This window comes from Hymenobacter sp. YC55 (genome assembly GCF_029433095.1).
GTDB lineage: Bacteria > Bacteroidota > Bacteroidia > Cytophagales > Hymenobacteraceae > Hymenobacter.
Genome location: NZ_JARNTX010000007.1, coordinates 114,843 through 199,829 on the forward strand (window position 1 = coordinate 114,843; position 84,987 = coordinate 199,829).

An 84,987-nucleotide genomic window follows, 5' to 3' on the forward strand; every position below is an offset into this window, starting at 1 on the left:
GAAACACGGCGGCAAAGCCAATGTGCTTCACATCCTGCTGGAACTGTGTAAATCAGTTGTAGCAGGGGCTGCTAGAGCCGTGGTTGCCCACTGGCTCGATCAGCCGTAGAAGTGGCGGGCATCACTCCTTGGGGGTGGTGCCCGTTTTCACTGTTGCTAGGCTAGCGACAGCACAAATATATACTTCCTTAACGCAATGGCTACAAAGGCTGTTGCAAAACCAGTTGAAGTTGCGGCCGGGTTGCTGAATGGTGCCAACAATAATCACCTGCGTGAAGCGTCGTTAGGCAATGTTCGGGCAGGCAACGAGAAGAATAAGACTTACTAAGAAAACAAGCTGCATTCGTGATGGACTCAGGCCTAACTTGTTAAACAAGATAAATTATTTCTACACCAGTTGACAGGTATTCCGGCCTGATTGGGTTTCCGACTAAGTCAACGACAAGGCAGATAGTGCGACATTGATTTAGTAGACGGCCAAATCAGACAGGTGAACCCTTGCTAACGCGTTATTAACAGGGTACTGATAGACGATACATTCATCTATGAAAACGCTTGATTTAAGAACCACGTAGTCCAGGCCTTTCGGCAGGTCCGCCGACCACGATGGACAAGCCGAGGGCGAAGCGTAACTATACTTGGGGATCCTATCAGGTACTCAGCAGCGATTTACCGAAGGACTGCATTATGCTCAACAGGCCGCTTGTCTGTCACTTTAGGCTTTATCACTGTCCCTCCCACCTCACCAGGGTTGCTCCTGGTCTTAACCAGAGCCGGGCTACCCAAATAAGTACACGCATCTGTTTATTTTTCTGCGTTACTTAGTTGTCTGATCCTTGTAGAGTACGATATCACCTATTGCTCTTGCTTTATTGGCCCCCTTTCCGCCCGTTATGTACCGTGGTGAAAGAAGCACCCACTGCCTATCTGCTATGCTGCTCTCCCGCTACGCCGGTACCGTACCCGGGCAGGTTCGCAGGCGCTGGTGCCTGCGCGGGGACATCCCTGGCCAACGTAGACCCTATCTCCTCTCCCCCCTGGCCTTATGACCATCGTTGCCCACATGTCCCAGTTGCTCGACATCTTGGACCGGCTCCAGCAGTTGCCCAGCGAGCGGTATTCACCCCTCGATAAGCAATTGTTGCGCGAGCTACTCTCCGCCACCCTCCACAACTTGCACGAGCTGTATCCGGATCACCTTTCCCACTACCAGCGGTACCGGCTGATCTCGAATCTGCACTCGCTGGAGTTACAGTTCCTGGCTATCACCCCCGGCAATGAGGTACCGGAGCACGTATGGCCCACTGTGCAGGAAGCGCTCCAATTAACTATCAACGCCACCTTAGCCAACATCAGCGACGCGCACGGCAAGTCCTAAGCCCTTTTCCTACTCGGTCCCGCTCCGTCGTATTACCCCAGGCCTCGGCCCTGTTCTTTATTTGCTACCTCTACCTTTCTCGGGTAGCTTACCCCTGTCTTCTATGCATGCCACTCTACTCTTCCAGCTTCGGCAAAATCTAGAGCGCCTGTACGCGCAGCCTATTCCCATCGACAAAGCCGCCGACCAGCTCGCCCTGCGGATGCTGCTGGCCTCAACCATTCGGCATTTACGCGCCCTGCCCGCCTATACACCCGCTTCCTCGCAAGATACCCTGCGGCTGCGCCGCGTCACCTTGCTCGAACAGGAAGCGCAGGCCCTGGCTCCTCCCGGCAAAGTAGCCCTGGGCACGTGGAATTTGCTGCACACCTACCTCAAGGAGACGATTGAAGCCGTCTTAAGCGATGCCGCTGAAAGCTACTCCCGCGCCGAGAGCAGCGCGTTGCTGCTAACTGAACAGCAACCGCTGCGCTGAGCACCCGATGCCCTCATTATCTCTCCTGATGACTCCGGTTATGGCGCAGCTCCAGCAAACCCAGCAGCGGCTGCTGAGTTTGCGCAATACCACCTATGCCGTCGAGGATCAGCACGCGCTGCGGGAAATGGTGGTCACCACCATTCTGGAGCTGCAAGCCCTCTACTTCGATACCCTCCCCTCGGCCCACCGCATCCGTGTGCTGCATTAGCTGAGCGTGCTCGAGGACGAACTTCCCGTGTCTGCTTCTGCGCCGGACGCTTCGCCTCTGGCATGGCAGCACCTGCACGAGTCGCTGCTGGCTTCCATCGAGTCGACGCTGACCTTGGAAACTAAGGGGCCCCTTGAAAATACCGTGTTTCCTATTATCGTATAACTCACTTCCTTATTCTTTTCTCCGTGCCGATCTCGTACTGCACCTTTCAGAATCTACCTTTCGAGCAGCAACTGCCGCTGGTCTGGGCCGAGGGCACGCTCCTGGCCAAGCGCTGGCAAGCCGGCCTGTTAGTAGCCCTCTATCTGATGGACGAAAGCTTTTGCTGCGAAGTATACCAGGAGCAAAACTACTATACCGGGCTGCGCCTATTGCCCTTCGCTACCCCGGACGACGGGTGGTGGGACGGGGAGTAGCCGGTTGGGGTCTTGTCAAGGGGCGGCCCCAGAACCTGGACGTTGCCCTTCGCCTTCGCTCTGTTTCCCTGCTCAGGCCGTAGACGAGTACGCGGATTTTATCAACCTAAACGACCTACCCGTTGTGAAAGCGGGAATGGCCCGGCCAGTAGGGATTAAACACGTGCGTCGCGTTAAAATCCGCCCCGAACGGGCTCCCGGCCGTAAAGGCTGCTAAGAGCGAAACCAGCAGCCGGCTGCCAGTCAGCTTGCGGCTAGCACCGGAAAAGAAGTTGCCATTGATTTCATTGGTACAGCCCGGAAAAATCGCTAGCGGCGCATCCGCAGCACCTGCTGGAGGCTAGTCCAAGGCACATCGGGGTACCGAGCGTTGTCGAGTGGGTTGTTCTGCACGCTGAACATACTCAGCATATACTGCTGCCAGTTGGCGTAGAGTTGCTGCTCGCCGGCCGGGTTGGCAGCGCGAGTTTGCGCGATACGAGCCGCTAAGTCTGCGCGGCTGCCCAGGCGGACCAGGGTAAACGGCCCGGTGCCGGCTACCTCGGCCGCGGCGGCCAACTCGCGCGGGCTGATTTGAAAGCTGGCAATGTGCAGCCACCGGGGCGTGGTCTCGTCCAGGGCTGCGGCGGCCGTAAAAGCGGCCGTGTCGTCCATGGTGGTAAAATCAATTTTCCAGTCCGCATCTTCCCAATAGCCAACCTGGTGCTGCTTGAAATCGAGCAGCGGCATGCCGTAAGTCAGCAGCTCGCCAAAGCCCCCGTTTAGAATCGACGTCGCGGCCAGCGGTGCCTGCTCTATCCGCACCTGGAATTCCTTGCGCAAATCGAAATTGCGGTTCTCGCCGGTCGGCTGTTGGGTGTAGTCACTCGAGAAATCGGACGCAATAAAGCGCGGCACGCCGGCCGCCACGGCCGCTTCAAGCAGTACAGGCTGCCCCTCTACAATCACGTCGCGTAGGCCGGCTACGGACGATACCACGCAGTCCACCTCGGCACAGGCTTCCGTTAAGGCGGCTACGTCGGCCATATTCACTGGCACGGCTTCCACGCCCTGCTTCCCTAGCTTTTCTACCGTGGCAGGCAGGATCTGATTCAGCGCGCACAAGGACTTGCACGTTGGCCCCGCGGTTGAGCAAGGATTTGGTGATGCGGCCGCCTAGATTACCAGTGGCGCCGGCCACTAAAATGGTTTGGTTCACCTACGCGGCGAAAGCAATTACTTTCTCAGCCGCCAGGGGGTAGCACCATAAAGAAGCCCGACTACTAGCCGGGCTTTAGTATAGTGGTCAACGGCTACTCAGCGGGTATAGGTTGCGTCGTTGTCACTATAGCCTGTACTGAACCCGGGATTGATGTAGGCTTTGCCAGGGTGGTGCAGCACCAGCCGATGGGCCGAGATTTCTTGGATGACTTCCGGCCGGCCGAAATTCTCGTAGCGAATGGTATCGCCCTGCAATGAGTAGCGCCGCACCACCCACCGCCCCGGCGTAGGCCCCGGACCGGGACCAATGCTCATAGTGGTGTAGTAGGCAATGGTACTATCCGTTACGATGAGTTTGTTGTCTGGTCCGGCCGGACTTGTTTGTTGGCTTTGCAGTGTGCCATCGAGCGCGTAGTGGTAGAACGTGACCTGTTGCTGGTACCAATCCCCGGGCAACAACGCCGGAGTGGAGGGGGGCGTATTGCCTTTCTGGCAACCTATTATCAGGCCGGCCAGCACCAAGAGCAGAGATAGAGATAGTTTGTGCATACCTGTAAGTAGAAAGTACCTGCTACCAAGAGTCTTTCACTTCCTAGATAGTTGCATTAGATGCCCTTATCCTCTTGATGCTCCTTGCCGACCTCTATACCCGACTCATCGTCGAGTGTGCCCTGAGAGCTAGGGTAGCTGGCATTTCCTCGGCATTGGTGCTGCCATCAGGAGCTTTGCTGTTTAGTTGCATGCTCGGGCGCCGGCGCTCTGACGCACCCTTCCAGCATGCTCTTACTAGAGGCAGATGTGCATCCTTGTCGTTTAGCCGGCGCGTATACAATCCTGTGGAAACTCAACTGACCTCTTTGCAGCGCCATGAAGCGAAGCGCTGCTTCGTTTGGCCGCTTGTACGGCTCATCTGCCGCTTCCAATCTTGGCCCAACGCCTACGCAGTATAGGCGCAACCGAAGCAGTTACCCGCACCAGTTGCGGCCCGGCAGGGGGGCCCTTGCAGCAACTCGTCTACCACAGCTATGCGCGTGCTCCGTTCACCGAAGAACAACTCGTGACCTTGCTCGAGCAGGCACGGCATCACAACGAGCCGCGCGACCTGACGGGACTTCTCTTTTACTATGAAGGGCAGTTCGTGCAGCTGCTGGAAGGATGCGCGACGGAAGTAGAGCCGCTCTACGCCCAGATTCAGCAGGACGAGCGCCACCAGCAGGTAACGACCTGGTACGATGGCACGAGTACGGAGCGGGTATGCGCCGGCTGGAGCATGGGCTTTGCTGAGCCGGGTGCGGAAGAGTTCTACTGGCTACTGGATTATCTGGAAACCCAGCAACATCGCTTATTACTGCCCAAAATCCCTATTCCGGAACCGCACTTGCGCGCGTTACTCGGGGCGTGCATAGAGGCCTAAGCGCAGACCGGATGCACGCCACTAGCTAATCTGACAACCAGCTAGCTGATCAGTGCAAGTCAGAAGATTCAGAGAAGAAGGTAGTGAGCAGTTCGTGGATTAATGGATCCTGACTGCGCTGCAACGCCTGCTGAAAGGCGGCACTGTGCGGGTCAATATAACCGGCCAGTTGCCGAAAGGAGGCGACACGCGCTACGCTGAAGCCCATCAGCCACGAGGTGAAGGCCCGTGCGGGGATTAGGCCGTCGGCGAGTTTGAGCAGATCACGGTGCCGATGGTCCTGCTCAATCATGGCAAATAAGGGCACTAGCTCGGCGGGATCGCCTTCGATAAGTTGCATAAAACGCTGCTCGTGCTCGCTGTAGAGCAAGATGCCGGTGACGTTGGCCCGTTCGTTGTTGGCCCGCCAACGGGTCAGCATCTGGCCTAAGGCGGTTTCGCTGACGGGTAGGGTGGCTTTACTGATATACACAATGTGATACATAGACCAGGATAAGCTAGCCGGAGTAAGGTAGCGCTTCCCCACAACATCGACAAACGCAGCCATCGCCGGGCTCTCTACGGAAGCCGTAGGCCGCGTTACTTCCCCCGGTATCGGCTGTGGTGTCATTGACACTTGAACCCTAAGCGGCGACTATGTCACAATCGGCGCGTTATGCGTCGGTCTCTACACAAGACACACACGCTAGAGCTTACGCTAGAAAAGAGTGTCTTGCTATTTTAATTATACGCCCTTTCTATAATACCAGTCGCAACGTGCAAAAGAATGTCCTTTCTCTTGGTGCCGGTACCCGCGACCTTTGATGGCATCAATGCCATCCTGCTTCGCTTTTACCCCACTTATCGCTACCATGGAACTCAACGCGCTCTCCTTATTTTTAACGAGTACCCCACAAGCCTTGTCCCTGCTGCCTGGTTTTATCAGCTTGGACGGAAGCCTGATCTCTCACTCTGATGGCACGGCCGCGTTGCGTCAGGGCCAGGCTGTACTCGTCGGTGACTTACTGACGCGCGCGCTCGGCGCCCAACCTCAACCACTACCCATTGCCGCTTAAACGGATGGCACGAGCCAATAGGCCGCGGCATCGTCTTTCTGCTCTGCCTCGAAGGAACGATAGTGCGCGCCGAACTCGGGGCGTACTTGCTGCCTAAAGGCCAAGACGTCCAGTTGCCGAAGACAAGCATAGGAAGTAGATATAACTCCCTACCCCTACTAAGTTTAGCGCATGTACCGGGCAAACAAGGCAGCCTCTACCCCTGGGCCGCCTTCCGGGTTGTTGGAAGCCGTACGGCGCTGGTTAATGAGCATGTGGCCGCAGTTAGATTCTATCAGCAGGTGCATAGCCAGCAGCTTTTTTAAACGCAAGGCGCACGGGGAAAACTGAACGCTCGCCGCAGGGGCGAAGTGCTACGGCAGATACATGGGCGCATCGCGCAGCCGGCAGACCTCGCGCCAACTCATCTCCCCGGCTAAATAGTGCGCGTACAGCCGGTGGACATACGCCGTGTTTTTGGTATACGGTTCGGCGTGTGCAGCCTGCAGTTGCTGCAGCACGTAGGCCCGTGGGGTTAGCGCGCGTGGGGCATCATTGAACTCGGAGACCATAGCCGGATACGGTTGCGGGAGAAGAGCACTAAGGGCGGGAACTAGCCCTGGTAACCCTTCCGCATCCCTGCGGAACCCAATACCAGAACAGGGCCGGTTTCTTTCTCCATCACATGGTATACGAGGGGAAGAAGCGAAATGGATAAAGCAAGCACTTTACTCTTTACAACGATAACCCACCGGAGCGCTCGTACCCCCTCCCGTTGCCGTTCCAGACCCGCCATCGCATTCGTGCGTAACTGGTCCTGATCCCGGTCTTCTTCTAAGGTAACGCCCAGGGAGCGCTCAGATTTGTTGAGCGCGCGACTGATGCCCGCAATCGTGTTCCAGTCGAAGTGGTAACGCACCTGAATGCCGACCCGCTCGCCTTCTACCGCTTGTACTCGCCAGACGTTGGCGCCGGCCTGCTCCAGGACTACTTGGATACGACCCGCTTGCTCAGTTGTACTCGCCGTGACGTAGGCATCACCTGCAAGGGCATAGCCGAGTTCTGCGCAGTAGTAAAGGCAGCGGATGACGTTGCCCCGCTCGCACTCGTGCCCTTGATGACAAGATCCGCCAGCATTTAGTAGCCTTGTGGCAAACCCGTGGAGGGTAATTGCTCCACTTCGATGGGGATGGCAACTTTCGGTTTAATCCTGCCTTCCTAGCCGGTTCACTCTGCGCTTTGGCTGGTGGGTTTACGGCCGGGCGACCCGGTAAATCACCCCGTTGGTGTCATCGGACACGAGCAGGGCCCCGTCCCGATTCACGGCCAGGCCTACCAAGCGGCCGAAATGCGCGCGGTTGCTGTTGATCAAGAAGCCCGACAAGAAGTCGTCGACGCGCGTAGGCTGTCCGTTCTCGAAGTGCACCCGCACTACCTTGTAGCCCACTGGGGAACGCCGGTTCCAGGAGCCGCGCATCGCCACGAAGGCATCGTTCTGGTACTCGGGCGGGAACTGCGTGCCGGTGTAAAAGACCATGGCCATCGGCGCCGAGTGGGCCTGGTAGGTCAGGGTCGGATTGGTCGTACGTTGCGCGTACTCCGCGTACGTCAGGTTCTGCGGCCGGTCAGAGGGGTTGTACTTGCCCTCGCCGTAGATGTAGGGCCAGCCATAGTCGGCGCCCGGCTTGATCTGGTTGAGCTCTTCTTTCTGCTCGTCGTCGCCGAGCCAGTCGATGCCGTGGTCCATGCCCCACAACTGGCCGGTCTGCGGGTGCCAGCCGAAGCCGATGGTGTTGCGCAGGCCTTTGGCAAACACGCGCCGATTCGAGCCATCCGCGTTGGCTACCAACATCGTGGCATTTTCGGGGTTGGGCTCCGGACACGAGTTGCAGGTGCTGCCCACCGACAGGTAGAGCTGGCCGTCGGGGCCAAAAGCGAGGGTGCGATTGGGGTGCTGGCCCCCGTCGGGCAAGTCACGTAGCAGCACCTGGGGCATACTGAGCGTGCCGTCCATATTGATGTCGGCAACGTAGAGCTCCTTGACGGCCACGATGTAGAGTTTGCCGTGTTGCAGGGCTAGCCCGTGGGCTTGGCGCAATTTGGCCACGACCTGCTGGCGGTCCGTCGTGCCGTCGTTGTTGGTATCCTGCAGCAGCGTCACCGTGCCCGCGTCCCGGTCGGACACGTACACGTGCCCGGCGCTGGTGACGGCCAGCATGCGCGGCTTGCCCAGGTTCTCGGCAAACTTGTTGACGACAAAGCCGGCGGGCACTTTCAACTGCTGCACGTTCACGGCCGTGGGCTGGGCCAGGGCCGGGTAGAAGACGTAGCCCTGAATCTGGGTGGTGGTGGGCTGGTCTTCGTTTTCGGGAATAACGGTAGCCAGCTCGTCCTGGTCATCGCTGCAACTCGTCACCAGCAGCAAGGATAAGGCGAAGGAATATGGTAGCCAATGGTTCATAGCGGGAGAGAAGAAGGACCAGAGATTGCCGGACCCCACGCGGTGCGCAACGCACCGAAAAGGGCCACGGTCTAATTAGTCAGAACGAGAGCTCGGCGTTTAGGTTAAGGACGAGCTAGCCAACTAAAACCGCAGAGAACCCTACGTTGTACGCCACGCTTGACCATAAAGACCCCGTTCAACCTTCCTCGCATGAGCCATCTTCTTCTGCTCGCCGTAACTAAAGCATTGGCTCAGCTTGTACAGGTAAGATAAGCCAGGTTAAGTGTGTTTTTTTCCGAAAAGCCTGGACCAGTGGTCCAGGCTTTTATCGGTGATTCGCTCCCAGAGCCAAGAGCAGTAATGGTTGCAAAAACTCGAGCCTTTTTTGGACGATACAATTAAGCTGTAGCGTCCAAAAAAAGGCTCCAATAACCGGACGGACAAGGTAATGACCCGTCCTGAAATAAGTTGACCGTTTTATTATTAATCCTCTTCCTGTTGACTAGTCTAGGTTAAGCCGGTTTTTCATTGACCATCAGGCTTTCCAAAACTCTCTTGGTATAGTAATTTTTCCACCGTCGCTTCATCTTTCCCTCTTGCTGGTGGGCTTGTTCGGGAACCAACAGATCACAACTTAAGTGAGGCCGTTTGTAGTTATACAAAAAGACCGCTTGCGCAAGCACCACGCGCGCTTGGGCGAAGGAGTACACCGAGTGATGGGCTAAATACTCATTCTTGATGATTCCATTGACCCGCTCCGCAATCGCGTTCGCCAGTGGATCACCCGTTTCGGTCATGCTGATCTGGACAGCAAACGAGTTTAACAAGCCAATGTAGTCGGCACAGCAATAGTGAAGCCCTCGGTCAGAATGATGAAGCAACGACTTGCCAATCTGCGGGTTGATACGCTCTAGCGCCATTTGTAGAGCGGCTTTTGAATGGACGGCCTGTAAACTTTCGGCTACCTCATAGCCCATAATCCGTTTGGAATAAGCGTCGGTCAGCAAGGAAATATACAGGCACCCGTAGTGGGTGAACCAATACGTTATATCCGCCACCCACAATTGGTTAGGTCTGTTGACCACCAATTCCTTCGTTAAGTTGGGATACTTCCTGAACCAGTGGTTAGAGAAAGTGGTAGTCACCCGCCGTCGTCTCCTTCTAATTAACAGACCCTTCGCGGCCAATAACTCAAACAGGGCATCCCGTCCCATCTTGATGTCTTTCCGAGCCATCTCCTCTTTGAGCAACTCGTGCAACTTCCGCCCGCCCATTTTAGGATGATCCTGGCGCAGTTTTTTGACCCACTCCATCACCTCGGATTCGCTATCGATTTGGCCGGCTTGCCGCTGCCAATACTGGTAATAAGCCTGTCGAGAAAAACCAAGCCATCCTTCCAACTGCCGCATAGGCAGCTTCGGATAATTCAGGAGCATGAATTGAATGGCTTGGTAGCGGACTTTTTTTCAATGGCAACGCCTAGCTCCTGTTCGGCTACTTTAACGACGGTTTCATAATACAGAGCTCGGACTTGCGCCACTTGCAGTTCTTGTTCAAGCGCCTGCACCCGGGCCTGTAGTTCACGGGCTTGCGCATTCTCCTGCGAGTAGAAATCAGGGGTTGCAGTTTGCTTTCGGATGGGCAGCAGTTGGGGTTGTTCAGCTACCGTTTGTCGGCTTCGTTCCGCTTCTTGTTCTACTTTATTCACCCAATTCCGTACCGTCTTGCGCGTGACATTGAACTGAACAGCGGCTTGATCCAGGTTGAGCTTGCCCAGGTGAATTTGTTGCACCATTTGGCACATGGTGAGTTCATGCTGTTGCATGGGGGATTGACTGAGTTGATCCATAAGTTAACCAGTTTGTGGTCAACTTTTTCCAGGACAAGTCATAACCTTGCGAAAACCGCCTCCGGTTAATCCTTATCGGACTATTTGCCACGTGGTGCAGCGAGGGCACATGCGCTCGGGGCTGCTTGCCAGCACCCGCTTGGGGGTACGCATGCTGCTATCCTTGCAGGGCACCCTGGACCAGGACAGTCGCTGCGCGGGCCGACTATTGATGGGTAATGCCGCCGCTGGGCGTAGCGCTCTTACTGGCGGAATGGAATAAAGCGTGTTAGGGAGGAGTTAGGCACTTTTTCTATCTTGGGCCCTCGCCCTGGTCGGAAACGAACGGGTTCTTCCTCGCTTCTTGCGGCTCTTGCCTGTTCATGAACTTGTTTACCTTACCGGATGCCGACGGGAGTTGGTGCACCCTCTTCTACGATGAAACCGAGCGCTGGCTGCGCGCCCGTTGGGGCGGCTACGTGGACCCGCTCGAAGCCATGCGCGGGGCCCAGGCGTACCTGGCCACGGCTGGCCCGCTGCACTGCCCCTACCTGCTCAACGACAACGTGGCCTTACGCGGCCCCTGGTTTGATTCCGTCGACTGGTTACAGCAGGCCTGGCTGCCCCACGCGCTACGCCTGGGCTTGCGCTACATTGCCCACGTCGTGCAGGCCGACACGCGGGTGGATGTATTGACCCTGACCTTTCCCGAGCCTGTGGTGGGGCAGCTCGAACTGCAATTGTTTCACACGGTGGCCGAAGCCGAGGACTGGCTGCGCACCTGCCAGCAACGCACGTAGTCTCACCACGGGCAGGTGCGCAGCGGGCTTGACAAGGTAGTCAGCTAGTGGACTAGGAGCATGTGTTACTAGGACGGTGAATTAATTGATGCGCGCTTCAGGGCTGAGCCACAAGCCAAGCGGCGGCTTCGGCTTCGTTCTCGAAGAGACGATAGCGCAAGGCCCCATGGGCTTCGTCCCACACGCGGACAAAGGAGCGATGCGCAGCCGTATCGAGGGCCGCTAATACGGCGCCAACCGTGGGACCCAGCGTGAAGTGCCGGGCCTGCCAGTAGTCGAGAATCAGGGCCCGCTCGGCTTCCGTGAACGGCGTGAGCTGGCGCTGGTCGCTCAGGAACTTGAGCCAGCGACGGTGCTGCAGCAGCCGCCCCGTGTGCACTAGAAAATCGTGCACGTCCGCTAGTGTCCGGTGACCGGCTTGGTAGCGCAGCAGCGCGTACCCATCGGGGTGGGCAAAGATACGCCCCATCGGATTGTCGAAATAGAGAACCGGTAAAGGCACGGACATAGGATCCCAAAAGTAGACAGCCTGGACGGAAGCGCGTGAAAACGAAAATATATTTTCCTAAAATTGCATTTTTATTTTTTAAGTACAATATTAGCGGTATAGTTAAATTATACCCAACGTATTGCTTGTTAGCTCCTTCTTTCTCGTCTCCTTCAGCACCTGTTAGTCTTGATACGCCAGCGGTTGCCGCCGAAGCGGCGGCCAACCAGACGCTGCTGCGTCGCCACCACGTGCGCGTGCTGGGAGAAGGTAAGCCCGCCATGGTGCTCTGCAACGGGTTTGGCTGCAGCCAGCAAATCTGGCGCCATATGATTCCCACCCTAGCGGCACGCTATCAACTCATTCTCTTCGATTACGTGGGGAGTGGGGAGTCTGACTTGAGTGCCTACGATGAGCGCAAGTACGCCACGCTGGCAGGTTATGCCCAAGACGTCGTCGACATCTGTCAGGCTCTGCAGCTACATGACGCCGTCATAGTCGGCCACTCAGTGGGAGCCATGATTGGATTGTTGGCTGCCACCCAGGCTCCCCGTTACTTCACTAAACTCGTCTTGATCGCGCCCTCTCCCTACTACTTGAATGAGCCCGACTACTATGGGGGCTTCGAGGTGGACGATGTGCACCAGTTGCTGGCCCTGATGGACGAAGACTACCACAGCTGGACCAACCTGTTTGCCAGTCTGCTGATGGGGCCGGCCAACCCAGCCTCCCTGGGGGAGGAACTAGCCACCTATTTTTGCCAAACCGATTCGGCTATTGCCCAGCAGTTTGCCCGGGTGGTGTTTCTCTCCGACAATCGGCCCGATCTGGCGCGGCTACGCCAGCCCGCGCTGGTGCTGCAGTGTCAACAGGACGTAGCCGCCCCGGCCGAAGTGGGCGCTTATCTAGCCCGGCATCTACCCGTGGCCACGCTGGTCACCCTGAACGCCACAGGCCACTGCCCCCACCTGAGCGCGCCGCTGGAAACCTTGCGCGCGATGGAAGCCTTTCTGGCGTAAGGCCGTAGTAGAACGGCGTCAGCTACCCTGTAGCGGCGTGGAGGTTGCTTGCACTGCGCAGTGCCCGGCTTACGAGTAGCTAAAGGCTTGCAGCAGGGGCAGCAGGTACAAATCGGTAAGGGGAGGTGAAGCTGCCCGGGCAGATGCTGGTGGCCTGTTACGGGCGAGAGCTGCCAGGTGAAGGCGGTCAGGAGCGAGCTCGTACGGGCCATGCGCCAGTTGCCTTACTGCAGAGAGGAGGAAGCCAAGACGGCTCGCCCTCATTTGTCACCGTGGAAGAAGACGTAGTGCGTCGCGAAAGCAGACCCTGTCTGTCGTGAAGCGCACGTAATGCTTGTCTAGCTAACCGACTTGAGTGGGAGCGTGAAGTGTGTTGCTTGTTAGTAGAAAAGCCTGACTGAAGCAGTCAGGCCTTAAAGCAGATTTTGCACTTTAATTAATGGCTAAGCCATTGTATTCTTTCAAAACAGTTTCTGTAATTGAGAGAATGCACGAATTTAAGTAGCTTGGCTGACAGTACAATACGCTATTTCAAAGAAAAGGACTAGCTTTCCTCTGCTGTCGCCTCCTTGTTGGCGCAAGAAAGTGGTACCGGAATCCTCACGTTCGCCAGGCTGAAACGGATGGTGCGGCTGGTAGAGAAACGTAGTACCTAACTAGTCGCCCCACTTTTCTTTCGGCGGGGCGACTAGTTCGCTCTTGTTAGGCGTTGTTGCGGTTTCGGCGCTGCGCCGCGTCGTCTACTAAGGCGGCTTCGATGGTCGCCCTAAGAGAAGTGTGCAAGAACTGCCAGGTGCGGAGCGCGACCTCGCCGGGGGCCGCTAAGGCCAGGGCCTGTTGTTCGAGCAAGTTCAGGTTTTGCAGCAGGGCGTAGCGCTGCGCGGGTGAGACACTAACCGGATACAGCTGGTGCAAGACCGTAATGGTAGAAGCGAGCAGTTGCCGCAGCTCTTGTCGATCGAGAGCGGAATAGACCGTGGTGCGTTGCGTGAGCAGGCGCGCAAGCGTGTGGCGTAAGTGAGCAAGCAGGATAGAAGGCAAAGCGGGCGGTAGAGTAAGGGGAAAAAGCGCAAAACACGCACAGTAGGAAAGGACGCAACCCAACTTAAATATCTGAATAAAAATAATACAAGTAGATATAAACTCAAGCCTGCTACTAAAAGCAATTAAGTTACTTTCCCACACTGGGACATTTTTGTGTTATATTCTAAATATGGTCCAGTTTATTTGCATAATATAAAGAATGTTTCGTCGTGATGTTATAACTATTTTGTTGTCCTATGCTTTATTTTGACAAGTAATTCTCGTTGTTAGACGGGTTTTAGACCACGTTCAGCGATCGGAAAGATACACTGCAGAATTATAATTAAAGTTATAATATATAAATTAAGTACAATTATTTAAGAGTGATTTCTTTATCTTTACTCTTGTTCTCCAGTACCTACCACACCACTTGCTCTCTTTATTTTTATGAAACTCAGTGCTCATCCCTTTCATCCCGTTACCGGCGACCTGCTCCCCTCCTACCGCGACGCGTACCTGCGCGGCGACCTGACCAGCCAGAACACCGCTGCGGTCGACGCCTACCTCAAAGCCAACAGCCAGCACGGCGACGCCACGCTCCGGCGCTACTACGAACTCAACCAGGCCGGCCACCAGGTGCAGGCCCTCGGCTGGGTGGCTCGCCAGTTCGAGCTCATCCGCACCGAGCCTCAGCGCTTCCGCCGCCGCGCCACCTCCCTGGTCGCTGGCAGTGCTCTGCTCGGCGGCGCCGTGTTCGCCGGCACCTCCCTGCCCACCAACGAGCAAGCCACCTCCACCGTGACCGTGACCGAGCTGCCCGCCGAGCTGCTGGCCTCTACTGAGAGCAGCGCCAGCACCAGTGCCGCCTCGACCCTGCGCCTGAGCAGCGTGCGCGGCCGCATCCTCGACGAGAACGGGAAGCCCCTGGTCGGGGCCACCGTCATCGACAAAGTCAGTGGCCGGGGCGTGAGCACCGATGCGGCCGGCAACTACGTGTTGCTCGTGCCCGCCGCCCAGACGCCGGTGTTGCAGTACGGCTATGCTGGCTACAGCGAAGAGGAGGTGCAGCTCACCAGCCGCGGCACCCACAACGTGACGCTGCTGCCCCGCGAAACCAAAACCAAAAAGCACCATTGGTGGCAGTTCTAGCCGCGGCCAGTTGGCCATTCAGGACATTCTGCTCGCCTTGCCCAAGCAGTTGCACGTGCTCAAGCTCTCATTGAAAGGCGAAACGTTTATTTATCTAGCGGTTCATTCGTAATCCCAACGTGGCGATGGCGCGTCGGCTCTTAAAGGCGCCTACGGCGGAGCTGATCTAGAGTGGCCAGTTGTACGCAAAGCCCGCTGGCCATACCAGCGGGCTTACTTTATGCAGAAAGGCCCGGGTAGGACCCGGCCAGCAGCCAAACGGCCTCCCTTCCAGGTCCAAGGTCTGCCCACCCGCTCTTTTATGCCCCCTCTATGCGTTTGCCTCTCTTAGGTCGAACCCCTTGCCTTTCAATCTACTACGATGCCCAAAACGAGTGGCTGTTTCTGGATTGGGAAGGCGATCTGACGTTGTCGGACGTCCAACACGCGTGCCTGGCCCTCGCCGACTGCTTCCTGCCCCGCCCCTACGCCCGGGTGCTCAACAGTAATGCGCAGGTAACGGGCATGAGCTGGAGCGTGGCAGCCTGGCTGGCCGGGAAGTTTTTGCCCCACTTGCCTTTGGCCGGAGTCGAACAGCTGGCATGGGTGTGCTCGCCCACCATGCGCGGGCGCAACGTGGTGCACACGCTCATCAACTGGTTGCCGGGGTCCATCCTCTATAGCTTCGACGACTTGGAAGATGCTGTTACGTGGCTCCAGCACCTGCGACCGAACCGCCCCCCGAAAACCACGCCGGCCCGGTCGGCGGCCACTCAGGCTCAGCTCGAGCAGGAACTGCACCGTTTACGCGAGAAAACAGCTTGCTCCCGGCGAGAACCTGCTTGCCGCAGGCGGCACGAGCAAGTGACGGGCTAGGACCAGAAGGCGAAGCACTGGTTCGCTTTCCCGCAATTCCTGCTCGTAGGCGCCAGGAGCGGCGCGTTGCCGCGCGGGCAGGGTCACTTTTTCCGCTCTTTTCGTTCGCTGCTCTGCCGGCCAAGTTCAGCGGGCGGGTGGGGTACGCCCTCGGCCGGCAAGGGGAAGGGGACCGCGCCTGCCCAACCAGAACGAAGTTAGATGTGCCGGTCTGCGCCGTGCTCCGAGAGCAGAGGCCCGCAAGTACTGCCCTTAACGGGCCTTGGTTCTGTGCACTTTTCATTCGGTTTGCCGTAAAGCTATATAAGGCCTTCCTTGTAAGGCAGGCCCCGGCTGGAGAAAGCCTGCCTTTTTGGGTGACCCGCGGCGAGTGGCTTGCCTGCGCGGGGGGGTACGCGCATCTTGACTACCGCCGCGCCGACCCGAACGCCCTGGGCTGCGCGGTCTAGCTACCTTACGTGCCGGGGTAGATGACCGGGACCTGGCGGAACCGGCTGGGTCGCACCGGCGCCCACCGCAGGCCGACACCGGCCACCGGTATATACTGGCCTTACCAATCGGCTTGCCGCATATAATCGGGCTGCAACAAGCGGATACCTTGCGGGAGAACTTCTAGTAGACCATCTCGCCGAAACTCACTCAAGGTGCGACTCAACGATTCTGGGGCGATGCCGACCAAGGCGGCTAAATCTTCGCGCGACACGCGAATTACAGAAGCCGCCGCCTCCCCTCCCCCTTGGTGGTGCAGCACTAACAGGGCATTCGCGACGCGGCGCCGCAGGGACTGGTAGGCCATATCCAGCAACTGCTGCTCGCGGGCGCTTTTACGACCGGCGAGCAAGCGAACGAATTGCTGGCTTACCTCGGGCAAGCGCGCCAGGTGGAGAAAGTCCGCCGCCGGGACGTAGAACAGCACACAGTCCTCCACGGCGACGGCTGATTCCTGGTAGCACGCCTGTTCCAGTAAGGCCTTGTAGCCGAAGAATTCCCCGGGCTGGTAGAAGCTGGTAATTAGCTCTTTGCCAAAGGAAGTGGTCTTCGTCGCTTTAATCCGGCCCGATTCGATAAAATACAACCGTTTCGGAATTTCTCCCTCCCGGTACACACTGTGCCGACGAGCCACGAGGTGCGGCGTCTGATCCGTGACCAGCGAAGATAAGGATTCCGCTACCGACGTTCCCTCGGGTCCGGGGGCTGTCTGCTCGGCCGGCAGCAGGGAAAAGCGGGTGAGACGCCCCGCGATGGCCCGCAGGAGTTCGCCCGCGACGAAGGGCAGGGAAAGATAATCATCTGCGCCGGCTTCCATGGCCCGACGCATGTCGGTCCAAGTCGCCGTAGGACCCAGGACAATAAAAGGAATAGCGGCCAGCGAAGCCGTGCACCGAAACAACTGCAAGACGCCATAGCCATCGACGTCGGCCAATTCCACCGCGCATACCACCAAATCCGGTGGGCGGTGCTTGGCCGATTCCACGCCCTGATATCCCGCCCTGAATGAGACCACCTCGTACCCCGCTAAGCCCAATAAGGAAGCGATAGCGCGGCGCGGCTCCTCTTGGGAGTGCAGTAAGAGAAGTTGTTTCACCTTAAACGAAGAGAGGAGGTATGTGCCACAGCAGACAATTTTTAGTCGTCCCTGCAAACGAAGATAAGGCAAGATGATTTCAATCATCTCGCGCTTGATTGAAATCAAGCCCCGCAGTGACGCCAATCATAGGAAGGGGAAATTATATCCCGGAAGTTTGCCCCGCGTTCCCCACTCGACTTGAGGGGAAGCACTCCGTACTTCTTGGCCGGTAGCCTCCTACTGGCTCCAAAAAGGCGGCTGGGCGTTACGTGCTGGACTAGTAAAAAATTTTTCCCTACCTATTGAGCCTACGAGCTCAGTTGCTACACAACAGCAATCAGATCATATGAAGCACACGCTACTTATTTTTGACACCGACGCCATGCAAGGCAAAGTCCGTCACACCTTAATGGGTCCCGACTACGGCTACACCCACATTCTAGGAACGACGGAGCAAGCTACCAGCCTGCCTTTGCCAGTTAATGCGGTAGCGCATCGCGCTAAAAGTCCGGAACAAGCGCTGGACGATACCAAGGCGATCTGCCAACTACTAGGCACTACGTTGAAAATGTGCACCGTCTTGGAGGTTACGGAGTCCCTTGCCTTACCCGCTGTTAGCTAATCGTAACCAAAACCCTTCTCCACGGCTGGCCCTTCCTTAAAGTGTAGCTCCCGAGCAGGTGAGCGGCACGGCAGACGCCTTCCCCGAGCCCTCGATGCGGGGTAAGCTCGCGCCAGAGGGATTGCCAGTCGGGCAGGCCATCGACCGTGCGGCCTAGCTTACCACCGAACGCGCCCGGTGCATCGAACACGGCGGGCCCCCGTGCTACGGGCCGTTGGCTTCGGCCAACGAGCCCCCCACCACTACGTCACCGCTAACCGCGTCGGCAAGTCGGGTTGGCGGTGACGTAGTTCGGTAAGGAGGGGTTCGGCTTAGCTGAGAAAGAATGGGCTTTCGTTAAAAGAGGTTGTTGCTCACCGGGGAATGGGCGCATTCGTAGGCAAACGCCGAGTGCCGTCGCTCGTGGTGGTCGTAGTTGAAAGAGGGAGCGAACGCCGCCCGGGTTTCCTCGAGGGCAGCGAAAGCTGCTCGGGCCAGCAGGACCTCGGGTTTTACCCGAGACTAAAGGCACCCAACACCTGTATCCGGTTTTCAGCTTGAGCATTGACCTAACACTCCCCTGTTGAGCAGAGCCCTGTACCAACTTAGTTCGTTCGCAAGGGCCCCTTTTAAAGCATCGTGCTCGGGAGAGAGCGGCTCTGGAACCCGGCTAAAAAGGCCTAACCAGGGCCAGACTTTTTCGTTGCCTGCGCTATGCCCTTGCCTTCCTTCGCGGCCTTCAACCACCTCAACCCGCGCGCCCAGCTGACCCTGGTGCTGATGGAGGGGACGTACCTGACCAAACGCTTCGACGAAACCGGCGCCCGCTTTAGCCTCTACTACCTGGCTAGCTTCTTCGTGGAGGTCTACTATGAAGAAGAATTCTACCACGAACATCGCTGTCGCTCCTTCGTCAATCCAGCTCCCCTGGAAGCGTACGTAAGCGCGATCCAACTACCCAACCTGTAAGGGGTGAACTAGTGGTTGGACTGGCCCCCACGGCCCCGCCAGCAGCGCACCGAGTAGGCAAAATCACTGGGGACCGAGGCGTTGGGCGAGTAAAGCACCTTAGTAACCACGTAACGTTGCCCTTAGTGGCGGAGCGTACCAAGATCATCCTGCCCCCAGTCAAGTCCTTCGTCGTCAGGGCGAGCGCTTACCTGCTCGATAAAGTAGTCCGCGTGGTTACCCGCCCTGGCTACCTGCGATTGTCTCTTTCCTGTTCTTGGTTTATGTACGCCACCCTCCTCTTCGAACTGCGGCAGACGCTCGCGCGCCTGCACGCGCAACCGGTTCCGCTCGCCGAACCTGAATACCTGACGCTGCGCGAGCTGCTGGTGGCCACGATTCGCAATCTACGCGCCCTGCAGGCCTATACCGAGGCTCCCTTGCCCGGCCAATTCCTGCGCCAGCGCATCCACCTGCTCGAACAACAGGCGCAAGCCTTAGCCCGACCGGGTAAGGTCGCCCCGGGCTCGTGGAACCTGCTGCACACCTACCTGACGGCGACGCTCGAAGCCACCTTACAGGCGAGTCCATCCCCTAACCCTCAGACCGGGAACAGCTGAGGGTCGGACTTTTACCGCCTTAACGAAGTTTGCGCCCTTCCGCGAGAGATAGTTTTTGCCAGGCGGCCCGCTTGATCTACGTAAAACAGTTACGCAGGGCTTCGCGTGGGACCGACAGGTTATTTCGGTGGCTTCTGCTTTTAGGCGCTATGCGGCCTGGGTAACGGACGGACGACTGCGGTTGGGTACTAGGTGAGCAGGCGCAGCGCACGGCGCAGCAAATAAGCGGCCTGCTGCCAGCTTTCCAGTGTCTGTTCGCACAAGCTTGCCGGCAAGGCCGCCAGTAAGTGCGTGGCTTGCTGCACCCAGCGGTGAACCTGCGAGTACGGGGGAACGAGCTCGCCTTGGCGCGAGTACTGGGGCCACGCCGGCCGCGGCCACTGCGTCAAGCAGTACTCGGTTTGGTCGGCCAGCCGAGCTAAACGGGCCGTGCTGTAGGGAGTGAGCGGTTGGAGCAGCAGTAGGTGCTGATAAATAGTGCGTAAAGCGTGGATCAGATCAGTAGGCGAGGAAAACAGCGACATAAAGGAGAAGCGGAATAAGGTACCCCCACCCGTTCTCTTGGCATGGAGCAAGCCCTATACGGGACCCGTCAGCACAGGATGCCCCGAGTAGACGCCCGGGGTGCTCGCCGCCGACGCGGAGTAGTTCGTTGAAAGTCTAGTTGCCAGCTGGCATGACCGAACCAGCTGCTAGCTTACGACGGGTCTTTTGCAAACCCACCCCGGGGCTCCCTGCGCAAAACAGCATCTTTTTTTGTCTTTAGCGGGGGGTTACCTTCTCGCTATCCGGCGCTCACGGATATTCCGGGCGTCCCTGCCACCAGCTTGGCGGGCGGCCAAGTGCTAGCCTCTCTCTCGCTTTTTTATGCCGCTTACGACGCATACCGTGTATTTCGAAAATCCCGTCGGCCGCCTCAGCGAACATGCCCATGGGTATGCCATCGTGCACTACAAACCCGGTAAACGGGTGTTTCGTGAGTTTGAGGCCCTGCTTACCCACCTCACGCACTTGCTCCTGCGGCGGGGTTGGCACAAGGTGTTCTCTGATCAACGAGCCCTGGCCCCCTTTACCGAGCAAGAACTGGCCTACATCCGGGAGCGGTGGCAGGAAGCGTCTCCAAGTAGACACCGGGAGCGGCTCGTGGCTGTGCTCCTGCCGCAGGACGTCTACGCGCGGCTCTCGGCCCATCGCGTGATCAACGACGCCCATGAAGGCGACGTCACCTACCACATATTTGACGACGAGGTCGCTGCCGGGGCGTGGCTGCGCCAAGCGTTGTAACCCTTCGCGTGATTCTCTCTGCTCGCGTCTATCCGTCCGTAGGCGCGCAAAAGTCATGGCGATAACTACTTCGGGAGCGCATCGCGGCCAACGGGGAGCCGTATACCCTCCTTCTATGGAGGAGCCAGTCGAAGAAACCCGCCGCCAGCGCGCGCTGACCTGGACGTTGGCCCTGAGCGAGCGCACGCCGCCCGCCGAGCTGCTCTTGCTCGAGCACTACGTTCAAGGCGACCTGAGCCTGGACGAGCGGCTGACGCACCTCGGCGAGCCGGTACACCAAGTGCTGTATCGCAGCCAAGCCACTACGGCCTTCGGCGAGGAGCAGCTTACGGATTTTTGCTGCAGGAAGCGCAGCTTTATAACGAACAGCACCCCATTACGGGCTTGCTCTGCTACGGGGACGGCTGCTTCATTCAACTGCTCGAAGGCGCGGTGTACCCTGTCGAGGCCCTCTATGCCAAGATCCAAGCCGATCCGCGCCACTACCACGTCACCACGCTGCGCCATGCCCCAAGTCCGCTGCGCTTTTTCGCCGACTGGCGCATGGCGCTCGTCTCCGCCGAGCCGCAAGAGATGTACTGGCTCCTCACCCACTTGGAAGCGCGCCACCAGCACTTAGTTATGCCCCAGGTGCCCATCACCCATCCGCACCTGCTGACCCTGCTCACCGCTTTCTCTGCGCAAGCGCAATCCAGTATCCGGTAAGTGTCTCGTCCAGAAAAAAGTTGACCGTTGTCCGATCCTGAAATTTTGTTGACAGTTTTGACGGTAAGATATTAACGAAATTAGCTCGATTTAAGGGGTACTTTTTGGCTGTTATAGCGCTTGGGTTTCCAATGCTTTTTCAGCGGTTGATTATTAGCGTGCGCAGCTGCGGGCGTTAAGTAGTCACAGCTCATATGGGGACGCAGATGGTTATAGTTCTGAATGCTTCTTTCCACTACCCGAGCGGCCTCTTCAAAGCTGGCAAAGACCTGATTCAGTCGAAAGTCCGTCTTCAGAATGCCGTTTACCCGCTCGGCAATCGCATTTTCGTAGGGGTCTCCGTATCGGCTTATGCTGATCGCGATGCCAGCTTCCCGAAGCGTACGGATGTACTGAAAGCTACAGTATTGACTCCCCCGATCCGAATGATGAATCAGGGTTGTTGCCTTTGGCCGTTCCTGGTGCAGCGCCATCTCCAGCGCCCGCAAGCATCCTTCACTGGTCAGCATTGGGTGCAGACAGTAGCCCACAATCAGCTTGGAATAGGCATCGGTGATCAAGGATAAATAGCCGAAGCCCAACCCGATACACAGATAGGTAATGTCGCAGACCCACACTTGTTGTGGTGCCGTGATGAGCTGATCGGACAGCAGGTTAGGATACTTCTGCAAGCCATGCGCGGAGTTCGTGGTTTTGGGTGCCGACCGCTTGTGCCGGAGCGTAAGGCCATGGGCTTGCAGCAAATTGTGCAGTTTATCGCGTCCCATTCGAATCCCGCTTTGCGCAAAAGGCTCCTGTAGTAACAGATAGAGTTTGCGCGTTCCTAACCCGGGAATTTGCTTGCGCAGCGCCACCACCAAGTCCAAGACGAGCATGGAATGGCTGTGGGCGTGCTGCGTGTAGTGTTCACGTTGGTGAAAGGCTTGTCGGCTGACACCAAACAGCTGGCAAAGGCGGGCGACGCTCACCTTGGCAATCTCGTTGTAGCGGAGCTTCTGTACTGTTTGGTACCAGACTTTTTTCGGATCGGGATCTTGAGTTCTTTCTCTGCCACCTCGATCATGGTATTCAGCGCCAGAATCAAGAGATTAGCCTGCTGCAAAGCCTGGTCGAGTTCGGCATTGCGCTGCTTTAGGGCCTGCATATCCTGCTTTTGTGAGTGCGTCATGGCAGGTAAGGTAAGCAGGCCCGTTTGGGGCTTGCGTTGGTACAAGCTCACCCAGTTTCGCAGCGTATAGCTGTTATGAATATCTAAGTCGGCCATGACTTGACTGGGATCTTCGCCGCCGAAGAGGATCCGGAACACGGCCGTTTCTCGGAGTTGCTCGCTGTATTGAAAGCGTTGCAGCAGATCTTGGAGGTGGTCTTGCATAAGAACAGTTTTAAGAGTGAAGAACTGTCAACTTATTTCCGGACAAGACACACCGTTGCCATGCTTTTGCTCGGGAGGCGTCATCATGAAGCGGCCCCCGTCATACCCTAGGTAGGGTCGTGACGGGGGCCGCTGTGTTAAAGCCGATTACAACCCATTACGGCTGAATGACTACTTTCTGGCTGCGCAAGGCAGTTCCGGGAGCAGAAAGCGTGAGGTGATAAATCCCGGCGGGCAATCCTGCTGCTGGTACGACTAGCTGGTTCAGGCCCGCGCGCAGCGCCGCTACCTGCTGCCTGACTTGGCGCCCAAGCGCGTCGGTTAGGGTCAGCGTGGCTTGCTGGGCCTCCGCGGCCTGACAGCTCACAGTGAAAGCGCCCGCCGTCGGGTTGGGGTACACGTCCCACCCAGCCGTACTGGGTTGAACACCCGCGGCGCTCAGCGGCCGCGCTACGCCACCGCTCACCACTTCAATAGCCGATACTTTGGCTTGGTCGACGCTGGCTGCGAACGTCAAGTCCAGCGCGCCGTCGCTTACGGTCACCGGCAACGTTTCGGTCGTGGCCGTGCGCGGTCCGACCTTGGCCACAATGTCGTAGTTGGCAAGGCGGGTAGTGCCCTCCACGCCGACATTGAACACCCGCTGCCCGGGCTGGGTCCAGTAGATTTCGGCAAAATGCAGCACCAGCGAGTAGGACCCGTTCGGCACCGGGAACGAGTAGCCGAACGTGCCGTTGCGCTCACTCTGGTACAAGGCCGGATCGGGCGTGTTGGCGATGGCCACGTTCTGCGCGTACCCGCTTCCGGCAATGGCGTACTGGTCGGCGGCAAATGCACCCCGGCTAGTCGTAATCGCGCTACCGCCCGCGTTAATGCGGTACACGACGGTGGCCGGACCCACCCGGCGCAGCGCCTGGGTGGGAATCAACTGCCGGCTTTGGCCGGGCACCTGGTAACTCACCAGCAGGTGCTGATCTCCCCCGTTCTGCAAAAAGTCCACGGTAAAGGCATGCGTACCGGCCCGCAGCCCAATCGTGCCCGACCGTTCCTGGTCGCCGTGCAGCCCGTCGTTGTCGACAACTAATTGCGAGCCGATATAAAGTCGCGAGCCGTCGTCGGAGAGCGTGGTGAAGGTGTACTGCCCGTCGGCGGGCACCGTCACATAGCCCGTATAGTGGACGGCGTAGCCGTAGTTGCGCTGCACGACGGCGTTCAGATCGAAGCTGGTTACAGTGCCGGTGGTCGTAGGCGTTAGACTACTAAAATTGGGCAGCGCGTCCCAAAACCCTTCGTAGTACTGGTAGTCGAGGCCGGCCACGGCATTAGCTGGATTCTCCGGGGTGCGCAGCGTGGTCGGGCTAGTGGGCGCATTCTCGCAGCTGGTGCTGGTGCCCACGGAGGCATGGGTGACGTTGTCTAGCGCCCGGTCGTCGAGCAGGGTGCTAGTGCCCGTCAGGCGCGTGTTGCACACCAGCGTGTTGTACGAGCCGGAGTTAAGATAAACGGCCTTTTCGCAGTTGACGGCCTCGTTGTTTTGCAGAATACTGCCCAGCAGCACGGGAATGCCTTCGTCGATGTAGGTGCCGTTGGGATGATATTCCAAGTAGTTCAAATACCCGTTGGGAAACACGGCGTCTACTTGGGCGGGTACGTTAGGCAGGCGAGCCGTGAGCTTGTTGTCGCGCACTTCCAAGCCGATAACCGAGGTGCCGAACGTGTTCCGATACGCGTGCTGCACGGTGTGCGCCCCAATAAAGGCGCCGGAATACGTGTCCCCGCTGCAATCCACTCGGTTACCCACAATCTGCGTGTTAAAGATAGGATTAAACCCGATCGTGACGTCTCCATCCCTTAACTGACGCTGCAAGGGCGTCAAGTCAATTGAGCCGTTGTTAGTGAGCGTATTGTCGACGATCGCCACGTCCGTCGTCGCGTTGTGGTAGAGAGTGATGCCGCGCCGGTTGTTGCTCATCGTGTTGCGCTGCACGAGCCAATTGCGGGCGCCCCACACAAAGGTGGCGTAGCGGCTGCTGGTATCGGGCACAACAGTCCAGTTCTGGTTCAGCGTCAGCGTGTTACCCACTCGACTCGCCACGCGTCGCCATTGGCCCACCCCCTTGCCCTTGACAATGGCGACAATGGCCCGGCTAAGATCATTGTTGTCCGGGTTGAGCCAGTCCTGTTCCACGACGACGGTGTTAGTTGAAGCCGAGACCACGGTCCCCACGCTTTCGAAGGTCTTGGCATTGGGTCCCCCCTCGGCAATGATGGTCTCGCCATCGTTGATTTCGCGGTCGGCCATCGCCGCTTTATTGATCACCTGGAACTGGTTGTTGAGGCAGGCGAAGTTCTCGGCGTAGTTGACTATGAGCACGTGGTTGACCTTGCCCTTCGGATAGACGGCGCTGCCGTCGCGGATGATGGTGTTGTCTTCCCACACGCCGGCGTTGGTACGGTTGAGGTTGAAGCCATCTACGCCGTAGGTAATGGTGTTGCGGGCCACGTAGTAATTGCGGCACCCATCCATCCGCACGGGCCCGTGCCCACCTTCTAGTTTCAGGTTGGCACCCTGCGTAACAATGTTGTCGGTGAAAGCAATCTTGTTGGAGCCATTGAGTTCGAGCCAAGTGCTCTCGTTGAGGGTGAAGCGGCAGTTCTTGATAAACGTCTCGGTGGCACTGCCGAGCATGTTGCGCTTGGGGTGCTCGAAGCTCAGGTCGGCCTCGTTGACGTACGTCAGGTTGAGCAGGCCCGTCAGGGTCGGGTTGTTTTCGTACAGAAAAGCCCAGGCTTGCCCGTTAACCTCTTGGCCGACGAGCTTGATCGTAGTTAGGTCGCGGCCTGCCCCGCGCAGAATAACCCGGCTCTTCAGCCGCAAAATATAGCCCATGCCGTCCAGGCGGTAGGTGCCGGCGGGCAGATCGACAATGCCGCCCCCGGCGGCCGCAGCCACATCAATGGCATTCTGAATAGCGGGGGCATCGTTGTCGATATCATTGCCCTTCGCAAAGCGGCCCCCGAGCCGGGCATCAGTTTTCACGTTGTAGACGTTGCTGGTAATCGCGGCAGTGAATTTGGCGGCCCAAGGCAGGCCGATAGCGAAAAAGTCCGGGCCGGCGGCAATGGCGGTTAACTGCTGCTCCACCTTGGTTTCGCCGCTGCCGTTGGTGACAAACACGTCGTACGTACCAGCCGGTAGGGTGCTAGGGGCCGTAACCGATAGGGTATAAGCGTCGCTGAGGCTGGCGTTGACGGTGGCTGCGTAAGGGCCAATGCGCACTTGCGTCGTGCTGCCGGGTAGCTGTAAATTGCGCCCGAAGAGCCGGAAGCGGCTGCTAGGTGCTACTTCCGGCGTATCAAAGTGTTGGCCGTACGCTTGGTTCACGGCGACGGCGGCGCTGCGGGCGCTGCCTTCCTCCACCCAAAGCTGATAACGGCCCAGCGGTGCGCTCCCGGGTACTTGCACCGTAGCCTGGCCCACGCGCTGCGTCAGCGGAATAAGCTGCTGGGTGCCCGCCGCACTTTGGAAGTAGATTTTGGCCGTCGCGCTAAAACTACCTTGCAGGCTTATGGCTTCGCCAGGCTTGGCGGAGGGGCTGCTGTTGATAATAGCGAGCTGGGCCCACGCCACCAGTGGGCAACTGTAGCTGCCAAGCAGCACCAGTAGGGCGAGCGCGACCCGACGACCCGCAGAAAAGAGATAAGCTTGTTTCATAGGAATAGTAGTAAGGGTGAATGAACATGTGTGCAAAAGCAGTAATCAACTCAAAACAACGAGTGCCATGAATACGGAAGCAGCATGCGGCTTTACTGGTCGGAATACCAAGCAGCAGGTAGTAGTCGAGTCATAAAAGCGGGGGGGCAGTTAATGGCTACCCTGCCCGGAGCCGGTTTGCGCCGTGGGGCGACCAGCCCGCTAGCCATTAACGGCGTAGTGCGCACTGGCTTTAGTGCTGAATCAGCACTTTTTGGTGCTGAGCAGGCCGTCCAGGTTCCACTAGGGTTAGGAGGTAGAGCCCCGACGCTATCCCCTCCACGGGTAGCGTGAGCTGGTTGGCACCCGCCTGCAGAACTAGAGTTTGACGTCGTACTATGCGGCCTTGAGTAGTGGCTAAGGTCAGCGTGGCGCTGCCACTACCAACGGCCGAGCAAGTCAGCAACAGGGTGGTGTGGGCCGGATTAGGATAGGTCTGCAGGACTTGAGCCCGGTTGCTGGTAGCTTGCGCAAGCGGCTGGCCTAGAGCGCGGTTACTACCGGCAGTGCTCAAAACTTCAATAGCCGATACCTTGGCCAGATCCACGCGGGCTTGAAAATCGATATCCAGCCAGCCATCCGTGACCGTAACCGGCAGCGTTTCGGTGGTGGCCGTCAAGGGTCCGACCCGGGCGACGATATCGTAGTCATCGAGGCGGGTAACGCCTTCCAGGGCCACGTCAAAGACGCGCTGGCCGGGCTGGGACCAGTAAATTTCCGCGAAATGCAGCACGACCGTGTAGGAACCGTTGGCGACGGGGAACGAGTAACGGAAATTGCCGTTGTGCTCGCTTTGGTAGAGAGCGTCGTCGGAAGTCCCGGCAATGGGCTGGGAGGTAACATAGGAGCTCCCGACATTGGCGTACTGGTCGGCCGCAAACGGGCCCCAGCTCGTGGTTAGGTCTCCCCCCCCGGCATTGATGCGGTGCAGCACGGTCGAAGTTGTCGCCGCCGGGCGCCGGAAGGCACTGGCGGGCACTACCTGCAGGGTTTGACCGGGAACTTGGTACCTGACCTCTAGTTGCTGCCCTCCCCCGTTTTGGAAAAAAGCCACGGTCAAGGCGTGGGTGCCAGCCCGCAGCCCGATCGTGCCCGACCGCTGCTGGCTGGCGTGCAGCCCGTCGTTGTCCACGACCAGCTGCGAGCCGATATAGAGCCGCGAGCCGTCGTCGGAGGTCGTGGCAAACGTGTACTGTCCGTCCGTCGGCACGGTCAGGTAGCCGGTGTACTGCACGGCGTAGCCATAGTCGCGCCGGGCCACCGTGCTCAGGTTCAGATCGGGGGTAATCCCGCTCTGCGTGGCGGACAAGCCACCGAAAGACGGCAACGTGTCCCAGAAGCCCTCATAGTACTGGTAAGCGAGGCCCGCCGTGGTGGCCGGCGGATTCTCCGGCACGCGCAACCCCGCCGGCCCGAGCGTAACGCCGCTGCGCTCTACCCGCCTTAGCCACTGCTGGTAGGCCTCCTCCTCCGTGGCGCGGGTGATCGGGTCGGGCAGGGCGGTTTGCAGAGCCGGATTGGCCTGATAGGGGCTCGGATCGCTGATATCCTTGCGTTGGCGCGAGCTGCCATTGAGGTAGCCGATCGTGTTGCCCTCCACCGTGTGGTTGCCAAAGAACGGCTGCTGGTAGTAGGAAAACACCGACATGCCGGCGAACGCGGCTTTCACCGGCACGGGCTGCCCGTTAACCACGGCCTGCGCGGCACTCACGATGAGATTATTGCGGTAGGTGAGGTGGTGCCCGCTGGCAATGTTCATGCCCGCATTCGTAGTAGCCACGATCACATTATCGTTGGCCTCGATGTACTGGGTGGCGTCGGCCGGGGTGGTCGCGTCCCCGTCGCAGTTGATGCCGGTGCCCGTGTGGTCAACCTGGCTCAGGTCGCCCACCCCAAAAGAGCCGTAGATATAATTATCGTGCACCCGGACCGGGCTTTGGGCCGTGCCGCCCGAATTGAAGAAGTTGAGGTTGTCTTCCACCAAGCTCTCGGTGGGCAGGTTCACCACGCGGTTCCAGGCGATGTCGGCACCGGCCAGCGCGTGTACCTGGTTGAGCTGCAGGAAGCTGACAAAGTCGTACTGGGACCGGAAGCGACCGTCCAGGTTCCGGGCGTCGTTGGCTACGACGGTGAGCGTGTTAGCGGCCGAACCGTCCCCACTCCACTGGTAGAGGTAGATGCCGGCCGTATTCTCCATATAATTGTGTTCCACTCGGATTGAGCGGGCCTGTACCACGTCCAAAAACCGGCCCCGGGGTTGGGTCTCATTCCCCGTGACCAAGCCGTACCCCCGACAGTGGCGCACCGTGATGTCATGCCGGGTGCTGTCGGCCAGGATCAGGGCGCCGGCGCCGGCCAGGATGCAATTTTCCAGGATCACGGGTTCGTGGGTGCGGATCTTGATGCAGGGCACCCGCGCGTCAAGACTGCGGAAGTTGCCGGAATAAGTGCCACCCCGCTTGATTTCCAGGGGCGCGCGATAGGCAACCTGGGGGGCCTGGGCCCAGGCCGGGGTGAGCTGGCAACTGGCGAGCAACGCCCCGAGCAGCCAAGGCCAGGCCCGCAGGACCGTGGCCGGGATCACTGGGCTAGCCAACTGGCGGGCAGCTAACGCTTTAACTCGTCGAAAGAAAAACCAAACTGTGGTGGAGGTGCCGTGCGGGGGTACGAGTGCAAGCATAGCGTAACGTATAAATTAGGAAAAGAGAAACAGCACACAACAAGGCCTACTCACGTGCGATAGAGCCGCACGACCTGTGGGGAGCGAGTAGAGAGCAGGCGGGGAGTAGGTAAGTAAATCGGTAACCAGGGAACGCACAGGGTGTCGGCCTGGATGGTGAATAAGGCAATCAGCGGCGCCCTGGGGCCCCGCAGCAGATACGTATAGCAGTCAATTCAATAGGGTAACGCGTCTTCTACGGGCCGCGGCGCGCCGCAGTTGTTAAAACAGAGGGGATGCACATAATCTTAATATTGGCGCCAACCTTTTCTCTGTTGGCATGCGTCTGTTGTTTTTGCTATAGAATATGTGGCTTGTCGATCACCCCCGATAAGGGGCCCTTATCACAGCTATACAGCGATGCGTTGGGCACCTGGCAATGGCCGTGGAGGGAAAGAGACGCGCTCTTCTACGACTCGTCTTTCAGACGGTGTCATTAGATGCCCCCAAGCCTATCTTTAGGGCCATGAAACACTTTTTCACCGGGTTGCTCCTAACTCTTTTACTAGGGCTGGCCGCTCGTAAGGCCCACGCCCAAACCAAGCTCGTGCTGCCGCAGGTGAGCCCCGCGGTCACGATTCGCCAGGCGTTTTCTACCTCCTTTGTCGAGTTGCGCTACTGCCGCCCTTCGCTGAAGGGACGCCAGGCCTTTAGCGGGCTGGTACCCTATGGCCAGGTCTGGCGTACGGGGGCCAACACGGCCACCACAATCCACCTGGGCGAAGCGATGCAAGTGGGTGGCCAGGCTGTGCCCGCCGGCACGTATTCGCTGTTCACCATCCCGGGTAAATCCGACTGGACGATTATTCTCAACCGCGACACGGCCCAGTGGGGGGCATATGAATACAACCAAGCGCTCGATGTGGTGCGCATTACCGCCCACGTGACCCCGCTGGCCGTGCCGCACGAAACCCTGACGCTCACCCTGGAAAACGTGCGCCCGACGGCGGCCGACCTCACCCTGATCTGGGAGAACACCCAAGTCAGCGTTCCGTTGCTGGCCACTCCGAACCACCTGATTCTGAAGCAGATTCAGCAAGCGATGCAGGGCGAGAAGAAGCCCTACTTCACGGCGGCGCTCTACTACTACCACTCCAACCAACCCAACCTCACGCCTGCCGTCGGCTGGCTCGATGAATTTCTCAAAGCGCACTTGGCCAGTGCCAGTGACCAATATGAAGGCTATTACTGGAAAGCTAAACTGCTCCAGAAGCAAGGCAAAAAGCAAGAAGCGGTGGCGGCGGTCCGGCAGTCGCTACAGTGGATCAAAGCCGATAAAAACGAAGTAGCCAAAGCCGAGTACACGCTGCTCAATCAACAACTGCTGCGCGAAGTCGGTGCCAAACCATGAGGCTGCTTGACGAGCAGATAGCGCTCTTGTCACGAAACAGAGACGATAAGGAAGGAGGTCTTATATAGCGAAGGTTTGATAGCTACTTGACATAATTCGACTTCTCGGACAGATATAAAATCAGCTCACCTTCGCGAATAAGAGTTGGATTAACTGTACCGATTTATAACCGCATAAAACTGAATGCTGCTTGAATGGCATCAATTAGCTTTAGTCGTTCCCAAATCTCTACTGGCCCGGTGACGACTAAGTGTACCATCTCTGGATCATCCTCGTCTAAAGCAAGTTGGAGTTGCAAGCGGCTAGTTGAGTCGAAGATATATTCTGCCCATTCCGGGCGGCCTTCATTCGTGCCAAGTAAGCTGTAGTTAATCGCCTCTATCTCCTCCTCTCCTAGGGAAGTGTCAACAGCGAGGGCCAGCATGGTGAGCACGGCCGTTAATTTCTGCTTCCAGATCCAAAATCCATAGTTCATAGGCATGGCCCGTTTGAGGGCATTCGCTGGTACTAGCACTTGGTGCGACTGGGTGCTAGTACCAGCGAATGCCACTGTTGGCGAGCGGATCCGGTTTGATTCCATCGGGCTTAGCGAAATCTGCTGGCTTGAGCCGCTTAAACCACGCCCGGTAGGCTTGGTAGGCACGGTGCACGACGGACCCGTCTATACTCTGCACCTGCCCCGTCTGATCGCTCAAGGCCGGATAGCAGGCAAAGCGAAAGGGAGCCCGATAGTAGAGTTGATTGATGAGAAACAGGGCTTCGACCTGAATCGAGTATTCTCGTTCCGCTTCCTCATAGATCTTTGAGGACTCGAGATTCTCCCAGCACATGATGGGCAGCCCACAGCGCCGGGTGTCGTGTTCGAAGGCCAGCAAGTGCGCAATGGCCTGCAGCGTATCGGCAACCGTGCGCAGGGGTAGTCGAGGAGGATAATCCGGCGGCTGAGCAGAACGGTCCGCCTGGCTGGCAATGCGGTAGTAGTGGGCGGTCGGGGAGGGGATGGAATCGGTTAGCACGCGAAAGAGCTTGGGATCCACTTCGACTACGTGTAGCCCCGTCGTGGTCAGGGACCGCGCGGGGTGGTCAGGCTCGGCAGAACACGCGCCTAACCAGAGGCTCATCACCAAGATAGAATGAGGACGCATGAGGCAAGGAGGAATAACCGGGGAGGATAATGTTAACAGTCCGAGTTAAGCAGGGCCTGAATATAATTTTAAAGATACAGGATAGCGCTGGGCAGAGTATTCGTATTCTTGTAATAGTTGATTGACATAATATAAATTATAAGCGAAGGCTCGGAATAAGGATAATTCTTGCTTGATTCACCCTTATAGCCGATATAGCATTTTGCTGTTGTAAGCTTTCATTCTATTCCCTTTCATGCGTTCCACTTCCGCTATCCTGCACGATATTGAGACCTTCCAGCCGCTAGAGGATGATTGGCTCGCTTTAGAGAACTTACTGCAAGAGTTGTGGCAAGAAGAACACCCTGCTGAGGCCTTGGTGCCGCTTTTTCACTTACTCGAACGTTTCCCAGAAGACGAGAGCGCCGGTGTATTATGGGGCGTACTCCATGCATTGGAAGCCTATCCCGATTACGAAGCCGAGTTGGTTGATTCCTTGCGCCGCCAGCCGACCGAACTCACGCTTACCATGCTGCGAAGAATAGCAAATGCTGGACAGGCTCTAGTGGCAGGGCATCCCATCAATAGCTTATACGAGGTGGTACTCGCTCATCCAATGGCTTCGGAAGAGGTAAAGGAGACCGCTCAAGATTATCTACAGTAGTAGAGCAAACCCCGCGTAACGTTTAAAGAACGGTGAATTACAATACGTAAAAGGCTTTGCACCTCATCTAAACCACCATTTGGCTGCATTACCTGCTAGGCTTTTCGGGTTGTTCGTTCAAGAGCGAATCAACTGTATCCGGGGTAGATAAGTCCCAGTACCACCACTTGGTTGGGTCGTTCTTTTCGGCCGCAAACCGACGCTGGTACGCCTGCTTGAACAGGTAGAGCAGGTGGTAGGCACGCTCGCGCTCGGTAAGAGGTAGAGCCAGCAGCCGAGCTACTCCCGGCACCAAGCCGTGTGTGCGCAAAACCACGCACGGGGTATACGTGGGCCGCGGGCCGCTCTCCGCAATGGCGGGCTCGATGTCCGCGGGGCAAACCTTGGATTGCTGAATCAGGTCAATTAATCCCTGCAAGTGATGCCGCTGTGCATCCGCCGGCAGCGAATGAAAATGCCCCAGCAATTCGGCGTGTGGGCGCAGACCCTGGCCAAATTGATTGAGCGCAACTTCTTCGGGTAGATTCATGCCTGCAATTACAACATTGCCCTCATTTTGGTGAACAACATCAGTCAGTTCTCCCCTAGAGGCCAGTTTATGATTGCTCGTGCACGAAAGGGCCCACCGGGATGCGTTTCATCGGGGCGTAGTCCGAGAACCACGATTATGTTGAATAGGAGGGCAAGTCGTGCTAACGTATAAGTAGCGTATTCAGCCGTGATGTAAGCCCTAGCGCTGTCCTGTTAAACCAGACCACTTCACCCGCACTGTGCCTACTCTAGCCCGCACGCCGGCCCCTGGTAGTGACCCAAGTGCAGCGAAACGGTCGTGCCTGGAACGGGCCTCGTTCAGCGGAAGAAAGGCCACGTGCAATAGAGCACCGCCCCTTGCAGCAGCGTTAGGGCTAGGGTAACCCCCCAAAAAGCGGCTTTGCGGTTTTTATGGGGGAGCAGCCACATCGCGGCCCACGCGCCGGGCGCCGCGCCCGGCAGCGTCGCTAAGTGCAGCGTTTTCTCGGCAATGCGTCGTTGACCCCGTTGGGCTTTGCGTTTATCCAGGGCGAAGAGCCCGAAACACAACAGATTGACCAACAACAGGCAGCTCAACAGGATGGTCATGGGTCGAACGACGGGATACCAGTGGAGCCGCAAGTTATGGCGTTGCAGTCAAGTTAAGAGTGCTCTAAACAGCTACGGTCTTTCGGATCGGGTTTGATAAAGGCCCGTTATCGCGCCGTAAAACAGGCACCGAGCTGGAGCTCATACGGTAGAAGTAGCAGGCTTATCGCTGGCCGAGAAGTAAAGCTTATGTTCAATAAGACGTTAAGCTGTACTTCTTCAACTACACTCTAGATCCTTCTTCTGTCCGATTAAACTAGACCACCTCAAAGTATTTGTGCCCACCCAAGTGCTTAAGAATAGCCCCCGGCCACGACACTTGAGCAGAGCGCTAAGGAAGGGCTGGCATATTGGCTTGGAGTCCTTGGAAAGAGCCTCCTTAACTAGCCGTCCGCTAGGGCACAGAGCACGAGTGTTGCTTGGCTTATAATGAAGCCAGGAGGGGTTTCATCAGGAAGCGAAATGCTGAGCTAGTACTTGCTCGACCTGCTGCTGGGTGAGCGGCTTGGTCAAGTAAGCCGCGACGGGGAGCTGGTCGGCACGCTGTTGATCGCGTGGGTCGACGGAGGTGGTGAGCATGACGACTACCACAGCCGACTGCTGCGTGAGCGGCAGTTGCTGATAGGCCTCCAAAAATTCAAGGCCACCCATCACGGGCATGTTCACATCGAGGAAAAGGAGGACGGGGCAGTGGGTGGGCTGCTGCTGACAAGCATGCAGCTCGGCTAGCGCTTCTCGCCCATTGAGAGCCACCCGGACCTGGTCGGTGACGCCCATGCGCAGCAGCAGCTTGCGGTTGAGAAAGTTGGTGGTCGGGTCGTCATCAACGAGCAGCACGCAGGAAAGCTTGGCCATAGGCAGATAATACGGACCCATGCGCTTCGATGCCGGCTTTACCGGCGGAAATATACGCGGAAAGTGGACCCTTGGCCGAGCGTACTCTCTACCTCAATGCGCCCACCGGCGTTTTCCACCATTTTCTTGACCATATATAAGCCAATACCGGTGCCTTCGACGTGGGTGTGCAGGCGCTGAAACATGGCAAAGAGTTTATCTCGCCCCTGCGACAGGTCTAGGCCCAGGCCATTATCCTGCACTTCGAGCACTTGGTAGTCGCGTTGCGGCTGATAGCGCAGGTGTACCTCGGGCACGCGCTCGGGGTGACGGTACTTGAGGGCGTTGCTGAGCAGGTTGTAGACCACCGAGCGTAAGTTCTTTTCCGAGAACGTCAGCACCAAGCTAGGGGATACCTGCACGTCGAGCTGAGCCTGAGTTTGCTCGATAAGTAGCCGCAGATCCAGGCGCACCGCCTCAATAACAACGGCCAGAGATACCGTTTCACTGGCCTGGTCGTGCTCTTTTTGCAGGCGCGAGACATCCGTCAGGTGCAAGATGGTGCGCTGAAAGCGTTTGGTCGCGTCCTGCATCAGCGTCAACATGTGAGGCACGTCGCCAACGCGGCCGGCCGCGGGCAGTTCGTGCTCGAGGGCCAAGAGCAAGCCCTCGATGTTACTGATGGGCGCTTTCAGATCGTGGGAGGCGGTGTAGATAAAGTTGTCCAAGTCCACGTTGGTGCGCGTGAGTTGGGTGTTGCTCTCGTTTAGTTCCTCGTTGCTGGCTTGCAGCTCCTCGTTGAGGGTCGCTAGCTCCTGGTTGGTGTAGGCTAGCTCTTCGTTTAGTTCCTGTACCCGGTGGCGGGTGCGCACTTGCTCCGTGACGTCGTGGGCGAAAACGTGCACACCATCGATAATGCCATGAGTTGCGCGGCGGGCCTGGTAGGTGAAGGTCCAATAAATTTCTTCGGGGGCGTGCCCCTCATGGCGGGACATCCACAAGGGTAACTCCTGCACCGTTATTGGCTCGCCCGTCTGGTACACCCGCTGAAATAACTCCGGGATGGGCGTACCCACCAGCTCGGGCAGCGCTTGCAGCAACGGTTTACCCGCCAGTTCGCGGCCGGGAAAGATTTGCTGGTAGGCTGGGTTTACCACTTGGAACACCAAGTCGGGGCCGTCGAGAATGACGAGGGGCGCAGGCGCTTGCATAAACAGCTGTACCAGTTCCTGCCGCTGCATTTCGCGCTCCTGGCGGGCCAGCACCTGCTCGGTCACGTTGAAGGCGAAAATAGAAACCCCCGCCACTTCCCCATTTTCGCGGTAGGCTTGGTAGGTGAAGTTGAAATAGTCGGTGCGGGGCGGCTGCCCAGGGGTAAGTTCCCGCACAAACGGCACCTCTTGGCCAAAGTGCGTCTCGCCAGTTTGGTATACTCGGTCCAGCAAGAGAACAAACCCCTGGTCTTGCAGCTCGGGTACGGCCTCCACCACGTTCAAGCCTACCAGCTGGCGCTCAGGAAATAAAGCCTGGTAGGGCGGGTTGACGTACTCGTAGCGGTGGGCAGGTGCGCGCAGCAGCGCCACCAGCGCCGGGGTTTGCTCGAATATCTGGTGGAAGGTTAGCCGCTCAGTGGCTTGCTGCTGGGCGGCAACCAGCAGTTCGGCTTGCAGGATCTCCGTTTGCTGCCGAGCCCGCACTTTATCGGTCACGTCCACGATGAAAGCCAACACCCCTTGCGTCTGGTCTTGTCCATCCAGCAGGGGTTGGTAGATAAAGTCTTGGTAGAGCAATTCCAGCTGGCCAGTGGCTGCATCGAGGAGGTGAATAGGCGTTTCCGTGCCAATAAAGGGCTGGCCGGTGGCGTACACTTGGTCGAGCAAGTCGATAAAACCCTGTGCCACTACCTCAGGGAATACTTCGGCTACACTGAGCCCCTGGCGGACGCGCCCGGCGGACAGTGCCTGACAGGCTTCGTTGAAAAACGAGTACTGGTGCGTCGGGCCGCTGAGGGTGGCAATAGCGGCCGGCACCTGCCGCATAATCTGGGTCAGTGAGCTTTGCTGGTGGCGCAGCTGCTGCGTGCGCTCCTGCACGCGCGTTTCCAGTTCTTGGTTGAGTTGCTGCACTTGCCGGCGAGCCTGCACCTGAGCCGTGACGTCATAGGAGAAGTCGAGCACGCCGTCGACCTCGCCCTGCGCGTTGCGCAACGGGTGCAGGTAGAGATTGAAAAACACCTGCTCGGGCTCGCCAGTACCCTGGAAGTCAAACCTGCCTTCCATTTCAGACAAGTAGACCGGCTCACCTGTTTGATACACCCGGTCGAACAAGGCGACGGCGCCTAGCCCTTCCGACTCGGGCATGGCTTCGCGAAACGGCCGGCCGATGAAAGAACGGTGCGGAAAGGTGCGCTGATAGGGCGGGTTGACAAACTGATACACGTGGTCGGGGCCGTGGTAGGTGGCCACGAAGGCCGGTAGCTGCATCACTACCTCGTGGAAGCGCAGGCGCTGCGCTTCGGCGTCGGCCTGGGCCGCGTGCTCGGCGGCTTGGCTTTCCCGCAGATGCGCCTGAGCCTGCACTTGGGTTGTAACATCTTGCGCAGAATGGATGATATTGATTACCCGGCCCTGCGGATCCAGCAGGGGGGTGTTGAGCGGTTGCCAATGGCGCTCGACGAATTGGCCGGGGTGTTCAGGGTCCGGCACATCATAGTGCTGCTGTGCCATCTCGTGTGGCTGCCCAGTAGCAAGTACTTGCTCCAACGAGGCCCGCAGGTTGTGCACACTTTGCGCCTCCGGTGTTTGGGGGTTGTCGGGAAAGACATCAAACACGTTCTGCCCCACTAAGTGTGCACGCTGCGTCAGCGTAGCAGCCAGGTACGCGTCGCTCACGGCTTCAATGACCAGCTCACGTGAGAGCAGCAGATAAGGCCGGGGCAGGGCATTGAAGAGAAGCCCTAGTTCTGGCGTAACTGGCATGGTCAGAAGTCAAGTAAGCGCGGGGTGAGTGTGAAGGTACAGTACCCTAGCAAGAAAGTACAGATTAAACCTGCTACTCCCCTGCCGAAGCAACATCTGACTCGGTTTCTGTACTTCTCAGTTCGGTGCATCCGGGGCCAGTAGCCGTCAGGTTAGCAGGTATAGCCCTCCTGAACACACTGGCCAGAAACTGTCGGTTACGTTACGTCTTTCCGTCTTAAACGGCTACTTAAGTAAGGATAGAAAAGACGCATAAGGCGCATTAAAACGTGGCTACTGAGCTGCTATTTACCCGCTAGCAGCTTTTCTTTTACTTTTAACCCAGTTTGCGCCGGCTCTTCTGTGCCAAGCGCGGCTGGTTTCCATCAAAGGGCCAGGTCTTTTATTCGCCGCTTTCACTCATGCTCTCGCCTGCCGCTGCTGCCATTGCCCCCGCCGACGTTATCCTGCAAGATTTGCTCGCCGTCTCGCTGACCGGCATTATCTTCTATACGCCCCTCTATGACCCGGCCGGCTCCGGTGACATCGTCGATTTCACCTTCGAGTACCTTAACCCGGTGGCGCAGCGCATGATGGCCATGCCGGAAATACCCTCCGTGACGCATAACCAGCAGTGGCCCCACAGCATCGCCCACGGTACATTTCAATTTCACGTCGATGCCTTCGTTTCGGGAGAGCCTCGCCAGTACAACATCAACTATCAAGCCGACGGCTACGATAACTATTATCGCCTTGCAGCCCGCCGGTCGGGAGACGGTTTGCTGGTCAGCTTTACCGATACGGCCGACCAGCCCCGCTCGCCGGTAGAAATTGCCCTGCGCGAAAGTCAGACCGCCGAGAAAACTGCCCGCGCCGACGCCGAAGCACAACGCCAGCACTTGCACGAGGTGCTGCGGCACTTGCCAGCCCATGTTGCTGTGCACGAAGGCCCAAACATGCTTTTTACGCTGGTCAACCCAGCATACCAAGCCCAGGCTCCTGGCCGCGCCTTGCTGGGCCAGCCGATCCGCGCGGTGTGGCCCGAACTGGATCAGCAAAATATCCTCGATGAGCTGGATCGGGTGTACCAAACCGGCACTCCTTATCTCGGAACCGAAGTGCCCATTCAAGTGGACTTCACACGCACCGGCCACTTGGAGCAAGTGTACTACAACTTCGTTTTTTTAGCGTTACACGACGCGGCCGGACAGATTTATGGCGTGCTGAATTTCTCCTACGACGTGAGTGAGCAAGTGCTGGCCCGCCGACAGGTGGAACAGCTCAATCAGGAACTGGAAGCGCGCGTACAAGAGCGCACCGAGCAGTTGCAGGCTATCAACCAAGAACTAAATGCCAGTAATACCCAGCTCACGCGCACCAACGTGGACCTGGATAACTTCATCTACACGGCCTCGCACGATCTGAAAGCCCCCATCAGCAACTTGGAAGGATTGCTTCAACTGTTGCAAGACGAGTTGCCGGCGGCCGTGTTGCAAGGCGAATACATTGGGCCCACACTTACGCGTATGGTCGAGGCAGTAGCGCGCTTTCAGCGTACCATCGAGCACCTGACGGAAGTCTCCAAGCTCCAGAAAGAGCATACTCCAACCGCAGCGGCCGTAGACCTGGCCGCCGTTGTGGAAGGCGTGTGCCTAGACTTGGCGCCGCTGATTGATGAGACCCACGCGGCCGTGGTAGTCCAGGTTGCCGACTTCCCACCCGTGTTGTTTGCCGAAAAAAACCTGCGCTCGGTGGTCTACAACTTGCTCAGTAACGCCCTCAAGTACCGTCACCCCGACCGGCGGCCCCACATAGACGTGCGGGCCCACGTGCGCGTCGGACAGACCGTGCTGGAAGTACACGACAACGGACTGGGCGTGGAAATCGCCCACCTCCCCAAGCTCTTTGGTATGTTTCAGCGCTTTCATGACCATGTCGAGGGTACCGGTATTGGCTTGTACATGGTCAAGAAAATCGTGGAAAACGCTGGAGGCCGCATTGAGGTGCACAGTCAAGTCGGCGCCGGCACCACCTTTTTTGTTTACTTGCCCCAACCGGCCGATAAATCGTCCCTAGTGGAGCTCTCTTAGTGCTTGTTGTATGTCCCCGCTTTCCTGTACGCTACTCGTTGATGACGACGAGACGACCAATTACCTGAACCAGGCGCTGCTGCGCCGTCTAGCTATTACCGATACCATTCTGGTGGCTACCAACGGCCAGCAAGCACTCGACTTGCTGCACATCCATTGTGAGCAACTGGCTTCGCCAACTTGCCCAGCCCTGATTCTACTCGACATGAAGATGCCCGTGATGAATGGCTTACAGTTCCTGGAAGCTTACCAGCAGCGAGCTTCGGGAAGGCCTGCTGTGGTCATCATGCTCACCACTTCCCTTAACCCAAGTGACGTAACCCAGATGGAACGTCTACCTATTGCGGGCTACCTCACCAAGCCACTCACCAAAGAGAAATTGCAGCAGGTCTTGCAGGCGCATTTTTAGAAGCCCAACGGCCTGTATCTGGTTGGCGTACAACACACGCTACGGCTCCAATCCAGCCAGCAGTAAGCTGGCAGCTACTAGGTACAGTTCAGCCTTGTCTTTGCAGACAACAGCGAGGTAGTCCAAACCCGTGTTAGAAGGCGTGAACGTACCACTTATAGAATGGATGCGCTCTGCCTGCTTGAGGCCACCGAGCGTTGACTCGGCAAGAAAACCTAGTATCAAAGGCTGTCGACATAGCTCAACATCTCATCGGTTTCAGGCCCTCTCCCCTCTGCTATCTATTCTGCGATAAAAGCGCTAGAAACCAGGGCTAAGAAGTAGGTTCAGAAAGAAAACAGAGACTGTCTTTGTGACCCCAACTTTCTAAGCCACGACAAGGAGGCGTATATAGTGCGCATTTTCGTGTCGCAGAAAGCCTTTAGCTTTTGCTAATACCTTAGTAAACCACCGTTTTCCTGAACGGAAGTAGGGCCGGGAAAGTCCTAGTTCAAATGGCATAGGGACGTTTAGCGGTAGTTATCCAGATTCACGGGTTCCGTAAACTTGAAAATGAGCCCGTGGCCGTGACTGTCGCGGGGGCTACCGAAGGCCTCCCGGTGCTTGCTAACCAATTCCCAGGGCACTTCCACATGCTCGCCGTGGGTCCGGCCAGCGATGGAATAGGCGTGCCCCCGCAGCACGAGCGTAAACCCAATGGCACCCATTTTTAAGCGGGCATCTGGGCAGAACTGCATCCGGCTCAGTGTCTGCTTGAATCGGCGTAGCTCGGCCGCATTCAGGCGATACGTGCCCGCATTATTGCGCATAGTGACCGACTCAATCGCCTCCACGGCGACGAAGTCCTTGAATCGGTAGTCGGCTCGTGCGCTGCAACCGGAGAGCCCCAGCAGGCATAGCCAGCAAACAGCGCGGATAAGAACCATCGGGCACGTGCTGATGTGGTGCTGCGCAAGGTACTCAACAGAACGCTTGTGTGACTGTACCAGTCAGTTGGATCGAGGAAGGAGTTGCGGTAAGCGTTCAACCCACTTCGCAATCGAATTGGCAGTTTACAAAAGCTCGATCAAGTAAGGCGACAGCGCACCCCTTCCTGCTGGTTGGCTTCTGAGCAGGCTAAATTGTCGCCGGACACTTCTCCGCCAGGCGCCCCCAAACAAAACTGCCAGCAGACAGGCTGACCGAGTAGCACATCGCATCGTTCGTTTTGGCTGGCGCACGAAAGGGGTGATCTTTGGCGTATGCCTCGCAAAGAAGAACTGCCCCAGATCAACCTCAAGTTGCCGGTGCCCGACTACACCCTGCTCCAGGCCGAAGCCGCCCGCGCCGGTGTCGCCGTCAACACCTATGCTCGCCAGCTGGTCCTCACCCGGGGCCGCCAACCCCTGGCGGCCGAAGCCGCGGCCGTTCAGGCGCACTATCAGCCCCGGGAAGCGGCCCACAAGGAGTTGCTAAGCGAGTATGCCCATGCCGCGGCGCAGGCCAAACGGCTCGCCCAGCAACAGACCTACTTTCGCGAGCAGTTTCGCTTGCTTCAGTACTACCTCGCCAAAGGCGAGCTGGCCCAAGCCGAACAAGCCGTCAGCGACGCCCTGGCCACGCCGCTGATCCACGTCGTGTTACCCGGCGAAGCGGCCCCATCCCTGCCGCCCGATCCATTAGCCGACGCACCGCGGGTGTGATTGCAGGGTCTATACACTCGGCTAAATTTAGTTAAACGCTTTACTTTCAATATATTGCATACTATAGCAAGAAGAAAAAAGGCGATTTTAGGCCGAAAAGCCCCGGGGATACCCCCTTTTTTCTCCGGAGCGAAACAGGGGATACCCCCTTTTTGCTCCGGTTGGCGGAGGGGATACTCCTTTTTTGCTCCGGTTAGCGCGCCCAAAAGCTCCGGAGCCACAAGAGGTCGAGCAAAAACGCGGTTTGCAGCGAATTGACCGGATAACGACCGGAGCCAACAGCGCGCCTCCGCCCAGACGGAGCAGTAGGTGTAGCGGGCGATGGTGGGCGGATAATCAGGACGGGTTGACGCGCCCGTAGTTCGAGCCCCGCCTCCTGTAAGAGGGTAAAAGGCCACGCTGTTTCCGCACCGCTTTAGTGGTCGACATTCTTCTACGCCTGATAAGGGTCCCTTATCACAGCTATACAGCGATGCTTTGGACGCTACTAACGCCCTTGAGTGCAGCTGCCAAAGCAAAGTTTAGTATAAAAATTATATTTTGTTCTGTGCGAGGTGTCATCCAGATAGAATCCGGTCAAATGGGTGGAATTCGCCTTTTTGAGTTGCCATATTAGCTCCGCTGTAAGCTGTTTTACTAGGAATAATATAATAAAGTCTCTGCTTAATGTATAAGTACCACGTATTCTGTATCCTGTCCTACTAAGTAAAGAGCAGAATAGCCCTCCAAGGCCTAGTTTTTCGCTGCGTACCACAACCCGCTTTTCCTCGGGACGCATCCGGATAAAATCAAAGGGGCATCCGGATGAAAAGGCGGAGCCATCCGGATAGATAGGCGGCCTCCATCGGTTTCAAACGCCAAAATGGCCGTGCGAATCGGAGTTTCTACCAACTGCGCCCCGTTTTCAACGAATGCTCAAGGGTGGCTGAACGGGAAAGGGTCTGAAATGCGACCGTTTTCTGGCTGGCACTTTGCTTCCTTATTGCTTTTGCTGGACCCTACTGCTACCTTATGGTTTAACGAACCGCATGACTCGCTCTTCTGATGCAGTTCTCTTCTTTAGTCAGTCCCTACCAAGAAGCGTTGCACTTTAATGGCATCATGCTCGTGCTCGTGGGCGCGTTGTACAGTAGCGGCTTGCTATTAGGTAGCTTCAGCCTGCTCCTAGTATTCCTTTTCGTAGCCCTGCTTTGGGGCGTAGCGCAACTCCTGCTCGGGGTTCACGCGCTCGTAACGGGTCAGGTACGGTTGGCTTTACTGTACGGAGCCTTAACCTTGGCCATTGCCAGGCTGGATTGGTGGCTTCTAGAGGAGTTCCAATACTACTAAGTTTGCCGTTCCAGTTAGCTCCCTATTTCGAACACTTTTGGTACCCCCGCTAACGCCCCCGAAAACGCGGATTTTCGGGGGCGTTTTTGGATAAGTAATCCGAACACCTACTTTACTCAAGCTGGGCGGTACTGCTAGATAGTCCTCCGGTGGGAGTAGATCTTTGTACTATTATAAATATCTTGCACTTTATCTATTTTGCATTCCTCTCCTTTTATGCATCTACTCTTATCTACCCTTTTCCTAACTGTTGCTTGCCTGCTCAGCACCTCACCCCAGGCTATCGCCCAAGCCCCTGCCCCTACCACGCAGTGGGACAAGACCTTTGGCGGCAGTGACCTTGACGGCCTCGAGGCGTTGCAGCAAACCAGTGACGGGGGCTACATTCTGGGAGGGGGGACAAATTCCGGCATCAGCGGCGATAAAACCCAAGGCAATCAAGGAAGTGGTGATTACTGGATCGTTAAGCTTGACGCTAACGGCATCAAGCAATGGGACAAGACTTTCGGTGGTAGTGATCAAGAATACTTCACCGCGCTGCAGCAAACCACTGATGGGGGGTATATCCTAGGGGGCAGATCTAGTTCCAGCATCGGCGGCGACAAAACGCAACCTAGTCAAGGAGAGGTCGATTACTGGGTGGTCAAGCTTGACGCTAATGGCGCTAAACAGTGGGATAAGACGTTTGGCGGCAATAACCTCGATAACCTCCTCGCGCTACAACAAACCAGTGACGGCGGCTACATGCTCGGGGGGCAATCAAATTCCGGCATCAGCGGTGATAAAACCCAAGGCAATCAAGGAGAGTTTGACTACTGGGTAGTCAAGCTTGATGCTAGTGGCACCAAACAGTGGGATAAAACCTTTGGTGGCCGTAACATGGACGGCCTCGAGGCGTTGCAACAAACCAGTGACGGGGGCTATATTCTGGGAGGCTTTTCTAACTCTGACATCAGCGGCGACAAAACGCAAGGCAATCAAGGGAGTCAAGGAGGCTACGACTACTGGGTAATCAAGCTTGACGCCAACGGCACCACGCAGTGGGATAAGACGTTTGGCGGCAATAAGCTTGACGGCCTCAATGCCTTGCAGCAAACCAGTGATGGGGGCTATATCCTCGGAGGGTGGTCAGATTCTGACAGTAGTGGTGATAAGACCCAAGCTAGTCAAGGCTATGGTGATTACTGGGTAGTCAAGCTTGACGCCAACGGCATTAAACAGTGGGACAAGACTTTCGGTGGCAGTGACCTTGATAATCTCACCGGGCTACAGCAAACCCGTGACGGCGGCTATATACTCGGGGGCGAATCATATTCTGACAACAGCGGTGATAAAACCCAAGGCAATCAAGGAAGATCCGACTACTGGGTGGTCAAGCTTGGAGCTCTGCCGCTCGCTACCACGTCAGCTACTCCCCGCCCTACTCTCTGCGCTTACCCCAATCCCACGCGCACCCAGTTTACCCTGCGCGGCCCGCTGGGTACGCCCTACCAGTTGCTCGACCAGTTCGGCCACATCGTACGCTTGGGCCAGGTATCCGCCCAGCCGTTGGACGTGCAGACCCTGCCCGCTGGTCTCTACCTGCTGCGCGATACCAGTAGTGGCCGTACCAGTAAACTCATGAAAGAGTAGTTTCGCTGCCTGTTGAGCGGGCTTGCCGGAACCCCGCTCATGCAGTGAAAACAGGCCGATTGTCCGTCACAGTTTTAGCCCAACTGCCCCGAAAAACTGCGTCGCTCCAGCAGCACCATCTGCCTAGGCGACTTGCAAATAGCCTTGCCACTTTATAGCAACTAATGTAATACCGAGCTACAAGCTGCTCGCTCTCTGCCTTAGCAAAGCAGATAGGTTAACATAAAAAAGACTTCTCGGACAACATTTACGACCTTGGGCTACTTAGTGCTCCTTTAGGAAAGAGCTATTGCTATGAAAACCTATTTCCGATTACCCGTCCTTTTACTAGGAATAGTGTTCGCACAATGTACGGGCACTGCAGAGGTGGTGCCAGCAGTGGATTACGATCAAGTCAGCCAAGAGCTCATGCAAGCGCTTGCGCCACAGCTCGTCGGTACTTGGACCCTACGGCAAGTACACGTTTCCTTTCAACGAGGTGCTTATTATCAAGCACAGATTCCCATCATCCGCGATACACTCTTTCAAGACTTGGCGACCCTGACGATTCGCCCTGCGCAGACGCTCCGCAAATCTTCTCCAGACAAGCGCTATCCCGAATTTGAAGGCACCCTCCTGTTCCGCAGTAAATCCTATCCCGTTTACTTCGAGTTGCGGGCACATCCGGACCGCGTGGTGCAACAGCAAGGTCCGCAGGCTTTGTTCATGCTGGAAACCAACTTCCCAGTAGGCTCGCGCATTATGGAACCCGAAGAGCAATTTCTAAGGAATCTCGGGCTGCTGGGCGACAACTATTCCTTGGATCTAATAGACGGGCAGCCCACCATGATTTGGCGCGGTTTGAGTCGAGGAGTTAATCGAGTAGAGCTTCGAAAATAATGGTATTATGAAAGTATAAGTAGTTACTTCTTGCTGCATCCTACCTCTTGCTTTTATCTCTTAACGTAATAGTTATTCTCGGACTGCCCTCGGGATAGTGGTAGTTTTACTTACTGCGCCAGTTTCCTAAAATTTTGTATTTATCAAACATGCCGAAGCCGTATAAGCTACTTATTTGCCGACGGTCAACAGGTCAGGTTCTGAACATTGATACGAAGACGCTATTTTCTGGAAGTGAAGAGCAGTTGCCGTTTCTCTATTTCAATTCTTTCAAGGAGGCCGAAGCATTTGCTCAGGAAGTGACAGCCCGCATTAGCAACCTCGAGGTTGCTATCTACGAGGGCGCTATTTTCCTAAATAATGTTTGCAACCAGCAGTAGCCGTCTTTCTATTCCGTAGATATGTTAGGGTATACTATCCAACCTCCACTCTTATCGTTACCCCTCACTCATCAAGTAGCATTTGCCGCGTTGACGTGTGAGCGAATGCTGGCCGCAATCAGCTGGTTTGATAGATTCGAAATGCTGCCAGGAACGCCGCTTTTCCGCACGGCCATTGCTGCCCTTTGCGCCTTCGGGTTAAACGAGCCGATTGAGGTGGATGAATTCGCCCGTTTGCAGCAGCAACTTGAGGCGTTCTGGCCGGATTTGGACGAGAGCACCAATCCGGCTGCTTCGTATGCGTTCGACGCGTGCGTGGCCTTAAGCGAAGCGTTAGCCCTGGTACAAGACCAGGAGCTGGAACACCTGGTACAATGCGCAACAGCGGCCACAGACACAGTGGATATGTACGTGCAAGAGGTAACAGGTGTGGACCTACCCCCAGATGAACTGAATACCTTCCTCGAGGCCTCCCCCCTTATGCAACGGGAACTCGCGCGGCAGGATGCCTTAGTTCAGGCTCTCACCACAGAGCCTGAGTTAACAGCAGCAATGCTAGACCAACTGCGCTTTCTCAATGGACAGGAGCAGTTGGTAGACTTTTCCGTGTTCTAGACCAGTCGTTCAGGTGAATGGTCAAGCGAGCGAAACTGGCCCTTCGATGAACCTTAGGCTGTTGTTAGTTCGCCGCCTTCCTGAACGGTAATGCCTTCTACTTGCCGAAAGGTCCCGTTGAATAAAGGCAGATCAGCAATCTAGAGAACGTCTTGTCGCAAGGCAGCTGGCATGTCGCCTTCTGGCTGTTTCAACTTTCGATAAGGTCCCTGGTGGGGTTGCCAATCAAAAACATACAGTCCTTGCCGAGCAAAGTCCTCCCACACGGCAAGGGAGCCTGTAGGAGGCAAATCGATGCTGAGCGCGGCGCGGTCATGGTCTTGAAAATGCGGCGGCACGTTGCGGGGCACGGGCCCCAGGCCAGCGGTCGAAAACAACCCTATGTTGCCTTCGGCATCCTGGGCAAACCAATCAAATTCAAGACCACAGAATCGCTCGCTGAAGGTAAGATGGGGCACAGGCCTAGTCATTTTTACTTGCTAAGAACTACTCTTCACAACACCTAAACTAGCTTCGTGCCGAGCACTTCGTGTGAAGCCACTAGGTGTCAGACCTATTTTACGGAGCGACTAAGAACGCTTTTTACTTGCCTACTCGTTTTCGACCTACTCGTACATCATGGGACTAAGCAGAGCAACAACTATATGCTTGCCGGGTAATCCGCCGGAGACAATAGCGAATTTTCTGCGCGAAAAGCTCATGGGAGTTCCAGCCGTTGCGGAAGACATCTCTTTCGCTGGTATCACCGTGGGCGTTTTCGACATAACACAGGAACTACACTACACCCACGCGTTCCTGGCCGAACGAAAGATGCTGGAGGTAGGGAAATATGATGCCTATGTCAACGTGTTCGACCTAACTACTATGGTGAGTATGGATTGTAATTTTTACTCGCTTTTCTACCCCCACTTCTTATTACTCGTCGAAATAGTCGCACAGGAGCTTAGTAAGCATTTTGGCGTGTACGCGTTGGTGTCGATTGATACGGTCAATGAGCCGTATTGCTTATTTGATAAAGGTGTACGTGTAATAATACCTCCTGCCAATCCGGACAGTTGTTAAACGACCGTTTTCTAAGCGTTACGGACCAGTTTACGTGCTGTGAAGGGCGTTTATAGCACGTAAAGAAGAGGTATCGTGGTAGAAAAACTACCGAACGCACCTTATTCAATCTACATAGAGGGACTGAAGCATGGTTTGGCCAACCGCTTTCAAGGTTTTGCGGTCGATAAGGCTCATATTATCTGCTGTAGTGTGGTGATAGGGTGGAAAAATACTACCGGGAAGGTAGTAATGGTAGATGTCAACTGTCGGAATACCCGCTTTATTAGTGTACACATGGTCATCAATGATAGCCGTGGTGGTATCGTAGCGGAAGAAATCCGAATACCCGAGCCGGTTGGCCGTATTCCAAAGTTTATCGACCGTGCCCTTGGCGTAGGTGCGGGAGATACCCTCGCGCGTGAACCGGGCCCCTTTCGCCCCGACCATATCAAGCAAGACGCCATAGTCGGGTTTGTAGTTGGCAGGCAGTAGGTGCGTCGCCCAGTACTGCGACCCCAGGCACCAGGAGTTGGTGTTGCTGCCGGTGAGGTGATTCCGCAGGTGCGCTTGTGTGGTTTCGTCGTAGCCCCAGTCCTCCGCATCGAAGAAAATGAAATCAACGCCGACGTTGGGCGCTAAGGAATCGGGTTGCTCACTAAGTACCCGGGCCATCTCCAGCGCCACCGCGACCGCACTAGCCCCATCGGCAGCCCCGTCCAGGGGGGCATTTTGGTGTTCTTGGTCTTTGTCGGCAAAAGGCCGCGTATCCCAGTGGGCAAATACGGCGACGCGACGTACTGCCTGCGGCTGATATTGGGCAATGAGGTTGCGGGCGCGGATGCTAGCTCCAGTGAAGGTCATCGCCTCAAAAGGCTGCTCTGTAACCTTCAACCCATAAGCTTTGAGTTGATCTAATAACTAATTCCCGCACGCCACGTGCGCTTTCGAATTGGGGACGCGCGGTCCAAACGCTACTTGTTTGGCCGTAAAGGCATAAGCAGAGTCGGCGTTGAAAACAGGCGCTCGGGGGAGTGCCGTTTCCCTCACGTCACCGCCCTCGGTTTCTGCGGCTTTATCTCGACAGGCACTCAGTGAAAAGAGTAGAACGAATCCCGCCAGGGAGAGGTAGGCTTTCATCTAGTACGGGTTAAAAAACGGACTGCAGGCAGTCCCAGCGCACGTACGCTGTTAAAGCCCCTACTACTTACAACGTACCCCATCGGCCATGGAGACGAGGCACGTTAAAAACTGCCATTTTTACCGAGCTCAGAGTACGAGCTAACGGCTGTTAACAGATAAAAAACCAGATAAACGAAGGGCGTTCTGGAAGCGATCGGCAGGCAAAAGTCTTTTGTAAGCGCTGGTTTATAGTTGGGGAGTAAGCGCTTATTTCCCGAGCTTTTCCGCTAAGAACTTCTCCAATTCTTCCGGCGTGATATTTCTTTGTACCACCTTTCCCGTCTGGTCGAGTAAGAAGGTGGTGGGAAAGGAATACACCGCTAATTGAGTAGCTGCCACGGCATTCTCGTCTAAATACTGCACCCACGGCAGTTCATATTCCTTGATCCGCTTCTGCCAGAGCGGGACCTCAGCGGTTTTGTCGGTTGAGATGCTGACGACCTCAAAGCCTTGGGGCTGATAGGTGGCGTAGAGCTTCTTTAGGGCCGGAAAGGACTCGATGCACGGGCGGCAGCGGCAGAACCAGAAATCAACCAGCGTGTACTTCGCTTTCGGTAGCTGCAACTGCTGCGCGGGTTGACTGACGCCCGCCACGCGAAAAGACGGGAAAACGGCCCCCTGTTTGATCAGCGCCTGGCGCATATCCTGCTGCGCAAGTTGCCACGGACGCGACGCTTGGACGCTCGCTGAAAAGAGGGCTAACGTACTTTCGCGCAACTCGGAATGCCCAAACGCACTGAAGCGCTCTATCAGGCTCCAGAGCGCCACGTAAGAAGCGGGATGAGTTTGCACGTACGCCTGCAAGGTACTATCATACCGGCTGGCTTCATCCCACGCTAGCTCATCGAAACTACGCTGGTGACAATCAGCGTCCGCGCGGGCTTTGGTGAAGAACGGGATAAACGAGTTTCGATATTCGGCAGCGGTCGTCCCCTCCACCTGCTGGCACTCTTCGGCCTGATAATCGAGGCGCATCGTGCGGGTGGAGGCATCGAGGAAGTAGGCTCCCTTGCGGTAAATGCGCCGGCCCTTATCGCTTTGCAACAGGATGCGCCGCAGTTGCGGGTAGGGGACCGTTGTGGCCAGCAAGAAGGTATTGTTTTGAATCTTAGCCGCAGGCCGGGGGCCTTCAAAATATTTAGGATCAATCCGGCCGGCGACAAAAAAAATGGAGTCCTCGATTACTGTCTTGCCTACTATTTCCCCTCTAATCGTACGGGAGGCTGCCGGTTTCCCGGACCTAGCGTCTCCTTTTTTCGAAGCACGTACCTGGTTCGCCGGTGGCACTTGGGCAAACGAGGCGAAAGTGACGAGGCAGCAAAGGCTCAGCAACAAGATATTTTTCATGGTACAGCTATTTACTATAGGGGTTGTCGCGTACTTGGCCTTATAAGAAGCTATAATATAGCAAGTTGAATTTTGTAGACTAAACCCTGGGCTTTGTGTCATACTTCGTGTAGGCCTGCTGCATCCAGCTTTTAGCTACTGTAGCTGCGATTCGAAACCGCAACGCATGGCGGCCCTGCGCTTAACCCGCTACTGGATCGAGATTATCTATCCTACTTCTGCGTCGGCTGTTCGTCAACACTTCGGGGTGAGCGCGTACTTCTGGGACGATGCGCTTGTCCTTGTCTCCACCTGTAGGGCTTATCACGCGGCACAAGGGCCACAGCTGGGAACTAATGTGATCGACGTCGATGTGCGTACTGTGGATCAAGCCTATATCCTACCCAATAGGCTCCCGCCAACTCTTCGCGGCGTGTGGTTTCCGATGGGCTAGTGAACATAAAAACAACTTATAAGCAGGATCGCGGAGTAGTGGTGGTTTTCGGATAGCTCAAAAGCCAGACTAGTATCGACTTTCTCAGACCAATTGCTTGTTTCGCTAAAGGAACGGCGACTCGTAGTCACGCGAGTTCGTTTACTTAGGGGGATGGGCGGCTCGGTAGGACTGCGAGGCCGACGTATGGCGCACATACAACAGCGCATCGAAGGCCTCTGGTAAGGGTGGGTACCAGCTAAACTGGCCTTGGGCTTGCGCCGCGCCGCCAAGCTGCCGAAACAAGTGCTTCTGCTGCAGCCACTGCGCCGCGGGTCCTGCGTCGCGGCTAGGGCGCAGCGATAACCAGTAGGTCGACGCGGTGGCCTGGTCAAGCCAGGCCTCACAGGAATTGGCTACGGGCACCTGCAAAGGGATGGGCAGGAAGCGCCCGTCCGCCGCGAAGATGTTGGCCGTACCTCTTCCTGTGCTCAAGGCCGCGGCCACGTACGCCGGCCCCAGTTGCTGGGCTAGATAGGAGCCCATCCGCTTACTGCGCGCATCCCGTCGGAGATGGGCATTATGAGCCCATATTACTATTTTGGCGGTGGGTTCCTGCGCGAGCAGCCACCCGACATTGCGGGCCATGGCCTGGTCTCGGACCGAGCTGCGCAGGCCTTGTTGCAATAGCTGCGCCCGCTGCCGTAACACCTGCCCGTGCTGCTGCAGGGTGGCCGGAACCGCGCCCGTGCGCAGGTGCTCGACGAGTTGATCGGACAAGCGGACGATGCGCCGAGTGGTGGCGGCCGCTGCCTGGTAGGGGTTTTTAGGCAGTGCGAAGTAGCACGTTTGCAACTCGCGCACCTGCCGCCGCAGTACGGTGTCGGCACGTTGCAAAGCGAATTGTTCTAACCGAAACAGATTCGGGTAGGGGTCCTGCATATCGATGCCGACGTAGCGCAGTTTGCGGGTATGGGCTTGGTTATAGCGCCGCATCCATTCCACCAGCTCCCAGAACTCGGTGGTATTCCAGACTTCAAAGCCCGTAGCCGAGTGCACGGTGAGCGAATCGCCCTGGCCGGTCTGGATATAGTCGTTGAGGATTTCGGCCCACCCATAGTCGGCCTCGATGGCAAAGGTGGTAAAGCCTTGCTGGGTGACCAGGTAGTCGACGAGTCGATGCTTGAGCTGGAAAAACTCGCGGCTGCCGTGGGTGGCCTCGCCCAAACCCACGACCCGGGCTTGCGATACGAGCGGGGCCAGGGGCAGTAGGTCGGCAACGTCCGGGCCGGGTTCCAGGTGCGCAATGGCAGAGAGATGCTGATTGAGCCACGCTATCTCACTCGGACTTTGCGCCTGTCCGCGAGCGGCTAGGAGCAGGAATAGCAGCCATAGCACAGGAGGGAAGGCAAGGGAAGCAAGACGCATAACACGGAAGGTAAATCAGGTGTATAAACAGCTCACTAGGAAGAGTCGCTCGAGCCGTTACGCGTTGCAAAGACGACTAGTTAGACCCTATCACCTGCCGCAAACAATCCTCTCTAGCCTATAAATTGGCAAGTAACGTTTCTGAAGCAATGGATAAGAAGGTTTTCTCAGGCAGCTGGTAGTTTACAAAGGGTGCTCGGCAAGTATCCTAGAGCCCGTTTGGACACTTGGTTAAGGGGATCGTTTAACAACTGTCCGTTTGGATCATAATGGCTGATCGAGTACTATCTAACAACAGTTACAGGCCCTAAGTATCCTTCCCATTGGCCTTACTTGGATTCCGGACTTGGTTGCCCAGACGCAATGGAGGGGAAAATAAACTGAGTGAATTCTTCTTCCATCGCCCGGCGGCGCGTGGACAGGGCAGGATCGAGCTGATCCTCCTGTACTTGGCGCGGCGTTGGCGCGGGCGCCGAGGCCAGTAAATACAACCAGCCTGGCTGTTGACTCATGGCCACCGCATATTCGAGTCGCAGTTCGGTGCCTACGGTTGATGCGCGGACAAACCCGCCCTTCTCTGTTTTCTGAAACCCTTTGGCTTGCCAATCTGGATGGCCAATGACGTGTAGGGTTCGCAACCAGTAGGTTGGAGCCGCATAGGTGTGGCTCGTAAACAAGAGGGCGGTCTGCTTTCGCCGTAGTCCCAAGGACCTTAGTTATTTTTTGGTCACCCGATCTGCCTGATTGCGGGGGTGCAGTTCCACGTCATAGTCGCCGTAAAGTTGCAAGCGCGTATTGAGCTGGCGATTGTAGTACGTCATGGTCGTGCCATCTTGCCGCTCATTACTGTGCGTGAGGGGGTGGGGAGTAACCGCACAGGATCCGAGCCCGAGGCTTAAGGCCGTTAACACGCAAGCAGCAGAAGCGAGAGACGAATTGATTGGAATCATAGAAAGGCAGCTAGCTGCACAAGAATTGGAGAACGAGTGGATGCCATGTGGTCAAGTGCCCGGCGTATAGGCCCTGACCAGTGGTCAAGATCCTAAAACTATTCCACCGAGTCCAAGAACTCTTAATATTCCATGTTTCCTTAGAGATGCCGTAACGTTACGTGGAACACCGTTCAATTAATGATACGAAGTCGCTGTCCTTGTGGCAATCGGAGCCGTAGCAAACGAAGCACGGTTGAATCGCCACTTAAGCGAACGACTTCACGACTAAAATACGTCCGCGGATTCGCTTGTAAATCCGGCAAGTCACTCACCTGCCACGAGGCATCAAGACGCTGGTGGCGCGTTAAGCGTGTGGCCCATTGCAAGCCGGGAAGTACAGGCGTCAGCTGGGCTGTACGAGCGGCATACGGATGAAAGTCCTGGGGATCGTGTCGTTGTAAGGCAACCACTTGCCAACCGCGGCGAAAGAGCACGCGTTTCGTCTGCCATCGCTGTGGGCGCGCAAACACGCCCCTCGTGGGGTCGAGCAGGCGCGACCAGTCTTGGGAAGAAGCCAGCAGTAGCGACAGGGACCAGCCGATCTGCACCAGCAACAACGGGGCCCACAGCAGCCACGGCACCGTGCGCCAGAGCCGCCGTCGCCAACCGGGCCGCACCCCGAGCAGCCGGCATGCCGGAAAAGCGAGCCCCCAAACGCCCCACCGCGGTAGGTTATCGAAGGGCAGGGGGGTAAATTCTAAGGGCGTGGTTAGCGTCAGCACCATAAGGCCCAGACTCAGCAGCCAGGTACCGATTACGATGCTTGCCAGGGGTGACTTACCGGCCATCACACGCTAGTTAAACAGTAGAGGTGGGATGGCCAAACGTATGCGCGAAGAAGAGAGACACTGTTGCAGAAACGTGGAAACAACATCATAAAATTGGCACTCTACTCTTGCCGGCTAATCCTAGTTGAGCGAGGATATTCAGCGGTGGGCAACGTGATAAAATAGCTGGGGGTGAGCAGGAAGTGGGTAGGCATGCCAACAAGCCCACCCTGCTGATAGGTAATTCGAATGGTATCTCCTCGTAACGTGTAGCGGCCCGCATGGTAGCCCAGACCCATTTCCACTTCACATTCTCTATTCGTATACAATTTCACTGTATACGAGCCGACCAGCAAGTCCTCGAAGGCAGCGTGCTGTAGGGTTCTGGTTTCACAGGCACTCCCAAGCAGAGAAAGAAAGAGGATGCCGAACCAGATCAATTTGCGTGGTGAGGTACTGCTGTTCACTGGTGCACAACTGGCGATAGGCGTAATAGTGCCAAAAGTAATGGACCAAGGCCAGGATATTGAAATTTATATTATCCCGATATAACGTATATAACAACTGTGGCTGTTGCAAAAGTCTAGCAGTAGGCTGAAAACAGGTTGTTCGTGCCTCCACCCGCGACCAGCTAGAGACGCTACCCAAGCCTTTTTGCCTCTTACCAGTACGTGAGGCAACCCAGTAGATTCGCTGGAGGGCGTTTTGCAACAGCCACACAGGTTCTCGGACACCTTTCGGAAAAGTGACGCCTCCCGAGCCACCCATCTGCTGTGCTTAGCATTATACTTTATATACTTTAACAGGTTAGCCTGCTTCTTTTAACGCTGTAATTCACTCCGCAACCAGGTTTGGATTTCCGGACCTGCTACCTGCTCCACCGTCGCTAGGAAACCGAGCGTGGTGCTGGTTTTTTGCGCCGCCGTATGGGCCAATATCGTCAGGAATAACTCGGTTCCTACCCGGCCGTGCAAAGCGGCTAGGATGCCAGTGCCTTTGTTATAGATGACGCGCCGGTACATGGGAAAGGGGTAGGCATAGCGGTTGAAGCCCCAGATGGGCGGCGCCCCGGCCGCCGTTTCCGCTAAGCGGGCCAACTCCGCTTTATATCCGGCTTCGTCGCCCCGGGACTGGATATATAAGAGGCTCGAATACGTGGCGAAAGCTTCGCTGAGCCAGCCGTTCTCGTCGTGGAACGAGCCGTAGGCCCACCATTTATGGCTGATTTCGTGCGCTAAAATCAACAAATCAGCCGGCTGGGTAACATTAAAGTCGGTGTAGGTAATCACCGCCGCATTAGCCCGCAGCCCATACCCTTCGTAATTTGTACCCGGCAGGAAGATAGTGAATTGCGTAAGCGGGTCCTCTCGCCCAATCGTTCGGTTGTAAAACGCCACGATGGCATCGGCTTGGTGCAGCATCGCCGTGTCCGGCTGGGCAAGGGCTACCCCCGTTTTTATGACGCTAACCGGGGCCGCCGGGGACGACATCATTTGATAAAACTGCTGGGCAATCAGGGCTGTGGGTTCAATGGCCGGGGTCGTGCCGTGAAACACCCAGTGCCCAGATCGCGGCCGCTCGGCTGGCACGGTGCTGCGCACTTGATACGCGGCCGGCACTAGTACATCCAATTCGTACATGACCGGCTCGTATTCCTGATAGGGGCGGAACGGGAGCCAGTTGCTATGGCCGCTGAAGATGGCCACTTGGTCATTAAACTGGCCCTTGCCCATTGTACCGGAATAGGTAAGCTCCAACTCCCGCGGCCGCTGCGGGTGGGACGCATAGCGCACCTGCACGTGGTGCACGGTATCGCTCAGGTAGCGCGCGGTTGTGACGTGCCCTTGCACGGCCCGCGGCGTGCGCACGCGGTGCAGGGTGAAGGCCCGATTCAGGTGCAGGTTCACGACCGAAGTGGTGTCGGAAACCGGTAAGGTGAATCGGTAGCGACAAGTGAACGAGTGTGTGACGGGGTCGACCTGCAAGCGAATGTGCACAAGGGGAAAGGCCCCGCTTGGCAGCGAGCTACAACAGGCGATCAGCAGCAACAAGAGATATTTCATGGCAAAGGCGTAGGCCTCTTCTCGGGGCAAACGCTGTTTTCAGCAAAGTGGAAGAAGAGAGATGGTCGCAATTTATCAGCGACCATCATACAGAAACTGGCTCGCAACGTGGATTGAACGTCCTACACTTAACGATACCCGAGCTATTAGGAAATATAGGATGAGGTTTCTTCTCGGATATAGTTCGGTTTTTACGTTTCTGAGCCTGCGAGACCTTGATGCTTGACCTAGTATTTTGACAAGATTGCCAAGGCCGCTCGCCCTGCTTTACAACGAGTTTCCTAAATTGGCCACAACGCCTGCTTTCCCTAGGAACGGCCATCCTCTTTCGTCTCAACCTACTTGGAATGAACGTATTGCTCGGCACCCTGCTCTCTCTTAGTAGTTTACTACCGATTACTACCCTGGCACAGCAACGGGTTTTCACCGACGATATCGACCACTTTTGGACGGCCTATGATAGCGTGAAAACCACCGCCAATCACGCCCAGCAAGTCGCGTTCATGACCTCGCTTTATGTGGAGCGGCAAAGTCCTGGGCTGGCCGCGTTCATGAAAGCCCGCGACTACTCGGCGGCGCATTGGGTGGAACTCATCCATCGCTACCCCAAGTTCTGGACTTCAATCCGGCCCAACACGCTGACGGTGAAACAGCAGGCGCCAGCCATTGAGAGCAGTATTCGCGCCTTTCGGAAACTCTACCCCGAGCTTCGGGAGGCCCGCCTTTATTTTACCATTGGAGGACTCCGCTCCGGGGGAACAGTTGAAGACCAGATGGTGCTCATCGGGACCGAAATAGCGACGGCGAATGCGCAGACCGATGTCTCCGAATTTACGGATCCGTGGCTGGCCACCGTCTTTCAGCAGCAGTCGCTCGATAATGTAGTGGCGTTAAACCTTCATGAATATGTGCATACCCAGCAACGCAGCGGCAATGAGCGAGGCAACGTGCTCACGCAGGCCCTGAAGGAAGGCTCGTGCGATTTTATCACGGAGCTCGTAACGGGTCGCCCGTTACGCGCCAGCTATGCGGTGTACGGGGCCGCGCATGAGCCTGAATTGCGCACCTTATTTGAACAGGACATGTTTTCGCAGGCTTACGGCGCCTGGCTCTACAATGGCACTTCATCCCCCACTACCGCCGATTTAGGCTACTATATGGGCTATGTTATTTGCAAAGCCTACTATAACAAGATCCCGCAGAAGAAGCAGGCGATCAAAGACATCATTGAGTTGAACTATGCGGATAGTACCGCCGTGGAGCGATTTGTGCAACGGTCCGGCTACTACGCGCAGCCCTGGAACAAAGCGGCCTTAGCAGCCGCGTTTGCCGCCAAACAGCCGGTCCTGGTCACGACGCACCCCGTGGTCGTTGGCAACTCGGCCGTGGATGCCTCGCTCAAAGAGTTGGTCATCCACTTCGATCGGGAAATGAATAGGGCGGGGGTGTCCTTCGCCCCCGGCCCACGGGGCAAAAACTATTTTCCTCTCCAGCAACCCGTTGGCTTTTCAGCGGATGGCCGTTCCTACACCGTCCAGGTTGCGCTAGAGCCCCACCACGAATACGAGTTTATCGTGACCAAGCGGGGCTTCAAATCGAAACAGGGCTATGCCTTGCGGCAGGACTATCCGATCCACTTCAGAACGAGGTAGAAACTCGCTTTTTCTCGAGCGGTAACGGTCCTAGTTAATCCGCCAATAGTGAGCAAAGGCCTGCTTGCTTCTTCTAACCAATCAAGCTAGCACCGTGACAAGCCTCCCCTTCGGACTGACAAAGAGCATGTAAGAGGAGTCTCCCATAATTTGTCATTTTACATCCAACCGTTTAACACCTGTCCAGGCCGTCCTTGCACCCTGGTGGTAAAGCTGATTCAAGAGCGGTGATTAGAAACTCAACTTAGGCAATACGGAACTGTGAAGGGAGCGGGGCAAGCAAGCGTTGAGAAGGGCTTTCTCATTGGGTCAGCACTTGCGCAGTGAAATCACTGGCCTCGGTGTTGATGGGAATGCCTGAGTTGTAGAGAATGTCGATCACCTTCTGATCAATGGGTAGAAACTCGGTGGCAAACTGGTCATAGGTATGGTCCGGATCCTGAATGATAATCTGCCGGTTGGAAGAGAAGACGCTTTTGGCATAACGCTTCGTATCCTTGGGCAGTCCGATACTTTGAGCCAGCTCCTCTCGGATGATGGCCTCTTTGTGGCCGGCCAGGTCCAGATTGTTGGCCACGGCCACCGTGGCGCTCACAATCTCGCCACAGGCGCTGGTCTCAAAGCCAAACAGCCCATTGGCATCCAGCGTGTGCGGATTGGCCGAGTGCTTAGCAAACAAGCGGCTGATCTCTCGCTTCGGAACGAGGTAGATCTTCAAATCCGGCGCGGCATACGTGCCCAGTACAAATTGGGTGGAGCGACTGATGTGATTAAGGTCTTGTAGCACGCGCACCACTTCCCGGCGTTCGGCGCTCTCACAGGCGCTCATAATCCGCACGGTCACCCGGGGGCGATTCCAGCGGTGAATCGTGGGGCTAAGCGTGCCCAGATCATTGCCAAACGCCACTTGCTGGAAGTAGGTCAATTCTTCTTGGGTGTAATGGGTGCGTAGGTGCGCGACTTGTTGCTTCGTTAAGGTGGTGGCACACCGGGCGCGCGCACGCCAGTATGAGCTGAGTCCGACCACCAGGAATACAACGACGGCGACGAGCAGAATCTTTTTCATCCAGAACGGGCCCCAAGCGAAGAAGAAGCCGAATGGGAAGCACGGCAATAAAAAGCGACTGCGCAACAAAATCGCTACGCTTCTATGGAAAGTGCTAGGGATAAGGGCAAGAAAACAGGAGATAAATTATTACAATTCCAAGCCCCCGCTTATAACAATTATTATGTTTAGAAATTATTCCTAGACAAGGAGCGACTTTATAAAAGCGCCTACTCGGGAGAAAGTCATGTTTGCTTAGACTTATGAAAGCGCTTGGCTTAGGGTTTGCGAAACGCATCTCTTTGCGCCATTTCGTAAACTAGGAATCGTAGACGGGTTTCTTACACTCGCCCGGCCCTACAGTGGCCTGCTGGCACCTAACGCTGGCCTGCTGCTAAGCGTTCGCGGAAAGCAGGTTTATGACAAGCCATGAACCCCTCCTATTCAATTAAGTGACTACATTCATGTTTTCACTAACCCTTACCCGCATTGCCATGGTGCCCCCTCAAAACCCCCTGCGCCGGTGGAAGCAGCGGCCCGTGTTGCCCGTTCTTATAGCGCTGGTCTTGGCTGGCGGGACTGCCAAAGCACAGTCTCCCCCTGCGGGCGTTCAACTTTCTTTTCCAAGCAATGCCGATAAGCAAACTTTCAAAAGCAAGCTAGAAGAGGCCATGCGACAGGACTCGTTGCGCACGGGAGGCAAATTTGAGCCGGGTACCACGCAGCAGGTTTCCGTATTCAGTCGCATAGGCGAGCCCCATCAGACGGTTACCGTTACCCGAGTGCCCAAAACACTGCCCGGAATGCAGCCCGTTACGCGCAGCGGCCACAAGATATATGCCTACGTGGAGCAAATGCCGCAGCTCGGCAATGGCGGGGGCATGCCGGAACTGGTGCAGGCCGTACAACGCAACATTAGCTATCCGAAAGTCCTATCCGGGGAGGCTGTGCCCACCGGTCGTGCCTTCGTCACCTTCGTGGTCGATACGGACGGCACGGTGCAGGACGCCAAAATCGTGAAAGGCCTGAGTCCGGCCTTCGACGCGGCGGTGGTGGCCGCCGTGCAGCAGTTGCCCCGTTTCGAGCCCGGCCAGCAGGCGGGACAACCGGTCGCAGTGGCCTATACTATACCAGTTGAATTTAAGGCCAAACCCTAAGGAGCATCTACCCAAACGGGGGTGGCGGTTGCAGAACCCAGTAACTAGCGCGAAATGGGCCCGTGTCACGGGCTGTTACCCGACAAAAGGCTTTTTCAAGCATTGTTCGAACCTATTATGATGCATGAAGCGCCTAGTTGCAGGGCAACCCGGGTTCTGCAACAGCCACTCGAAGTATGTTCAATAGAAAAAAGTAAAAGTAGGTGTTCGGATTACCTATTGAAAAACACCTCCTAAAAACCGCGTTTTCGGGGGCATAGATGAGGTACCAATGGCGTTCGAAATAGCGATCTAAGTGGACTGGTTACATTTCCTTACTTAGAGCCTCTTCGCAAGAAGGCGGTCCTGTCCAGCCGTGCGAGCAGCCGTTGCAGCTAGTCGGCTTCGCGCGGAGCAAACAAATAGCCCAGCTGCAGCTGGTAGAGGGTGTGGCGTGGCCCCTGGCGAGCGAGACGGGTCAGGTCGTTGGCGTACCGCAGTGTCAAACTCAGGCCCATCGGGACTTGATAGCCAACCCCGGCCACCGCGCCCACGAGGAGTTGGCGGTAGCCTGACCGGCCGGTCTCGGTACCCACCGCGGTTTCAAAGCGCGTGCCCAACAGGTAGCTCAACTGGGGTCCGGCTTCGACAAAGAGGCCCTTCGCTTGTAGGTGTACCAGGACGGGCAGCTCCAGATAGTGAAACCGACTGCGGTTGGTTTGGCCTTGGTAGGTGGTTTGCGCGCCTTTGGCCGAATACGCAAGTTCAGGTTGCACCGAGAACAAGCTGTTAGCGGCGAAGGGCAAACGAGCAAAGCCTGCTGCCCAGAAGCCAAGTCGACGGTCCGGCCGCGTTACGTCTTTAAAGTAGAGCGTACTATAGTTACCACCGGCTTTGAGGCCAAAGCGCACCCCTTGGGCGGGCGCCAGGCCGGGCCAGCAGCCGAACACGACCACTGCCCACACGATCCATCGCTTGTTCATGGTCTCAAGATAAACACACTCTTCGATGAGGAAAGGCGTGACAGCTGTCTGACAAACGCTCGTGGCTGTTGCAAAACTCCCCGCAGGGAATGTACGGGGTCGCATCAGCGCCTAGGCCGTTCTAAATAAGCTGACCGAGCGCCCCTGGTGGGCAGAGGGTGGGGCGTCAAGTACCTGTTGTTCGCCTACGGTCAACCTTTTGCAACAGCCACTAAATGTTATGTTCAATAGAGTAGCTCTTCCCCGTCGCTATGCCTCTTGCCAACGGACCCACCGCAGGTGTCGCTATGCCTCGCTTGGCGGCCACCAGCAGCGGGGCCCCAAAAAAACGCCGGCAGAACTCGTCTACAGGCGTTTTCCTGGCAGTAAAGCGACAACTTACGGTTCAATAACTAGACGCACCGTTTCGCGTTGACCATCTACCAGCAACAAGCAGGTATACAAACCCGGGGCTAGTTGCTGGCCATCCAGGGTCAGGGTGTAGCGCTGCCCTTTACGCACGGCTCCGCTGTAGAGCGAAGCCACTTGCCAGCCCAGCTGGTTATAGACCAACACCTGCGCCGCCCCGTCCGATACCGGCCGGAAGCTCACCGACGCCTGACCTACGGCTGGGTTCGGGTACACCGACAGGTCCTGCACGCTGCCTGCTGTTGCTGCCCGTGCTAAAGCGGCCTGATGAGCAGCCATAACCGGTACGGAGGACGTGGTGTTGATCTGGGAATACTTGATGGTGGCGTAGTCCGAGCCACTGTTGTCATTACTAAAGAAGGCGCTGCTTCCCGTCACGTACACATTACCTGCTGCGTCGAGGGCTAAGGCCACTGCCTGGTCGTTTCCATTGCCCGGCCCATTGTAGCGGACCTCCCACAGCTGCCGGCCAGTGGCGGCGGCATACTTGAGCGTGGCAAAATCGTAGGCCGTGGCCCCGGTTATGTATACATCACCGGCCGCATCCAAAGCTAAATCGACAGGATACGTGAAGCCAGCTACACCGCCGTAACGAGTTTCCCAGAGTTGCCGGCCATCAGTCCTGGCGTACTTGACAACGAAACCTTGGGTGCCCGTGTTGTTGCTGATCGTGCGCCCCATTACGTACACATCGCCTGCCGCATCTACGGCAACCGCAGCACCCTCACCATAACCGTTGTCCGGCCCCTTGTAGCGCGCGACCCATAGCTGCTGACCGTTGGCGGCGTACTTAATAGTAAGACACTCTGAACTAAAGGCTATATAATCGCTCTTTCCGGTTATGTACACGTTGCCTGCGGCGTCTACGGTTAAGCCATCCACCGTCGCACCTGTGCCAGTACCAAAAGTGGGGAAACGGGCATCCCAGACTTGCTGGCCGGTTGTTCCATTGTACTTGATCGTCGCGAATACAATCCGGCTGTTGCTGTTGAAGATACCCGACACGTACACATTGCCCGCCGCGTCTAGGACCAAGCGACTAGCCCCGTTATAGAAGCTACCTAACGCATTGTAACGAGCTTCCCACAGTTGCTGGCCAGTTGCCCCGTCATATTTAACAGTAGCATATTCGGCGGAGCTGACGCCAAAAGCCCCCCCCGTTACATACACGTTACCCGCGTTGTCTAGGGCCATATCAGCAGCGCTGGCACTTCCCCTATCAGTTCCTCCATAACGGGCCTCCCACAGTTGCTGGCCGGTGGCCCCATCATATTTTAGCGTGAGGTAGTCGGTACCAAAGCCAACCTCCATGGCATTACTGCCTGTCACGTATACATTACCGGCGGCGTCTACGACTAGCTTGACCGGCCGGCCATAACTGTTAAGAGGGTTGTGGTAACGAGTTTTCCATAGCTCTTGGCCATTGGCGGCGTACTTGATAGTAACGTAGTCTACGTTGCTGCTGCCGCTGCTTTGGGAGCTACCAACAACGTACACGTTACCAGCGGCATCCACGGCTACGTCTACCGCCACGTCATCACTGTTGTCGGCCCAGTTATACGCGGCTTGCCACGACTGCTGGCCGCTGGCCCCAGCGTATTTGACGGTAGCATAGTCCCAGTTATTGTTACTGCCAGCAACGGAGCTTCCCGTGGTGTACACGTTACCGGCCGGGTCAACCGCTACGCCGCCTGGCACGTCGTTGTTATCGGCCGGCCCGTTGTAGCGAATGGCCCACAGCTGCTGCCCGCTGCCTCCGGCATATTTAACTGTTGCCTGGTCGCTCAGGCCATCATTGTTATAGGAAAGGCCCGTTACCAGCACATTATTGGTGGCGTCTACCACCAGCTCTGTTGCCTCATCATATCCCTCGTCGGGCCCGTTGTAGCGGGCTTCCCACAACTGCTGCCCACTGCTTGCGGCGTACTTGATAGTGGCGTAGTCCCAGTTGCTGTTACCCTTATTGGAGTAGCCTGTCACCAGCACATTGCCGGTTGCATCCATGGCTAAGCTAGTGGCCTCGTCGTAGCCGTTGCCGGCCCCGTTGTAGCGGGTTTCCCAAAGTGGCTGCCCAGTGGCTGAATACTTGACCGTGGCGTAGTCGTAGCTGCTGCCGTTGTCGGAAGTGCCGGTTACGGCCACGTTGCCGGCCGCATCCACAGCTACGTCCGATACCAGGTCGTAGCCGTTGCCTGGTGCATTATAGGTAGCGGCCCACGTCTGCTGGCCGCCAGCAGTGTACTTGACGGTTACGTAGTCGCTCTGATTGCCCGCGTAGGAGGTGCCCGTCACGTACACGTTGCTGGCCGCATCTACCGCTAGGTTGGTGGTCAGGTTATCACTGTTACTAGCCCCGGTGTAGCGAGCAGCCCACAGCTGTTGGCCACCTGCCCCGGCGTACTTAACGGTGGCATAACTATACTTGCCGGCATTGTTAGTGGAATACCCGGTCACGTACACATTGCTTGCGGCATCCACTACTATGTCCGTCGCAACATTGTATCTGGAAGTAAGGAGGCCTAATCCTCTATAAGTAGCTTGCCAGAGTTGCTGGCCATCAGCCGAGTACTTGAGGGTGACATAGCTGTAGCTACTAGCAGGACCAGACGATGTCCCGGTCACGTACACATTGCCCGCCGCATCTAGGGTTATAGCTGTTGCCAAATCTAAACTATTGTTTGGTCCGCTGTAGCGGGCTTGCCAGAGTTGCTGCCCACTAGCTCCATCGTATTTGACGATAGCATAATCGTAGCTTCGAACACTAAGTGAATACCCCGCCACATAGGTGTTGCCAGCGGCGTCAACTACTACATCCGTTGCCACTTCATAACTGTCGCCAAAGCCATTGTAGCGGGCCGCCCATACTTCGCTTATTGGTCCGGCAAGGGGAGCAGAGCTAGTTGCTGCTTTGGGCATCGGGGCTAGCTTGCTGCTTGCGTGTTGCAGCGGACGCGGCCGGGCTGGCTTGAGAGGCCCTTTCGATCTGGCAGCGGCTCCGGTAGGTGCTTGGGCATAGTGCAGAGCCGTTACAGTGGGGGGCAGCGGTATGCGCTGGGGCAAAACGAGGTGCGGGGCCTGACTTTGGGTGGAAGGCTTGGCGGCGCCGGACTGCGCGTAGGCAACCACTACCGGCATCAATAAGCCTATTGCTAGCAGCAAACGAATAAGGAAAGGGTTCATAGCAACGAACATTAAGGGTGGAGGTGCAACTTCCATTTCAACTACCAGCCACAGCCAACGAGCGCAATCAAACGCAACAACGCCACTAGCCCTCTACTTACCCCGCAAAATCGACGCCTCGCCCTGTATAGTAGTAGGTACTAATTAAGTTGAATTAAGCGAACAACGGCAGCTTCTAAGGCTAAATATTCTTCGCTAAACACCAGAATTTCAACTTGCTAATGTAGGCTCCATGCAGCCTAAGCTAAGCCGGAAGTACCGGTGTTAGGAGCGCGTCCCTCTTTTCTCATTCCCACCGATAAGGGGCCCATATCGTACCTAAACTATCACAATCGCCCGTGGCCCATCCGGGTTATTCAACTTCGGGACCTGTTCTAGAATACCCATGTCAAAAGGGATGTGCCATTTTACATCCGAGGTAGGCACGATTAGTAATTTGCGGCTGCCAAATCACCATTTGAATGAACGCCTTTCAGGGGTACAGTAGGGTGAATTTGCTCCCCGGACGGGCAGCAACGACTAGACTTACGAAAGCGCGGCCAGCCAGCGCTGCACTAAGGCCGCATCTTCGGGCCATGTGGACTGGCCAAGCATGGCGTGGCTGCGGCCGGGCAGTTCGTGGTAGTCGGTGACAGAGCCGGCGTGGCGGTAGTGCCGGTAATTGGCGCGGTTGAGGGCCGCGGGCATGATGCGGTCGGCCCCGCCGGCTAAGAACAGCAGCGGCGCGTGCGGCCGGTGGAAGTTGACGCGGGCGTCCCAACCGAAGGCGCCGCGCATGGTCTTTTTCGATTCGGGCGCGGCCAACTGGTGTTAGTATTTCCGCTGGTCGGCTAGGGGGAGGCTATTGGCAATGGCGTCCTGCCACTGCGCGAAGGTGGGCAGAAACGTCGTGTTCAGGGAAGAAAAGAGGCCCAGCATCGGCAGGACGGACCGGACTAGGGACCAGTTGGCCACCACGACGCCCAGGGGCGGCGCCGACTCGATGGCCACGCCGGCGGCCACGGCGTCCTGCTGGAGGAGCAGTTGCACGAGGAGCCCGCCGAAGGAGTGCCCGATCACAATGGGCTTGGTGGGCAGTTGCGCGATGAAGTCGCTGTATACCCGCAGCACATCGGCCAAGCGATTGTGGGCGATGGGCGAGTGCGGGTGTTGGCTACGCAGTTCGGCGGCCGGGGCCTCTTGCGGGGCCAGTCGGGGGCGTAGCAGGTGTAGCCGTGGTCTTCAAAGTATGCCTTCCAGTTATCCCAACTCGCGGATGTGACGACCGCACCTGTGATGAAAACAATGGTGGAACTACTAGAGGCTGCACTCATAGAACAAACATAACTCTCCTTTGAATGCCTGGCAACGGGTCGGCATTAGATGCCAACGGGCCGCTGCCGGGTCCGGGAGTTTAAGAAACTTGTTGACGATTCCTTGTTCACGAAATGCCCGAATGGGTGAGTTTCGTGAACTCCCATTTCGTTATGCTAAGTGGTTCTGCATGCAATACTCCCAGTCAGGCGGCAAAGCAGAAGTGAGGACAGCGTGAAAGAGCAACTGAACGAACTGCGTATGGTGATTTAAGCAGGCAGTGCGGCTGCCCGGTTAACTTTTGTGCCAAACTTTTAACCAAGGCCACTGCTGCCAGGCGCTGCGCGACGGCCGGGTTTGTTTAAGCCCTTTTTCGTTTCTGACTTACGGGCACTCGTCGGCCAGTCCGGGGTGATCCCCTGGCCGGGGGCCGAGCGGCCAGCGAAACTTGCGCTCGGCTTCGCTAATGGGCACGTCGTTGATGCTGGCTTCCCGCCGGTGCATGAGTCCCTGCGCGTCGAACGCCCACTGCTCGTTGCCGTACGCGCGGAACCAGTTGCCCTCGTCCGTGTGGTATTCATACTGGAAACGGACCGCGATGTGGTTCTCGTGGAAAGCCCATACTTCCTTTACGAGCCGGTACTCCCATTCCCGCTGCCACTTGTGGGTCAGAAAAGTGACGATGGCTTCCCGGCCCTTAATAAAGAGGCTGCGATTGCGCCATTGGCTCGTAGGCGTGTAGGCGAGGGACACTCGCTCGGGGTCCCGGGAGTTCCACGCGTCTTCCGCCAAGCGTGCTTTTTGGCGCGCGGTTTCCAGCGTAAAGGGAGGTAGCGGGGGGCGTAGTTCAGACATGATTGGAAAAGTAAGGGGAGCTTAAGGTCAGGCAGGGGTCGATAGTGCCTGGCGATTTAAAAGTAGATAGAACGGTCAGTATACTCCAAGTCTAGTTACCTTGGGGCTTCGCTGAGTTCGAAAAGACCTGTCCGCTCATGAGTGCCCTTCCTTCTCGTACTCCCCCTAGTAAGTCGGTGGCCCGCCAGCGCATTCTCACCGCTGCGCACCGCTTATTCTACACCCAAGGCATCCGGGCCACCGGCGTCGAGGAATTAGTGACAACTGCCGGGGTCGCTCGCATGTCGTTCTACAAGCATTTCCCCTCCAAGCAAGCACTGGTCGTCGCGTTTCTGCAGGAGCGCCACCACAGCTGGCAGCAGCAGTTGGAGCAGCAAGCCAAGGCCCGCTCCGCCACGCCTGCCGAGGAAATACGCGCCATCTTCCACGTGCTGAAGGAGTGGTTTAGCGAAGCTAACTTTCGCGGTTGCGCCTTTATCAACACAGTGCTCGAAACGGCGGACCCCCATACGCAGGAGCATCTGCTGGCTCGTCAGCACAAGGCCGTACTACGCACCTATCTGGAAGGGCTCCTGCGAGCGGGTCAGTTTCGCGACCCCGTGCAGGGGGCGGCCCAGTTGCTGCTGCTCATCGATGGGGCCATCGTCCGGGCGCAGCTTGGCGACGGCCCCACGGCGGCCACTAGCGCGCTGGCCTTGGCCGAACTGCTATTGGGTGGGCGGCAGCGTTCTGCGGCAATCTGAGTCCTTCTTCTGTCCTGCTAATTTAAGCCAACTCAGCTTACCGGGGGCCTAGTACGATGTCCCGTTGCATCGCCTATCTGCCGTGCGTTACTCGACCACTTCAGTCCGCACCTATCCCGCTCCCTTCGGGGCCGCCACCCCGGGGGCCAAGCAGCAGGAGGTTACACAGCTTGGAAGGACGCTAGGATTGCCGGGTCATCGGACCGCCGAGTACCCACTACCGCCTCGTGATGCAGGTAGCCCCAGTCGCACATGGCTTGCACCACGGACAGCAGCGTGCGACTGTGGGCGGTGCACTCGTACTCAACTGTAATGGGCCGGGTGTCGCACACGGTGCGTTTCACCAGCTGGTTCAGCTCCATCTCCTGTAGCTCCCGGGAAAGAATGCGGGGCGTAATGTTGATTTCGCGGCTCAGTTCCTTGAAGCGGTATTTACGCTGCAGCAGGACCGCCAAGATGACAAGCTTCCACTTGCCGCTGATCACGTCCAGCGTGTCGCGCACGGCCTGGTGCTGGCTTTTGGAATGAGAACCGGGGCAGATGGGCATGGTGGTATCCTTTTGGTTATCGGTATCCTTTTTGTAATTGATAACAAAGCTACCTATCCGGGCCCATAGTTTTGTTTCCGCCAGCGAAAATGACGGGCTAGACCGTCGTCTGCCCCGCTGAGCGAAAACCAATCCTGATGGAGCTTGGAATAGATAGTTTTTTAGCGGCGCTTTTCGAAACCGGCCCTGGGAGCGCTTCCGGGGCGTCGGCGTTGGGTGCACTGCTTGACCGCGTCGCGTGGGCCGACCAGGTGGGCCTGGACGTGTTCGGCATCGGCGAGCACCACCGTCCTGAATTCCTCGACTCGGCCCCAGCCGTTATCCTGGCGGCCGCCGCGGCCCGCACCACCCGCATCCGCCTGACCAGCGCCGTGACAGTCCTTTCAGCGGCCGACCCCGTGCGCGTGTTTCAGGAATTTGCCACCCTGGACCTGCTTTCGCAAGGCCGGGCCGAAATCGTGGCCGGGCGCGGCTCGTCCACCGATGCCTTCCCGCTCTTTGGCTTCGACCTACACCACTATGACGCCCTGTTTGCTGAAAAGCTCGACCTACTGCTGCAGCTACGGACTGAAGCACACCCGCACTGGTCGGGCCGGTTTCGGCCGGCGCTCACAGGCCAGGGCGTGTACCCCCGGCCGGTACAAGCGCAACTGCCCGTCTGGCTGGGATTAGGCGGCACGCCGGCCTCGTTCGTGCGGGCCGGTGAGTTGGGCCTGCCGCTCATGGTGGCCGTCATTGGGGGCGAAACGCACCGCTTTCGGCCTTTGGTGGACCTCTACCGCGAAGCCGGACGCCAGGCGGGCTTTGCGCCGGAGCAACTGCGCGTGGGTTTGCATGCCCCCGGGTATGTGGCCGCGACGACAACGCAAGCCGCCGAGGAGTACTACCCGGGCTACGCGAAGCTTATGACCCGGCTGGGGAAAGAGCGCGGCTGGCCGCCCGTGACGCGGGTTGGCTTCGACGCGCAACGAGGGCCCCTGGGGGCTTACCTCATCGGCAGCCCCGCCGAGGTGGCCGCCAAGATTCACCGCCATAGCCTGGCCCTAGGCGGGCTGGACCGCGTCACGATTCAGATGGATAACCCGTGGCTGCCGCAGGTTCAGCTACTGCACGCCATTGAGCTGCTAGGCACGCAAGTAGCCCCGCTGCTGCGCGGATAACGGCCCCGCTAAGCGCCGGTACAGGCCATAAAATTCCGCTGACTCCTTCCAGAAAGCATTTTGTCTGGTCCCACCTGGTGGGTGCCCGGATTTTCATTTTCCAAAAAGTTAAACCCTATGAAGCTATTTCTCACCGGCGCCACCGGCTATATCGGTAGTGTAGTGGCCGAAAAGCTCCAGCAAGCCGGCCACCAGGTAGCCGGGCTGGCGCGCTCCACGGCCTCAGCCGAAATCCTGACAGCCCGGGGCATCGAAGTCATTCTCGGCGATTTAAATGATGCGCCCGTGCTGGCCGCCGCGGCCCGTGCCGCGGATGGCGTCATTCACGCCGCTTTTAAGCACGAGGGCACGGACTTCGGGCAAGCAGTCGAGGTCGAGCAACGGGCCGTGTGGGCGCTGCTCAGCGGCCTGGCTGGCAGCGGCAAGCCGTTCCTGCTCACCAGCGGCACTGCCGTGCTGGGCGATACCGGCACCCATGTATTCGACGAGCAGACGCCCCTTGCTGCCCGCACGGTCACCTCCGCCGACTCAGCCGATGCAGGCCTGAAGGCGCTGCTCGGCCGGCTAGCCGTGGAGGATATGGTGCTGCAAGCGGCCGGCGTGCGCGGCATCGTCCTGCGCCCTCCCAACGTGTACGGCCGCTCCGATGGCCACGCCGTGCTTGCACTGCTGCGCGGCGCTGCCCAGGCCCTGGGGGCCGTGCCCTATGCCACCGGCACCGCCGACCACCAGTGGTCGTTCGTGCACGTCGACGATCTGGCCGACCTCTACCTACTGGCCCTCGACAACAGCCCGGCCAGCGAGCTCTACCACGCCGGGGCCGAACCGGGCCTGCGCACGAAAGGCATCGCCGAAGCCGTCAGCTTCGGGTTGGGGTTGGCAGGCCGGACGGTCGAGTTGGACCTGCCCGCCTTGGGCGAGGCCCTACGCATGCCCCCGCTGGCCGCTTACTGGGCTTCCAACAGCCAGTCGTCGAGTGAAAAAGCGCGGCGGGTACTCGGCTGGCAGCCCCGCCACACTCAGATGCTGGCTGACGTGGCCCAGCCTGCCTCTTAACTCCATCACTCTCCTGATTTTCCTCATTTTAACCACATAGTCATGACCACCGACGTTGCTTCTAAATCACTCCTCGAACTGATTTCCCTGACGGGCCGCACGGCTGTCGTCACCGGCGGCACCTCCGGTATTGGACTGGCCACCGCCCACCGCTTCGCCGAAGCCGGGGCCACCGTAGTGCTGGCGGGTCGTAACGAGCAGAGGGGCCAGAAAGCGCTGGCTGAACTGCCCAGCGAGGCGGGCCAGACGCATAGCTTTATGCCGTTTGATATCGCCGACCCGGCCGCCATTGCAGCGACGGTGGCGGCCATCGTAGCGCGCCACGGGGCCATCCACATCTGGGCCAATATCGCGGGCATCTACCCCTTGCAGGACACGCTCAGCGTAGCGCCCGAGCAGTGGCACCAGGTGATAGCCACTAACTTGAGTGGCACCTTCTTCGCCGCCCGCGAAGCCGCCCGCCAGATGAAGGCCCAGGGCACGGGCGGCGTGATTATCAACACCCATTCCACGGGCGCGCACAACACCCCGCCCGGCGGCATGGCGGCCTACGTAGCCTCGAAAGGCGGCGTGAAAGCCCTTACGAAAACCCTGGCTCACGAGTTCGGGCCAGCCGGCATCCGAGTGCTGGCCGTTTCGCCCACCATGACGGCTACCGAGGGCATTGAGCGCCAGGCGGTGGATTTGAAGCAGTTGACGGGCCTAGACGATGCGCCGGCCATGTTTGCGTCCCGGCTGCCGCTGCGGCGCGTGGCCACACCGGACGACGTGGCCCGCGTCTTTTTCTTCGCGGCCTCGGACCTCTCGCTCATTATGACGGGCAGCGAGCTAGCCGCCGACGCCGGCGAGTTGGTCATGTAAGCCGCTACCGCCAACCGCAGTCAAGGCGTGAAGGATGACGGGGCCAGCGGTTACGTTACGCTTCCGAGGCTTCGGCCCGTTCGGCCACCCGGGGCCGCTCCCGGCCGATGACGGTGGCGTGGTGCAGATGCCCCCACTGGTACAGCGCGTGAATGACGTCGCCCAGCGTCTGCGCGTGGTCCGTGGCGGCGTACTCCACCGTTACCGGTCGGGTATCGCAGACGGTGCGCGTCACGAGTTTATGGAGTTCGAGTTCCTGTAATTCCTTGGACAGGATGCGCGGCGAGATGCCGATTTTACGGCTCAACTCTTTAAACCGCTGCTTTTCCTCCAGCAGCACGGCCAGGATGACCAGCTTCCATTTGCCGCTGACCACATCCAGCGTATCGCGCACGGCGCGGTGGGAGTCCCGGCACTGGCGGGAAGCATAAGGCTGAGGTTCCATGAGTAGTACTTTTTAGATCCTAGTATCTGTCAGGTAGCAGGTAACAAAGATACAAGAGTAAACAGCTATCCTTCCCGGTGGGGCTTCGCCCACCCTTTCATACTTCGATTTAACCCACCACCTCCTCCTCATCAGGACTAAAACACCAACACGATGACGTCCAAATCACGTAATATCTTAGGCTATATTTTCTCCGGCCTGCTTGGCTTGCTGCTGCTGGCCTCGGCCGCCGATAAAATTAGCGGTAGCGCGCATTCCCTGCAGATGGGCAGTTCTTTCGGGCTATCGCCCGAAACCTATCGCCTCCTGGGCCTCCTCGAGGCAGCCTCCGTGCTGTTATTTCTATGGCCCCGAACCGGCGTTTTGGGTACGTTGCTGCTCTCGTCCTACCTGGGCGGGGCCATCGCCACCCATTTGCAGCACCAGCAAGGCATTCTCTTTCCCGCGGGCCTTGAAGCCTTCGTCTGGATGACGGCCATCATCCGTTTCCCAGAACTGAGGCAGCGGTTACTGAACCAGCGTCTGGTAGCCAGTAGCCCCGACTGAGCCTTCCTTTAAAAGGCTTCCCTGACCGCTTAGCCGCAGGTAGCTAACCACCCATTTCCTTCATGAAACGAATCCTGCTCTACGGGGCCACGGGCCGAACCGGAAGCCTTATCGTACACTACGCCTTGCAACAAGGCTACGCCGTGACCGCCCTGGTGCGCAATCCGAGCAAGCTGGCGGTCCACTCTGAGAACTTGACGGTTATCCGGGGCACGCCCACCAACGCGGCAGATGTCCGCCAAGCCCTGCGGGGCTGCGATGTGGTCATCAGCGCGCTGAGCGCGTTGCCCGAGTCCCAAATCCTGTCGTTCCGGAAAATAGTTGCACCCCACACGCTCGAGACGGCCATGCGCCACACCATCACCTGCATGAACGAAACAGGAATCCGACGCATCGTGACGCTGTCCTCTATCGGGGCGAGCGAGTCGCGGCCCTACGCGCCGTGGTACATGCGCCTGATGATCCGGCTCACCAACTTCCGCCTCGTGTTTGCCGACCATGCCGCCCAGGAAGCGTTGCTGCGGAGTTCCCGCCTGGACTGGACCATCGCTCGGCCCGTGGCCCTGAACAACCACGAGCACCTGGGGAAGCTGGTCGTAAGCTATAACACTACCCCTTCTCCCTTCAAAATGAGTCGCCGGCAGCTGGCCCAATTCCTGGTAGACTGTGTAGAGCGCCCCGACTTGGTGCATCAGGCGCCCCTTTTATCTGAAGTATAATCTGCTCCCGAAGCCCGGGCAAAGGCGGCGCTTGGGTGCTACCCGCCCGTATTCTTAACCAAACCCCATGTCAGAAAATCCTCTTCTCCCCCTCCCGTTGGCTCCCTCGGCAGGTGCAGTGGTCGATGTGCCCGGCTTTCAACACGGCTATGCTGAGGTGAACGGCACCCGCTTGCACTACGTCAGCGGCGGTAGTGGCCCGGTCGTAGTGCTGTTACACGGCTGGCCCTACACGTGGGCGATATGGCGCAAGCTCTTGCCGCAGCTAGCCAGCGCCGGCTATACCGTTATTGCCCCCGACCTGCGCGGGCTCGGCAGTTCAGTAAAAGCCCCGGATGGCTACGCCAAGACCAACGTGGCCCGCGACGTGCACGAGCTGGTGCAGCAGTTGGGGCATGTCAAAATTCACCTGCTGGGTATGGACCTCGGCGCGATGGTAGCCTACGCCTACGCCGCGTCCTACCCGGCCGAGGTGCGCCGCCTGGTGCTGGCCGAATCGGTACTACCCGGCTTCGGCCTGGAAGAGCTGATGAATCCGGCCACCGGTGGGTACTGGCATTTTGGCTTTCACATGCAGGTAGAAGTGGCCACGATGCTCACTGCTGGCAAGGAGGTCGCCTATCTGCTGCCGACCATGCGCATGATGTCCACGACCCGCGATGCGGAGGCCGTGGCCCGGGAGCATTTTTTGCCCTACTACGCGGCTCCGGGCGGGATGCGCGCCGGCTTCCAGCACTACGCCACGCTGCTGGCCGATGGTCAGGAAAACCGCGCGCGCTTTCACGACCGGCTGTCTATGCCCGTGCTCGTGCTCAACGGCGACCGGGGCTTGCCCCAGGCGCACCTCCTGGTGGGGGTCGAGCAGGTCGCAACCGACATCGCGACGGATATTATTCCGGATTGCGGCCATACCATCGCCGAAGACCAACCGCAGTGGGTGGCTGACCGGCTCGGCCGCTTCTTCGCCTAAGATTTCTTTGGTTGGGACAACGGTAACCGGCTTACTTGATTGGTGGTGGGTTCTTTTAGAGGCCCACCGGCTATACGCCCCTTATCTTCCCAGTAGGTATTACTTTCATAGCTTTTGGCTTGATTGACCTAATTCTGCCGCATAAGCTGCTTTGGATCTCTGCGTTGTTATTTCTCCCTTACCACAACGCACAACATGAATAACAATATCAAGGGCAAGGTCATTTTTATTACTGGGGCCAGTAGCGGCATCGGCGAAGCCACTGCCCTGCTGCAGGCCGAGCGCGGCTAGAGACTCTGCGCCTGCCGGCCTGAGCCCCTAGCCGCGCTGGCCACCCGGATTGCGGCCACCGGAGGCGAGGCCGCCTCCGGTGACTACCGATATAGCCCGGCGCCTGAACGTAACGGCCCTCGTGCAACTGGCGCTGGAACGCTTCGGCCGGCTCGATGGCAATTTTCCCGACGACCATTGCTTGGGCATTGCCTTCGCTATCGAGCTGGCCGAAGTCGACATCAACGACATCGTGGTGCGTCGCACCGCGCAAGGCTAGGCTTAGCCTTAAAAAACAAGCAGCGTGCGTGGCCGGTAAGCGTGGCCGCGCCTACCTCACCGCCAGACACGGGCGGAAGCGCGCCTTGCGTTAGGGAAGCAGCACGAAATCGAACTGTGGGAGACTGCAAAGGGTATGAGCTAAGCCACTGCCGCGATGTATAGAGCCGCGTCTGAACTGTCGCGTCGAGGCTGAGCTGCAAGCGACAGCGTCTGCACATCAGGGTCATCCTCTTTTCGTTCCAGCGCTCTGATCAGGCTGGTGTTGAAGCGAGAAAACCCTTTTAGGTTTAAGTTGTGGGACTTACCAGAGAGACTATTCCCGCGGTCAGAACCATATGCAACCATCACCTGCGGGGAAAGACCCAAGGGGATGTGGACCTCACCTACCTCTGGGCTGGCTTACGGGGCGGTGAGCTACTGCCCCGTTTTGCCGTGCCACTCACGCCGCCCGAGGCAGGGCTTGGTCGGTTCTTTCACCTAGCGAGTGAAACAAGTACTGTAGTTTCAATTGATGCAAGCAATGGCGCAGGACGGGGTGCACGTTGCACAAGTAGACGCAAACTCCCTTTTGCCGCAAGAGCACCAGTTGGGTGGCAAAATGACACACCCCCAGGGGGTGCGGAGCGACCAGCCCGCCACAGTCGACGAGTAGCTGCGGGGAGGGCTCTAGTAGCAGCTGCGCTAGTTGCTGTGCCGTTAGCTTACCAAGCGATACGGGAAGTAAGGCCGCAACAGCGGTAGCATCGGCTGGCGAAGCAGGAAAGTAGTTTAACATAGAAGTAGCAGGCAGGTGGCTCCCCAAAGTGAGCTTGAAAAAGAAGCTGCGGCGCTGGGGCTACTCCAAGGCAGACCCCTGCGGCGGGCAGTTACGCAAAGGAACGGGTTGCGAACCGCTCTTAGCCCCGCAGATTTACGGGTTTTACAGGGGTGGATACCCGATTATACGCTCGTATTACTACGGGAACCCGACTACTAGTTTAGCGGCCACAAGGGCTTGCGGGACGTAGTTGCCGGTTCCAATTCGGGGAGCGGAGGACAGCCGGGAGCAGGCTGGCTACTCGGAGAGCAAGCCTTGCTCCATCGCGTACTTAACCAAGGCCGGCGTGTTGCTGGCGCCGGTTTTTTCCAGCAGGTTCTGGCGGTGCGACTCAACCGTGCGCCGGCTGGTAAAGAGCTTGTCGGCAATTTGCTGGTTGGTGAGCCCATCGGTCACCAACTGCAGGATTTCCCGCTCCCGATGCGTCAAGGCTACCCCGTCACCCGGAGGCGTACTCGGGTGGCTGGGCTCGAGAAGGATTTTATCTAATATACTTAATCCAATTTCCGAACATAAAAAGCGCTTGCCGGCCGCTACGCTCTGCAAAGCGGCGATAATTTCGTGCTTGTCGGCATTTTTAAGTATGTAGCCGTGGGCCCCCGCGGCCAACACTTCCCCAATGGTGCGCTCGTGCACCATCATCGAGAGCATTAAGATGCGCAAGTGGGGATACTCTGCCCGCAGGCAGTGCGTGGTGGCCAGTCCGTCGAGCACGGGCATGGTCAAGTCCAGCAGCACCACGTCGGTGGCCACGGTCGGCAACTGGTCGAGTAAGGCTTGGCCATCGGCGGCTTCGCCCACCACTTCAAACAGGGGATGGTCCGCAAGCAGGGTCCGCAGGCCGTCGCGAATCAGGACGTGGTCGTCAACGATAAAAACACGAATCATAGCTACGAAAATAAGGGTAGGGGTATGCGCAGGAGGTTGGGAGCCACGAGTTCGGACGTAAAATCAGTACCACCCCGCCCCATGGTGAATGCCAGCTCAACGAGTCCCTGTCTGCTCCGGCCCCCGGCCACAGTGCGGACGGGGGATCCAGTAGCGGGCCAACCCACTGGCGTAACGGTACGAGAAGTGGTGTTGCGCATGCGTGAGAGGGGAATGACAGGCTCAAGCTTGGGGCTCTAACGTACTGAGTACGCAAGCGTAAGCCTTTTAGGTAGGGAAAGCCAGTACATTTAAGATTAACGCGTTGCAACTAAAACAACTGACCAGGGGCGCTACTACGTCAACCACCCGCGCTGCCGTGTTTACGGGGTTTTACGGCCGGTAAATGCCTGGTTTCCTCCGGTCTTTACGCATATTTATCTGCAAAGCCCCTATTCTCAACCCTGTTTATCAGCGTTTCACTCCTGTAGGATTCTACGCCCTAACCTCTCGCAGTGGTGGCGCCACCACTCATGGTTGCAGCCAGCCCTGTTCCATGGCGTGCTTAATCAAAGCAGGCGTATTTTTGATGCCGGTTTTTTCCAGTAAGTTTTGCCGGTGACTTTCCACGGTTCGCTTACTGGTGAAAAGCTTATCCGCAATTTGCTGGTTGGTGAGCCCGTTGGCCACTAATTGCACGATCTCTCGCTCGCGGGCAGTTAAATAGAAGGCGGCCTTGGAAGAAGTTGCGGAGCCTTCGGCCTCGTAAGCCAACAATTTTTCGAGCGTGCCCAAGCCAATTTCCGAGCACAGAAAACGCTTGCCGGCGGCTACTGCTTGGATCGCCGCGACTATTTCGCTCTTATCCGCGTTTTTAAGCACGTAGCCGTGGGCCCCCGCGGCTAACAATTCCCCGACGGTGCGCTCGTGCGTACTCATCGACAAAATCAGGATGCGCAGCAGCGGGTAGTGCTCTCGCAACTTATGGGTGGTCGCCAGCCCATCCAGCACGGGCATATTTAAGTCCATCAGCACCACGTCGGTGAGCACGGTGGGTAGTTGGTCTAGTAGCTCCTGCCCGTTGGCCGCTTCGCCCACCACTTCTAGCAGGGGCACCGCGGCTAACACCGATTGCAGGCCGTCTCGCACAATCGCATGGTCGTCAACGATAAAAACGCGAATCATAGGGGGAAGATAGGGAAAAGAGATATCCGCAGGTTTCTACGAGGGTCCTGTTCAAAAGAGAAATTGCGCGTAACGAGGCCCGTTAGCTGGTCGGCAGCAGCACACCGCATACGCAAGCTCAGCCCTTTGGGATAACGACGGGGTCGAAGCAGAAGCCGTTCGGTTTAGTTTAATTCGCAGCCCTATCCAGCCGGGTAGAGAAACCTCTTGGCAGAACAGTTGGGGTTGGCGACTCTTGCCGTAGAAAGCCGGCAGGATGGTTGGCAGACGGCAAAGGGGAGGTAGCGGGCCGGGTGGCTTGCGTAAAAACCGCAGCGATATTTGAAGAGAATACGGAGACAGAATTCGTATTCATCTCCTTGCGCAGGGCAGTATTGCCCTTCACCTTTGCACCTGCACAGTAGTTGCTATAACGTTGTAGCTAGTAGCGTATTGGCACTGATGCCGACCGGCTATATCCTTGAAAGTTTCCCTATTACCTATGCTGCTTAATTCTCTACAATTCAATTCCGGGGGCAATTGCGTGCTCCACTACGAAGAGTCGGAGCAGTGGCTGTACGCCACTTGGAGTGGGCTGATTGGCAACCACGAGGCCATGCAAGGGGCCCTCAGTTATTTAGATAAAGTGGCAACTCATCCCAGTGCGTTTCTACTGAACAACAACCTGGCTCTGCAAGGCCCCTGGTTTAACTCCGCCGAATGGCTCGAACACGCCTGGCTGCCCCAGGCGCAGCGGCTAGGGCTACGCTATATCGCGCACGTGGTGCAAGCGGATAAGGGAGTTGATATTCTCACCCTCACGAATTCTACCCAGCTGAGCGGGTCGCTCGAACTGCAACTGTTTTACGACCTAGCGGAAGCGAAGCACTGGCTGCACAGCTGTCAACACCCAACTGCCATCCCTAAAGCCAGTTACTCGCTTACCGGGAGAGCAACTAGTTGAGGAAGTTAAGTAATGGCCAAGCCTGCTAGTGCAAACCGCTTCACTTTCTGCTCGTGGGACGGGGCCGCTTTTGTTTTCTTGTCTTATCGGCTTCCGCTTGACAATACATACGGGCGGGGCCCTATGTAAGAAACCTAGCGGTTGAGCGCCGCGGGAATAAATAGCTGCTAGCTAGCGCCAGTAATCGGAATCTGGACCGTTACTTGGGTACCGGTATTGGTATCGGGGGTATGGAGGGAGAAGGTGCCGTTAAGCAGGTTCACCCGGTCCTGGATCGTCCGCAGTCCGATTCCCGCCGATCTGCTGAGTCCCGGGCTCACTCCTTTGCCGTTATCGCGTACCTTCAGCGTTACCGCGCCATCTTCCTGTTCCAGCAGAACATCGGCCCTGGTCGCTTCCGCGTGTTTCATTACGTTGGTTAACAGCTCTTGACAGATGCGGTAAAGCGCAACCTCCAAGTAGGGCTCTAACCGGTCTTCCAGCCCCGCCACTTCGCAACGGATCCGAATTCGCGTCTGGCTGTAATGCTTGCATAAATCCTCGATGGATTTAGCTAAACCAAATTTATTGAGCGTAACGGGCACCAACTCGTGCGACACCTTGCGGGTTTCCTGAATCGCTTCATCTAAGAGGTGATTGGCAGTCTTGAAGACTTCTTTCGGTACCAGCGTAGCTACCCGGTCGAAGTTGAGTTTAGCCGCAAACAAAAGCTGGCCCACCCCGTTATGCAACGACTCGGCGATGCGCCGGCGTTCTTCCTCCTGCGCATCTAAAATACCCAACAATAGGGCCTTCTGTTGATTAAGCCGCATTTGCAGGTTTTCCTCTTCCAGGCGCTTCACTTCGGACACATCTAGATCGAGGCCGAGTAGCTTTTCGGGTTCTCCTAGGTCGTTGCGCAGCACGATCGACTTGATTCGGAACGTATGCACCACACCCTCTACCGCTAGGCGGAGCGTTTCGTCTAAGGGTTCGTGGTTTTCTTGAAATTGATGTACCAGCTTCTGGGCCACGGCCTGGTCTTCTTCGATGACGTAGCCCAGGTAGATGTCCGGGCGTACCGGGCTACCGACCGGCAAGTTAAACAAGCGGTACATGCCCACACTCCAACTTAGTTCGCCGCTGGCCAGGTCGTACTCCCAACTGCCCATCTGCGCGACCTCTTCCGCTTGCTGGAGCTTTGCCACGTTCCGCTGCAGGGTTTCCGCGCTCAAACGTAATTGGGTTGTCCGTTCCCGGACCTGGTGTTCCAGGCCGGCGGAAAAGGCTTGCAGCGCGTGGACGGCCCGGTGCCGCTCCACAAAATCGGCGGCCGTCCAGGCCAGCAAATCCAGCAGCCGCAACTCGTGGTCGGGCGGGCGGTGCGGCTGGCGGAACTGCGTGCTCAAGACCCCCACCAGGTTGTTGCTGCGGGTCAGTAAGAGCGTGGACTGGGAGGCTTGAATCCCTTCCGCCAAGGCGATTTCCCGGGCCGCAGTACTCAGCAGGGAAGAATCGGTGGCGATATCTTCCAGCCACACGCGGGTACGCGCGTGGCGGGCCGCCTCGTAAGCCGCCTCAACACCTTCGCGCTGCAGGTGCTCCATAAAATGGTTGCTTTCCTCGTAGCCTTGGCAGGCGAAGAGTTCCAGGTACTGGCCATCGTCGCTGACTAGTTGCAGGCACCCCCGATCCGTCTGGGTGAAGTCGCAGGCTAGCGCCACTAGTTCTCCCAAGGCCACTTTCAGGTTGGTTTCGGTGGCGAGCTTGGCGTGCAACTCGTGCAGCCGCTGCATGCCCGCCAGGTCGGCAGCCACCGCTTCTTCGGCGCGCTTGCGCGCACTCATGTCAATTACATACTCGGCGATGGTGCCATCACCGAGATCGGCGGCCACGAACATCAACCAGAGCCGGGTGCCGTCCTTGTGGAAGTATTCTTTCTCGTAGGGACCACCCCGGCCCGTCTGGCGCACGGTGGCCAGTACCTGCAAGCTAATGTCGATGTACTCCGGCGGGGTGAAGTCCTGCCAGGTGAACCGGCGGGCCGCCAACTCCAGGCGGGTATACCCCACCATGGCCAGAAAGGCATCATTGGCTTGCAGCAGGGTGTCGGAATAGTCGAAGGTGAGCACCCCCACGCTGGGCACGTTGATCATGCGCTGCAAGCGTTGTTCGCTGGCTTGCAAAGTTTCCTCGGCGCGCTTGCGGTCGGTGATGTCGAAGAGGGTAATGACCACCCCATTAATTCGGTCCTCCGCCGTGCGGTACGGCAACACCCGCATCAGCAAGACCCGGTGATCGGTGGTGGTGACCTCCCGCTCGAGCGGGGTAAGCTTTTCGAGCACCGTTTCCGCGTCGGCCAGCAAGTGGTCATACGCCAGCCGGTGGGTGATATCGGATATGGGGCGCCCGTGGTCGGAAGGAATCAGGTTGAAGAGTTGCCGCGCGGCCGGGGTATACAAGCGGATGCAGAACGCGCGGTCCAGGAAAATGGTGGCTACCCCGGCGGAATGAATCAGGTTTTGCAGATTATTGCTGGTAACGCTGATTTCCTCGATTTTCACTTTTAGTTCCTGGTTAACCGTCCGCAGCTCTTCGTTGATGGATTGCAGTTCCTCTTTACTGGTTTCCAGTTCTTCGGCGGCCGAACGCAATTCTTCGTTCATGGCCTGCAATTCCTCGTTCGAGACCCGTAGGTCTTTGGCCTGGTAGTCGTGCTGCTCAACGGCGCGCCGTAACTGGGTTTTCACCTGGAGCAGCTCCTCTTCCAATAACCGAGCAATTGGTTCCTCGGATCGGCGTACGGTCGTTTCCGGGGCTAGGGCCAGCCCGGGCTCCTCCACTTGAAAAAACACCAGCATAAACCCCTTCGTCGTATCGCCGCCCCGGGTGACTGGTTTTGCCTGGATGGTCACCGACTGGCGTTCCCCGTGCCTGGTCCAGGGCAGATTCCGGACTTCCACGCTGGTTTGCTGCTGCTGGACTTGGCGCAGCACTGCTCGTAATTCGAGCCGCAACTCGGGCTGGATCAGGTCCAGCAGGTTTTTGGTCGGTGCCCCCCCGGAGAACTCGAGAAAACGGCCCGCTTTCTCGGACAGATGCACCAAGTCATACTCCTCGTTCACTACCAACGAGGGCGGGGCGTAATCTTCCAACAAATGCTGGTGCCACTCCCCCAACGAGAGGCGATGAATTGGTTTACTTTCCTCTAACGCTGGCGGCAGGGGAACGGGTAACCGGGGCGGGAAAGCCGGCCTCGGTTCGGGCACCGGGTACTTTGTCGGCACGGTTTGCCGGGCCCGGTAGATATGGTTCTCCCGGCTCACGGTGGCGTACAAATCACTGGCTCCGTCAATGGATTCGGCCGAGCCCAGAAACAGGAAACTGCCCGGTTTCAGCGCGAAGTGAAACGTGGCCAACACCCGCTCCTGGGCCGTTGCATTGAGGTATATCAATACGTTGCGGCAGGTTACCAGGTCCAGCCGCGAAAAGGGTGGGTCCTTGAGAAAGTTGTGGTTGGCAAACAAGATCATTTCCCGGATCTCGCGGTGTACGCGATAGTTGTCGCCTTCCCTGGTAAAGAAGCGTAGCAGTCGTTCGGGTGACACGTCGGCGGCATCATTGAGCGTGTACAGCCCTTCGCGGGCAGTGGTCAGGGCCGCATCGTCGATATCGGTGGCAAAGAGTTGCACTTTCGGCGCGTCCAGCACTCCCCAGGTGCGTTCGGCCGCCAGCATGGCCAGCGAATACGCCTCTTCGCCGGTGGCGCACCCGGCAACCCAGATCCGAACCTCGCTCTCCGCTTCTTTGGCTTGCAACAGGGCCGGCAACACCTCCTGTTCTAGGGTGTGAAACGGCTTTTTATCGCGAAAAAAATTAGTCACTGAGATCAGCAGGTCTTTAAGTAAAGCTTGGCTTTCCTCGGGGTGCTGCTGCAGATAAGCGACGTAGCTCGGCAGGTCGGGCAAACTGCGCACGTGCAGGCGGCGCTCAATGCGCCGTAGCAGCGTGGCCCGTTTATAGTTCGAGAAATCATGCCCAGTGCGCAGGCGTAAGTAAGCAAATAGCTCGCGCAGCGCCTGCTGGTGCTGCTCGGCCTGGCTCACCACCTCCTCGGTGAGGGCTTCCTTCCCCAAGTTATTGCGGTAGGCGATGATGCGGCCGGGAATCTCGGCCACCGGCAGCACTTCATCAATGAGTTCGGTGGCAATCGCGTTGCGGGGCATCTCGTTGAATTCCGCTTCCCGAGGGGATTGCACGTAGGCTACCCCTCCCCGTTCTTTCACCCGTTTCAGCCCCATCGACCCGTCCGCACCCGTTCCGGATAAGATCACGCACAGGGCCCGCGGACCGTGCGAATCGGCCAGGTTCCGGAAGAAGATATCAACGGGCGCGCGCCTTTCTTCCAGGTGCAGATTGGGAGAGGGTACAATGGAGCCCTCTTCCAGGCCCAGATGCTGATTGGGAGACACCACGTAGATATGGTTGGGCGCTAGTTCCGTCTTTTTCGTTACCTGCGTAACGGGAAGGGCGGTAACGGCCTGTAGTACCTGCGCGAGTTGACTATCGTGGTCCGGGGACAGATGCAGGATAACTACATACGCGCTATGCGAGTCTTCGGGCACGTGTTCAAAAAACTTCTGCAGGGCCTGAATACCCCCCGCCGAGGCCCCCAAGCCAACTACAAGCAAGCCGGCTGGCTTTTCCAGGAAAGAATCAATAGCGGGGTTCAACTGCATCGTGGAGGCCTGTGGTGATAAAACGGAAGCCGTTGAAAAGTGTCGCTTGGCTTAGATATACCTCTTCCTACGCAGGAGACCGCGGTGGTAGCTCGCTCGTTTCAAGAAATAGCAAGGAATCCCGCCCACAAGACAACCTGCAAGGGACTCTTACTAGGTAATGCGGCACACTCCCCGTAAGGTAAGCAGTTTGCAAAGATGAGTTTCTCACCATACCCTGGCTGGCGAAGCGGTGGAAGTTGCGCAGTAGCGACGAAGGGCACTACACGAGCGACAGGGCGGTTTGAGCGGCCGTCCCTGTTCAGGACTACTCGCTCGTCAACTTCGAAACCAAAATGCCAGCAGTTACGCGCCACTCTCTTCTGCGGCTTGTTGGCGGAGACGGCTCGTGGTTAATTGCTCGTGGGTGAAAACGGCCTGGCGGACCGTTTCGGCCCGGCCTTTCGCTTCTTTCGCTTTTTGAAAACACATTGCAGCCAGCTTAGGCTGGTTTTTTTCGGCGTAGTGGTCCCCCAAGTTGTTGAGCAAAAGGATGCTTTCCTCCACGCCCCGAATGGCATTCCACAGCGTGTCTTCCACGTGTTCGGTGATGGTGGAAAGCAAACTGTCCGCCGAATAGGCATGTCCGGTGTGGCACCGGTAGCGGACCAGCTCCCCGTCGGTAATAGTTAGTAAGACCCCGTGGCAGTCCGGACACGCGTACGGCGAGGGCTTGCCCAAGCCCAAGATGCCTTGTTCCAGGCCCCGGTCCTGGGCGGCGATACCCGTCTCGATCGCGGTTTTTTGTTGCTCTTCCATCGCAATTTCGCCGGCTTTAGTAACTGTTTCGGTAATTAGGTGCACGAGCAGGGGCGCCATGTCGGCAATGCAGACGCGGTAGTCCACCGCTACGGCGGCCAAGGCATTTTCGGGCATGGCGGGTACTTCGGCCTCGGCCGGTTCCTGCACCAGGGCCAGGCCGCCCCGGTTCTTGATCGTCCACAACCCGGCCGTGCCATCGTCCAAGGCGCCGGATAAGACTATGCCGATGACCCGCGGGCCGTAGATATAAGCGGCCGACCGAAACAAGGGATCCACCGCGGGGCGAAACCGGTTTTCTTTGGGCCCTTTCGTCACCCGCACAAAGCCCTGCTCGAGCAGCAGGTGCCGGTCGGGGGGCGCCACGTAAATCCGGTTGTAACTGAGTGGCTCGTTATCCACGGCAGTGGTGGCTAACAGCGTTTTTTGGCGGTTTAGTACCTGCGGTAAAATGCCCGTCACGTCGGGCGACATGTGCCAAACGATAAAAATAGCGGCATTCAGGTCGGCCGGAAGCAAGCCAATCAAGTGTTTGAGAGCCTCGAACCCTCCTGTGGAAGCGCCAATGACGATAATATTTCTTTTTTCCATCAGCAGCGTCTTACAACAAGTTGGTATACGGGTAGGTACGGGGCTTCTCTCATTTCACTCGCCGGCCCGGGAAGGGTGTAATCTTCTCAACATGCTTTCAAGTAAAACTCACTGGCGTCGCTTAAGCCGTTAGCGCGGTGCCGTTTTTCTTGTGCAGATAGGCGTTTTGGTTATGGTCGATGGCTCCTTTCGGCAACCATTCCCACCAACTACCCAAGTCGTTTTGGATGATCTGCTTGTAGAAGGCAGGCAACTCTTGCGACTCGCCTTCGAAATACTGCCGGAAGCTTCTATCGTGTATCAGGTTCTGGCGCACTTGCTTGAAGAAGCGCAGCCGGCCGTAGCCCTCCGACGAGATGGCCCGCATGGTGTTCATCCACTTGGAGGCGCGAGAAGGCGAGGCCATGTAGCGGCGGTAAATAGCTTTCTTCGAGAACGTGTAGGCGGTGAGGTCGATGACCTTGTCGTAGAAGTCTACCCACTCATAATTGGCGGGCTTCACGTTCATCGCCAGGTGGTTGTTGAGGAAGTGGAAGGGAAACGGCAGCACCCGGTTGTTTTTCTGGTAATCGAGGTTGAGCGGGGCCGCTTCGCCGAAAGCACTCAACAACGAGTAACCCGGAAAAGCCGCCGGCGCCAGATCCACAAACCGCTTGGTTAGCTCGAACGGCTCGTCGCCGGAGTCGCTGTCAAGGCCGAGCACGAAGTTGGTTTGCACGTACGGCACGTACTTGAACATCAAGTTGACGTGCTCGGCCACGCGCCGCACCTTTTCCTCGCCGGCCAGCCGCGAAGTGCGCGACTTATTACCTAGCTCGTACCACGACTCAACGCCCGGCAGCAACGCCTCGAAGCCGTGGTTTTGCAGCACTTTCAAGTGGTCTTCGGTGAGGATAGACAAGCTGCTTTCCGCCAAGAAGCGAAAGCTCTTGAGCGGGGCCGCCGCCTCAATGGCGTCCATGGTTTCGTGGAACCGGACGCCGAAGTTGGGATCGTGCCAGCCCACCACGGGTTTCTTGAACTTGGTGAGCAGAAAGCGTAGATCTTCCTTGATGATGTCGACGCTCATGGGCTGGTAGTCCACGGTGGCATCAATGCAGAAGGCGCAGGTGTAGGGGCAGCCGACACTGCCAATCATGGGCACCATCTTCAGCACCGGCGCTTTTTTCAAGGTCGGCTCGATGAATTTCCACCGCTCCCGCACACCCGGCAAATGGCTCGGTTGCTTGCCCGCCGACAGGTGCTTGCCCTCGGGGCGTTGCGGCTGACAGTTGTGGAGCACCTCCTGAATGGTGCCTTGGTTGGTGAAGCCCA

General features: G+C 57.3%; 84 protein-coding genes. 39 read left to right on the forward strand and 45 right to left on the reverse strand.

What is annotated here, in order from left to right; translation table 11 throughout:
* The first annotated feature begins 1,045 nt into the window (after nt 1-1,045).
* The 5 genes from P1X16_RS27425 (at nt 1,046) to P1X16_RS27445 (ending at nt 2,483) form a co-directional block, all read left to right on the forward strand.
* Nucleotides 1,046-1,378, forward strand: a complete 333-nt coding sequence (locus tag P1X16_RS27425; RefSeq protein ID WP_277235759.1) for a hypothetical protein — start codon at nt 1,046-1,048, stop codon at nt 1,376-1,378.
* Between the two features lie 103 nt (nt 1,379-1,481).
* Nucleotides 1,482-1,853 carry a hypothetical protein gene (locus P1X16_RS27430; protein ID WP_277235761.1) on the forward strand — a complete coding sequence of 124 codons (372 nt, stop codon included), beginning with the start codon at nt 1,482-1,484 and terminating at the stop codon, nt 1,851-1,853.
* A gap of 7 nt (nt 1,854-1,860) precedes the next feature.
* Entirely contained in the window at nt 1,861-2,064 is a 204-nt protein-coding gene (locus P1X16_RS27435; RefSeq protein ID WP_277235764.1) for a hypothetical protein, read from the forward strand.
* 27 nt (nt 2,065-2,091) lie between these two features.
* Entirely contained in the window at nt 2,092-2,229 is a 138-nt protein-coding gene (locus tag P1X16_RS27440) for a hypothetical protein (protein ID WP_277235766.1), read from the forward strand.
* 23 nt (nt 2,230-2,252) lie between these two features.
* A complete protein-coding gene (locus P1X16_RS27445) occupies nt 2,253-2,483 on the forward strand; it encodes a hypothetical protein (protein WP_277235769.1) in 231 nt (76 codons plus the stop codon).
* 309 nt (nt 2,484-2,792) lie between these two features.
* On the opposite strand, the gene P1X16_RS27450 is transcribed toward P1X16_RS27445, so the two are convergent.
* Nucleotides 2,793-3,587 (reverse strand): NmrA family NAD(P)-binding protein, encoded by a 795-nt coding sequence (locus P1X16_RS27450; RefSeq protein ID WP_277235770.1) that lies wholly within the window; start codon nt 3,585-3,587, stop codon nt 2,793-2,795.
* 192 nt (nt 3,588-3,779) lie between these two features.
* Nucleotides 3,780-4,232, reverse strand: a complete 453-nt coding sequence (locus P1X16_RS27455) for a hypothetical protein (protein WP_277235772.1) — start codon at nt 4,230-4,232, stop codon at nt 3,780-3,782.
* Nucleotides 4,233-4,608: 376 nt separating this feature from the next.
* Between P1X16_RS27455 and P1X16_RS27460 the strand changes: the two genes are divergently transcribed.
* Nucleotides 4,609-5,097, forward strand: a complete 489-nt coding sequence (locus P1X16_RS27460) for a BLUF domain-containing protein (RefSeq protein WP_277235774.1) — start codon at nt 4,609-4,611, stop codon at nt 5,095-5,097.
* 49 nt (nt 5,098-5,146) lie between these two features.
* Here P1X16_RS27460 and P1X16_RS27465 read toward each other — a convergent pair whose 3' ends face one another.
* Together P1X16_RS27465 and P1X16_RS27470 are read right to left on the reverse strand one after the other, a co-directional pair.
* Nucleotides 5,147-5,581 (reverse strand): BLUF domain-containing protein, encoded by a 435-nt coding sequence (locus P1X16_RS27465; RefSeq protein WP_277235775.1) that lies wholly within the window; start codon nt 5,579-5,581, stop codon nt 5,147-5,149.
* Between the two features lie 924 nt (nt 5,582-6,505).
* On the reverse strand, nt 6,506-6,703 hold the full coding sequence (locus tag P1X16_RS27470; RefSeq protein WP_277235777.1) for a hypothetical protein: 198 nt from the start codon (nt 6,701-6,703) through the stop codon (nt 6,506-6,508).
* A gap of 335 nt (nt 6,704-7,038) precedes the next feature.
* Here P1X16_RS27470 and P1X16_RS27475 point away from each other — a divergent pair, with 335 nt between their 5' ends.
* A complete protein-coding gene (locus tag P1X16_RS27475; protein WP_277235778.1) occupies nt 7,039-7,272 on the forward strand; it encodes a hypothetical protein in 234 nt (77 codons plus the stop codon).
* A gap of 111 nt (nt 7,273-7,383) precedes the next feature.
* Here the strand turns inward: P1X16_RS27475 and P1X16_RS27480 are convergent, their stop codons facing one another.
* The 3 genes from P1X16_RS27480 to P1X16_RS27490 all read right to left on the reverse strand — a co-directional run bounded on the left by P1X16_RS27480 (nt 7,384) and on the right by P1X16_RS27490 (nt 10,423).
* Nucleotides 7,384-8,592 carry a sorbosone dehydrogenase family protein gene (locus P1X16_RS27480; protein WP_277235780.1) on the reverse strand — a complete coding sequence of 403 codons (1,209 nt, stop codon included), beginning with the start codon at nt 8,590-8,592 and terminating at the stop codon, nt 7,384-7,386.
* Between the two features lie 494 nt (nt 8,593-9,086).
* Nucleotides 9,087-10,010 carry an IS3 family transposase gene (locus P1X16_RS27485; protein ID WP_277235782.1) on the reverse strand — a complete coding sequence of 308 codons (924 nt, stop codon included), beginning with the start codon at nt 10,008-10,010 and terminating at the stop codon, nt 9,087-9,089.
* Nucleotides 10,001-10,423: a hypothetical protein gene (locus tag P1X16_RS27490; protein WP_277235784.1), complete on the reverse strand. Its 423-nt coding sequence runs from the start codon at nt 10,421-10,423 to the stop codon at nt 10,001-10,003. The genes P1X16_RS27485 and P1X16_RS27490 overlap by 10 nt, the downstream gene beginning before the upstream one ends.
* 46 nt (nt 10,424-10,469) lie before the next feature.
* On the opposite strand from P1X16_RS27490, the gene P1X16_RS27495 reads away from it, so the two are divergent.
* Nucleotides 10,470-10,685 carry a hypothetical protein gene (locus P1X16_RS27495; RefSeq protein ID WP_277235785.1) on the forward strand — a complete coding sequence of 72 codons (216 nt, stop codon included), beginning with the start codon at nt 10,470-10,472 and terminating at the stop codon, nt 10,683-10,685.
* A gap of 100 nt (nt 10,686-10,785) precedes the next feature.
* Entirely contained in the window at nt 10,786-11,202 is a 417-nt protein-coding gene (locus P1X16_RS27500; RefSeq protein WP_277235787.1) for a hypothetical protein, read from the forward strand.
* A 97-nt stretch (nt 11,203-11,299) separates the two neighbouring features.
* Here the strand turns inward: P1X16_RS27500 and P1X16_RS27505 are convergent, their stop codons facing one another.
* A complete protein-coding gene (locus P1X16_RS27505) occupies nt 11,300-11,710 on the reverse strand; it encodes a hypothetical protein (protein WP_277235789.1) in 411 nt (136 codons plus the stop codon).
* A gap of 125 nt (nt 11,711-11,835) precedes the next feature.
* Here P1X16_RS27505 and P1X16_RS27510 point away from each other — a divergent pair, with 125 nt between their 5' ends.
* On the forward strand, nt 11,836-12,708 hold the full coding sequence (locus P1X16_RS27510) for an alpha/beta hydrolase (RefSeq protein ID WP_277235791.1): 873 nt from the start codon (nt 11,836-11,838) through the stop codon (nt 12,706-12,708).
* A gap of 702 nt (nt 12,709-13,410) precedes the next feature.
* On the opposite strand, the gene P1X16_RS27515 is transcribed toward P1X16_RS27510, so the two are convergent.
* The gene (locus P1X16_RS27515) at nt 13,411-13,749 is read right to left on the reverse strand and encodes a hypothetical protein (RefSeq protein WP_277235793.1); all 339 of its coding nucleotides are present in this window, start codon (nt 13,747-13,749) and stop codon (nt 13,411-13,413) included.
* 429 nt (nt 13,750-14,178) lie between these two features.
* On the opposite strand from P1X16_RS27515, the gene P1X16_RS27520 reads away from it, so the two are divergent.
* Nucleotides 14,179-14,880: a carboxypeptidase-like regulatory domain-containing protein gene (locus P1X16_RS27520; RefSeq protein ID WP_277235795.1), complete on the forward strand. Its 702-nt coding sequence runs from the start codon at nt 14,179-14,181 to the stop codon at nt 14,878-14,880.
* 312 nt (nt 14,881-15,192) lie between these two features.
* Nucleotides 15,193-15,735 carry an STAS/SEC14 domain-containing protein gene (locus tag P1X16_RS27525; RefSeq protein ID WP_277235796.1) on the forward strand — a complete coding sequence of 181 codons (543 nt, stop codon included), beginning with the start codon at nt 15,193-15,195 and terminating at the stop codon, nt 15,733-15,735.
* 550 nt (nt 15,736-16,285) lie between these two features.
* On the opposite strand, the gene P1X16_RS27530 is transcribed toward P1X16_RS27525, so the two are convergent.
* Nucleotides 16,286-17,320 (reverse strand): cyclic nucleotide-binding domain-containing protein, encoded by a 1,035-nt coding sequence (locus tag P1X16_RS27530; protein ID WP_277235798.1) that lies wholly within the window; start codon nt 17,318-17,320, stop codon nt 16,286-16,288.
* A 328-nt stretch (nt 17,321-17,648) separates the two neighbouring features.
* Between P1X16_RS27530 and P1X16_RS27535 the strand changes: the two genes are divergently transcribed.
* The 3 genes from P1X16_RS27535 (at nt 17,649) to P1X16_RS27545 (ending at nt 19,471) form a co-directional block, all read left to right on the forward strand.
* Nucleotides 17,649-17,924: a hypothetical protein gene (locus tag P1X16_RS27535; protein WP_277235800.1), complete on the forward strand. Its 276-nt coding sequence runs from the start codon at nt 17,649-17,651 to the stop codon at nt 17,922-17,924.
* A 693-nt stretch (nt 17,925-18,617) separates the two neighbouring features.
* A complete protein-coding gene (locus P1X16_RS27540) occupies nt 18,618-18,872 on the forward strand; it encodes a hypothetical protein (protein ID WP_277235802.1) in 255 nt (84 codons plus the stop codon).
* 11 nt (nt 18,873-18,883) lie between these two features.
* Nucleotides 18,884-19,471 (forward strand): hypothetical protein, encoded by a 588-nt coding sequence (locus P1X16_RS27545; RefSeq protein WP_277235805.1) that lies wholly within the window; start codon nt 18,884-18,886, stop codon nt 19,469-19,471.
* A gap of 188 nt (nt 19,472-19,659) precedes the next feature.
* Here P1X16_RS27545 and P1X16_RS27550 read toward each other — a convergent pair whose 3' ends face one another.
* Nucleotides 19,660-19,995: a hypothetical protein gene (locus P1X16_RS27550; RefSeq protein WP_277235807.1), complete on the reverse strand. Its 336-nt coding sequence runs from the start codon at nt 19,993-19,995 to the stop codon at nt 19,660-19,662.
* Nucleotides 19,996-20,338: 343 nt separating this feature from the next.
* Between P1X16_RS27550 and P1X16_RS27555 the strand changes: the two genes are divergently transcribed.
* Together P1X16_RS27555 and P1X16_RS27560 are read left to right on the forward strand one after the other, a co-directional pair.
* On the forward strand, nt 20,339-20,755 hold the full coding sequence (locus tag P1X16_RS27555; RefSeq protein ID WP_277235809.1) for a hypothetical protein: 417 nt from the start codon (nt 20,339-20,341) through the stop codon (nt 20,753-20,755).
* Between the two features lie 336 nt (nt 20,756-21,091).
* Nucleotides 21,092-21,460 carry a BLUF domain-containing protein gene (locus tag P1X16_RS27560; RefSeq protein ID WP_277235811.1) on the forward strand — a complete coding sequence of 123 codons (369 nt, stop codon included), beginning with the start codon at nt 21,092-21,094 and terminating at the stop codon, nt 21,458-21,460.
* Between the two features lie 80 nt (nt 21,461-21,540).
* Here the strand turns inward: P1X16_RS27560 and P1X16_RS27565 are convergent, their stop codons facing one another.
* From P1X16_RS27565 to P1X16_RS27580, 4 genes are all read right to left on the reverse strand, one after another.
* Entirely contained in the window at nt 21,541-22,428 is an 888-nt protein-coding gene (locus P1X16_RS27565; RefSeq protein ID WP_277235813.1) for an IS3 family transposase, read from the reverse strand.
* On the reverse strand, nt 22,425-22,832 hold the full coding sequence (locus tag P1X16_RS27570) for a transposase (RefSeq protein WP_277235815.1): 408 nt from the start codon (nt 22,830-22,832) through the stop codon (nt 22,425-22,427). The genes P1X16_RS27565 and P1X16_RS27570 overlap by 4 nt, the downstream gene beginning before the upstream one ends.
* Nucleotides 22,833-22,989: 157 nt before the next feature.
* Nucleotides 22,990-26,547 (reverse strand): malectin domain-containing carbohydrate-binding protein, encoded by a 3,558-nt coding sequence (locus P1X16_RS27575; protein WP_277235817.1) that lies wholly within the window; start codon nt 26,545-26,547, stop codon nt 22,990-22,992.
* Between the two features lie 232 nt (nt 26,548-26,779).
* On the reverse strand, nt 26,780-29,266 hold the full coding sequence (locus tag P1X16_RS27580; RefSeq protein WP_277235819.1) for a malectin domain-containing carbohydrate-binding protein: 2,487 nt from the start codon (nt 29,264-29,266) through the stop codon (nt 26,780-26,782).
* A 505-nt stretch (nt 29,267-29,771) separates the two neighbouring features.
* Here P1X16_RS27580 and P1X16_RS27585 point away from each other — a divergent pair.
* On the forward strand, nt 29,772-30,656 hold the full coding sequence (locus P1X16_RS27585; protein WP_277235821.1) for a DUF2911 domain-containing protein: 885 nt from the start codon (nt 29,772-29,774) through the stop codon (nt 30,654-30,656).
* A 163-nt stretch (nt 30,657-30,819) separates the two neighbouring features.
* Here the strand turns inward: P1X16_RS27585 and P1X16_RS27590 are convergent, their stop codons facing one another.
* Complete coding sequence (locus P1X16_RS27590; protein ID WP_277235823.1) at nt 30,820-31,236, reverse strand: hypothetical protein; 417 nt, start codon at nt 31,234-31,236, stop codon at nt 30,820-30,822.
* On the reverse strand, nt 31,187-31,801 hold the full coding sequence (locus tag P1X16_RS27595) for a hypothetical protein (protein WP_277235825.1): 615 nt from the start codon (nt 31,799-31,801) through the stop codon (nt 31,187-31,189). The genes P1X16_RS27590 and P1X16_RS27595 overlap by 50 nt, the downstream gene beginning before the upstream one ends.
* 235 nt (nt 31,802-32,036) lie before the next feature.
* Here P1X16_RS27595 and P1X16_RS27600 point away from each other — a divergent pair, with 235 nt between their 5' ends.
* A complete protein-coding gene (locus tag P1X16_RS27600; RefSeq protein ID WP_277235826.1) occupies nt 32,037-32,444 on the forward strand; it encodes a hypothetical protein in 408 nt (135 codons plus the stop codon).
* Nucleotides 32,445-32,532: 88 nt separating this feature from the next.
* Here P1X16_RS27600 and P1X16_RS27605 read toward each other — a convergent pair whose 3' ends face one another.
* The 4 genes from P1X16_RS27605 to P1X16_RS27620 all read right to left on the reverse strand — a co-directional run bounded on the left by P1X16_RS27605 (nt 32,533) and on the right by P1X16_RS27620 (nt 37,375).
* Nucleotides 32,533-32,973, reverse strand: coding sequence for a DUF5958 family protein (locus P1X16_RS27605; protein ID WP_277235827.1), 441 nt, complete (start codon nt 32,971-32,973; stop codon nt 32,533-32,535).
* A 320-nt stretch (nt 32,974-33,293) separates the two neighbouring features.
* Nucleotides 33,294-33,563: a DUF1294 domain-containing protein gene (locus tag P1X16_RS27610; protein ID WP_277235828.1), complete on the reverse strand. Its 270-nt coding sequence runs from the start codon at nt 33,561-33,563 to the stop codon at nt 33,294-33,296.
* Nucleotides 33,564-34,013: 450 nt separating this feature from the next.
* Nucleotides 34,014-34,418: a response regulator gene (locus P1X16_RS27615; RefSeq protein WP_277235829.1), complete on the reverse strand. Its 405-nt coding sequence runs from the start codon at nt 34,416-34,418 to the stop codon at nt 34,014-34,016.
* Nucleotides 34,419-34,456: 38 nt separating this feature from the next.
* Entirely contained in the window at nt 34,457-37,375 is a 2,919-nt protein-coding gene (locus tag P1X16_RS27620) for a PAS domain-containing protein (protein WP_277235831.1), read from the reverse strand.
* 401 nt (nt 37,376-37,776) lie between these two features.
* On the opposite strand from P1X16_RS27620, the gene P1X16_RS27625 reads away from it, so the two are divergent.
* Nucleotides 37,777-39,444 carry a PAS domain-containing sensor histidine kinase gene (locus tag P1X16_RS27625; protein WP_277235833.1) on the forward strand — a complete coding sequence of 556 codons (1,668 nt, stop codon included), beginning with the start codon at nt 37,777-37,779 and terminating at the stop codon, nt 39,442-39,444.
* 10 nt (nt 39,445-39,454) lie between these two features.
* Entirely contained in the window at nt 39,455-39,853 is a 399-nt protein-coding gene (locus P1X16_RS27630; RefSeq protein ID WP_277235834.1) for a response regulator, read from the forward strand.
* A gap of 509 nt (nt 39,854-40,362) precedes the next feature.
* Here P1X16_RS27630 and P1X16_RS27635 read toward each other — a convergent pair.
* Nucleotides 40,363-40,779, reverse strand: a complete 417-nt coding sequence (locus P1X16_RS27635; protein WP_277235836.1) for a hypothetical protein — start codon at nt 40,777-40,779, stop codon at nt 40,363-40,365.
* 315 nt (nt 40,780-41,094) lie between these two features.
* On the opposite strand from P1X16_RS27635, the gene P1X16_RS27640 reads away from it, so the two are divergent.
* The 5 genes from P1X16_RS27640 to P1X16_RS27660 all read left to right on the forward strand — a co-directional run bounded on the left by P1X16_RS27640 (nt 41,095) and on the right by P1X16_RS27660 (nt 46,370).
* Entirely contained in the window at nt 41,095-41,535 is a 441-nt protein-coding gene (locus P1X16_RS27640) for a hypothetical protein (RefSeq protein ID WP_277235838.1), read from the forward strand.
* Between the two features lie 1,044 nt (nt 41,536-42,579).
* Nucleotides 42,580-42,864, forward strand: coding sequence for a hypothetical protein (locus tag P1X16_RS27645; RefSeq protein WP_277235840.1), 285 nt, complete (start codon nt 42,580-42,582; stop codon nt 42,862-42,864).
* A gap of 216 nt (nt 42,865-43,080) precedes the next feature.
* Nucleotides 43,081-44,496 (forward strand): T9SS type A sorting domain-containing protein, encoded by a 1,416-nt coding sequence (locus P1X16_RS27650; protein ID WP_277235841.1) that lies wholly within the window; start codon nt 43,081-43,083, stop codon nt 44,494-44,496.
* A 294-nt stretch (nt 44,497-44,790) separates the two neighbouring features.
* Nucleotides 44,791-45,375 (forward strand): hypothetical protein, encoded by a 585-nt coding sequence (locus P1X16_RS27655; protein WP_277235843.1) that lies wholly within the window; start codon nt 44,791-44,793, stop codon nt 45,373-45,375.
* 401 nt (nt 45,376-45,776) lie between these two features.
* Entirely contained in the window at nt 45,777-46,370 is a 594-nt protein-coding gene (locus P1X16_RS27660; RefSeq protein ID WP_277235845.1) for a DUF416 family protein, read from the forward strand.
* A gap of 140 nt (nt 46,371-46,510) precedes the next feature.
* Here the strand turns inward: P1X16_RS27660 and P1X16_RS27665 are convergent, their stop codons facing one another.
* Complete coding sequence (locus P1X16_RS27665; protein WP_277235847.1) at nt 46,511-46,828, reverse strand: hypothetical protein; 318 nt, start codon at nt 46,826-46,828, stop codon at nt 46,511-46,513.
* A 160-nt stretch (nt 46,829-46,988) separates the two neighbouring features.
* Here P1X16_RS27665 and P1X16_RS27670 point away from each other — a divergent pair, with 160 nt between their 5' ends.
* Complete coding sequence (locus tag P1X16_RS27670; protein ID WP_277235849.1) at nt 46,989-47,432, forward strand: hypothetical protein; 444 nt, start codon at nt 46,989-46,991, stop codon at nt 47,430-47,432.
* Nucleotides 47,433-47,537: 105 nt separating this feature from the next.
* On the opposite strand, the gene P1X16_RS27675 is transcribed toward P1X16_RS27670, so the two are convergent.
* The 7 genes from P1X16_RS27675 to P1X16_RS27705 form a co-directional block, all read right to left on the reverse strand.
* On the reverse strand, nt 47,538-48,275 hold the full coding sequence (locus P1X16_RS27675) for a M28 family peptidase (protein WP_277235851.1): 738 nt from the start codon (nt 48,273-48,275) through the stop codon (nt 47,538-47,540).
* 525 nt (nt 48,276-48,800) lie between these two features.
* The gene (locus P1X16_RS27680) at nt 48,801-49,940 is read right to left on the reverse strand and encodes a TlpA disulfide reductase family protein (RefSeq protein WP_277235853.1); all 1,140 of its coding nucleotides are present in this window, start codon (nt 49,938-49,940) and stop codon (nt 48,801-48,803) included.
* 574 nt (nt 49,941-50,514) lie between these two features.
* A complete protein-coding gene (locus tag P1X16_RS27685) occupies nt 50,515-51,780 on the reverse strand; it encodes an erythromycin esterase family protein (RefSeq protein WP_277235855.1) in 1,266 nt (421 codons plus the stop codon).
* 329 nt (nt 51,781-52,109) lie between these two features.
* Complete coding sequence (locus P1X16_RS27690) at nt 52,110-52,487, reverse strand: hypothetical protein (protein WP_277235857.1); 378 nt, start codon at nt 52,485-52,487, stop codon at nt 52,110-52,112.
* Nucleotides 52,488-52,496: 9 nt separating this feature from the next.
* A complete protein-coding gene (locus P1X16_RS27695) occupies nt 52,497-52,730 on the reverse strand; it encodes a hypothetical protein (protein WP_277235859.1) in 234 nt (77 codons plus the stop codon).
* Nucleotides 52,731-52,903: 173 nt separating this feature from the next.
* Nucleotides 52,904-53,560 carry a hypothetical protein gene (locus tag P1X16_RS27700; protein WP_277235860.1) on the reverse strand — a complete coding sequence of 219 codons (657 nt, stop codon included), beginning with the start codon at nt 53,558-53,560 and terminating at the stop codon, nt 52,904-52,906.
* An 800-nt stretch (nt 53,561-54,360) separates the two neighbouring features.
* Nucleotides 54,361-55,602: a hypothetical protein gene (locus P1X16_RS27705; protein ID WP_277235862.1), complete on the reverse strand. Its 1,242-nt coding sequence runs from the start codon at nt 55,600-55,602 to the stop codon at nt 54,361-54,363.
* 347 nt (nt 55,603-55,949) lie between these two features.
* Here P1X16_RS27705 and P1X16_RS27710 point away from each other — a divergent pair, with 347 nt between their 5' ends.
* Entirely contained in the window at nt 55,950-57,254 is a 1,305-nt protein-coding gene (locus P1X16_RS27710) for a hypothetical protein (RefSeq protein ID WP_277235864.1), read from the forward strand.
* Between the two features lie 301 nt (nt 57,255-57,555).
* Here the strand turns inward: P1X16_RS27710 and P1X16_RS27715 are convergent, their stop codons facing one another.
* A complete protein-coding gene (locus P1X16_RS27715; RefSeq protein WP_277235865.1) occupies nt 57,556-58,368 on the reverse strand; it encodes a DUF2927 domain-containing protein in 813 nt (270 codons plus the stop codon).
* Nucleotides 58,369-58,763: 395 nt separating this feature from the next.
* Here P1X16_RS27715 and P1X16_RS27720 point away from each other — a divergent pair, with 395 nt between their 5' ends.
* Nucleotides 58,764-59,456 (forward strand): TonB family protein, encoded by a 693-nt coding sequence (locus tag P1X16_RS27720; protein WP_277235867.1) that lies wholly within the window; start codon nt 58,764-58,766, stop codon nt 59,454-59,456.
* A 374-nt stretch (nt 59,457-59,830) separates the two neighbouring features.
* Here the strand turns inward: P1X16_RS27720 and P1X16_RS27725 are convergent, their stop codons facing one another.
* From P1X16_RS27725 to P1X16_RS27740, 4 genes are all read right to left on the reverse strand, one after another.
* On the reverse strand, nt 59,831-60,418 hold the full coding sequence (locus tag P1X16_RS27725; RefSeq protein ID WP_277235869.1) for a porin family protein: 588 nt from the start codon (nt 60,416-60,418) through the stop codon (nt 59,831-59,833).
* A 378-nt stretch (nt 60,419-60,796) separates the two neighbouring features.
* On the reverse strand, nt 60,797-64,006 hold the full coding sequence (locus P1X16_RS27730; RefSeq protein WP_277235870.1) for an SBBP repeat-containing protein: 3,210 nt from the start codon (nt 64,004-64,006) through the stop codon (nt 60,797-60,799).
* Between the two features lie 525 nt (nt 64,007-64,531).
* Entirely contained in the window at nt 64,532-64,783 is a 252-nt protein-coding gene (locus P1X16_RS27735) for a hypothetical protein (protein WP_277235872.1), read from the reverse strand.
* 33 nt (nt 64,784-64,816) lie between these two features.
* On the reverse strand, nt 64,817-65,116 hold the full coding sequence (locus P1X16_RS27740; RefSeq protein WP_277235916.1) for an alpha/beta fold hydrolase: 300 nt from the start codon (nt 65,114-65,116) through the stop codon (nt 64,817-64,819).
* Between P1X16_RS27740 and P1X16_RS27745 the strand changes: the two genes are divergently transcribed.
* Nucleotides 65,030-65,209 carry a hypothetical protein gene (locus P1X16_RS27745; RefSeq protein WP_277235918.1) on the forward strand — a complete coding sequence of 60 codons (180 nt, stop codon included), beginning with the start codon at nt 65,030-65,032 and terminating at the stop codon, nt 65,207-65,209. The two genes, P1X16_RS27740 and P1X16_RS27745, sit on opposite strands and share 87 nt — an antisense overlap.
* Before the next feature lie 474 nt (nt 65,210-65,683).
* Here P1X16_RS27745 and P1X16_RS27750 read toward each other — a convergent pair whose 3' ends face one another.
* Complete coding sequence (locus tag P1X16_RS27750; RefSeq protein ID WP_277235874.1) at nt 65,684-66,154, reverse strand: nuclear transport factor 2 family protein; 471 nt, start codon at nt 66,152-66,154, stop codon at nt 65,684-65,686.
* A gap of 137 nt (nt 66,155-66,291) precedes the next feature.
* Here P1X16_RS27750 and P1X16_RS27755 point away from each other — a divergent pair, with 137 nt between their 5' ends.
* Nucleotides 66,292-66,897 (forward strand): TetR/AcrR family transcriptional regulator, encoded by a 606-nt coding sequence (locus tag P1X16_RS27755; protein ID WP_277235877.1) that lies wholly within the window; start codon nt 66,292-66,294, stop codon nt 66,895-66,897.
* Nucleotides 66,898-67,058: 161 nt separating this feature from the next.
* Here the strand turns inward: P1X16_RS27755 and P1X16_RS27760 are convergent, their stop codons facing one another.
* A complete protein-coding gene (locus P1X16_RS27760; protein ID WP_277235878.1) occupies nt 67,059-67,445 on the reverse strand; it encodes a helix-turn-helix domain-containing protein in 387 nt (128 codons plus the stop codon).
* Between the two features lie 137 nt (nt 67,446-67,582).
* Here P1X16_RS27760 and P1X16_RS27765 point away from each other — a divergent pair, with 137 nt between their 5' ends.
* The 3 genes from P1X16_RS27765 to P1X16_RS27775 all read left to right on the forward strand — a co-directional run bounded on the left by P1X16_RS27765 (nt 67,583) and on the right by P1X16_RS27775 (nt 70,522).
* On the forward strand, nt 67,583-68,605 hold the full coding sequence (locus P1X16_RS27765) for an Atu2307/SP_0267 family LLM class monooxygenase (protein ID WP_277235879.1): 1,023 nt from the start codon (nt 67,583-67,585) through the stop codon (nt 68,603-68,605).
* A 117-nt stretch (nt 68,606-68,722) separates the two neighbouring features.
* Nucleotides 68,723-69,661, forward strand: a complete 939-nt coding sequence (locus P1X16_RS27770; RefSeq protein ID WP_277235880.1) for an NAD-dependent epimerase/dehydratase family protein — start codon at nt 68,723-68,725, stop codon at nt 69,659-69,661.
* 42 nt (nt 69,662-69,703) lie between these two features.
* Nucleotides 69,704-70,522, forward strand: coding sequence for an SDR family oxidoreductase (locus P1X16_RS27775; RefSeq protein WP_277235882.1), 819 nt, complete (start codon nt 69,704-69,706; stop codon nt 70,520-70,522).
* Between the two features lie 55 nt (nt 70,523-70,577).
* Here P1X16_RS27775 and P1X16_RS27780 read toward each other — a convergent pair whose 3' ends face one another.
* Nucleotides 70,578-70,967 (reverse strand): helix-turn-helix domain-containing protein, encoded by a 390-nt coding sequence (locus P1X16_RS27780; protein WP_277235884.1) that lies wholly within the window; start codon nt 70,965-70,967, stop codon nt 70,578-70,580.
* A gap of 153 nt (nt 70,968-71,120) precedes the next feature.
* Here P1X16_RS27780 and P1X16_RS27785 point away from each other — a divergent pair, with 153 nt between their 5' ends.
* The 4 genes from P1X16_RS27785 (at nt 71,121) to P1X16_RS27800 (ending at nt 73,752) form a co-directional block, all read left to right on the forward strand.
* Nucleotides 71,121-71,513, forward strand: a complete 393-nt coding sequence (locus P1X16_RS27785) for a DoxX family protein (protein ID WP_277235886.1) — start codon at nt 71,121-71,123, stop codon at nt 71,511-71,513.
* A 62-nt stretch (nt 71,514-71,575) separates the two neighbouring features.
* Nucleotides 71,576-72,232, forward strand: a complete 657-nt coding sequence (locus P1X16_RS27790; RefSeq protein ID WP_277235887.1) for an NAD(P)-binding oxidoreductase — start codon at nt 71,576-71,578, stop codon at nt 72,230-72,232.
* A gap of 67 nt (nt 72,233-72,299) precedes the next feature.
* Entirely contained in the window at nt 72,300-73,202 is a 903-nt protein-coding gene (locus P1X16_RS27795) for an alpha/beta hydrolase (protein WP_277235889.1), read from the forward strand.
* A 370-nt stretch (nt 73,203-73,572) separates the two neighbouring features.
* Entirely contained in the window at nt 73,573-73,752 is a 180-nt protein-coding gene (locus P1X16_RS27800; protein ID WP_277235891.1) for a hypothetical protein, read from the forward strand.
* Between the two features lie 441 nt (nt 73,753-74,193).
* Here P1X16_RS27800 and P1X16_RS27805 read toward each other — a convergent pair whose 3' ends face one another.
* The 4 genes from P1X16_RS27805 to P1X16_RS27820 all read right to left on the reverse strand — a co-directional run bounded on the left by P1X16_RS27805 (nt 74,194) and on the right by P1X16_RS27820 (nt 76,623).
* Complete coding sequence (locus P1X16_RS27805; protein WP_277235893.1) at nt 74,194-74,529, reverse strand: hypothetical protein; 336 nt, start codon at nt 74,527-74,529, stop codon at nt 74,194-74,196.
* Nucleotides 74,530-74,808: 279 nt separating this feature from the next.
* Complete coding sequence (locus P1X16_RS27810) at nt 74,809-75,459, reverse strand: response regulator transcription factor (RefSeq protein ID WP_277235895.1); 651 nt, start codon at nt 75,457-75,459, stop codon at nt 74,809-74,811.
* A gap of 2 nt (nt 75,460-75,461) precedes the next feature.
* Nucleotides 75,462-75,659 carry a hypothetical protein gene (locus P1X16_RS27815; protein WP_277235898.1) on the reverse strand — a complete coding sequence of 66 codons (198 nt, stop codon included), beginning with the start codon at nt 75,657-75,659 and terminating at the stop codon, nt 75,462-75,464.
* A 310-nt stretch (nt 75,660-75,969) separates the two neighbouring features.
* Complete coding sequence (locus P1X16_RS27820; protein WP_277235900.1) at nt 75,970-76,623, reverse strand: response regulator transcription factor; 654 nt, start codon at nt 76,621-76,623, stop codon at nt 75,970-75,972.
* Nucleotides 76,624-77,104: 481 nt separating this feature from the next.
* On the opposite strand from P1X16_RS27820, the gene P1X16_RS27825 reads away from it, so the two are divergent.
* On the forward strand, nt 77,105-77,566 hold the full coding sequence (locus P1X16_RS27825; RefSeq protein WP_277235902.1) for a hypothetical protein: 462 nt from the start codon (nt 77,105-77,107) through the stop codon (nt 77,564-77,566).
* Nucleotides 77,567-77,733: 167 nt separating this feature from the next.
* Here P1X16_RS27825 and P1X16_RS27830 read toward each other — a convergent pair whose 3' ends face one another.
* From P1X16_RS27830 to P1X16_RS27840, 3 genes are all read right to left on the reverse strand, one after another.
* Nucleotides 77,734-82,284 (reverse strand): CheR family methyltransferase, encoded by a 4,551-nt coding sequence (locus P1X16_RS27830; RefSeq protein ID WP_277235905.1) that lies wholly within the window; start codon nt 82,282-82,284, stop codon nt 77,734-77,736.
* Between the two features lie 345 nt (nt 82,285-82,629).
* Nucleotides 82,630-83,673 (reverse strand): chemotaxis protein CheB, encoded by a 1,044-nt coding sequence (locus tag P1X16_RS27835; RefSeq protein ID WP_277235907.1) that lies wholly within the window; start codon nt 83,671-83,673, stop codon nt 82,630-82,632.
* A gap of 121 nt (nt 83,674-83,794) precedes the next feature.
* The coding region (locus tag P1X16_RS27840; RefSeq protein WP_277235909.1) for a radical SAM protein at nt 83,795-84,987 on the reverse strand (1,193 nt) is incomplete at its 5' end.

What these genes read in the sequence shown, in the direction of transcription:
- P1X16_RS27725 (WP_277235869.1), bottom strand. Translation starts at nt 60,418, where the DNA reads ATGAACAAGCGATGGATCGTGTGGGCAGTGGTCGTGTTCGGCTGCTGG.
- P1X16_RS27660 (WP_277235845.1), top strand. Translation starts at nt 45,777, where the DNA reads ATGTTAGGGTATACTATCCAACCTCCACTCTTATCGTTACCCCTCACT.
- P1X16_RS27485 (WP_277235782.1), bottom strand. Translation starts at nt 10,010, where the DNA reads ATGCTCCTGAATTATCCGAAGCTGCCTATGCGGCAGTTGGAAGGATGG.
- P1X16_RS27785 (WP_277235886.1), top strand. Translation starts at nt 71,121, where the DNA reads ATGACGTCCAAATCACGTAATATCTTAGGCTATATTTTCTCCGGCCTG.
- P1X16_RS27550 (WP_277235807.1), bottom strand. Translation starts at nt 19,995, where the DNA reads ATGTCGCTGTTTTCCTCGCCTACTGATCTGATCCACGCTTTACGCACT.
- P1X16_RS27580 (WP_277235819.1), bottom strand. Translation starts at nt 29,266, where the DNA reads ATGCTTGCACTCGTACCCCCGCACGGCACCTCCACCACAGTTTGGTTT.
- P1X16_RS27500 (WP_277235787.1), top strand. Translation starts at nt 10,786, where the DNA reads ATGAACTTGTTTACCTTACCGGATGCCGACGGGAGTTGGTGCACCCTC.
- P1X16_RS27470 (WP_277235777.1), bottom strand. Translation starts at nt 6,703, where the DNA reads ATGGTCTCCGAGTTCAATGATGCCCCACGCGCGCTAACCCCACGGGCC.
- P1X16_RS27815 (WP_277235898.1), bottom strand. Translation starts at nt 75,659, where the DNA reads ATGCGCAACACCACTTCTCGTACCGTTACGCCAGTGGGTTGGCCCGCT.
- P1X16_RS27795 (WP_277235889.1), top strand. Translation starts at nt 72,300, where the DNA reads ATGTCAGAAAATCCTCTTCTCCCCCTCCCGTTGGCTCCCTCGGCAGGT.
- P1X16_RS27705 (WP_277235862.1), bottom strand. Translation starts at nt 55,602, where the DNA reads ATGAAATATCTCTTGTTGCTGCTGATCGCCTGTTGTAGCTCGCTGCCA.
- P1X16_RS27570 (WP_277235815.1), bottom strand. Translation starts at nt 22,832, where the DNA reads ATGCAAGACCACCTCCAAGATCTGCTGCAACGCTTTCAATACAGCGAG.
- P1X16_RS27430 (WP_277235761.1), top strand. Translation starts at nt 1,482, where the DNA reads ATGCATGCCACTCTACTCTTCCAGCTTCGGCAAAATCTAGAGCGCCTG.
- P1X16_RS27465 (WP_277235775.1), bottom strand. Translation starts at nt 5,581, where the DNA reads ATGTATCACATTGTGTATATCAGTAAAGCCACCCTACCCGTCAGCGAA.
- P1X16_RS27480 (WP_277235780.1), bottom strand. Translation starts at nt 8,592, where the DNA reads ATGAACCATTGGCTACCATATTCCTTCGCCTTATCCTTGCTGCTGGTG.
- P1X16_RS27655 (WP_277235843.1), top strand. Translation starts at nt 44,791, where the DNA reads ATGAAAACCTATTTCCGATTACCCGTCCTTTTACTAGGAATAGTGTTC.
- P1X16_RS27435 (WP_277235764.1), top strand. Translation starts at nt 1,861, where the DNA reads ATGCCCTCATTATCTCTCCTGATGACTCCGGTTATGGCGCAGCTCCAG.
- P1X16_RS27685 (WP_277235855.1), bottom strand. Translation starts at nt 51,780, where the DNA reads ATGCGTCTTGCTTCCCTTGCCTTCCCTCCTGTGCTATGGCTGCTATTC.
- P1X16_RS27735 (WP_277235872.1), bottom strand. Translation starts at nt 64,783, where the DNA reads ATGCGCGGCGCCTTCGGTTGGGACGCCCGCGTCAACTTCCACCGGCCG.
- P1X16_RS27770 (WP_277235880.1), top strand. Translation starts at nt 68,723, where the DNA reads ATGAAGCTATTTCTCACCGGCGCCACCGGCTATATCGGTAGTGTAGTG.
- P1X16_RS27775 (WP_277235882.1), top strand. Translation starts at nt 69,704, where the DNA reads ATGACCACCGACGTTGCTTCTAAATCACTCCTCGAACTGATTTCCCTG.
- P1X16_RS27710 (WP_277235864.1), top strand. Translation starts at nt 55,950, where the DNA reads ATGAACGTATTGCTCGGCACCCTGCTCTCTCTTAGTAGTTTACTACCG.
- P1X16_RS27650 (WP_277235841.1), top strand. Translation starts at nt 43,081, where the DNA reads ATGCATCTACTCTTATCTACCCTTTTCCTAACTGTTGCTTGCCTGCTC.
- P1X16_RS27780 (WP_277235884.1), bottom strand. Translation starts at nt 70,967, where the DNA reads ATGGAACCTCAGCCTTATGCTTCCCGCCAGTGCCGGGACTCCCACCGC.
- P1X16_RS27620 (WP_277235831.1), bottom strand. Translation starts at nt 37,375, where the DNA reads ATGCCAGTTACGCCAGAACTAGGGCTTCTCTTCAATGCCCTGCCCCGG.
- P1X16_RS27720 (WP_277235867.1), top strand. Translation starts at nt 58,764, where the DNA reads ATGTTTTCACTAACCCTTACCCGCATTGCCATGGTGCCCCCTCAAAAC.
- P1X16_RS27700 (WP_277235860.1), bottom strand. Translation starts at nt 53,560, where the DNA reads ATGGCCGGTAAGTCACCCCTGGCAAGCATCGTAATCGGTACCTGGCTG.
- P1X16_RS27670 (WP_277235849.1), top strand. Translation starts at nt 46,989, where the DNA reads ATGGGACTAAGCAGAGCAACAACTATATGCTTGCCGGGTAATCCGCCG.
- P1X16_RS27520 (WP_277235795.1), top strand. Translation starts at nt 14,179, where the DNA reads ATGAAACTCAGTGCTCATCCCTTTCATCCCGTTACCGGCGACCTGCTC.
- P1X16_RS27610 (WP_277235828.1), bottom strand. Translation starts at nt 33,563, where the DNA reads ATGACCATCCTGTTGAGCTGCCTGTTGTTGGTCAATCTGTTGTGTTTC.
- P1X16_RS27525 (WP_277235796.1), top strand. Translation starts at nt 15,193, where the DNA reads ATGCGTTTGCCTCTCTTAGGTCGAACCCCTTGCCTTTCAATCTACTAC.
- P1X16_RS27600 (WP_277235826.1), top strand. Translation starts at nt 32,037, where the DNA reads ATGCGTTCCACTTCCGCTATCCTGCACGATATTGAGACCTTCCAGCCG.
- P1X16_RS27820 (WP_277235900.1), bottom strand. Translation starts at nt 76,623, where the DNA reads ATGATTCGCGTTTTTATCGTTGACGACCATGCGATTGTGCGAGACGGC.
- P1X16_RS27765 (WP_277235879.1), top strand. Translation starts at nt 67,583, where the DNA reads ATGGAGCTTGGAATAGATAGTTTTTTAGCGGCGCTTTTCGAAACCGGC.
- P1X16_RS27790 (WP_277235887.1), top strand. Translation starts at nt 71,576, where the DNA reads ATGAAACGAATCCTGCTCTACGGGGCCACGGGCCGAACCGGAAGCCTT.
- P1X16_RS27590 (WP_277235823.1), bottom strand. Translation starts at nt 31,236, where the DNA reads ATGGAATCAAACCGGATCCGCTCGCCAACAGTGGCATTCGCTGGTACT.
- P1X16_RS27760 (WP_277235878.1), bottom strand. Translation starts at nt 67,445, where the DNA reads ATGCCCATCTGCCCCGGTTCTCATTCCAAAAGCCAGCACCAGGCCGTG.
- P1X16_RS27635 (WP_277235836.1), bottom strand. Translation starts at nt 40,779, where the DNA reads ATGGTTCTTATCCGCGCTGTTTGCTGGCTATGCCTGCTGGGGCTCTCC.
- P1X16_RS27835 (WP_277235907.1), bottom strand. Translation starts at nt 83,673, where the DNA reads ATGGAAAAAAGAAATATTATCGTCATTGGCGCTTCCACAGGAGGGTTC.
- P1X16_RS27575 (WP_277235817.1), bottom strand. Translation starts at nt 26,547, where the DNA reads ATGAAACAAGCTTATCTCTTTTCTGCGGGTCGTCGGGTCGCGCTCGCC.
- P1X16_RS27825 (WP_277235902.1), top strand. Translation starts at nt 77,105, where the DNA reads ATGCTGCTTAATTCTCTACAATTCAATTCCGGGGGCAATTGCGTGCTC.
- P1X16_RS27695 (WP_277235859.1), bottom strand. Translation starts at nt 52,730, where the DNA reads ATGATTCCAATCAATTCGTCTCTCGCTTCTGCTGCTTGCGTGTTAACG.
- P1X16_RS27730 (WP_277235870.1), bottom strand. Translation starts at nt 64,006, where the DNA reads ATGAACCCTTTCCTTATTCGTTTGCTGCTAGCAATAGGCTTATTGATG.
- P1X16_RS27540 (WP_277235802.1), top strand. Translation starts at nt 18,618, where the DNA reads ATGCCCTTGCCTTCCTTCGCGGCCTTCAACCACCTCAACCCGCGCGCC.
- P1X16_RS27645 (WP_277235840.1), top strand. Translation starts at nt 42,580, where the DNA reads ATGCAGTTCTCTTCTTTAGTCAGTCCCTACCAAGAAGCGTTGCACTTT.
- P1X16_RS27595 (WP_277235825.1), bottom strand. Translation starts at nt 31,801, where the DNA reads ATGCGTCCTCATTCTATCTTGGTGATGAGCCTCTGGTTAGGCGCGTGT.
- P1X16_RS27425 (WP_277235759.1), top strand. Translation starts at nt 1,046, where the DNA reads ATGACCATCGTTGCCCACATGTCCCAGTTGCTCGACATCTTGGACCGG.
- P1X16_RS27750 (WP_277235874.1), bottom strand. Translation starts at nt 66,154, where the DNA reads ATGTCTGAACTACGCCCCCCGCTACCTCCCTTTACGCTGGAAACCGCG.
- P1X16_RS27675 (WP_277235851.1), bottom strand. Translation starts at nt 48,275, where the DNA reads ATGACCTTCACTGGAGCTAGCATCCGCGCCCGCAACCTCATTGCCCAA.
- P1X16_RS27455 (WP_277235772.1), bottom strand. Translation starts at nt 4,232, where the DNA reads ATGCACAAACTATCTCTATCTCTGCTCTTGGTGCTGGCCGGCCTGATA.
- P1X16_RS27680 (WP_277235853.1), bottom strand. Translation starts at nt 49,940, where the DNA reads ATGAAAAATATCTTGTTGCTGAGCCTTTGCTGCCTCGTCACTTTCGCC.
- P1X16_RS27630 (WP_277235834.1), top strand. Translation starts at nt 39,455, where the DNA reads ATGTCCCCGCTTTCCTGTACGCTACTCGTTGATGACGACGAGACGACC.
- P1X16_RS27625 (WP_277235833.1), top strand. Translation starts at nt 37,777, where the DNA reads ATGCTCTCGCCTGCCGCTGCTGCCATTGCCCCCGCCGACGTTATCCTG.
- P1X16_RS27605 (WP_277235827.1), bottom strand. Translation starts at nt 32,973, where the DNA reads ATGAATCTACCCGAAGAAGTTGCGCTCAATCAATTTGGCCAGGGTCTG.
- P1X16_RS27830 (WP_277235905.1), bottom strand. Translation starts at nt 82,284, where the DNA reads ATGCAGTTGAACCCCGCTATTGATTCTTTCCTGGAAAAGCCAGCCGGC.
- P1X16_RS27555 (WP_277235809.1), top strand. Translation starts at nt 20,339, where the DNA reads ATGCCGCTTACGACGCATACCGTGTATTTCGAAAATCCCGTCGGCCGC.
- P1X16_RS27615 (WP_277235829.1), bottom strand. Translation starts at nt 34,418, where the DNA reads ATGGCCAAGCTTTCCTGCGTGCTGCTCGTTGATGACGACCCGACCACC.
- P1X16_RS27505 (WP_277235789.1), bottom strand. Translation starts at nt 11,710, where the DNA reads ATGTCCGTGCCTTTACCGGTTCTCTATTTCGACAATCCGATGGGGCGT.
- P1X16_RS27585 (WP_277235821.1), top strand. Translation starts at nt 29,772, where the DNA reads ATGAAACACTTTTTCACCGGGTTGCTCCTAACTCTTTTACTAGGGCTG.
- P1X16_RS27535 (WP_277235800.1), top strand. Translation starts at nt 17,649, where the DNA reads ATGAAGCACACGCTACTTATTTTTGACACCGACGCCATGCAAGGCAAA.
- P1X16_RS27490 (WP_277235784.1), bottom strand. Translation starts at nt 10,423, where the DNA reads ATGGATCAACTCAGTCAATCCCCCATGCAACAGCATGAACTCACCATG.
- P1X16_RS27640 (WP_277235838.1), top strand. Translation starts at nt 41,095, where the DNA reads ATGCCTCGCAAAGAAGAACTGCCCCAGATCAACCTCAAGTTGCCGGTG.
- P1X16_RS27810 (WP_277235895.1), bottom strand. Translation starts at nt 75,459, where the DNA reads ATGATTCGTGTTTTTATCGTTGACGACCACGTCCTGATTCGCGACGGC.
- P1X16_RS27755 (WP_277235877.1), top strand. Translation starts at nt 66,292, where the DNA reads ATGAGTGCCCTTCCTTCTCGTACTCCCCCTAGTAAGTCGGTGGCCCGC.
- P1X16_RS27805 (WP_277235893.1), bottom strand. Translation starts at nt 74,529, where the DNA reads ATGTTAAACTACTTTCCTGCTTCGCCAGCCGATGCTACCGCTGTTGCG.